A 100,728-nucleotide genomic window follows, 5' to 3' on the forward strand; every position below is an offset into this window, starting at 1 on the left:
GCGGCTGATCCGCATGCTGATCCACGCCACGCCGCTGTCGATCCCCGACCGCCTGCTCGGCGCCGGTTTCGGTGTGCTGCGCGGCGGCGTGCTGCTGCTGGCGCTGGCCAGCGTCGTGACGCTGACGCCGGCCGCACAATCGGCACCGTGGCGCGGCTCGCACGGGGCACGTTGGCTGGCGCAGGCGCTGCAGGTGCTCAAGCCCCTGCTGCCGGCGCCGGCCGCCAGGCTCTTGCCGGCCTGAGCCCGAACCCCAACCCAGGACATCCCAACACCATGTGCGGCATCGTCGGCGTCATCTCCAGGGCGCCCGTCAACCAGCTCATCTACGACGCGCTGCTGCTGCTGCAGCACCGCGGGCAGGACGCCGCGGGCATCGTCACCATGCTCGGCACCAAGTGTTTCATGCACAAGGCGCGCGGCATGGTGAAGGACGTCTTCCGCACCCGCAACATGCGCGGCCTGCCCGGGCAGGTGGGCCTGGGCCAGGTGCGCTACCCCACGGCCGGTAACGCCTACAGCGAGGAAGAGGCGCAGCCCTTCTACGTCAACGCGCCCTACGGCATCGTGCTCGTGCACAACGGCAACCTGACCAACGCGCCGGCGCTGAAGGCCGAGCTCTTCGACGTCGACCGCCGCCACATCAACACCGAGAGCGACACCGAAGTCCTCATCAACGTGCTGGCGCACGAACTGGAGCAGGTGGCACGCGACCTGCCGCTGACACCCGAGCATGTCTTCAAGGCCGTGGGCGCGGTGCACAAGCGCATCAAGGGCAGCTACGCGGTGATCGCGCTGATCGCGGGCCACGGCCTGCTGGCCTTCCGCGACCCGTTCGGCATCCGCCCGCTGTGTTTCGGTGAAGGCAACACCCCCGAGAGCAGCCACGACGTGATGGTGGCCAGCGAATCGGTGGCGCTGGAGGGCACCGGCCACAAGCTGACACGCGACGTGGCGCCGGGCGAGGCCATCTTCATCGACCTGGCCGGCCGCATCCATGCACGTCAGTGCGCCGAACACCCGACGCTGAATCCCTGCATCTTCGAGTTCGTCTACCTGGCGCGGCCCGATTCGGTGATGGACGGCATCTCGGTCTACCACGCACGCCTGAACCTGGGCGAGACGTTGGCCCAGCGCGTGATCTCCACGCTGCCGCCGAACGAGATCGACGTCGTCATCCCCATCCCGGAAAGCAGCCGCCCCAGCGCGATGCAGCTGGCGCACCGCATCGGCAAGCCCTATCGCGAAGGCTTCGTGAAGAACCGCTACGTCGGCCGCACCTTCATCATGCCGGGGCAGGGTGTGCGCAAGAAGAGCGTGCGCCAGAAGCTCAACGCCATCGGCATGGAGTTCAAGGGTCGCAACGTGCTGCTGGTGGACGACAGCATCGTGCGCGGCACCACCAGCAAGGAGATCGTGCAGATGGCGCGCGAGGCCGGCGCGCGCAAGGTCTACCTGGCCAGCGCGGCGCCGCCGGTGCGCTTTCCGAACGTCTACGGCATCGACATGCCGACCAAGGAAGAGCTCATCGCGCACGATCGCAGCAACGAAGAGATCCGCGCCTACATCGGTGCCGACGCGCTGATCTACCAGGACGTCGACGCGATGAAGCGTGTCGTCGGCGCGCTGAACAAGAAGATCGTCAGCTTCGAGGCCAGCTGCTTCGACGGCCGCTACATCACCGGTGACATCACCGCAGAGGACTTCGCCACCATGCAGGCCCAACGCAAGCTGCAGTTCGACGAAGAAGAGAACGACAACCGCTCGCGGCTGGCGCTGCAGGACGCGGAGCAGGGCTGATGGGCATCCCGCGCGTGAAACTGCCGGCAGACGCCCGGCCCGACACCCTGGCCGTGCGCGAGGGCCTGCCGCCTTCGCAGTACGGCGAGAACTCGGAGTCGATCTACCTCACGAGCAGCTTCGTGCACCCCGACGCGGCCACCGCGGCGCGGCGTTTCGCGAACGAGGAAGACGCCTTCGTCTACAGCCGTTTCAGCAACCCCACCGTCACGATGATGGAGCGGCGGCTGGCGGCGATGGAAGGCACCAGCGGTTGCATCGGCACGGCCAGCGGCATGGCGTCGATCCTGATGCTCGTCCTGGGGCTGCTGAAGGCCGGCGATCACGTGGTGTGTTCGCAGAGTGTCTTCGGCAGCACGGTCAAGCTGTTCCAGGACTTCGCGAAGTTCGGCATCGAGACCAGCTTCGTCTCGCAGACCGACGTGGCGCAGTGGCAGGCCGCGATGCGGCCGAACACGAAGCTGCTGTTCGCCGAGACGCCCAGCAACCCGCTCACCGAGGTCTGCGACGTGCGCGCGCTGGCACACATTGCCCACGCCGGCGGCGGCGAAGCGCGTGCGCTGCTGGCGGTCGACAACTGCTTCTGTTCACCGGCGCTGCAGCAACCGGTGAAGCTGGGCGCCGACCTGATCATCCACAGCGGCACCAAGTACCTCGACGGGCAGGGCCGAGTCATCGCCGGTGCGGTGTGCGGGCCCGAGGAGCTGATCGAGACGAAGTTCGTTCCCGTCATGCGCAGCGCCGGCATGAGCTTGTCGCCCTTCAACGCCTGGGTGGTGCTGAAGGGGCTGGAGACGCTGTCCATCCGCATGCAGGCGCAGAGTGCACGTGCGCTGGCGTTGGCGCAGTGGCTGGAAACGCAGCCGGCGGTGGAGCGGGTGTTCTACCCCGGTCTGCCCTCGCACCCGCAGCACACGCTGGCCATGGTGCAGCAGAACGGCAGCGGCGGCGCGGTGGTGAGCTTCATCGTCAAGGGCGGCCGGGAAGGCGCCTTCGCGACGATCGATGCCACGCGCATCTGCAGCATCACCGCCAACCTGGGTGACACCAAGACCACCATCACCCACCCCGCCAGCACCTCGCACGGCCGCCTGAGCGAGCCGCAGCGCCAGGCCGCCGGCATCGTGCAGGGCCTGATCCGCGTCGCGGTGGGGCTGGACGACGTCGAAGACATCAAGGCCGACCTCCTGAACGGTCTGTCGCAGCTCGCATGACCAAGACCGTACGCACCCGCATCGCCCCATCGCCCACCGGCTTCCTGCACCTGGGCACGGCACGCACCGCGCTCTACTCCTGGGCCTACGCGCGGCATCACGGCGGCCAGTTCATGCTGCGCATCGAAGACACCGACGTCGCGCGTTCCACGCAGGACAGCGTGCAGCAGATCCTCGACAGCATGCTCTGGCTGGGTCTGGACTACGACGAGGGCCCGGTCTACCAGATGCAGCGCCTGGCGCGTTACCACGCCGTGGCCGAGCAGATGATCGCCGCCGGCACCGCCTACCGTTGTTATGCCACGCCCGAGGAGCTGGACGCGATGCGTGAAGCCCAGCGCGCGCGCGGCGAGAAGACGCATTACGACGGCCGCTGGCGCCCCGCGCCGGGCAAGCAGCTGCCGCCCGTGCCCGCGGGGGTGCAGCCGGTGGTGCGCTTGGCCAACCCCGCACACGGCCATGTGCACTGGGACGACCTCGTCAAGGGCCCGATCACGATCAGCAACGACGAGATCGACGACCTCATCATCCTGCGCCCGGCGCCCGAAAGTGCACCCGAGGTTGCGCCCGCACTGGGCATCCCGACCTACAACTTCGCCGTCGTCGTCGACGACTGGGACATGCGCATCACGCACGTCTTCCGCGGCGACGAGCACATCAACAACACGCCCTGGCAGATCAACATCTTTCGCGCGTTAGGTGCACCGCTGCCGCAGTTCGGCCACTGCCCCATCATCCTGGGCGACGACGGGCTGAAGCTCAGCAAGCGCCGTGGTGCGGTCAGCGTCACCGCCTACCAGGACGCCGGCTACCTGCCCGAGGCCATGTTGAACTACCTGGCGCGCCTGGGCTGGAGCCACGGCGACGACGAGCTCTTCAGCGTCGAGCAGATGGTGCAGTGGTTCGACGGCAGCCACCTGGCCAAGAGCCCCGCGCAATGGGACCCGGCCAAGCTGGCCTGGGTCAACGCGCACTACATCAAGGCCGCGGCCGACAGCCGCCTGGCAGGGTTGGTGCAAGGCCAGCTGGCCACGCGCGGCGTCGTCGTCGATGACCTCGGACTGCTGGCGCGTGCCAGCGCACTCTTCAAGGAGCGCTGCAGCACGGTGGTCGAGTTGACCGACTGGACCGAGATGCTCTTCGTGCCGGTGGGGCCCAGCGCCGACGACCTGGCCACGCATGTCACCGATGCAGTGAGGCCCGCGCTGCAGGCCCTGCGCGACAAGCTGGCCGCTGTCGACTGGGACAAGGCGTGCATAGCCGCCGCGATGAAGGAGACCCTCGCCGCGCACCGGCTGAAGATGCCGCAGCTGGCGCCGGCCGTGCGCGTGCTGGTCTGTGGCCGCGCGCAGACCCCTTCCATCGACGCCGTGCTGACGCTGTTTCCCCGCCATACGGTGCTGGAGCGTTTGCAGGGCGTCTGAAAAGTGTCTTAGAATCTAAGGCTCGCTTGAACAGCGCCGAACGCGTGGGTCCGCAGGCAACTGGGGATAGACGCAATCAGGGGGTATAGCTCAGCTGGGAGAGCGCTTGCATGGCATGCAAGAGGTCAGCGGTTCGATCCCGCTTACCTCCACCAAACAAGCGTTGTTCAAGGGATGTCAGTGCAGTGCCAAGTTCAAAGTCCCCTTCGTCTAGAGGCCTAGGACACCACCCTTTCACGGTGGCTACAGGGGTTCGAATCCCCTAGGAGACGCCAAGTTTGACGGCGCTTGGGTTGCGAAAGCAGCCAGAGTCGTTGGTAAGAGTTAGACCACTGCGGAGTGGTAGTTCAGTTGGTTAGAATACCGGCCTGTCACGCCGGGGGTCGCGGGTTCGAGTCCCGTCCACTCCGCCAAAATTGCAAAGCCCTGATGCGCAAGTTTCAGGGCTTTTTGCTTTGTACGAGTCATGGCCTCGATCCTGCATCGTCGAGCGATTTTGACCACATTCCACGTGACGATGGCTCACTTGGGCGCTAGCTATCTCAGGTCGCTTGCAAGCCCTGGCGGCACACCATCGCTTTTTCACGCCTCAACTCCTTGTTTCACGCTGGTCCCGGAGGCTCGGTGTTGCTTGCGATAGGCGCCGGGGGTGATCCCAAAATGGTGGTTGAAAGCCAGATGAAGGCCCACGACGCTGTCATAGCCGATGCGCTCGGCGATATCGGTCAAGGGCAGGGGGGTGGTGCTCAGCAAGCGCTGCGCTTCGGCCAACCGGCGACGTACCAGATGCTGCCGTGGGGTTTCACCCACCAGTTCCTTGAAAGTTCGTGCAAAGGACGAGCGCGAGACGCCGGCCTCCTCGGCCAAGGAGTCGAGTGTCCACTGTCGGGCGAAATCTTCGTGCATGGCCATGAGCGCTTGGCCAACGCCTTGATGCTGCAGCGCGACGGAAAAGCGGCCGAAGCGGTCGGTATCGCGCATGGCCACACGCAGCCCCAGCACATACACCAACTCGAACCCGCGTACAAGCACAATATTTCGCCCTTCACCATATACCTTTAATTCGCTTTTTAAACCATCCAAGGTGTGAGCAAGCAATGGTTCTGTTTCAATTTGTGCTGCCGTGACAATCATGAGCGGAGGTAATAGCTGATATATGAGTCGGACGCCGTCCGACTCGAAATGCAGACCCGCGCACAGCATTTGGCCTTTGCGATCTCCTCCGCCGAACTGCAAAGCGCTGAATTTTTCAGCACTTCTTTCGGGGAGCAGATTCTTCAATTCTTGAGGCTGGCTGGTCAAGGCGTCGCCAATTGCGTGGCCTTGCCCACGAGGAAACATCGCCAGATCGCCTTCATGAAGCGCCACGGGATCACGCCCCTCCATCTGGATCACGGCGTCGCCCTGAATCATGTAATGAAGCAATGCGCAGGACTCTTGTTCGCCCTGGATGGCCCAGGGCGTTGTCGTCTGCCATTCACTGACAAATATGCCCTGGAGCCGCAGGCGGTCAAAAACATAGGACAGGACGTCCGCCGGGCGTTTCATGGACGAATTTTAATTAATTCGAGCTTTCTGATTATTGTGTGCATGAAACCCCCTGAATAGACTTTGAAAACTACTTACCAATGAGGTCGATTCTATGTCCAGTCAACATATACAACAACATCTGGTCCTTGGCGGCTCCGGCGCCCAAGGTTCGGCCATTGCTCAAGAACTGGTCACGCGGGGGCAGGCGGTCAAGGTGCTGGTCAGGTCCGAGGCGGGTCCCATTCCGGCAGGCACGCAGCGCGTTGTCGCGGATTTGGCTGACGGAGATGCCCTTCTGGAAGCATTCAAAGGTGTGAGCCACCTGACCGTTACTTTGCCCCTGGTCTACGACCCCGAGGTGACAGACGCCTATGCCATGAATATCGCCAGGGCGGCGGCACGAAACAATGTTCGACGCATCGTCTTCAATGCCAACACACGGACGCCCCATGCGCGGTCCGACGTGCCGGCTTTCGATACACGCAATGGGGCAGACGCCATTTTGCGTGGCAGCGGCGTCGACATCGTCACGCTGAAGCCTTCCATTTACCTCGAAAACCTGTTGGCGCCGTCCTGCCTGGCGGGCATGAAAGAACATGGCCAACTGCACTATCCGCTGCCGGCGCAGACCCGGGTATCGTGGCTCTCGCTGGCCGACTTGGGGCGTGCCGTGGCCGCGGCTCATGCGTTGGACAAGACGCCTGCCGGGCCGGTGCTCATCGGAGCGAGCCCGGTGCAGGGCAGTGAGCTTGCCGCACAACTGTCCGAAGCGGTGGGTCGTCCGATCAGCTATGTGCCGCTTCCACCCGATGTGTTCGAGCAGTCGTTGGTCGGCTTCATCGGCGCCAAGGGTGCGGCCGGCGTGGCGGGGCTCTACCACTGGGCCTTCCGGCATCCCGACACCACTTTGTTCGCCACCGGTGATGTTGGCGAGCAGCTTGATCAATTCTTGTTGCCGCAGGTGCTGACGCCTCGGGCTTGGTCTCTTCGCCAGCCTTGGTCGTATGCCAAGCAGGCTGTTTGATTTCCACGGGCGCACCAGCCTCATTCCAACCCTTCATCAAATTCAGCGAGGAAGCACATGAAACGATCACCCATGGTCTCTAGAGGCCGGTTCTCCCTGGCCGTCCTGATGCTGGCCTTGCAAGCCGCGCTGCCGACTGCGGCATGGGCCCATGCCGGCCCGCACGGCGGGGTGGACACGTCACCCGAGCCGAGCGGCCCCAGTCCTTTCACGGTATTGGCCGAGGGGCTCTCGAATCCTCGGGGTATCGCCATCGATGAATCTTCCGGTTCACCTGTCGTTTATGTGGCGGAGGCTGGCAACGGTGGCAAGGGCGGCGTCTGCCTGACCAGTGCCAATGGCGACTATGACGATTGCTACGGTCCTTCCGGCGCGATCGCCCGCGTGGCGAACGGCGAGGTCGAGCGTGTGGTCAAGAACCTGCCGTCCATCGCGGGCCCCAATGGCGGCTTCGCCATTGGGCCTTCCCGCATCAGGCTGTTGGGCCCTTCGGTTCTTTTCACGGTTGCGAACTACGGAAACCCGGAACAGCGCGGGGTGCTCGCCTCGGCTGACAAGCGCTTCGGTCACGTGCTGTGGCATTCGCTGACGACACCGTCCCTCTCCTATGACGTGGCGAACCTGTCAGCTTTCGAGGACGCTCAGAATCCCGATGGCGGCGAGCTTGAGAGCAATCCCTCGGGGCTTGCGTTCTCCCGCCACGGCCTGATCGCCACCGATGCTGGTGCCAACGACGTCCTGAAGGTCCGGCCGAACGGCGCGGTCAGTGCGCGGTATGCCATTCCCGTCCGTCAGTTTCCGGCCCCCGACAATCTCGGCCTGCCTCCTGGCGCTACCGTGCCATTGCAGTCCGTGCCGACAGCGGTGACAGTTGGCCCTGATGGTGCGCACTACGTGGCTGAGTTCACCGGTTTTCCGTATCCGAAAGGCTCGGCACGGGTTTTCCGCTTTGGCGCTTTTGGCGCACCAACGGTGTTTGCCGACAATTTCTCGAACATCATCGATTTGGCTTTTGGCCCTGACGGCAGTCTTTATGTCCTGGAGCTGGCCCACAACGGTCTGATGTCGGGCGATGTGACAGGGGCTGTGACGCGGATACGTCCGAACGGGACGCGGACGACGGTGGCGTCGACCGGCTTGGCTTATCCCACCGCGATTGCGGTCGACCGCAGTGGGCGCATCTATGTGACCAACTACGGCACGCACGGCAGCAAGGCGCAACTCGTTCGTTTTTGAGCGACTGGCTCGCATCAGGGAATAAGGGGGCGCATGGAGAAGCACACGGTGCCGGTGTCCGTGTACGTGGCGGTGGATGTGGCAAGGGCTTTGTCTTTCCTCTCCGACCTGAATCATCTGTCGATGTGGACGCTGGGCACCCGGGTGCACGAGCAGGTCGCGGTTGATACCTGGGTTGGCGAGGTCTCGGCCTCTGGCCAACGCATCTACCTTCGGGCGGTGACGCTTGCGCATCCCGAAGTGCCAATGCTGGAATGGCAGTGCGGCAAGAGCATGGACCACCTCTCGGTGGTCCATCGACTGTGCCTTCTGCCGGCTTTGGGAGGTGGAGTGCACGTGCACTGGATCAGCTTCAGGCGTCCTGATGTGGAGACGGTGCTCGGCGGGCAAGGCTTCGATGCCATGGCGCATCAAGCCGAGTGCCTGCGCCTGAAGGCGGTGCTGGAACGGAACGCGGGACGGACCGCGCCTGCCATGGCGCCCGAGCAGGTGTTGGCCTGCTCGGTGTTCGTGGACGCGCCTGCCGCCACGCTCTCGGCCTATCTGGCCGACCTCGGGAGCGCGGCACAGTGGGCGGCTCAATGGGAACTGGGGCCGGAGACCGGATCCGCGAGCCGGTTGACTGGTGAATCGGGTACTTTGAAAGAAGGCCGTTTTCGCGATGCGTATGGCCGTGCTTTCACGGCCTCGTCCTCGTTGATCGACCATGCCGACCTGGGGCAGAGCGTGCTGATACGGACCGTGCACGACGTGCCAAACGCGGCAGATCCCTGGGCGCCCCCGTTCCTGCAGGTCTTTGCTGTCCTGCCTTGCGCCCATGTGTTGGGCATGCCGGCCGCGGATGGTTGTGTGCTGCACCGCATGGTGCCAACGCCGTGGCGCTATGTCGAGCAGGCCGACAGTCTCGCGGCGATGCGCGGCGAAAGCCTTGGCATCAAGCGAAGGGTAGAGGGCTTGGCGGGACATCCTGAACGTTTCGCGGATGGGCTCAGCTACACCCCAGCGATCGCAGCAGCGAGCGTCTGAGACGGGTCACCGACCAGCGTTCGCTCTTTTTCTTTTTTCTTCTTTGGATCGAGGCTGTGATGAATACAGAAGATGTTGTCGAAATCGAGGTCTTCTATGACCTGGTCTGCCCCTTCTGCCTGATCGGCAAGATGGAGTTCGATGCGGCGCTTGTGTCGTTGGGACCGGAGGTGCATGTGCGCTGGTCGCCCTTTGTGCTGGACCCTCAATTGCCTGAGGGGGGCTTGGCTTTTCAGGCTTATCACGCCATGAAATACGGTCCACGGGCGCGGCCCATGCAGCAGCATGTCGAACGCATCGGGCAGCGCATGGGCATTCCCTTCGATTTCCTGAAGTTGTCTCGCTATCCGCAGACACTGAACGGCCATCGTGCAGTGCGCTTTGCCGCCGAGCATGGTCAGGCAGGCGACATGGTCGAGGTGCTGCTGCGTGCGTATTTCCTGGAAGACCAGGACATCGGCCGACCCGAAGTGCTGGCGGAGCTGGCGCAGAGCCGACTGGGCCTGCCTGGACAGGTGCTCGCACAGCGCCTGGCTTCCGATTGGCAGCGCAACGAGGTGCTGGCAGATCAACGCCGCGCGGTGCGGTTGGAGGTGCGCTCGGTGCCGTCCTATCGCCTCAACGGCCGTTACATCGAGCATACCGACGATCTGGTGACCGTCCTGTCGGGCGCCTTGACATGAGCTTCGTCATGCCCCAACGCGCCTCCCCGTTAAGCGTGATCGTCAAGAGCGACCTGGAGGAGACGCCGCGCGATATGTCCTCTCCGGCGCCCGACATGATCGAGCAGCGCTTCAGCGTACCTTTCCATTTCCCCGTCTATTTCACTGATGGCATGTTGCGCGATCCGGGCAACTCAGTGCTCAGGCAAGCCATCAGCCGCAAGGAGCCCGGACGGCGCCACCGGTTCGCCGTCGTGATCGATAGCCAAGTGGCGCGTGCGGATCCCGTCTTGGTGCGCGGCTTCCAGGCCTACGCTTGCCGACATGACGATGCCCTGGACCTGGTGGCCGCGCCACATCTGGTCAAGGGTGGTGAACTGATCAAGAACGACCACCTCACGGTACTGGGTCTGCAAAGCTGGCTGCACAAGCTTCGAATGGACCGCCACGCCTGTCTGGTCATTGTGGGCGGAGGCTCGGTGCTGGACATGGCGGGCTATGCGGCGGCCACCACGCACCGTGGCATCCGGGTGATCCGCGTGCCCACCACCGTGTTGGCGCAAAACGACTCGGGTGTCGGCGTCAAGACGGCGATCAACGCTTTTGGCGCCAAGAACTTCCTGGGAACCTTCACGCCGCCTTTCGCGGTCATCAACGATCATGACTTCATTGCCACGCTGCCCGATCGGGACCGCATCGCCGGCATGGCGGAAGCGGTCAAGGTGGCTGCGATCCGCGATACCGTCTTCTTCGAATGGCTGGAGACCCATGTCGAGCGCTTGCGCAGTTTCGAGCCGCAGGCCATGCGTTGGATGATTCGCCGCTGTGCGGAACTGCACATGCACCACATCGGGCAGGGCGGCGATCCGTTTGAGTTCGGCAGCGCCAGGCCGTTGGATTTCGGCCATTGGGCCGCGCACAAGCTGGAGAATCTCAGCGGCTACACGCTCACGCATGGCGAGGCGGTGGCCATCGGTCTGGCGCTGGACACCCGTTATGCCGTCACGACGGGCATGTTGCCGGAGATTCAAGGCGAGCGGCTCTACCGTTTGCTGGAGCGGCTCGGGTTCAGGTTGTGGCACGAAGCGTTCGAGCAGCGGGATGCGCAAGGGCGGCGGCAGGTCATGGCCGGCCTTGCGGAATTCCAGGAGCACCTGGGCGGTGACCTGACGGTGACGATGCTGGATGCTATCGGTCGCGGACGGGAAATCCACGAGGTGCGCCAGCCACTCATGGACGGCTGCATCGATTGGTTGCGTGAGCGGGACCATGCGCGATGCGCCTGAACAGCCCAGCAGGGGATGCCTCAGGCCCGGTCCACCTGAGCTACTGCACCAATGTGCACCCCGGAGAAAGCTGGAACGACACCTTCGACGCTTTGCGCACGCATCTGCCGGCGGTGAAGGCGCGTGTTGCCCCGACGCATCCCTTCGGCGTGGGGCTGCGCCTGTCGGCGCGGGCGGCCGATGAGTTGGCCCTGCCTGGTGCGTTGACGGCCTTTCAGGCCTTCCTGTCCGACCACGGACTCTATGTGTTCACCGTGAACGGCTTTCCCTATGGCGCCTTTCACCGGGACCGCGTGAAGGATCAGGTTTATCTGCCGGATTGGCGGACGCCTGAAAGGCTCAGGTATTCAGACCGGCTGGCCGATTTGCTGGCTGCCTTGCTGCCAGACGACGGCCTGGGCACGATCAGCACCGTGCCTGGAGGCTACCGTCCTCACCTGGTGCGTGAAGGCGAGGAAGGCTCGCGTGCCATGGCTGCCAACCTGCGGCAGCATGCATTGCACTTGCACCGCATCGCGCAGGACACCGGGCGCCACATCGTGCTTGCGCTGGAGCCAGAGCCATGGTGTTTGCTGGAGACCAGCGTTGATGCGGTGCGGTTCTTCGAATCGCATTTGCTGCATCCCGACTCGGTAGCCGACATGGCTGCCCGGCTGGGCGCCGACAACTCGCTGGCGGAGCAGGTGCTTCGAGCTCATCTCGGGGTTTGCCTTGATGCCTGTCACGCGGCGGTGGCTTTCGAAGATCCGCTGGCCTGTCTGGATTTGCTGGAAGGGGCCGGCATCCGCATCGCCAAGGTGCAACTCAGTGTGGGCCTGCATGCCGACAACGTTGGCGGGCTGCCCCTCGGTGCTTTCGATGAGTTGAACGATGCGGTCTACCTGCATCAGGTGGTCGAACGGCCTTCTTCGGGCGAGGCGCTGCGGCGTTTCGACGATTTGCCGCAGGCGCTGGCTGCGCTGGACGGTGGCAGCCTCAGTTTGGCGCGAGATTGGCGCATCCACTTCCACGTGCCCATCTGGTGCCGGGACTTGGGAGCCTTCACGACGACTCAGCCTTTCTTGCAGGCGCTGCTGGCACGCCATCGCGAACGGTCTATTGCGCCGCATCTGGAAGTGGAAACGTATACGTGGGACGTGCTGCCGCCCCGCTGGCGCAGGGGCCCGCTGGACCAGGCCATCGCACGAGAACTCAACTGGGTGTTGGAGCAATTGTCATGAAACGCAATGGGTGGCGCGTGGCGCTGGAACTGGGTCGTGTGTCCAATCTGCCCACGGTATGGAGCAATGTGCTGGCGGGGATGGTGCTGTCTGGCCATGTGCACGAGTGGGGCATGGCGCTGCGGCTGATGGCTGCCTTGTCGCTGATCTACGTGGCCGGCATGTACCTCAACGATGCGTTCGACCGCGACATTGACAGGCGTGAGCGGCCTGAACGGCCGATTCCTTCTGGCAGGGTGTCGGCGCGCGTGGTCTTCGCGGCCGGCTATGGCCTGCTCGTGTCAGGCCTGCTGATGCTGGCGCCGATGGGCTGGCGCGCCTTCGCCTCCGGGGCGCTGCTGGCGGCGGTGGTCGTCTATTACAACTACGATCACAAAGCTAATCGCTTCAGCCCGCTGGTGATGGGCCTGTGCCGCATGCTCACCTACATCACGAGTGCGCTTGCGGCCACGGGCGGTGCCGTGCCGGAGGCTGTCTGGCTCGGGGCGATGGTGCTGCTGGCCTATTTGATGGGCTTGACCTACGTGGCCAAGCACGAGCAGCCTGGCAAAGTGATGCATGTCTGGCCGCTCCTGGGACTGGCCTGTCCCATGCTGGCCGTGCTCGTGTTCTCGCCCATGGGCGTGCAGACGGCTCCGTGCCTGCTGGCGTTCGGGCTGTGGACCGGCCACTGCCTGCGCATGGTCTTCTCGCGCCAGCGCCGCAATATGAGGCATGCCGTGGGCGGTTTCATCGCCGGCATTTCGTTGGCCGATGCATTGGCCATATCTGTTCTGGGCCTGTCGCCCGCCGTGGCAACCGCCACGGCCGCTTTTCTATTGACGCTGGTGTTGCAACGGAAGATTGCCGGAACTTGACGGGTTACGTTATTCATTTGCCAGGCGATATTGCAGCATCGATGTCAATTCGCGATTACTGTTTGTTTCTAAATTGTTGCCATTTCCATCAATCGTTGTTTTGGTCATGATTTTGTCATTTTAAAAAACAAAGGGCCTGTGCACGAATTTTAAAGAAATTGAGTCGGTTCTTTATTCACAATAATCGACGGCTCTTTAAAATGGCCTGAAAATATTCAATCAGGGAGGACCTTTCAGGTGCATGGGCCTGTGGAGGGTGCCTGATATATCAATATTTAATGGGGGTAATCATGATTTTACTGGATGCCGGCTGCTTTCAAGAAAAAAGCTATTTCAACGTGGAGGCCATTCGTGCGCAGGACCCTTTGAATGCAGATTGGCAGCTGGGCGCGCTGCCGGTCATCAATCGCAACAAGGACACCGACGAACTCATCCGTCTGCTGCAATATCTGGCGCGGCAGACCAAAGATGTCGATATCGACACGCCCGAAAAGGCATTTGCCGCCATGCGAGACATTGGCATCGTCCTGGGCTCGCTCAAGCGGCAGGGTGTGGAGCCCGTGCAGGCGGTGCCGGAGGTGGAGCAGCCCCTTGTAGAGCTGGGGGCGGCGACGAACATGATCCCGCGCGACACGGTCCATCACTACACCTCGTGGAACCCCGTCGGCGCGCGGCGGCGCACTTACACGGGTGAGCCGCAGGAGATCTGGCTGCAAGATGCGGTCGTGCGCGTGTTCCCCAGCCTGAGCGCTTCGCTGGCCATCAGCGATGTGCTGAGTACCATGTCCCCGCATGATGTGCGATTCGGTCCCACGGTGGGCATGCTGCATGAGTCAGGCAGGACGATGGTCGAGGCCATCGACTCGGTGACGGAGCGGGTATCCCCCGTCTTTTTTGCACAGGTGCTGCGGCCTTATTTCGAGGACGTCATCGTGCGCGGCGAGCGCTATCTGGGTCCGGCGGCAGCGCAGGCACCCCTGTGGCTGGTGGACCTTTGCGTGTGGGCCTCGGACCGCAATCAGGCTGACTACAAGACCTTCCTGGTGGAGTCGGTCCACTACAGCCTGCCTTCCTGGCGGGCGTTCTACCAGCGCCACTGCAACGATGTCTCGCTGGTCAGCAAGGTGACTGAGGCGCTGGATGCCTGCGCCGGTGAGCCGGACGGCAATCTGGTGCGCAGCGCGACGAGCCTGACGGAGCTCATGACTTTGCTGAAGGTGTTCCGTGGGCGGCACATCGGCATCGCGCGCAAGGCCTATGCCGAGGAGGTGGCACTCTATGCGCACGGCAGCGGCGGGGCGCCGGTGGAGTTGTTGCGCCATATCCTGGACCTGACCCGTGAGAATGAGCACCTCATGCGCGAGCGGGCCAGCGGCATGCGCCGTGACCAAGCAGCGGTGCAGGCGTCAACGCCACCGACCGCGCCTGCGCAGGATGGCGAGCGCCGAGAGGAGGGCGTCGCCTACGGGGAGGCAGCATGAAGCAGCCGCGCATTCTCATCGCGGGCGCGGGCATCGCTGGCCTGACGGCTGCCATCGCGCTGCGGGCCCATGGCTTCACCGACATCCAGGTGCTCGAACGCTCACCCGTGATTGCGCCGCTGGGATCGGGCATCAATGTGCTGCCCCACGCCGTGCGTGAGCTCCACGCCTTGGGCTTGCTCGAGTGCCTGCTGCCGCAATGCATCCAGACTGGTGAATTGTTTTACATGAACCACCGGGGTGACCGCATCTGGCGTGAGGACCGTGGCGTGGCGGCCGGCTACCGATGGCCCCAGCTTTCCATTCACCGCGGATGGTTGCAAGCCGAACTGCTCCAGCGTGTGTTGGAGGAGGGGGGGACGGGGCATGTCCACGCCGGCCAGGAGGTGGTGGGCGTGTTCGATGAAGGCGCGGGCCACGTCGTCGAATGCTTGGATCGCCAGACGGGCCAGACCCGTCGCCACCATGCTGATCTGGTGATTGGCGCGGACGGCATCAGGTCGTCCATTCGCCGTGCCCTGTACCCGCAAGAAGGGCCGCCGCCGGCCAATGGGATGGTGGTTTTCCGGGGCATGTTGTGGGGGCCGTCGTTCATGACGGGCCGCAGCATGATCATCGCTGGCGATGGGCGGCGCAAGATTGTGCTTTATCCCATGGCCCGCAGGGTGTCTGGCGAAGTCCTGCTGAACTGGGCAGCCGCGTTGCCGGAGAATCCAGGCGCAGGCTATGCACGCGGCGACTGGAACCAGCCTGTGTCACCGGATGTCTTCGCTGGCGAGTTCGCAGGCTGGGATCTGGGCGGCGTGAGCCCCGAGGCGCTGATGCGCAGCAGCCCCGATACCTTTGTTTATCCCATGGTCGATCGCGAACCGCTGCCGGCTTGGTCACGTGGGCATGTCGTGCTCATGGGTGATGCGGCCCACGCGATGTACCCCATCGGTTCGAACGGGGCCACGCAGTCGATCATCGACGCATGCGCGCTGGCGCACCATCTGCGCCAAAAGGAGGGCGACCTCACGGCGGGCATCGGTGCTTATGAGGCGGACAGGCGCCCCAGGCTCACGGCCTTGCAGGCCGCCAATCGCCGCCAGGGCCCTGAGGTGGTGATCGACCTTGCCGCCCAAAGGGCGCCCGGCGGCTTTGCGCGGTCCGGTGACGTGTTCGAGCCCGGCGAACTGGAGGAGATTGCTTCGCGCTACACGCGCATCTCAGCGATGGAACTGGACGCGGTGAACCTGCCTTCGCCTTATCAGCCATCACCGTACCAACCCGTGCGCATGGCTCCTGAGCTGGAGCCGACATGAGCCGAGAAAACGCTCTCCATGTGCTGCCAGAGCGCGCGCGGCTGCGCCCTTACACGACGCAGATCGCCCAGGAACTGACCGACCACCTCTTTCAGGCCTTGGCTGGGCAGTCGCAGGGCGATGCGGCCCGGGTCTGGCTTGAGGTGGCGCTGGCCGATGCCGTGCGTCCCGAGGCGTCGCAGAGTGGGGTGCTGCTGGCCCACCATGCCCGCGCTGCACGGCACTTGCGGCGCGTGCACACCGAGTTGCAGCCGGCGTTGCACCGAAGTTTGTTCAGGAGAGGCGTGCATGTGCCGCACGCGTGGTCCACGGTCGATTGCGCCAGGGTGCTGTTGGCTTTGATGGCTCTGAGCCGTCTGCCCATGCACACCCACGTGGCTCATGTGCGGCAGCTCTTTCTCAAAGGTGACGGCGATGAGCGGCGTGCGCTGCTGCAGGGCCTCGTGCTGCTGCCGGAGCCGATACGCTTCACCGAACTCGCCATCGAGGCTTGCCGCAGCAGCGTGAGATGGGTGTTCGATGCCATCGCGGCCGACAACACCTTTCCTGCACGCTGGTTCCCGGATGCGGCCTTCCATCAACTGGTCCTCAAGGCCTTGTCCGTGGGCCTGCCGATCGAGCGGATCGTCGGCCTGGACGAGCGCTTCACGTTCGATTTGGGACGAATGGTCACCGAGTACGCCTCCGAGCGGCGTGCGGCCGACCGTGCTGTGTCGTCAGACACGCACGCCCTGCTGGGTCGCTTGCCCGAGTGAGCCAGGACGAATCACCGATCGCACCGCTTCACACTCTCACGCCCCTGATGGGCGCATTCCAACCCTTCGGAGACACCGCCTCATGAATATGTTCGATCCTCATGTCCACATGACGTCCCGCACGACCGACGACTACCGCGCCATGAATGCCGCTGGCGTGACGGTGGTCGTGGAACCCGCGTTCTGGATGGGTCAGCCGCGAACCCATGTGGGTACCTTTGAGGACTACTTCCTGTCCCTGCTTGGATGGGAGCGCTTCAGGGCGAGCCAGTTCGGTATTCGCCACTACTGCACGCTGGGCCTCAACCCCAAGGAGACGAACAATCCCGACGTGGCCGATGGCGTCATTGCCTTACTCGATCACTACCTGGAGAAGGACGGCGTGGTGGCCGTCGGCGAGATCGGCTTCGACGACGAGACGGCGGCGGAAGAAAAGTACTTTCTGCTGCAGCTGGAACTGGCGATCAAGCACGAGCTGCCGGTGCTGGTCCACACCCCTCACCGCGACAAGAAGGCGGGCACCTTGCGCAGCCTGGCCATGATTCGCGAGAGCGGCATCCGAGACGAACTGGTGCTCATCGACCACAACACCGAGGAGACGCTGCCCCTGGTCTTGGACACCGGCTGCTGGGCCGGCCACTCCATCTATCCAGAGACCAAGATGGACGAGGCCCGCATGGTGGCGCTGGTCAAGCAATACGGTGCGGATCGCATCATCATCAACAGCGCCGCCGACTGGGGTGTGAGCGATCCACTCAAGGTGCCCAAGACCGCGCAGGCCATGCTGGATGCTGGCATCGCCGAGGCCTTGATCCGGACCATCGTGTGGGACAACCCCCTGGCCTTCTTTGCGCAAAGCGGTCGCCTCGACCAGGAAGAAGCGGTGGCCGATGTGCGCATCGACCAGCGCCAGGCTTTCGAAGGCAATTCCGTGCTGCGCGGCCAGACCCCTGTGGTCCACGACTGAAAAGGACCGCAGCGTGCAAAAGACCGTCGTGCTCAACGTCGTCGGCATGACGCCGGCCCTGCTGAGCCATGCGCCGCATCTGCGTGCCCTGGCCGAGCGTGGGGGGGTGAGGCCAGTCAGCACCATCACCCCTGCGGTGACGTGCTCGGTGCAGGCCACCTTCCTCACCGGACGCATGCCCAGCAGCCATGGCTGCGTGGCCAACGGCTGGTACTTCAGAGACTTGGCGGAGCCCATGTTCTGGCGCCAGAACAATGGCCTGATCCAAGGCGACAAGATCTGGCATGAGGCCCGCCGCCGTGATCCTGACTTCACCTGTGCCAAGCTTTTCTGGTGGTACAACATGCATGCCGATGTGGACTGGAGCGTGACCCCGAGGCCCATCTACAAGGCCGACGGCAGCAAGGTGCCGGATTTCTATGCTTGGCCGTCCGAGTTGCATGGCGAGTTGCGCGCCAAGCTGGGTGATTTCCCGCTTTTCCGCTTCTGGGGGCCGACGGCGGACATCGTCTCCAGCCGCTGGATCGCGGAATGCGCCATGCATGTCTACGACACGCGCAAGCCCACGCTCACGCTGGTCTACCTGCCGCATCTGGACTACAACCTGCAAAGGCTGGGGCCCGACCATCCCGGCATTGCTGCCGACGTGGCCGCCATCGACGATGTCTGCGGCAAGATCATCCGCAAGGTGGAGGCTGATGGCGCCTGCGTGATTGTTCTGTCCGAGTACGGCATCACACCGGTCAAAGGCGATGTGGCCATCAACCGTGCGTTGCGGCGCGCGGGCTGGCTGGTCACGCGCGATGAGCTTGGCGAGGACAAGCTCGACCCGGGCGCATCGGATGCCTTCGCGCTGGTGGACCACCAGGTGGCGCATGTCTACGTTCGGCGTCCCGAGTTGGTGCCCAAGGTCAAGGCCCTGCTGGAACAACTCGATGGCGTCGAGCAGGTGCTTGACGAGGATGGCAAACGGGCGGTGGGGCTGGACCACGAGCGGTCCGGCGAGCTGGTGGCCATCAGCCAAAGCGACCGGTGGTTCAGCTATTACTTCTGGCTGGATGATGCGCGTGCGCCGGACTTCGCGCGCACGGTCGACATCCACCGCAAGCCAGGCTATGACCCGGTCGAACTGTTCATCGACCCGGCCATCCGCCTGCCGAAGCTGACGCTGGGCTGGAAGCTGCTGCGCAAGCTTTGCGGCATGCGGACCTTGATGGACGTCATCCCGCTGGATCCCTCGCTGGTGAAGGGATCGCACGGTCGTCCCACCGATGATCCGGCCCTGGGCCCGCTGATGATCAGTTCACACGCAGACCTGCTGCCCAAGGGAGCGGTGGACGCGCCCGACGTCCACGACCTGATCTTGGACCACCTGTTCACCTAGGCACGCCATGCCGCCCAGGTACGCCCCCCATACACAGAGAGGACAAGCCGAGATGCAACGTCAAGAGTTCGAACAGTTCGCTGCCATGGGCTACAACCGCATCCCCATGGAGCGGGAACTGGTGGCCGACTTCGAAACCGCGCTGAGCGCCTATGCCAAGCTGGCGCAGGGTCGTCATTCCTATCTGCTGGAGTCCGTGCCGGGCCGGGCGGAGAACTGGGGGCGATACTCGATCATGGGGTTGCCCAGCGACGTGGTCATCAAGGTGCGCGGCAGTCGCATCCAGGTCGAGGACCACGGTCTGACCGTGGAAGACGTGGAGGCAGACGACCCGCTGGCCTGGCTTCAGGACTACGCCACACGTTTTTGTGTTGCCCCTTCCAGCAGCGCCATGCCCTTCATTGGCGGATTGGTGGGCTATTTCGGCTACGACACGGTCGCCTACATCGAGCCAGGGATGGTGCGCGCGCCCCGGGCAGATCCGCTTGATGTGCCCGATATCCTGCTGATGGTGTCCGAGGAGGTGGTCGTGTTTGACAACCTGCGCGGCAAGCTGTCGCTGGTGGTGCTGGCCAATCCCGCGCGGCCGGGCGCCTACGAGCACGCGCAGGGCAGGCTGGCCAGCTTGGAGGCAGCCTTTCGCGAGCCGATCAGGACGCCCATGCGTGGCGGCTTCGTGCCCTCGTCCGCTGGGTACGCCCGCGCGCTGGAGCAGGAGGCAACCGCCTGGTTCGACAAGGCCGACTTCGAGGCGGCCGTGCGGCGCATTCAGCGCTACATCGTCGAAGGCGATGTGATGCAGGTCGTGCTTTCGCAGCGCATGTCCATGCCGATCGAGGCGCCGCCACTGGACATCTACCGCGCCCTGCGCAGCCTCAATCCCTCGCCTTACATGTTCTACATGGACCTGGGCGAGTGCCACGTCGTTGGCTCGTCGCCAGAAATCCTGGTGCGCCTGCGCGACGGCGACGTCACCGTCAGGCCCATCGCCGGCACGCGGCGCCGGGGAGGATCAGCGGCGGAGGACCAGGTGCTGGAGCAGGATCTGCTTGCCGACCCCAAGGAGCGCGCCGAGCACATCATGCTGATCGACCTCGGGCGCAATGATGTGGGGCGCATCAGCCAGGCCGGCAGCGTGAAGGTGACGGAGCGCATGGTGGTCGAGCACTATTCACACGTGATGCACATGGTGTCGAACGTGACGGGGCGCCTCAAGCCCGACACCGGCGCCATGGACGTGCTGCGCGCCACCTTCCCGGCTGGCACGGTCAGTGGCGCGCCCAAGGTGAGGGCGATGGAGATCATCCACGAAGTGGAGCCCGTCAAGCGGGGCATTTATGCGGGCGCCATCGGCTACCTCTCTTGGTCGGGGGCCTTGGACACCGCGATCGCTATCCGCACCGCGGTCGTCAAGGACGGCGTGCTGCACATCCAGGCTGGCGCGGGCATCGTCGCCGATTCGGTGCCGGAGCTCGAATGGGAAGAAACCATGAACAAGGCCCGGGCCATGTTCAAGGCCATCGCGCAGGCCGAAGGTGGCCTGCAGCGTGCCGCGGCCTGATGAAGGCCCGGCACGTCCTTCCTCAAGCAATCAACCAATGGAGCACGTCATGCTGTTGATGATCGACAACTACGATTCATTCACCTACAACCTCGTGCAGTATTTCAGCGAGCTTGGGGCGCATGTGCAGGTTTACCGCAATGACCAGATCACCGTGGACGACATCCGGTGCCTGGCGCCCAGCCACATCGTGATCTCGCCCGGGCCCTGCAGCCCCAGCGAGGCAGGCGTGTCGTTGGAGGTGGCCCGCTACTTCGCGGGGCGCGTGCCCATCCTGGGCGTGTGCCTCGGGCACCAGGCCCTGGGGCAAGCCTTCGGTGGCCGCGTCGTGAAGGCGCGTCGGCTCATGCACGGCAAGACGTCCATGATCCAACACAAGGGGGGCGGTGTCTTTCGTGGCCTGCCGACGCCGTTCGAGGCCATTCGCTACCACTCGCTGGCCATCGATCGCGACAGCTTGCCCAGTTGCCTGGAAGTGACGGCCTGGACGGAAAACCCCGACGGTAGCTTCGACGACATCATGGGCCTGCGGCACCGCACCTTGCCCATCGAGGGGGTGCAGTTCCATCCTGAATCCATCCTGTCTGAACACGGCCATGCGCTGCTGGGCAACTTTCTGCGTTCTCATGTGCTGATCGAGCGCGAACTGGCGCAAGCGTGCTGACCATGGAAGCCGTCATGGATGTGAAGGCTGCCATCCAGTCCGTGGTGGCGCGCCAGGACCTGCCGCCTCAGGCGATGCAGCAGGTGATGAAGCAGGTGCTGGCGGGCGAGGCCTCACCCGCCCAGATTGGCGCGCTGCTGGTTGGGCTGCGCATGAAGGGCGAATCTGTCGGCGAGTTGACGGCCGCCGCCCAGGTCATGCGCGCCTTTGCGCGCAGCCTGCATGTCGAGCATCCACACCTGGTGGACACCTGCGGCACGGGCGGCGATGGCGCGCACATCTTCAACGTGTCGACGGCCTGTGCCTTCGTTGCCGCGGCCGGTGGTGCCGTCGTGGCCAAGCATGGAAATCGCTCGGTCTCCAGCCGCAGCGGCAGCGCCGATTTGCTGGAGGCCGCGGGCGCCCGTCTGGACCTGCCCGAAGCCTGTCTGCACGCCTGTCTGCGGGAACTGGGCATTGCCTTTCTGTTCGCGCCCGCTCACCATCCTGCCGTCGCCCATGTGGCCGGGCCGCGCCGCGAATTGGGCGGGCGCAGCCTGTTCAATCTGCTGGGCCCACTGAGCAACCCGGCAGGCGCGCGTCGCCAGGTGATCGGCGTGTTCGACGCCGAATGGCTGGTGCCCATGGCCGAGGTGCTGCGCGACCTGGGCAGCGAACATGTGATGGTGGTCCATGCTGAGGATGGCCTTGACGAGATCAGCGTGGCAGCGGCCACGGACGTGGTCGAACTTCACGATGGGCGCATCCGCCACTACCGCATCGTGCCGGAAGCCTTCGGCATGGCACGGGCTTCGCTGTCCACGCTGCTGGTCGACGGCGCACCTGACAGCCTGCGCATCGTTCGCGAGGTCTTCGCGAACCGGCCGGGGCCGGCGCGGGACATCGTGGTCCTCAATGCCGGAGCCGCGCTGTACGTTGCCGGCATCGAGCCCACCCTGCAAGCAGGCGTGCTCCGTGCCAACCGGCTCGTGGCCGATGGCAAAGCGGGCGAGCGTTTCGATGCCTTCATCCGATTCACTCAACGAGTCACCACATCATGATCCCCACGACCCATCCTTTGCTGTCCCTGCCCAATGATCTGCTTCAGACGATCTTGAAGACCAAGTTCGAGGAAGTCGCCGAGCACAGCAACCAGGTGAGCGGCGAGGCGCTGCGCAGACAGGCCCTGTCGATGCGGCCTGCCCGCGATTTCCTGGCGGCCATCCGCGCGCGGATCGATGCCGGCCAAGCCGCGGTCATTGCCGAGATCAAGCGAGCTTCGCCCAGCCGTGGTGTGCTGCGCGATCCATTCGATCCGGCTGCGATCGCCACTAGCTACGCTCAGCATGGCGCGGCCTGTCTGTCCGTGCTGACGGACGAGCGCTACTTCTCGGGCAGTGCGGACTACCTGCGGCAGGCTAGGGCCGCGTGCGCGTTGCCCGTCTTGCGCAAAGACTTCATCGTCGATGCCTACCAACTCTACGAGGCCAGGGTGATGGAGGCGGACTGCGTGCTCCTCATCGCGGCGGCCTTGTCCGATGCCCGGATGGCCGCGCTGGCCGACGAGGCGCAGGAACTGGGCATGGCCGTCTTGCTGGAGGTGCACAACATGCGCGAACTGGAGAGGGCGCTGCGCATTCCCACGCCCCTCATCGGCATCAACAACCGCAACCTGAACACCTTCGAGATCCGCCTGGACACGACCCTGCAATTGCGCAAGTCCGTGCCGCCGGACCGCATCCTCGTGACAGAAAGCGGTGTCAGCACGCCCAGTTATGTGGCCATGATGCGCTCACAGGGCGTGCACGGCTTCCTCGTCGGCGAGGCCTTCATGAAGGCCCCGGACCCTGGCGCGGCGTTGACGCAGCTGTTCGGGGATATGGCTGCCTTGGCTCATTGACGACCCGAGGCCTGAGGGTGGGACACTAGCGTGGCGCGTCCAGCGCCAGGCGGACCTGGCCGATTAGCCGCCGGGCCACTTCCACCGCTTCCTCCAAGGGCACCGCGGCCATCTCCTGGATCACCTTGCTGCCGATGATCACGGCGTCCGCCACGGACGCCACCGCGCGCGCCGTCTCGGCATCCCGGATCCCGAAGCCGACGCCCATGGGCAGCTTGACGTGCTGGCGGATCAGCGCCAGGCGCTGCGCCACCTCGTGCGTGTCGATGTGCGAGGCGCCCGTCACCCCCTTGAGCGAGACGTAGTAGCTGAAGCCACGGCCCATGCGGCCGACCTCCTCCATGCGCTTCTCGGTCGAGGTGGGGGCCAGCAGGAAGATGAGGTCCATGCCCGCGCGTTCCAGCGCCGTGCTCAAGGCCTGTGCTTCCTGGGGCGGGTAATCGACCACGATGAGCCCGTCGACACCTGCTTCGGCGGCCGCTGAGGTGAATCGATCGACGCCCATGTGTTCGACAGGATTGGCATAGCCCATCAGCACCACCGGTGTGACCGCGTCGGTCTGCCGGAAAAGGCGGACCATGTCCAGCACGTCCGTCAGCCCAACGTCGAAGGCCAGGGCGCGTTCGCAGGCCCGCTGAATCACAGGGCCTTCAGCCATGGGGTCGGAAAAGGGCACGCCCAATTCGAGCACGTCAGCGCCCGCTTCGACGAGCGCATGCATCAATGGCACGGTGATGGAAGGGTGCGGGTCCCCTGCGGTGATGAAGGGGATCAGTCCCGTGCGGTGATGCGCCCGCAGCGTGTCGAAGATCTTGGTAATTCTGGACATGGCTTCAATCCTTCGCGTTGTTGGAGTGGGACTGCGATGGCTGCGGCCGAGTCTGCGCCAGCCGTTCGGAGACGGTGTGCATGTCCTTGTCTCCTCGCCCTGACAGATTGGCCAGGACGATGTGTTGGGGTGACAGCGTGCTCGCGAGCTTGGCGGCATGGGCGAGCGCGTGGCTCGATTCCAGCGCGGGGATGATGCCTTCGAGTCGGCAGCAGTCGTGGAAAGCCTGTAGCGCCTCGTCGTCGGTGACCGTGACATAGCTCGCACGGCCAGTGTCCTTGAGCCAGGCGTGCTCGGGTCCCACGCCCGGGTAGTCCAGCCCGGCCGAGACCGAATGCGTGTCCATGATCTGCCCCTTCGGATCTTGCAGCAGGTAGGTGCGATTGCCATGCAGCACCCCGGACGAGCCCGCCGTCAGCGAGGCTGCGTGTCGGCCGCTGTCGATGCCTTCGCCGCCAGCTTCCACGCCCACCAAGGTCACCGACGCGTCGCCGATATACGGATAGAAAATGCCCATGGCGTTGGAGCCTCCGCCCACACAGGCCACCACGTGGTCGGGCTGGCGGCCAGCCATCTCGGGCATCTGTGTCAGGCATTCCTGCCCGATGACGGACTGGAAGTCCCTCACCATCATGGGATAGGGGTGAGGGCCCGCCACCGTGCCGATGATGTAGAAAGTGTCCTCCACATTCGTGACCCAGTCGCGCATGGCCTCGTTGAGCGCGTCCTTCAAGGTGCGTGAGCCCGATTCGACAGGCACGACTTGTGCACCCAGCAACTGCATGCGGATGACGTTCTGAGCTTGGCGGCGCACGTCATCCGCGCCCATGTAGACCACGCACTTCAGGCCAAAACGCGCGCAGATCGTCGCGGTGGCAACCCCATGCTGCCCCGCGCCCGTCTCGGCGATGATGCGCGTCTTGCCCATCTGCTTGGCCAGCAGCGCTTGGCCGATCACGTTGTTGATCTTGTGCGCCCCTGTGTGGTTGAGGTCCTCGCGCTTGAAGTAGATGCGGGCACCGCCCATCTGATCTGACCAGCGCCGGGCGTGGTAAACCGGCGAAGGGCGGCCGACGAAGTAGCGCAATTCGTCGCGCAATTCATTCAGAAAGCCGGGGTCGTCGCGCAGGTGGTCATAGGCCTGCTGGAGTTCGTCCAGCGCGTGGATCAGCGTCTCGGATACGAAGATTCCGCCGTAAGGCCCGAAGTGGCCCAGGGTGTCGGGCTGGTGGTAACTGTGGTTGCGGTGCAAGGCGTTCGCGGCATGCGCGGCGCCCAGTCCTGGAGTGGCCAGTTCTGTCATGGGTGTGTTCTCTGTTCAAAAGAAGCGGGTGGCGGCATGGCGCAACTCGCCACCGCGCCCAGAGTGGGTGCGGCACACGAGAATCGCCAGCTTGCCGGGAGGTGCGCGTCAGCAGGCGCGCAGGGTCGACGCCATGGGCGGCGTCACGCGCGGCATCGTTCGCGGCGCGCGTGTTCGAGCCACCATTCGAAACGGCTGGAGGCGCGGCTTCTTTGCGGAGAGCGAACAGGGATGGCCATGTGCCGATAGGCGGTGGGTGAATGTCAACGGCATTCTAGAAGGGACCCCACGATGCCCAAGTGACAAATCGTGAATGAACCTATGCGGCAGGGGCTTTCTTGTCTGCACGGCGAGCGAAGGGCGACCAGGCGCCGCTGGACAGCAAGGTGCCCAGCACGATCACCGTGGTGCTGGCCATCATGGTGGTGCTGATCTGTTCGTTCAGGAACAGGCTGCCCCACAGCATGCCGAACACGGGGATGAGGAACGTCACGGTCAAAGCTTTGGTGGGCCCCACCCGTGCGATCAAGCGGTAAAACAACAGGTAAGCCAGGGCGGTGCACATCATGGCCAAGCCCAGCGCGGCGCCCCAGGTGGTGGCGGGCACCTTGTCCCACTGCAGGGCCGGGCCTTGCGCTGGCTGAGGCCCCAGCCACCAGGCTGGCAAGGCCAGCATCAGGGCGGCGCAGCCCAGCGAGCCCGCGCTGACGCTCACGGGCGACAGCCCACTGAGGTAGCGCTTGGCGTGGTGAACCGCCAGCGCGTACATCAGGGTGGAGGCCAGGCACAGCGCCACCGCCTGCCATGCGGCGCCCGAGCCGATCTGAGAGCGGTCGGCCGCCAGCAGGGCCACGCCGCCAACGCCGATGGCCAGCCCCAGCAGCCGCCCCGCAGACAGGCGTTCACCGGCCCACCACCAGCCCACCAGCGCGCCCCACAGCGGTGTGGTCGCGTTGAGGATGGACAGCAATCCGGCGGGCAGTGAGCGCGCAGCCTGGCCGAGCCCGAGGAAGGGCAGCACATAGGACAGCAGGGCGGAGACGAGCAAGGCGGGCAGCCAGGGCTTGAGGCGGGCCAGGTCGCCGCGCCACATCAACACGGGCATCAGCAGCAGGGCGGCCCCTGTGACCCGGATCGCGGCCACGGCCAGGGGCCCCACGACCGGCGCCGCCATGCGCAAGAACAGGAAAGAGGCGCCCCAGACCGCGGCCAGGAGCAGCATCTCCAGGGCGTCGCGCGCCTTCATGCCAGCGTGGCCTGCCCGGGGACCGGGCGGTGAAGGCGGTTGTCGTGCACCAGGTGCCCTTCCTGGGTCAGCAGCGCTATTTTTCGGTGCATGCCGCCGGAGTAGCCGGTCAATCGCGTGTCGCGGCCCACCACACGGTGGCAAGGCACGATGATGGAGAGGGGGTTGCGTCCCACAGCCATGCCCACCGCCCGGTTGGCCTGAGGATTGCCAAGGCGCTTGGCAATGTCGCCGTAACTGCAAATCTCACCATGGCCGATCGTCAGCAGCGCGCGCCAGACGGCTTGCTGGAACGCGGTGCCCATCGGGTCCAGGGGAAGGTCGAAATCGGCCGCCGTGCCCTGGGGGGCAGCCCAATATCGCTGCAACTGCATTTCCACGGTATGGAAAAGCAGGTCGTGGCGGGCCATGGGGGCCTCCAGCTTGCCGGGGAAGTCTCGCTGGCCTTCGGCAAACCACAGCCCGGCCAGGCCTTGCGCTGTGCGGGCCAGCAAGACGCTGCCAAGTGGCGAGTCGATGTGCGTCTGCGCGGTGTACATGGTCTGAATGGGGGGCTTGGTCGGGCGAGCTGGCATCCTATCTGCAATCCGTCACGGGACCATCGTCCAGGGTCTCTAGAATCCATCCCAAGGCGCACCCGTCTGCGTCACCGCATCAGTTCAAATCAGCAAAGGATCACCATGCAAGTCACCGCTTCCATTTTCAAGGCCTATGACATCCGCGGCATCGTGGACAAGACCTTGGACGTCGCCATGGCTGAGCACCTGGGCCGTGCCTTCGGCACCGAAGCACTCAAGCTGGGCGAAAAAGCCGTGGCGATTGGCCGCGATGGCCGCTTGTCTGGCCCCAGCCTGGCCGCTGCCCTGATCAAGGGCCTGCGCTCGACCGGCATCAACGTGATCGACCTGGGCGCCGTGACCACGCCCATGCTGTATTACGTGGCCGCCACGCGCGGCGACCAAGGCTGCCACAGCGGCATCCAGGTCACCGGCAGCCACAACCCCAAGGATTACAACGGCTTCAAGATGGTGCTGGGTGGCCGTGCCATTTACGGCGACGACATCCAGGGCCTGCGCCAACGCATTGAGGCTGAAGACTACGCCACGGGCAGCGGCAGTCTGAGCGAGTTGAACGTGCTGGCCGAGTACACCCAGCGCATCGTTGGTGATGCCAAGCTGGCCCGCCCCATGAAGATCGTGGTGGATTCCGGCAATGGCATCCCTGGCGCTTCGGCCCCCGGCATCCTGCGCGCGCTGGGCTGCGAAGTGATCGAGCTGTTCTCCGAAGTGAACGGCGATTTCCCCAACCACCACCCGGATCCCTCCAAGCCTGAAAACCTGGTCGACCTGATCAAGGCGGTGAAAGAGCATGGCGCCGAGCTGGGCCTGGCCTTTGACGGCGATGGCGACCGCCTGGGCGTGGTCACCAAGGATGGCAACAACATTTTCCCGGACCGCCAGATCATGCTGTTTGCCCGCGACGTGCTGTCCCGTGTGCCTGGCGCCCAGATCATTTTCGACGTGAAGTGCAGCCAGCGCCTGTCGCAGGCCATCCGCGAAGCCGGTGGCGTGCCCGTGATGTACAAGACCGGGCACTCGCTGGTCAAGGCCAAACTCAAGGAAACCGGCTCGCCTTTCGCGGGCGAGATGAGTGGCCACATCTTCTTCTCGGAGCGCTGGTACGGCTTTGACGACGCTACCTACACGGCCGGCCGCCTGCTCGAGATCCTCAGCAAGTTTGCCAATCCCAGCGAGGTGCTGGACGCCTTGCCCACCAGCTTCAGCACGCCCGAGCTGAACGTGGCCTGCGCCGAAGGCGAGCACCATGATGTGGTGGCCAAGCTCAAGGAAACCGCCAAGTTCCCGGATGCGCTGGAGGTGCACACCATCGACGGCCTGCGCGCCGACTTCGCCGACGGCTTTGGCCTGGTGCGGGCATCCAACACCACGCCGGTGCTGGTGCTGCGCTTTGAGGGCCAGACGCAAGCCGCGCTGGACCGCATCCAGAAGCAGTTCATGGCCGCCATCCTGGCCGTGAAGCCGGACGCCCACGTTGGCGCCAGCGCACACTGATCGGCCGCGTGTTCAAGACCTGGTTGGCGCAGCAGGCCTACACCCTGCTGCTGCGCCTGTTGGTGCCTGCCTATTTGTGGCGGGTGTGGCGGCGTGGGCGCCAGGAGCCTGTTTACCGGGTCCATTGGCCGCAGCGCCTGGGCTTCTATGGCAGGGCGCATCGCCAGAAAGTGGCTCACGCCCGGTCAGGGAGGGGCCCGCTGATCTGGTTGCATGCGGTGTCTTTGGGTGAAACGCTGGCCGCCAAACCCCTGCTCATCGAGTTGCGCCGCGTGTGGCCTGGCCTGCGGCTGGTGTTGACGCACGGCACCGCCACGGGCCGCGAGGCGGGGGCTGCTTTGCTGCAGGAAGGCGATGTGCAAACCTGGCTGCCTTATGACACGCCCGGTGCCGTGCGACGGTTTTTGCGTTTGCATGGCGTGCGCATGGGCGTGCTGATGGAAACCGAGATCTGGCCCAATGTCCAGCGCGAGGCCGCGCGGGCGGGCTTGCCCATGGTGCTGGCCAATGCCCGGCTGAGCGAGAAAAGTTTACGCCAGGCCCTGCGCTTGCGTGCTTTGATGCACCCAGCCGCCCAAAGCCTGGCCTTGGTCCTGGCGCAGACGCAGGCCGATGCCGAACGTTTGCTGCAGGCTGGCGCGCCGCGCGTCAAGGTGTGTGGCAACGTCAAGTTCGACCTGACGCCGTCGCCCGAATTGATGGATCGTGGGCGCGCCTGGGCCCAGGCCAGTGTTCGGCCCATCGTGCTGGCAGCGGTGACCCGTGAGGGTGAAGAGGCTGATCTGCTGGCGGCCTGGACGCAGCTTCACCGTGGCGCCACCGACGATGACTTGGCGCCCCGGCTCGTGATCGTGCCCCGGCATCCCCAGCGCTTTGACGAGGTGGCGGCTTTGGTGGCGCAGCACGGGCTCAGCTTGTCGCGCCGCAGTTCATGGCCGATCGATGGCAACCCTGGTTCGGCGGCCTTGGCGTGTCAGGTCTGGCTCGGTGACAGCATGGGCGAAATGCCCGCTTACTACGCGGCGGCCCGGGTGGCGCTGCTGGGGGGCAGCTTTGCGCCCTTGGGGGGGCAGAACCTGATCGAGGCGGCCGCATGCGGCTGCCCCTTGGTGATGGGACCGCACACCTTCAACTTTGCCCAGGCGGCAGAACTCAGCGAAGCTGCTGGCGCGGCGGTGCGCGTGAGCACCTTCGAGCAAGCGCTGGACGCTGCGGTGGCCATGATGGCGCCGCAGCGCCACGCGCCCATGGTGGCCAACGCCCTGGGGTTTGCCCTGGCGCACAAGGGAGCGGCTTGCCGCATGGCGGAAGCCATGGGTGACATTTCCCCCGATCTTGGGGATCGTGTCTCATGTGTAAATCAGTAACAATGTGTTCATTGGTCAGCACATGTGGCCACTCTAAACACTGAGGTCTCGATGAATACTTTGAAGTCCGCTGTCTTGGCGACAATGTTGTCTTTTGTTGGCATGGCCGGTGCCGCAACGACCAACCTCGGTCTGTTGAGTGCCGGTGACACCAACTTTGGCAACACCTTCTATTCGTGGGGCACCTTCACCGACTACTACACGTTCTCGATCGGCTCCAACAGCAGCGGCGCGGCTGGCAACATCACCGACAGCGATCTGTCGTTCTTCACCCGTGATGTGGATGTGACCAAGATCGTGTTGTCGGGCGGCACCCTGGGTTCGGCCTTGTCGGACACGTATGCCGATGACGGTTTCTCCTTCACCGGGCTGGGGGCTGGTGCTTACACCATGGCCCTCACCGTGAAAGTGGGCACGGGTTTCCTGACTTCGGGTTACTACAAGGGCACCATCCACGCTGTCGTGAATGCGGCGCCCACGGCGCCTGTGGCCTCGCCCGCCCCTGAACCAGCCGACTTCGCCATGGCACTGATGGGTCTGGCCGGTGTGGGCTTCATGGTGCGTCGCCGCCGTTCGGCTCGCTGAGACCTTTCAGGTTGGCAGGGATGACGGGCCTTCGGGCCCGTTTTCTTTGGGGCTGCGCCATGGCGCTCTCGCTGATAATGACCCTTTCAGAGCTTGGAGTCGGGGCCTATGCACGTGTTCAAACTGGGTTCGCTGTCCTTGTTGGTGGTGCTTTTGGCCGCCTGCGGGCGCGACCATGCTCCCGCTGATGGCCAGGTTGTGGCCTTGGTCAACGAAGATGAAATCTCGGTTCACCAGGTGCAGGCCGTTCTGCAGCGCCAACCGGCCTTGTCCGGGCAACTGGGCCAGGCGGCCGGCGAGAAAGTCCTTCAGGGTTTGATCGAGCAGGAGCTGGCCGCCCAGGCCGCGCGAGCGCAAAAGCTCGACAGCAGCCCCAAGGTGTTGCAAGCCATGGCGCTGGCCAAGCGCGAAATTCTGGCGCGCGAGTACCAGGACCGTCTGGCCGACAAGGCCGTCCCTCCCAACACGGGCGACATCGACCGCTACTACGACGAGCACCCCGAGCTGTTCAAAGAGCGGCGCCGGTACACGATCCAGGAAACGGCCCTGAAGGTCAGCCCTGCAGAAGCACCCGCATGGCGCGACCGCGTCAAAGCCACCACCAGCCTGGCGGAGGCCAACGAAGTGGTGAGTGCCAGTGGTTTGCCGGCCACCAGCCGCGAGATGGTGGAATGGGCCGAGAACCTGCCACTGGCTTTGCTCAAGCAGTTCTCTACCCTGGAGCCCGGCCAATCGCTGGTGCTGGAGCGTCCGGATGGTTTGGTGATTGGCACCCTGGTGCACACCGAACTGGCCCCCATCAACCGGCGTGATGCCGCCCAGGCGATTCAGGCTGTGTTGACCAACCAGCGCCGACGCGAGGCGGTGTCCAAGGGCATGGAAGCCTTGCGCCAGGGGGCCAAGATCCAGCTGTTGGGGCCATTTGCCGCGGGTGCCAGCGCGCCTGAGGGGGCCTCCAAGGCCTCCACGGCGCAGTGAGCAGCCATCTGACATTGTTGGGGCCGCCCGCCGATCCGGACCGCCGGTTCTGGCTCATCGCGGGGTTGGGCTTGGCCGCCCTGGTCCTGCCCACGCTGTGGGATTTTCTGTTTGGCGAATGGTCGTCCTACAGCCAGGGCCACGAGGTGCTGTTGCTGGCGGCCGCGGCCTGGTTGTTCTACCGGCAGGCGGACACCATCGCCGCCTTGCCCGATCGACCCGCCGCCTGGGCCCCGATCCTGCTGCTGGCGCTGGGCCTGCTGCTCTATGCCTTTGGCCGCACCCAGCAGTTCCTGCGCCTTGAGATCCTGTCGCTGTACTTCATCCTGGTGGCGGTGCTGGCCTGTTTCAAGGGCTGGGCCGTGCTGCGGCACATCTGGTTCGTGCTGCTGTTTTTGCTCTTCGTGGTGCCGCTGCCCTTCTCGGCGATCGTGTTGGTGACCGGGCCTTTGAAAGAAGCTGTCTCGGTGGTGGCCAGCACGGTGCTGGGCTGGGTGGGCTACCCGGTCGGGCATGTGGGCGTGGTGATCACGGTGGGCCAATACCAGCTGCTGGTGGCCGAGGCCTGCGCCGGGCTGCACTCCATGTTCATCCTGGAGGCCATGGGCCTGCTTTACAGCAACCTCATGAACTACCAATCGTGGTTGCGCAATGTGCTGCTGGCCGTGCTGGTGGTGCCCTTGTCCTTCCTGGCCAATGTGCTGCGGGTGATGATCCTGGTGGTGGTGACCTACCATTTTGGTGATCGGGTGGGGCAGGGCTTTCTGCACAACTTCGCAGGGCTGGTGTTGTTTGGCCTGGCCCTGGCCCTGATTGGCGGGGCCGATCGGGTGCTGGGCGCGGTGTTGCCCAAGAGGTTCCGCCGATGAGCCGCAATCTCACCAAAGCCTGGGTGCTGGCCGCGTGCATGTTGGCAGTGGCAGGTTTGGCCGCCGTGGGCAAACCGAACACGCAAGCGGTCATGGATGCCCGGTCTCAAATGCCGCTGGAGGCGATCTTCCCCAGCCAGTTCGGCGATTGGCGCCTGGACCCGGCCGCTTCGGTGTTCGTGCGCCCGGCCGTGGACCAGGCCAAGCAATTCCAGATGTACGACCAGGTGCTGGAGCGCACCTACATCAATGAGCAGGGGCAGCGCTTGATGCTGTCGGTGGCCTATGGTCGGCAGCAATCGGTGGGTTTGCAGATGCACCGGCCCGAGGTCTGCTACCAGGCGGGTGGTTTCAAGGTGCAAGACGTCAACCCTGCGGTGATCGAGGCGGCGGGGCGTGCCTTGCCGGTGACGCATCTGCAGGCGCACATGGATGGGCGCCCTGAGCCCATCACCTATTGGCGTTTGCTGGGCGATGGTGTGGTGACCGATGATTCGGTGTTCAAGTTCCGGCAATTGTCATCGGGCTTGCGCGGACAGGTGCTGGATGGCTTGCTGGTGCGCGTGTCCAGCATTGACCAGGACACGGCGGGCGCGCACCGGTTGCAGGCGCGTTTTGCCGACCAGATGGCGCGGGCCATGAGCCCCGAGATGCGCCTGCGGGCATTTGGTGCGCCGCCCACCGCGCAGCAGCCTTGATGAAGTAAGGCTTGGATTCTTCAGGCTTGAAGCGATTGCCACTCGGGGTGGCGCTTCAAGTAGCCACGAACATAGCTGCAGACCGGGTCGATCTTGAGGCCCTCGGCTTTGGCCCACACGAACGCTGCGTTCACCAGAGCGGCGGCGATGCCACGGCCCTCCAGGGATGGGGGCACCACGGTGTGGGTCATGTGAACGATGGCGCCGCTGCGCTGGTAATCGGCCACACAGCGCTGGCCTTCAACGATGGCCTCAAAGCATGAGGCCTCGGGGCGGTGGGCGACGGTGACAGGCGTGGGGGTGTTGCTCATGGTTGAAAAGCTTACACCCAGCCCAAGGCGCCCAGCACCGCGCCCCCAGCGACCAAGGCGATCAGTGGGACTTTGGTTCGCCACACCAGCAAGGCTACGGCGGCGCTCAGCACCAGGGCCGCGGGGCGCTGTATGGAAGGTGCCAGCAGCCAGCCCGTGGCCAGCAGCAGCCCGATGGTGACGGGTGTCATGCCCGATTGAAACGCCTGCACGCCCAGCCATTCGCGACGCGAGGCGACCCAGCGCGACGCTGTCAGGGCCAGGGTGCTGGAGGGGATCATGATGCCGATGAGGCTGGTCAAGGCGCCCCCCAGGCCCGCGCTGTACCAGCCGATCAAACCCACGAACAGCACATTGGGGCCGGGCGCGGCCTGGGCCAGGGCGATGGCGGCGGTGAAGTTCTCGTCGGTCAGCAGCCCGGCCTCGGTGACCAGGCGGCGGTGCATGTCCGACACCATCGTGATGGCGCCGCCGATCGACATCAGGGACCAGGCCAGGAAGTGCTGGAACAGCTCCCACCACACGTCCGGTGTCCAGCCCAAGGGCTCGGGGGCGGCACTCATGCGGCTCGGCGCCGCAGCACGGCATAGGTCAGCAGGCAGGTGGCACCGCCCAGCCCCAGCAGCACCCAGACCAGCGGCCAGCGCAGCCAGGCCATCATGCCGAAAGCGACGGCCGCCAGGCCCAGGCTGACGCTCAAGCTCAAAGGGTGTTGCTTCAGGGGCGCGGCCAGCCGCAGCACGGTGCCCACGATCTGCCCGGCGGCCACGGCGGCGATGCCGGTCAGGGCGCCACGGACCATGCCGTGTGCGGTCGAATCGTGGGGCACCAGGGCGATGAGCCAGGCCAGGAAGAGCATCAGGATCAAGGGCGCGGTCATCATGCCGGCCAGGGCGACGGCGGCGCCGCGCCAGCCAAAGAATCGGTCGCCGATCATCAGCGACAGGTTGCAAACATTGGGGCCGGGCAGCACCTGGGCGGTGCCCAGCAGTTCCACGAACTCCTTGGCCGTCAGCCAGCGCCGACGTTCGCACAACTCGCGCTGAGCAATGGCGATCACGCCACCAAAACCCTGCAGCGCCAGCACGGTGAACGCGATGAACAACTCGCCCAGCGAGGCGGGCCGGGCGCCTTCCTCGCTGACCGCGAGGGCCGGATCAGGCATACACGGCCACCACCTGGTAACCAAAGGCGGCCAGTTGGCCATCGGGCGTCCACAGGTGGGCGCGGTCGTTGGCATAGCCTTCGTCGTAGGCGATGGTGTCCTGGTCCAGGCGCCACAGGCCTTCCGGATCCACGTTGGTGACCGGGCGCAACTCCAGGGCCCAGGACACCGAACTGGCGGGCGCGAAGCGCTTGGCCTGTGACAAGGCCGGGGTGGGGCCGGCGTCGGTCAGCATGATGGCGATGAGCTCCGGGTCCACGCCCGCGCTGTCTTTCAGGCGCAGGTGGTAGCGGGTCAGCCAGTCACCGCCACCCGTGAAAGGAAAGGCACCTTCGGCCAGGCGGAAATCCAGGTGCTGGGTGAAATTGGGCGTCAGGCCGGGCAGGTAGGGCAGGGGGGCGGAGGCTTCGGCACTCACGGCCACCGGGGGTTGCACGGGGCGGCGTTGCGGGATCTCGGAGGTGCGGCCGGTGCCGAACACGCCCAGCAAAATGCCGCACACTTGCTCAACGCCCTGGGCATCGGCCTGCACCACGGTGGCCTTGACCTGGCGCACGTTCTTGCCCTGGCGCAGCAAAGCCACATCCACGTGGAAGGTGCCCAGGCCGACGGGCCCGACGAAATTGGTCTGCAGCGCGCGCATGGGCCAATCAGCACCGCACACATCGCGCATGGCCTGGGCGGACAGCGCCGACAGCAGGCCGCCAAAGGCGGTGCGGCCTTGCTGCCAGTCGTCGGTCACCGTGAAGCTCACCCGGTGGGCGGCGATGCTGCGGGCCGCCAACAAGGCGGACAAAGGGGTGGTGGCGGTGAGTTCAGAAGACATGATCGGGGGCCTTGGCGCTGCTGCGATGCGCCATTATCGAACGATCGTGCTTTTTTTGCTGGCGTCCGCCTGGTGAAAAATCGCCTCGATCTGGTCCGGGGGCACCGGGCGGCTGAAGAGGTAGCCCTGGGCGATGTCGCAACCCAGGGAGGACAAGAAGGCTTCCTGATCCGGCATCTCCACGCCCTCGGCCACCACATTGAGGTTCATGCCCCGGGCCAGCGAGATCATGGTCTGCACCAATTGGGCATCGCTGCTGTTGCCGGGCAGGTCCTGGATGAAGCTGCGGTCGATCTTGAGCTGGTGCACTGGGAAGCGCTTGAGGTAGGCCAGCGACGAATAGCCCGTGCCGAAATCGTCGATCGACAAGGACACGCCCAGCGCGTGCAGCATGTGCAGGAACTGCTCGGCGCCCACGCTGGATTCCATCAGGCCGCTTTCGGTGATCTCCAGCTCAAGCCGGTGGGCGGGCAGGCCGGTGCGGTTCAGGATGCGCGACACGCGCTCGACCACGCCGCCGCGCCGCACTTCGCTGGGCGACAGGTTGACCGACAAGCGGCCGAAGTCGATGCCCGCGTCCAGCCAGGCCTTGCCTTGGCGGCAGGCTTCGTTGAGCACCCATTCGCCCAGGGCCACGATCATGCCGGTGTCTTCCATCACGGGGATGAATTCGTCGGGGCCGATGGCGGGCAGGGTTTCAAGCACACCATCGGGCGTTTTCAGGCGCACCAGGGCTTCCAGCGCAACCACCTTGCGGTCGGTCAGGCGCACCAGCGGCTGGTAGTGCAGCACGAACTCGCCATGTTCCACCGCACGGCGCAGGCGCGTTTCCATGTGCAGGCGGCTGGTGGCGTCGGTGGTGAAGGAGCTGGTGTAGAAGCTGAAGTTGTTGCGTCCGCGGCGCTTGGATTCGTACATGGCCGCGTCGGCATCGCGGATCAGCTCGGCGGCGTCCACGCCATCGTCGGGGTACATGCTGATGCCGATGCTGGCGCGCACGTAGACCTGCTGGCCGCTGTCCAAAGTGAAGGGCTCGTTCAGGGTGTCCAGGATGGCCTGGGCCACGTGCGCGGCCTGCTGCGGGTGCCGCAGGTGTTCCAGCACCAGGATGAATTCGTCGCCGCCCAGTCGGCCCAGCGTGTCTTCCTGGCGCACGCGCTGGCTCAGGCGCTGGGCCACTTGCTGCAGGAGGTTGTCGCCAGCGGCGTGGCCCAGCCCGTCGTTCACGGTCTTGAAGTTGTCCAGGTCGACGAAGACCACGCCCACCAACGTGCGGTGGCGCTCGGCCAGGCTCACGGCGTGGGCCAGGCGTTCGTGGATCATGGCGCGGTTGGGTAGCTCGGTCAGGGTGTCGAAGTGGGCCATGCGCGCCAGGCGCTCTTCGGTCTGCTTGAGCTGGGTGATGTCGGTCATCACGCACACGAAGTGGCTGGGCTTGCCAGTGGCGGTGCGCACCGAGCTGACCGACAGCTTGGTCATGAACAGCTCGCCGCCCTTGCGCTGGCTCCAGACCTCGCCTTGCCAGCTCGACTCGGTCATCAGGCCCTTGCGGACTTCACTGATCACATCCAGCGGGTTGTCAGGGAAGAGGAACTCGGGCGTGTGGCCCAGCACGTCTTCTTCGGCGTAGCCGGTGATGTCGGTGAAGGCCGGGTTGATCGACACCAGCACGCGGTCGCGGTTGAGCACCACCATGCCGTCTCGCGTGCTTTCCAAGGCGGCGGCGTGCAGGCGGATGCGTTCTTCGGCCAGTTCGCGCAGGGATTCGCGGTGCAGGTTGGTGAGCGCAAAGCCGAGGTCGCTGGCCACGTCTTCGAACAGGGCGCGCTCATCCTGGTCTTGCGCGTTCAACTGCTTGTCCAGCAGGAACAGGTGGCCCATCAACTGCATGTCGCGACGCAGCGGGATGATGGCGCAGCCTTTCAGGCCCAGGCTCAGGGCTTCGTCGGCCCAGGCTGGCCGGTTGGGCACTTGCGACAGATCGGCGGTGTGGAAGATGCGGCCTTCGTGCATGGCCCGGTCCATCGGGGTGTCGGTGTCCAGGCTGGGCAGGAAGCCGTCGAAGGCCTGCATGATCGCGTCCATCGGCGAGCTGCCTGGCAAGACCTCGCAGCTCATGACGTCGCCGTCCCACTCGCTCAGGGTCACCCAGGCCTTCTTGAAGCGGCCGTGTTCCAGCGCGGCGCGGCACACATGGGTCAGCAAATCGGATTCCGTGGTGGACCAGACGATGGCCTGGTTGACCTGGCTGAGGAAGTCGTACAGCCGGGTCATGTGCACCAGGCGCTGCTCGGCGCGGCGGCGCGCGGTCACGTCCCAGATCATCCAGACGACGCGGTCGGTGTCGCCCACGGGTGCGCAGCGGCTGTCGAAATGGCGCTGGCCACCCATGATGCGGATGGGGTAGCTCAAGGGTTGGGTCTGGCGCGTTTCCAGGGCCTTGGTCAAGGTGCCCATGAACAGCGCGGTGTTGGCGGGTGAGAAAAATTTGGAAGCGACCTGACCGATCAACTGCTCGCGTGGACGCCCCAGCAAGGCCGATGAATGGTTGCCGAAGATCTCGATGTAGCGGCCATCCTTGTCCAGCAAAAAGGCCAGGTCGGGCAGGGCGTCGGCAAAGGCCTGCAACTCGGCCTCGCGGCGCATCAGGGCCTGCGTGGCGGCTTCGCGCTGCTTGTGGGCGCGGCCGATCAAGGTCAGCAGCACCAGCGTGATCAGGCCGACGATGCCCATGTTGATCAGGTCGATCTGCTTTTGGGCGTGGGTCTCTTCCTTGAGCACCGTTTGCCATTCGGCGCGGGCCTGGGTGGCCGATTGGTCCACGGCTTCCATGGCGGCCAGCAATCGCGAGGCAGGGACAGCGTCAGGTTGTGCCAGGCGTTGCTTCAACAACTGCTGGGCGTTCTGCAGTCGGCTCAGCAAGGTCTGCAAAGTCTCCCGCATGGCGGGGGCTGGCGCTTCCAGCAATTGCGCGGCGGCTTGAACGGCCTCGTTCAAAGGGGCCTGTACCCGCTGGTGGCTGGCGGGAATTCGCCCCTCCAGCAACTGTTCGGCCAGCCATTGGCTGCGCAGGGACTCCAGCCGGGTTTGGGCCAGCAGGGTGTCGAAATCGTGGCCGCGGTTCTGCAGCTCGCGCCAGCTCATGTGCGACCAGGCCATGAGGGCCACGCAAATGGCCGCCAGCGCCGCCACCGCCAGTGCCAGCGGACCAAAACGGCCGAGGGCGGGCATGGGCAAGGAGTTGGTGCCGGGTTTGGATGGAGAGGAGGTGATGGCGGTCGCGCTCACATTGGCAGACAAAGGGGCAGGACTGGGCAGCTTAGGTGAAAAATCGCGACATGGGCCATCATCTGGGGATGACCCCTTGTGCGACCCCTCAGGCAGGGGTCCTGATCCATGAACTAGTTCACGAAACCATGACGATTCAAGCTGTTTATTCGCCACTGTTCGAAGCCCGCTCGCATTTCATCACCGCCCGGGGGCTGCGCCACCATGCGCTCATCTGGGGTGATTTGACGAAAGCCACGGCCGAGCAACCCCTGTTGGTGCTGGCCCACGGCTGGATGGACGTGGGGGCCTCCTTCCAGTTCATGGTCGATGCCCTGCGCCAGCTTCCTGGCTGGGAAACCCGCCCCATCGTGGCCATCGACTGGCGCGGCTTTGGCGAAACCAGCGCGCCCGCTGGTGACAGTTATTTTTTCGCCGACTACCTGGGCGACCTGGACGCCATCCTGGACCAATTCTCGCCCGGGCGGCCGGTCGATCTGCTGGGCCACAGCATGGGCGGTAATGTGGCCATGCTCTACGCCGCCGTGCGACCCGAGCGCATCCGCCGCCTGGTCAACCTGGAAGGCTTCGGCATGCCCGCCACCCAGCCTGACGAGGCCCCGGGTCGCTATGTGAAATGGCTGAACGAGATCAAGGCTCCCGCCCGCATGAACGATTACGACACGGTGGAGGGTGTGGCCCAAAGGCTGCAGTTCACCAACCCACGCCTGCGCCCCGACTTCGCCCTTTGGCTGGCGGGCCAATGGGCGCGCGAAGAAGGCGGCCGCTGGGTCATCAATGCCGACCCGGCCCACAAACGCTCCCAGCCAATTCTTTACCGTGTTGAAGAAGTACAGGCCTTTTTGAAGCGGATCACCATGCCCGTGTTGTTCGTCGAAGCCGCCCAGACCGCTTATTTCATGTTGTTCAGCGGCAAATTCACGCGGGACGAGTTCCTGGAACGGGTCAAATTTGTCCCCAATTTCAGGCTGGAAACCATTCAGGAAGCGGGCCACATGGTGCACCATGACCAACCCACCGAATTGGCCAAGCATCTCGCCCAATTCCTGGATGCGTGATCTGCGCATATCGCATGAGAAAATGCGCGTTGCTCGGCGCCCGGCGCGCCCCCTGAACCGATTGCGGACAAAACAACATGGACATCGAACACATCAACTCCCTGGGCCAGCAGATTGCTGATTTGGGTCAGCGCACCGCTGACCTGCGGAGGTATCTTTGACTGGGATGAAAAATCCCGCCGCCTGAGCGAAGTCAACGCTGAACTCGAAGACCCCGCCGTCTGGAACGACCCCAAGCGCGCTCAAGAACTGGGCCGCGAGAAAAAGTCGCTGGAAACCGTGGTCAACACCATCGCCAGCCTGGAACAAGGCCTGGCCGACAACCTTGAGTTGTTCGACATGTCCAAGGCCGACGAGGACATGGCTGGCCTGCAGGCCATCGCCGACGACGTGGCCGCCCAGGCCAAGCTGGTCGAAGACCTCGAATTCCGCCGCATGTTCAACAACCCGGCCGACCCGCTGAACTGCTTCCTGGACATCCAGGCGGGCGCTGGCGGCACCGAGGCCTGCGACTGGGCCAGCATGCTGCTGCGCCAGTACGTGCGTTACTGCGAGCGCAAGGGCTTCAAGCCCGAGGTGATGGAAGAATCCGAAGGCGACGTGGCCGGCATCAAGAGTGCCACCATCAAGATCGAGGGCGACTACGCTTTTGGCTTCCTGCGCTCCGAGACTGGCGTGCACCGTCTGGTGCGCAAATCGCCCTTCGATTCGTCGGGTGGCCGCCACACCTCGTTCGCGTCCGTCTTCGTCTACCCTGAGGTGGACGACACGGTCGAGATCAACATCAACCCGGCCGATGTGCGCACCGACACCTACCGGGCCTCTGGCGCGGGCGGCCAGCACATCAACAAGACCGACTCGGCCGTGCGCCTGACCCACATCCCGACCAACATCGTGGTGCAGTGCCAGAACGACCGCTCGCAGCACCGCAACCGCGACGAGGCATGGCAAATGCTTCGGTCACGTCTTTACGAGCACGAGATGCGCATCCGCATGGCGGAACAGCAAAAGCTGGAAGACAGCAAGACCGACGTGGGCTGGGGCCACCAGATCCGCTCGTACGTGCTGGACCAAAGCCGCATCAAAGATTTGCGCACCAACGTCGAGATCTCCAACACCCAGAAGGTTCTGGATGGTGATCTGGACGCCTTCATCGAGGCCAGCCTGAAACAAGGCGTTTGAGAAAGCACACCCATGCGTGAAGGCACTGCCCATTTGATTCGCCGCGAAGACTACGCGGCCCCGGCGTTCTGGATCAAAACGGTCGACTTGACCTTTGACCTGGACCCGGCCAAGACCCTGGTCATCAACAAGATGACCCTGGAGCGCAACCTGGCACAACCGGGCGCGTCCCTGCGCCTGGACGGCGAAGACCTGAACCTGACCCGGGTGCTGGTCGATGGTGAATCGGTGTCTTTCCGGGTGGAAGACCAGCAACTGGTGCTGGACAACCTGCCGGACCAGCCCTTCACGCTGGAGATCCGCAACACCTGCGCGCCTGAAAAGAACACGCAGCTGTCGGGCCTGTACACCAGCAGCGGCGGTTTCTTCACGCAGTGCGAAGCATTAGGCTTTCGCCGCATCACCTATTTCCTGGACCGCCCCGATGTGATGGCCACCTACAAGGTGACCCTCAAGGCCGACAAGGTCAAATACCCCGCGCTGCTGTCCAACGGCAACCTGGTGGAAGAAGGCGCCATCGATGCCAACCGCCACTACGCCGTCTGGGTCGACCCGCACCCCAAGCCCTGCTACCTGTTCGCCTTGGTGGCCGCCGACCTGGTGCGCCGCGAACAACGCATCCGCACCCGTGCGGGCAAGGACCACCTGCTGCAGATCTACGTGCGAGCCGGTGACCTGGACAAAACCGAGCACGCCATGAACTCGCTGATGGCCTCCATCGCCTGGGACGAAGCCCGCTTCGGCCTGAGCCTGGACCTGGAGCGCTTCATGATCGTGGCCGTGAGCGACTTCAACATGGGCGCCATGGAGAACAAGGGGTTGAACATTTTCAACACCAAGTTCGTGCTGGCCAACCCCGCCACGGCCTCGGATGTTGATTTTGGCAACGTTGAAAGCGTGGTCGCCCACGAGTATTTCCACAACTGGACTGGCAACCGCGTCACCTGCCGCGACTGGTTCCAGCTGTCGCTGAAGGAAGGCCTCACTGTTTTCCGCGACCAGCAGTTCAGCCAGGACATGGCTGGCAGCCCCAGCGCCCGCGCCGTCAAGCGCATCGAAGACGTGCGCACCCTGCGCCAGGTGCAGTTCCCGGAAGACGCCGGCCCCATGGCCCACCCGGTGCGCCCCGACAGCTACATGGCCATCGACAATTTCTACACGGCCACCGTGTATGAAAAAGGTGCCGAAGTGGTGCGCATGATGCACACCCTGGTCGGCGAGGCGGGCTTTGCTGCGGGCATGAAGCTCTACTTTGACCGCCACGATGGCCAGGCCGTGACCTGCGACGATTTCGCGCAAGCCATTGCCGATGCCAACCCCGACAGCGAGTTGGCCCAGCGCCTGAGCGGTTTCAAGAATTGGTACGCCCAGGCTGGCACGCCGCGTGTGCAAGCCCGTGGTGAGTACGACGCCGAGTCGCGCACTTACACGCTGCACCTGAGCCAATCTTCGAACCCCACGCCTGGCCAGCCCAACAAGGCGCCGTATGTGATCCCCGTGGCCATGGGCCTGGTGGCGCACGATGGACGCAGCCTCTTCCTGCACCTGGAAGGCGATGCCTTGCCGATCGGCCCGCAGACCGTGCTGGTGCTGTCAGAAGCGCAGCAAAGCTTCACCTTCGTCCACGTGCCCTCCGAGCCGGTGCCCTCGCTGCTGCGCGGCTTCTCCGCCCCCGTGGTGCTGGAGGCCGAGCTGAACGACGACGCCTTGTTCACCCTGCTGGCGCACGATCTTGACCCATTCAACCGCTGGGAAGCCGCGCAAAAGCTGGCCCTGCGCCGCCTGCTGGCCGCCGTGAATGGCCAAGGCCAGGCCGAGCTGGACGAGCGCTTCGTGCACGCCCTGCGCGGCATCCTGCGCAACCCCGAGCTCGATGCCGCTTTCAAGGACCTGGTCCTGACCCTGCCCAGCGAAAGCTACGTGGCCGAGCAGCTCGACGTGGTCGATCCGCAGCGCATCCACACCGCGCGCGAAGGCATGAAGCTGCAACTGGCCAAGGCCCTGCACGAAGACTGGGCCTGGGCGTATGAGGCCCACCACGACAACGGCGGCTACACGCCCGACGCGGTCAGCATGGGCCGCCGCGCCCTGGCCAACCTGGCGCTCAGCATGCTGTGCCTGGACGCCAGCGTGCGCAACAACCCGCTGTGGACTGGCAAGGCCTTCCAGCGCTACAAAGATGCCACCAACATGACCGACCGCCTGGGTGCCTTGAGCGCCCTGGTGTCTGGCCATTCCGAGTTGGCGCAAGCCGCGCTGGACCGCTTCCACGCGCAGTACAAGGACGAAGCCCTGGTCATCGACAAGTGGTTTGCCCTGCAGGCCGCCGCGCCTGAAAAGGACGGCAAGGTCTTCGCGCGTTGCAAGGCCTTGATGAACCACCCGGACTTCACTCTGCGCACGCCCAACCGCGCGCGCAGCCTGTTGATGAGCCTGTGCTCGGCCAACCCCGCAGCCTTCCACCGCCCCGATGCGGCGGGCTATGTGTTCTGGGCCGACCGCGTGATCGAGATAGACGCCATCAACCCCCAACTGGCCGCCCGCCTGGCGCGCGCGCTGGACCACTGGCGCCGCCTGGCCGAGCCTTATCAAACGGCTGCCCGCGAAGCCTTGAGCCGCGTGGCCGCCAAGGCCGAGTTGTCGGACGATGTGCGCGAAATCGTCACGCGCGCGCTGCAAGATTAATCAGTCATTCATTCAAACTTCAAACCTCTTCCACACCATGTCTCACCGTGTCAGCCTGACCCAATACCTGATCGAGCAACAGCGTGGCGCCGCGCAGTTGCCCTCGCAATTGCGCCTGCTCATTGAAGTGGTCGCGCGCGCCTGCAAAAGCATCGCCATCAGCGTCAACAAGGGCGCCCTGGGTGATGTGCTCGGCACCGCCGGCAGCGAGAACGTGCAGGGCGAAGTCCAGAAAAAACTGGACATCATCGCCAACGAAGTGCTGATCGAAGCCAATGAATGGGGCGGCCACCTGGCTGGCATGGCGTCTGAAGAAATGGACGACATGCACGCGGTGCCCAACCGTTACCCGCAAGGAGAATACCTGCTGCTGTTCGACCCCCTTGATGGATCGAGCAACATCGACGTGAACGTGAGCATCGGCACCATTTTCTCGGTGCTCAAGCACAAGGGCGGCGATGTCACCAACGAGAGCTTCCTGCAGCCCGGCACCGACCAGGTCTGCGCTGGCTACTGCGTCTATGGCCCGCAAACGACCCTGGTGCTGACGGTGGGCAAGGGCGTGGTCATGTTCACGCTGGACCGCGAGCAGGGTGCCTGGGTGATGACCGACAGCGACGTCAGGATCCCCGAGGACACCAAGGAATTTGCCATCAACATGTCGAACCTGCGCCATTGGGCCCCGCCCATGAAGCGCTACATCGACGAATGCCTGGAAGGCAAGGACGGCGTGCGCGGCAAGGATTTCAACATGCGCTGGGTGGCCTCCATGGTGGCCGACGTGCACCGCATCCTGACCCGTGGCGGCATCTTCATGTACCCCTGGGACAAGCGCGAACCCAACAAGCCCGGCAAGCTGCGCCTGATGTACGAAGCCAACCCGATGAGCTTCTTGGTGGAGCAGGCGGGGGGCATGTCGACCAACGGCACGCAGCGCATCATGGAACTGCAGCCGTCGCAATTGCACGAGCGGGTCAGCGTGATGCTGGGCTCGAAGAACGAAGTGGCGCGGGTGACGCAGTACCACCAGGACCAAGGCGCCTGAGAAGAAAGCGTGGCTGAAAAGCCATGCTAGAATTTTGGTCTGGATTGCCGGTGTAGCTCAGTCGGTAGAGCAGCTCATTCGTAATGAGAAGGTCGGGTGTTCGATTCATCTCTCCGGCACCAATGAAAACAACAACTTAGCCAACCTCACAAGGGTTGGCTTCTTTGTTTCTGGGGCTCATACCTGCGCTGTACCGCCAGCGGTACCGATATTCAAGCCAATAAAAAGAACAAGCGATTCCACAGCCCGGGCGAGTGAATCCATCAAGCGAGCGACATCTGTCACCTGTGCGCCGCCGAGAGTTAGCAGTACATGAAGCCTTCCCCCAAGAAGCACAAAGGCAACAACAACCAGGTCATCCTGGGCGAGGATTGGCACCGTTTTGCCTTTCCGCGTGATGATCTTGAATTTCTGGGCACCATCCGGCGCGGCATCGAGATCGGTGCCCTGGCCAAGGACCAGGAGGGCAATTACCTCCAGGTCAATGGCGACATGCGCCAGACCTTGAACAAAAGCCGCATCGAAAACCTGCTGCGTTCCGCCAAGCCTGCTGTGGTGCGGGCTCCTGTGGTTCGCCAACCCACCACGGAGCAGCGCGCGGCCGTCGTGGTGACGGTCAAGAAGCGCCGTGTTGTGGTGCCAGGGGCCTCAGAGATTTAGGCTCGGCGGCGCTCGGGTAGCATCGCGCTATCAAGGGAGGGTTAGAAATGGATGAGCCAAAGACAACGCAGAGAGTAGTCGTGACCGACGTGCACATGCCGTTCTGGTCCATGGTGGTGTTCATGGTGAAGTGGGCCTTTGCCGCGATCCCCGCACTGATCATCTTGATGGTTGTCGGCTTCTTGGCCGCTGCCGTAATGGGCGGGGTTGCTGGAGGTCTTGGCACCATTTGGCACAAGGCCAGCACACCCAGCGATGAGCCTGCGCCGTACACATTTCAGCCGCAAAGCACAGCACCGGCCACCAAGACACCCGCGACGGCCGCCATCCCGAAATATGCGGAGCGATGCAAAGGAAACCCAGAGGTTGAGAAGTGCATCGCCCTCGAACGGAAGCTGAACGAAGAGACTGCCGACCAGAGCAAAGCCCGTCAGAAGGAGCTTGACGCCGAGCGGGCTGCCAACATGGCGACAGTGCACTGACCAAAGTCATGCGCGATGCCCGCCGGCGGAAGGGTATGCCTCTGTGCTCATGCGACTCGCCCTTGCACGTTGGTTGCCGAGCGCAGCGCGCTGAAGACTGGCCCGCTGTTGGTGGCGATCTGGTTCGTGATGTCGGCCACCACCATGCGCAGCGTGTTGGTCTGCTGGTCATAGGACTGAGACTGCACGGTCTGGGGCGTCCCCATGTTCTGAATGATGATCGTTGGGGCCTGGCCACCCCCGACTTGGTTGGCCGGCGTCACGCTACCCGACTTGGTGGGCATCATGTATTGCTGACCATTGCCAGCCGTAAACATCTCAGGCCGGCCTGTTTCGTTCACGCGGTACATGGTTCCAGCTGAGACCGGGCCGCCGTACTGACGGCCGCCGCCAAACGACTTGGCAAGCGCCATCGTACCCAAGAGTGCAACACCTCCAAGCAAGGCAGCCTCGCCGAGAGTTGCGATAGACATCAGGCCGGCTGCTGGTGCGGCCGCCGTGGCAACGGCAGCAGATGCACCCACCGATGCGGCGGCCATTGTGCCGGTGGCTGTAACTTGGGCGGTAGTTGTTGTCGCAATAGCCGCCGTCTGCGCCGTTGCCATTGCTGCCGATGTGGTCTGCGAGATCAGTGCATTTTTAATGTGCTGCAAACCGACCTGAACGAGGGCGCCAACAGCCTCATTCAGAACAACGCCAGCCAGATTCCGCATGGCGTCTTGCGCGGTCATGGTCCCATCGATCAACCCCATGATCGAGGATGTGGCGCTGCTGGACAGGCTGTTGAGCGAGTCGATCAGGAAGGCGTTGGCATCGCTCTGCGACCTGAACGACTGCTCAGCCAGGGCTCGCCGTTGAAGCTCGTATTCGTTGGTGATCTGCGTGCGCGCGATCTCGCCCTGCGTGGTGGCGTCAACGCCGGCCAGCGCCATCATTTGCTCGTACTGGGTCACCAGCTGCAGCTTGGCCTCGTACTCTTGGCGCAGGGCGTCGACTGGGTTGATGGCCTTGGTGAGCTGGGCTCCGTACTCCATGGCCTTCTGCATGTCGGCGGCGTGCTTCTTTTGATCTTCCAGAGCCTGGGCGTCGGCCTGCTTGCGCTCTTTGTCGATCTCTTCCTGCGTCTTGCGCATCAGTGCCAGGCGGTCGTCCTCGGCTGTTTGGACAATCAGGGTCACCGCTTCGGCGTAGGTCTTCTCGTTGATCTTGCGCTCATCGAGGTTTTTCTTGGCAACGCGCAGCTTTTCGGTTTCCGCCTCGTTGATGACATTGATCTCGGAAGCCTGGGCGCGGCGCAGGTCGGAAAGGTATCCGGCGTCATCGAACTTGTCGGCCTTGGGCTTCGCGGCCTTGCCCTTCTTCTCGGGCATGACCTTTTGGCGAATACGCTGCTCAAGCTCCGGCGTGAAGGCGTCACCCAGCTCGGCCTTGGCCTTCTTGATCTCAGCGGCAACTCGCTCGGCGTCGGTGGCGTATTTCTCCAACCACTTCGACGCCTTGCTGGCTTGCCCTGCAGCCTCCAGCTTCTCCCTTTCGTCATTGACGGCTTGCACGCGGCCGTTGAGGATGCCGTACTCTTTCACCAATGCCTGCACCAGGGCGATGCGCGACACCTCGGGCAGTGGACCGCCCCCATTGATACCTTTGCCAGCCTGAAGATCATTGATCTGCGATTGCAGGGTGGCCATGCGCTTGGATGCATCGCTGTCTTGCTTGGCCAATCCAGGCAGGCCCGCAGCAGCCAGCGCGTTTCGCTCTTTCAGCTTGGCGATCTGCTGGTCTAACTCTTCGATGATCGAGTCGGTGCTTCGCTCGACAGCTTGCGTGGCCGTGGCCTCGCTGTCTTTTGCGGCACTGCCCCACATCATCCAGGCGGTCACACCCAGGCCAAGCAATGTGGTCACCGCCCCGATGGGTCCGCCAAGGAAGCCGATGGCGCGTGAAAGCAAAGCAGAAGCCGACCCTGCCGCAGAAACTGCGGCGGTGTTGGCTGTCTGGGCCGCAGTCTGGGCAATCTGCGCCGCCGCAAGTGATGACGTCACCCGCGCTTGCTGCTGGCCCAGTACCGCCAGTTGCGTGGTGGCCGAACCGATCTGCGTCATGACCAGGCCGCGCGCTTGCATGGCCTGCATCAGTTGAAGCTCTGCAACAACCTGCTCCCGACTGACTGCAATGGCTTGCTTGGTTGCCACCAGCCCGGCAATCTCCGCCGCAGTGCGCTCAACCTCTGCCGCGGTGGCCGCAACAGCAGCGGCCGCCGCTGCCCGCTGGGCTGCCACCGCCTGGATGACAGCCTTTGCGCTCTCTGCTGCCCGCAGACCCAGCTCGATTAGGACTTGGCCCAGCTTGGCGGCCGCAACGCCGTAGGCGGCGGCGGCCAGCAGGTCAAGGTTCGAAGCCAGCGTCGTGATGGCCTGCGAAGTGACCGCGGCCGCACCACTGGCGCTGGCTTGCTCGCCGACGAACAGCATGACCTCGTTGCGTAAATTCTGAAATGCTCCGCCGATCGTCTGGACCGACTTGGCCTCTTGCTCCAGATCCCCCAGCGCTTTCGGTAAGGCGCTGGCAAGCACCTCGCTGGTGAGCTGACCAGCTTCGGCCATTGCGCGGAGCTGGCCAATGGGCACGCCAATGCCGTCGGCCAAAGCCTTCATCAGGCGCGGGGCGGCCTCGCTGACTGAGTTGAACTCCTCCCCGCGCAAGGTGCCGCTGGCAAAGGACTGCGAAAGCTGCAGCATTGCGCTGGAGGACTCTGCCGCCGATGCGCCGCTGACCTTCATGGACAGGCTTACCGCGCGAGTGATGTCACCTACAGTCGCCTGCGAAACGCCAAGCTCCTTCGTGGCGCTCGAAACTCTCGCATAGAGCGTGCCGATTGCAGACAGATCAGTCTGCGCCTCTTGGGCAATGCGCCGCACTGACGCCTGGGCCGCCGCAAGCTGCTCATGGCCGTTTGTGGCGAGCTTGAGCTGAGCATTCAGCTTCGTGTAGGCGTCCGACTGGCCCACCAGGAAAGTGGCGGCGGCATAAGCCTTGACAGCAGAGGTGATCTGGGTGAGCTTCGCTTCGAACGTGTCCAGGCTGCCGGTCGTTTTGTCCAGTTGCGCCTGCACCTGGCGCTGCCCACGGATCATGGTCCCGGTTTCAAGAGAAACCTCGTAGTACAACGACCCTACTTTTTCAGCCATGGATGTTCTCCCCCGTGTCTCTGTGGGTCAGCCGACTAGGTGACTGACCTCGGACCGCGAGGCATGGCCTCGTCGATATTGATGGCGAGGGTGGTGCTTTGAATGTCGCTGCCAATCGTGACCTCAATATCGCTAAAGGCCAGGATCGGAATCTTGAAGACCGTGCCACCTGGCGTGGTGATTGCAACCCAGGCACTGCCGGCGACTCCAAGGTTGATTCGACAGGTATCGCCAATCTGTTGTGCTGGCACCGGGACTTCAAGTCGTTGCATGGAGAGGTTCCTAATTGGTTTCGAATTTGGTGCATGGTCCTGCCTCAATGTGCGCTGGTAGTGACACCTAGGACGCGACGTAGCTCGTCTACGGGCCAGGCCAGGCGGCCATTCACGCGGATGGGTTGCACAGGGCCGTTCCCAGAGCGGCTTGCCCATTCGCGCAAAGTCTTTTGCGCACGGTTGAGGTAATAAGCGGCCTGCGGTGTGCCGACGTTCGGGCTGGTCACAAGTTCCAAAGGCGGGAAGGACTTGGGCTTCCCAGCCGAATGGTCTGAGCTCGATGCTGCGATGGTTGCGTTCATGTTCCGTCCAGGCGGCGCCGGAGGGCTCCGCACATTTCAGGATGCTACGGAGGCGCTTTGTCGCTTGAACGGGATGAGCGCTCACCGCCTCAGTAGGGCGGGCATTTGGTGAGTTCCCGCCGAACAGCGCGGGCCATGCCCGGCCCTTGATGCGAGGGCGATGGATGCTGCCCAGTTCGGCTAAATCTTCGGCTTTATTTTGGGTAGTGATCGGCGCCACCCCAGTGGTCAGTGGATCTGAGCCGGTCTTGGGTTCGGCTTTATTCGGCTCTATTTTTCACCGAACGGACCCGAGTGCCGAAGTGCTCCGATAGGGCCCGCCTTGATCCGTGTGTGCCGCGCTTCGGGCTTTGAGACAAGGCGCCTACTTTTCTTGACGGCCGCTTTCACTCGGAGACGCGAAGTAGCTGGGTAACCCACTGATTTGAATGGAGTTCTGGCCCGAGGGATCGCGCATCGAAACCCCAAACTGTCGGGGTCCTGTCTGGGTAAATGCACCAGGTGCTCGGCTGGGCGGCCATTGGTCAGCACCCTTCGGCAGTCGCACCCTTCCCTGAACCTTACTGCTCGCCGCCGACTAATGGTCTGATGGCAGATCCACGGCGAACGATTTGTGCTTGGCGGTCAAGAGCAATTTGCGCCCCTTTTGGCTCCAACCATCTCAGCCAGCTTCCTGCTGATGGTCTTGGCCTTCTTGGGAGGTCTGGGTACGATCTGGCGGGCCCGGCGTGCCGTCTCCTGCTCCTTCCATGCCTGGGTGTCCGTGTGGTGCAGTCGCTGGCACCTGACCACACCCTGCTCCCGGGTCACCCTGGTGTGAGTCTGCTCCTGAAGGGCCGATGCTGAGTCTTGGGGCGCGCTCGGCCGGCGTGCAGCGCCGACACAAGGAGGTATGGGCAGGAAGGCCAGATCAAACACCGAGCACAGACCCCTTGTGTCCGGAAGGGGCTGGCCAGCGGCGGGCACCACCAGACGGGTCGGCCGCTCCCTGGGCATGTACTCGGACTTCACCTCGATGTCTGGCTCATCCTCCAGGTCGCAATGGGCCAGGCATGAGGCGTCGGGCACAGATGGCGCGGCGAGCGCGGGCGATATGTTCAGCATGTGGCTCCTTTGCTTCACTTGCGGCAGAGGTATCGAAACGCGGTACCGAAACCGTTCGGAAATCGTTGCGAAATTCGGCCGAGATGTGCGCGGAAATGTGCGAAGTTATCGGCGCCGATGCTAGGAAGGAACCCAGCAACGGCGCGGGTTTGCGGGCGATTTGGCCGCGAAGTTTCTGCGCGGAAACTTCGTCGCAAACCGTTCCGAAACTTGACGGCAAAGCGCCGCCCGTACCGGAACGAACAGGCCCAACACGCGGCCAAGTTCAAAGCCCGTTGTCATTGCCATGGCCCCGGCTTCTTGATGGAGGTGGGGTGCTGACGTCCATGTCGCACTCGCCCCACCGCTGGTAGGCGCCTTCGAATCGAAGGGCTATGCGGTCTTTCTTGCCCTGGCGGTTTTTGGCCAAGATGCAGGCAAGCAGTTGGGCGCCGCCCTCCAGTTCGCCTTTGGGATGGAGCAACAGCACCACGTCGGCGTCTTCCTCGATCGCCCCGGACTCCTTCAAGTCGGCCAACGTCGGCTCCCGGTCGGCCTTGGCCACGTCTCGGTTGATCTGGCTGAGCACCATCACGCAGATGTCCAGCTCCTTGGCCAAGGTCTTGAGCCCGCGGCTGATCTCTTCGATCTGATGGTGTCGGCTGGCCTTGCGGTCGGTGGCCGCGCACAGTTGCAGGTAGTCCAGCACCACCAGGTCCAGGCCGCGCTGAGCCTTGGCTATTTGGCACTTCGACCGGATGGCCATCAGCGTCAAGGCTGGTTGATCGTCAATGTCGATCAATAGGGCTGCGGCTGCCTCCGTGACTTCCAGCGAGCGTTGCCAGAAATCGCTGTCGTCGGGGCGGCCCCCAATGGCCGTCAGCGTTTCCAAGGGGATCCTGCCCAGGTTCGCTGCTATGCGGTCAAAAAGGTCGCATCGCGGCATTTCCTGGCTCAGGACCAGCACCCGGTGCTGATCGCCGGCCACATTCAGGCCGATCTGGACGCCCAGCGAAGTCTTGCCAATGCTGGGTCGGGCGGCGACTACAACCACCCGCCCGCGCCGCAGACCTCCGCCAAGGCATCTATCCAGTCGCGGGAGACGCGTTCTCATGCCGGGTGGTGCAGAGCCATTACCCAAGGCCTCCCAGTGCTCTGTGCGGGCCGTGAGCCCCTCGAGCAGGCTGACCGGTGCGCTGCGAGCGTCTTGGCGTTGCAGTGCCATCAGGAGCGACTGAGCCCGGCCCAGAAGCTCGGCAGGTTCGCCAGCCTCCCTGGCGATGGCCTGCACCTGGTCGCCAGCCGACAGCAGGGCGCGCCGCTGGGCCATGTCCACCACGATAGCGGCGTACTGGCGCACATGGGCCGTGCTGTAGACGCTTGCGGCCATCGCATGGAGGTAGGCCATGCCGCCGCAGGCTTCTGCCTGATGGCCCAGTGCGTCGACCACCGTGACGACATCGGCAGGCTTGCCGGCCGTGATCAGCGCCATGGTGGCCGTCCACACATGGCCATGCACGGCGTTGTAGAACTGGTCCGCCTTGAGGTTCACATCGGCAAGGCGGTAGGCGGCGGCGTTGTCCAGCAGCAGGCAGCCCAGCACGGCCTGCTCGGCCTCGGCGGACCATGGCACCGTGGTTGCGTGGTGGCCGCTCATGCTGCCACCTCAGTTTTCTCGATGACTTGCCGCCTGCCTTTGTTCGTCAGCAGATAGTCGAGATCGGCGCGCCAATTCGAATGCTCTGCGCTTTGCCGTGTCCTGCCCATGATGAAGTCGTTATGGGCGGCGCGTTCGAAATACGACTTGATCCATGCCAGGGCCTCCTCAGCCGAGGTGGCGCGGCGAGTGCCATCGGTTTTCTTGCTGCTGAGAACCCAGCCCCAGAAGCCGCGCATGGCCCGCTGGCGATCATTTGCCATCAGCCGTACTGCCGGGAGATCTGGCAATGCTGCGTGATAGATGTCGATGATGGCGTCGTATGGGCAGGGCAGGTCCGCCCTAGCGGACGTATATGTTTTCTCCTGTTCCTGTTCCTGTTCCTGTTCCTGTATAGGCATAGTCTTCGCGAAGACTTCCGGCAAGGCTTCGGTAAAGCCATGCGTTAAGCCTTTGGCAAAGTCTCCCGCCCCAGCAATGACGCGGGTTTTCAGGCCGCACTCGGGCAGCAGGTCGAGTGCACTGAGCCAGGCTTTGACGACGTTGGGAGACTCGGGCGGGTTGTACTTCAGGAAGTTGGGCAGGGCCACCAAACAGGCCTTTGAATCATGCTCTGCCATACCCTTGGACAAGACATCCAGAAAGGCTTTCCGGAAGGCTTCCGGCTGCCATCCAAGCTCTTCGGCCAGCCCGGCCAAGGTTGCACGCATGGCGCCCAGGGCTGTCATGTTGGGGTGGGTCAACAGCATGAAAAACACGAGCTTGCCGTTGTCACCCAGCTCACGGAACTTGGCGTCGTTCCAGATGCGTGGGTCGATCTTTCGATACCTGGCCATCAGGCACCTCCAACGACATAGACGAACTGCGCCACCTGGTCGATGTCACCAATGTCACGGACGACATTCCAACGACTAGCGAAGTAACGCACATTGCCATCGGCCGGATCTGTGCGCCAGAGCTGATAGCCGACCATGGCCGCGGCGGCGCGAAGGGTGGCAAAGCGCTTGACATCGTCTTGCTCGGTAAGCGGAGGGCTCATGCGCCCTCCGCAAGATCAGTGACCAAGTCGGCCGAGGTGGGCTGGCTGGGCTGGCACCGGCCAGAGGATGGGCAAGTAGCACCACGCTGAAGGGTATAGATGCCGATGCAATGCGGTCGACCACACTCAGTGCGCTGCAGCACCCGGTTTGTGACGATGTTGTGCCCTTTATTCCGAAGGCTCATGACGCGGGCGCGGGGGTCGTAGATGTCTAAGTAGCGCGACGCCTCGTAGGTCGTGAGGCTCCAGCGGCTCAAAGCCTCCAGCGTGCGCCTCTCCTGCGTCGCACCGCTGTCACCGGGCATCTCGTCGCGCAAAGCTTTCAGCGCTTGCACCTTCTCGGGCGTCGAGGTGTAGGTGCTCAAGCCGATCTTGGCGCCGCCCTTTGCCTGGGCTATGACATGGGCGCGCGAGTCCAGCGCTTTGCCTTTTGCCGGTCGGCTGCTACCATCCGAGGACTTGCTTTTTCGTTTGATCTTGGGGCCCGACACCGTTGGCGCGGTGGTTCGGGTCTCGCCTTTTTTGGGGATGGCTTTGCCCGCCTTGCTGGGCTTGCGTGAGGATGTCATTGCAGCACCTCACTGAACGCCGAGGAGGCGCTTGATGTCGGCGACTTGCCAGGCCAGGCGGCCATTCACGCGGATGGGACGCAATGGACCCTTTTCCGAGCAGGCCCAGCCGCGCAATGTCTGCTGCTGCCTGTTCAGGTAATAGGCTGTCGCTGCAGTGTCAACTGTGGGGCGGGTGATGAGTTCCAACGGAGGGAACTGTTCAGGATGTGCGCCTTGGCGAACTTCGCTGCTGTGATGCGTTTGCATGTCGAACCATCCTTAAGGCTGCCTGCCTTGTTGTGATGGTTCTGGAGTGTTGGATTAAGGGAGTGAAGGGGAAAAGCGCGGGAATCTGGTGCGTTGACATTTCCTCTGTGCGCGAGAGGCTAGGCGTGTAGAGCGGGAGTCTGAGCGGGAGTCATTGAGGGTGCCAAACTGGTGAAACTTGACCTTCGCGCCTTACTTCTGCATCCGCCTCGGCCGCTTCAATCAAGTCTGCTCGGATAGTTTTTTGTGATGATCTCGGCCGGTTGGCCCCCTTCTCTTGCGCTTCCAGCGCAACGATGCCCTTCACCACCCACTTGTTTCTAATCCGTGTCACAGAACCTCCCAGCCCACGTAAGGCGTCGAGCCTTCGCTGAGGGTCTGGTGGTTCTGCTGCCGGGCTAGATTTTCCGTCTTCAAAATCCGGCTTGCCTTCATCTAAACGGTACGGCACACCAGCGGCTTCAAACCACCGGTTCACATCGTCTACGGTGCAAACCAAACAGGAGGCAGACGGATGCGGCCATTCCGCAAAAACCTCGGGCAATAACGTGTCGGGATGTCGAACTATCAGCCCTTGTTTTTCTGCCGCTACGGTTACTCGCGCAAACAGCGCTTCACGCCCAATTTTCCATGTGGTCTCTGGATCTTTGCCGAGCAAAGCCAGCAATTTGTCCACCAATTGGGCAAGAGTGAACGCCAGTACGGGCGCTCCACCAACAGTCACAATGCACCCTCTCTCATACCTCAAGATTGCATTCGCTGCAGTCATTACTGAATCACCCCAAGATTCCCGCAAGATGACGTCAGAATCTGGCGGCAGGCTCCTCAATTCAGAAGGGACCTTTTGCGGCCAGTCATGAATTTCAAAGCAACGATGACCGCTCACCATGCTGGCCACATTGTTGGCGAACTCGTTGTCCGCGCCATGGTCAATCAAATCAAAGATGCTTGACCGAAAGGCACCTGATTTAACCAAGTCGCTGAACTCCTTTGAGACAACCGGAAGCCCAACCCGGGCATGGTTGCCGTCCTCATCAACCTTGGTCGAACCGACGCCAGGCTGCTCTGACGGTTGGATTCTTGACATGCGCACCCCTCCAGGCGCCCCTCATAAGATCGCCCCAGCAGGCGGGTGAAGGTTTCCCGCTCTTCGGTTCGCGGGCCTAGCTGGGGCAAAACTATTATGCCGACTAAGCGCTGCGATCACCTTTGGCAATGAACTCCAAGGCCGTCAGGTCAGATTTGGACAAGTTGCAGGGCACGCAGGCCGCGACCAAGTTGGGTAACTCATCAGGCCCCATCAATGCCCGCGGCATCTGGTGCTCGATGTGCCACTTGCCATCAAGACTCAGAACCTTGCCGCAATAGAAGCACTTGCCTTCGCTGCGGTCGAAGACCTCACGGCGCCGCTTGGGCACTGCTTTTGGCTTGGCCCCGGCCGTCGACACTGGCGCCAACTGCTCGTCAGCCCAAAGTGGCGTTTGCTCCATCAAGTTGTCGTTGGCTGCCTCGCGCTTGGTCAAGGTCTCAGCAACGCGCAAAAGGCGCCGGGCGCTGGCCAGGGCCGCTTGCTTGTCGTTGGCCACCGCCAACACGGCGCCGGTATGCGGCTGGGTCACCATGAACCGCACACTGTGCAAGCCGCGCTCAATGCAAGGCATGGTTGCCATGACGTACTGACCAGAGCGCCCGAAGACGCCGCCGAAGATGGGGCGGTAGCGGATTGAATGACTGTTGCCGCTCATGATGCGGGCCCCCGCTTCGTCGCCTCAAGACCCGGATTCCACGGCGTTGCCAAGATTGACTCCAACTCGCTCACCAGGGCGTTGGGGGCGCCGCCCCCATGTTGCCGTGTATCGAGTGCAAAGTGGTAGTCGGCCAGCTTGCGCCGAATTTCAGCGAGCAAGCGGCCAGCGTCATCGACCACTGCCGGTGGAGCAGGCGCAGCACTGCTGTCGATGTAGTCAAGCAGGAGTTGGACCGCCTCTTCAACCTGCTGCAGTCGCAATCCGGATATGAGGTGAACCAGACGCGGTTGAAGCCAAGTCCGATTGACGGCCATTTGTGAAGGGCTGCCGCTCATGATGAAACCTCGTGGTCAGGGGCTTGATCCAAGTTTTCAATCAGATCCGCCGCCATGATTAATTGGGTGGCCACCATCTTTGCCAGGTTGGTGGTTAGCGTGGTCGACGTGTGGCTGGTGACCAAGATCACCTTGTCGACCCCACCATCCACCCTCGCGATACCTACCGCAATGCTTGTGTCGAACGGACTCATGGATGAGCCTCCTGCAGCGGCTTGCTGCCCGGGCTATGCTTGCTTGGAGCCGATCCATGCACCTTCGTCTTCTGAGCAAGTACCGGTGCCGCTCCCTCGCGCTCGGTGAGCCAATCACTATGCGCAAACCAGAAGATTTGGGAGGCGTCCGATGCCGTGACGGCGCAGTCTTCGAGCAGGTCCACCAAAAGATCAAGGGATCCGCCAGCCACGTCGCAAGCCCACTTGGCCAGATCGGCCGCAGTCTTGCTGTTCCTGCCTGCATTGACCAACACGGTCGAGGCCATGGCGGCCATGCTGCGAGCTCGGCAAAGACCCACGTGAAAGTCGGTGGTGGCTTCGTCCGTGTCCATCTCGACGATCAGGACGCACTCCGTGATGGCCATCAGGATGGAGTCGCAGATGTTCGAAAGACCGCACTGTACGTCGCCGTCATGCTTGACGAAATGTGAAACCAAATCATCGCCTGGCTGGAGCAGCAACTGCAGCATCCTCGTCAGGTTCGAGGCCTGCGTGCACCGTTCGTAAACGTGGTCAAACATCTTGGAGCGCCAGAAGTGCGGTCCCATCCGCTGCTCACTAGGGCCTCGGGCTGCCATCAACTCAACCCCCTTGGATGTGAGCCCAAGCATTCCTTGGAAAAGCTCGGCGGCTTGCTGCTCAGCCGTTCCAACGGTAGGCCGCTCGACATAGGCCAGGTTAGCCAGCTCTCTGATGTTCATGCTGGCACCCCATGGCACAAGTGAAGTGTCCGGCCATAAGCAGCTCGGCTGTGCGCCTTGGCCTCCTCCATTTGACCGTCTGCAAGCGCGTAAACCAAATTGTTCAAGGTATCAATGCGCTGAGCCATGCCGCGGTCAAGCCAGTTCTGCGCTTCATCGGCCCGCTCTGCCAGCATGGTGGCAATCTCTCCGATTTCGGCGGACGCCTCGGCCATAAAGGTAATCACTGGTTGAGGCAACTCACCAAGAGGAGGGTCTGATTGCTCTCTGTTGACAGGTGCCAGCGCACGCTCCATCAGCACCTCGACGGCGCCATGCAGATCGGTGCCATCGTCGGCCACTTGTTCTTGAAGGCAGCGGATGTTTTCAAGCAAGGCTGGGTAGTCAACAGCGCCCACGCCTTCGAGCGCAAGCTTGATGGCAGACATGATCAGGTCATGCAGCCGCGCCCGGTCGCGGGCCTGTTTCAGGATGAGCGGCGAGACCTTGAGGACCAGCGCCGGGGTGGCCAGGGATGCAGCCTCACGGCGGGCATTGACGAACAGTCCAGAGTTGAGGTGGTCAGATGTAGCCAGGGAAAGGGAAGGGGCGGCAGTTTGGCCGATTGGGTGGATGTTCATCGCACGGCTCCATCAAGTTGCTCGACCAAGCATTGGACTTCTGCTGCCACGTCAGATGCAAGCCACAAAATGTTGTCGCGATGGCCTTTGCCGATCGTTTCCATCCATTCCGCGCCAACACCATAGCTGCAGGTAAGCAGCGAAGTCAGTTGGGCCAGCTTGGTATGAAGTTGCTCGTGGATGTCTCTGTGCCCGACCGCGTCACCCGGAGGACTCTGCGGCAGTGAAAGAGGTTGGTCAGGAGCGCCCTGGTCCGGAGTGTGAGAAAAAGGCGCGCCGTGCCCCATGGTTGTCTGGGCAAGGGCGAGAGGTGCGGCGGAGCCGCTACTATCTACGGTAGCTGTCATATCGATCTCCATTTGATCGGTTGATGGTCAGGGCCCGTTTGGTGTTCCACCACCTTGCGGGCCCGCTATTGCCTCAGGAACTGCTGAGGCGCCAGGCCTGGGCCTCAGGCGGCGGTTTGCATCTTCGGCGCCTTCTGCACGTTCAATGGGGTGTCTTTGAGGCGTTGCTCGGCTTGCCACATGTCGTACTCGCCTTGCATCCGCAGCCAGTGGCGAGCATCGCCGCCACGATCCTTGCCCAGCCATGCCTCGATGCGCAGGGCCATTTCCGGCGAGATGGCGGCGCGGCCATTCAGCACGCGGGAAAGCGCCACGCGAGACACGCCAAGCTGCTCGGCTGCCTGGGTCACGTTCAGGCCAAGGGCTGGCAGCACGTCGTCGCGCAGCGTCAGGCCAGGGTGAGGGGGGTTGAACATGTGGCGCATGGCGTTCATCTGCTCAGGTGTGCGCAGGACCTTGCCGAGACACAGCCAGGTGCAGGCCCGCCGCACCAAGGACGGCCAGCAGGGTCTTGATGGTGGGATTGCCGCGAGGCGACAGGGCGCGGTAAAGGCTTTCGCGTGGGATGCCTGCGCGCTCGGCCACGGCGGCCATGCCTTGGGCCTCTGCGATGTGGCGCAGCGCTGCCTGCAGCGCGGCCTGGCCACCTGGCTTGCCTGCCTCGTCCAGCGCAGCAGAAAGGTAGTCATCAGCAAATGTGGGGTCTGCCTTGAGCATCTCCACCACCGCGTCATCGTGTGGGCGGCTTGCGGGTGTCTTGGTGGTTTTCATCTGGATGGCCTTGGCTGTTCGGGCTATTTCAGGCGTGACTCTTTACCCAGCTTCTGAGCACTTCATTGATGCGCGTTTGCCAGCCTGGGCCTGTGGCCTTGAAGGTGTCCAGTACCTCGGCATCAACACGCATGGTGATCTGTACCTTGGTCCCGCTGCCCAGTGGTCGGCCACGACGGGCCAACGGCTTGACCTGTTCCCATTCGGCGTCGGTGAAGGGGGAGGCGTCAGGGTCCGCATTGGCTGCAGAGGTGATGGCCGCATCTTCTGCGGGTGTCGGCAGTTGCAGCACTCGGCCGCTTTTGGTTTTAACTGTTTTCTGCATAGCGTTTCACCTCTCGGGTGTTTGCCTTGCGCAGGCTGATGATTCGGCGCTCGGTTGGATGCTCGGGTGGTCGGTCAACGAAAATCACGCAATAAAGTCGATCTTCCAGCGGAGCCAGCCCCACCATACGGGCCTCGCCGTAGTCCTTGCGGGCATCTGGCCACATCAACATGTCGCCCCATTCCAGCTCTTTGGCAAGGGACAGCGGCACACCATGCTTGGCGAGGTTGCTGGCGTCTTTTGACGGGTCTAGCGTTACCTTCATTGAGATTAAATGTAGTTGCGTTTATTGGTGTTGGTCAAGCAATTTTTGTAGTTGCGTTATTTGGGGCTATCCCGCCACCAACTGCAGCTTGCCGGGCTCGGCCTTGGCATCGAACTGCACCCCGGCCAGCGCCAGCACGTGCGCTTCGATTTGAGCCAGGAAGGGGCGCAGGGCGTCCACGCTGCGGGGGCGGTAGCCCTCGGCGGTGGCACTTGGCTTGTGGCCCATGACCTGGGCGATGGCGCCAGCCGGTGCCCCGGCCGCCTCGCCCAGTAGGGAGAACGAGCGGCGCAGGCCGTGGATGGTCAGGCCCTCGATGCCCGCGCTTTGCAGGGCCTTGCCGTGGCTGTTGCGTGTGTCGGCAATGCGGCCGGTCTTGCTGACGCTGGCGAAAACGAAGTGGCTGCGGGTGCCGTCCGCCAGCTTGACATGGGGCAGGGTGGCCAGCAGTTGGGCCAGGTAGGGCGTCAGCGGGATGGTGCGGGTTGCGTCCACCTTGTCGGCAATGGTCAGCTTGCGCCAGCGAAAGTCCACGTCTGCCCATTTCAGGGCGGCCATCTCTTCGCGGCGGGCGCCGGTCAGCAGTAGGGCGCGCAGGTAGACGCTGGCAGTGCGGTTGCCGAGCTGTTCCACGCCTGACCACCACCCGGCCACCTGGGCGGCTTCCAGTGCGTCGGTGCGTCGCTTCATGCTGGGCAGCGATTCGAGAAGGGCGGGCGCCTTGCCTGCGTCGGCATCCACCAGGCCCCGGTGCTCGGGCTTGCTGGCGCACCAGCGCAGGAAGCCCCGGAACATCATTAAGGCGCGGGCGGCCTGGTGTTTACTGGTCCTGGCCTCCTTGTCGTGCCAGGCCTTGAGGGTGTCCTCGTTGATGGACACCAGCGGGAGCGCCAGCAGGGGGGACAGGGGGCCGGGCCGGGTGAGGCCAGCCCCTCGCTTCTTCTTCTCGCCGCCCGCGCTGGCCATGTTTTGCAGGTCGACCAAGTAGCGAGGCTTCCACTCGTCGCGGCGCTTGGGCTTGCCCTCGGCCAGGTAGGTGGGCCACAGGTCGCCCACGGTCATGGCCTGGGCTGCGGTCTTGGCCAGCTTCGTGGCCTTGTCGGCTTCCTTGGCCTTTTCCACGTCGCGGGGGTCTTCGCCCTTGTTCACCAGGGCGGCCAGCCTCAAAGCTTCGCCTTGCGCGTCTCGGATGCTGACCACCCCGACCGGGCCGATGGTCCATGAGATGGCCTGGCCCCGCAGCTTGGCTTCGTAGACAAAAGACTTCGCCCCGTTGGCCGTCACTCGCACGCGAAGCCCAGCCACCTCTTTGTCTCGCAAGAACGCTTTGCGAAGCCCGGCAGGGCAAGTCAATCGCTCGATGAGGCCCGCGCTCAGTTCGTGCGTGACGCTCAGGTCAATCGAGGCATCTTTCTTCGGCCGCGCCATTTCGTCTCCTGGTCGATGAGTTCGCCATACCTGCGCCATACCTGCGCTGTACCGCCCAGAGTGGGCTATTTTGGCGAATTGCAATCAACGCCCAACAAGCCGTGAGAGGGTCATTTAGCTTGCAAGCTGTTGATTTTCATATGCTACATCAACACAGGTGAATAATCCAGAATATCGGTATCCTCTCATTCGTAATGAGAAGGTCGGGTGTTCGATTCATCTCTCCGGCACCAATCTAAACAGTCAGAAAAGCCCAGTTCGCAAGACTGGGCTTTTTTGTTTCCGACGCTCAAATGGCGGGTATCACGGGAACTGCGGTGGTCCAAGAAACCTGATCTGTGGGTGTGGCAGCTAAAATCCCCACTCTGCACAGTGACTGTCATCACCATGACACGCGAGACCACCCCATGATTTTTGGAAAACTTCTGCCCCGAGAGGGCAATTTTTTCGAGCTGTTCAACCAGCACGCCAACCACACGGTCGCAGCGGCCCACGCCTTCGCGAACCTGGTCAAGCACTACAACGACCCACTTTTGCGCGAAAAGTACACCCAGGAGGTGGACGCCGCTGAAAACTCGGCCGATGACGTCACCCGCGAAGTCAACAAACTGCTGCACAAGACCTTCATCACCCCGATCGATCGTGAGCAGATCCACTCCCTGATCAACACCATGGACGACGTGGCCGACCTGATCCACGGGGCGGCCGAAACCATGTCGCTGTACGACGTGCGCGTGATGACCGACGAGATCATTCGCCTGACCGAGTTGGGCGTCAAATGCTGCGAACGCCTGCGCTCGGCGGTGGCGCTGCTGCCCGACATCGGCAATGCCAAAACGGCCGAGGCCGCGCTCAAGACCTGCGAAGAGATCGACCAGCTCGAGTCCGACGCCGACCGCGTGCTGCGCGCCGCCATGAGCAAGCTGTTTCGCGAAGAGTCCGATGTGCGCGAGCTGATCAAGCTCAAGGCCATCTACGAGATGTTGGAAACCGTGACCGACAAGTGCGAAGACGTCGCCAACCTGATCGAGGGCGTGATCCTCGAGAACTCCTGATCAGGGCGGCTGACCATGGTTTCCATGCAGGCGGCCCTGTGGGTCGTTGTTCTTCTGGTGGTGCTCGCGCTGCTGTTCGATTTCATGAACGGCTTTCACGACGCGGCCAACTCGATCGCGACGGTGGTGTCCACCGGCGTGCTGCGCCCTGCCCAGGCGGTGCTGTTCGCGGCCTTCTTCAACGTCGTCGCCATTTTCGTGTTCCACCTCAGCGTGGCCACCACAGTGGGCAAGGGCATTGCCGACCCGGGGGTGGTGGATGTGCACGTGGTGTTTGGCGCCTTGATCGGGGCCATCACCTGGAACGTGATCACCTGGTTGTATGGCATCCCCAGCAGCTCATCGCATGCGCTGATCGGTGGGATCGTGGGGGCCGTGATGGCCAAGGCCGGGGCTGGCGCATTGGTGTCCAGCGGCATCATCCGCACCGTGACTTTCATCTTCGTGTCGCCGTTCTTGGGCTATGTCTTCGGCTCGCTGATGATGGTGCTGGTGGCCTGGGTGTGTCGGCGCATGGCGCCCAACCGCATTGATGGCTGGTTCCGCCGTTTGCAGCTGGTGTCGGCCGGGGCCTACAGCCTGGGGCATGGCGGCAATGACGCGCAGAAAACCATCGGCATCATCTGGATGCTGTTGATCTCGACCGGATATGCGTCGGTGAACGACAAGGTGCCGCCCAGCTGGGTGATCATTTCCTGCTACCTGGCCATTGGCGCGGGCACCATGTTCGGTGGCTGGCGGATCGTGAAGACCATGGGCCAGAAGATCACCAAGCTGAAACCGGTGGGCGGCTTCTGCGCTGAAACCGGCGGCGCGATGACGCTGTTCATTGCCACCGCCTTGGGCGTGCCGGTGTCCACCACGCACACCATCACGGGTGCGATCGTGGGGGTGGGGTCGGTCCAGCGTGCCAGTGCAGTGCGGTGGGGCGTGGCGGGCAACATCATCTGGGCCTGGATCCTCACCATCCCGGCCGCCGCCTTCGTGGCGGCCGTGGCTTATTGGCTGAGCCTGCAGCTGTTCTGACGTCGGCGCTGGTCAGTGGGCCAGGGTCGCTTTCAAGGTGATCTCGGGCACGCTGGCCAAGGCCTTGGACAAGGGGCAGTTGTCCTTGGCCGCCTGAGCGATCTTCTGAAAGGCTTCTTCATCCAACCCTGGCACCACGGCGGTCAACTGCAAGGCAATGCGGTCGATCAGGAAGCCGTCAGGCAGGGCTTTCAGGTGAACATTGGCTTGGGTGTCGATCTTGGCCGTGGCAAAGCCAGCCTTGTCGCACGCGAATGAAAACGCCATGGTGAAGCAGGCGGCGTGCGCGGCGCCCAGCAGTTCTTCGGGGTTGGTGCCGCTGCGGTCGTCTCCGAATCGGCTGGCAAATCCGTAGGGATACTCGGTCAAAGCCTGGGTCTGCGGTGTGCTGATCTTGCCCAGGCCTTCCTTGCCCCGGCCTTCCCAATGAACGTTGGCGGTCTTGTCGGTCATGGCGTCTCTCCTGTGAATGGTGGGTGAATGAAGCCGGGTCAGTCTATCCATTTCGCTCGGGGCGCGCTTGGCAGCCCAGGCGCTGGGCGCCGTTCACAGGAGTCCGGGGCTGCGCGCCTCGACCAATTTGGCCACGGCCGCCACCAGCTCCTTGTTCGGCAGGTCAAGGAGGCTGCGCACCTGCATGGCGCAGGCCCGGTCGTCGACCTGGATGGTGGTGTGGCGTGGCCGTGCGTCCAGCCCCGCCTCGAAGGTGTGGGGCTCGATGGTCAGGCCACTGCCAAGGGCTTTCAGGCAGGCTTCCTTGCGCGTCCAGCAGCCGAAAAAGGCCGCCAGTTGCTGCTCGGCCGGGGTGCGCGAGAAGGCGGCTTGTTCCGCAAGGCTGAAGTGGCTTTGTGCCAGGGCGGCCACATCGCTCATGGGCTGGATGACTTCAATGTCCACGCCGATCGGGTGGCTGGCACAGGTGCCGATCAGGGCCCAACCAGCGCTGTGGCTCAGGTTGAAGTGGGGGCCGTCAAGCTGGGCCAGCCGTGGTTTGCCCTCGCTGCCTGTGGTGAATTGCAGGGATGCTGGACTTTGGCCCGTGACCTTGCCGAGGATCTGGCGCAAGGCCACATGGCTGGCCCGGTAGCGGCGCGCGTGAATGTCAAAGCGAAATCGGGCGGCACGCTCTGCTTCCTCCTCGCTGAGCACCGCATCGCTCCAGGCTTCAGGCGTGTGGTCCAGATCGACGAGCCACAGCTCGATGCCCAGGCCGTCGGGTGAGGGCAGGGAAGCGATGCGGGAATCGATCATCAGTCCTTCAGCCGGAAGTACAGGCCGCTGTAGTTGTCGAAGCAATCCGCAGCGAAGCCCAGCGACATGAAGGTTCGTTCAGGCACATCCCAGGCGTCGATTTTTTCATAGCCGTGGCCCTCGATGGCCGAGATGAAGGCCTGCCGGTTGAAGACATGGTGCGGCACGTAAGAGCCAAAGCCGATGTTCTGGGTGGAGACAAAGGCGGAGGCCTCCGTCAGGGGCAGTTTGTTGAGCAAAATATGCCTGGGCTTGCGATCGGCCCGGGCCAGCAGGGCGGGCAAGTTTTCTGTTTCCATGAACTCCATCGCGCCTGCGGCGATCCAGATGTCGCTGCTCAGCCAGTTGGCGGGCCATTCATCCGAAAAATGCAGACCATGCGCCTCGCGTGCTGCGGCGAGATCGCGGCCTTCCTGGATGAAGGCGGGCAGTTCGTGGACGCGCCATTCAAGCCCTGGCGGGTAAGTGAGGTAGTGCTGGTAGGCATAGAACTGGTTGCCGATGGAGCCACCGATGTCCAGGATCGTGGTGCTGCCGTCTTCGAATGCCTGGCGCAGCCAGAACAGAACCGGGTAGTCGAAAGGCCAGATTCGGTGCGAGCGCTGATGAACGTACTCATCGGTGAACTGATCGTGGCTGAATTCCGGTGACGGTGGCAACCACGAGCGTGCTTGCGCGAAGGTGCTGAAATGGCCGCTGTGGTACCCAGTGCCGCGTTGGGTGAAATATTTGCGGATGGCGCGCTTGCGCAGCAAGCTTCGGATCAGTGGCAGTCGTTTGAGGGTGGCGAGTGGCATGGTTGATCAGGCGTGGTACCGCAGGTTCATGGTTGACGAGTAAGGTACATTCCCAGCGCACAAAGGGATGGTATGAATAGATTGATCCTGTTGGCACTGTTGTTGGTTGGACTGGGTGCCAGCGCTTTGCTGCTGTCGCCTGGTGAGCGTTGGCAGCGTGGTCTGAATGAAGGCGGAAAGCCCAACGCCGTGGGCTTTGGCGTCTTGGGCGACTCCGACAGCCATGCCTACCACGACGACCTGAATTTCGGGGCTAACAAGGCGGCCAGAGGCGGGGCCTTGAGGCAGCGCACCTGGCAGTGGACCGAGATCCTGGCGCACCTGAGATCCGACCAACTGGATCCTGGGCCCTGGGGCACTTGGGGCACGCGGTTTCGGCGTTTGTCCATCTTGCGCGACTCGCTCGGACTGGATGGGCGATTCCCGGTGAAGCAGGACTATCTGTACAACCAGGCCTATTCGGGCGCGGTCTGTGACAACCTCAACGCGACGCAAACTGACCAGGCCGGTCGTTTGCTGACCGCCATGCACAGGCAGCCGGGGCGCTGGAAGGACGGCGTCGTTGTGATCCGCATCGGTACCAACGATTTTGGAACACAGGAAAGCCTGGAAGCCTTGTCGCGCAACTCGGCCGCCCCGCAGCCGGTGGCGTTGATGGAGGCTTGCGTTCGGGAGATCCGCACCTCGGTAGAGCGTTTGCGCGGGGCGTATCCAACACTGCGCATCGTCCTGGTCGGGATTTTCAACAATGCCGATTGGGCGCGGTTCCATGCGCACTGGCAATCGCCTCAAGCGATGGCCAACATCCATGAAGGCCTGGCGCGTTTCAACCATGGCTTGCAAATGATCGCGCAGGGTGATGACCGCATCGCTTTCTTTGATGACCAGGCGTGGTTTTCGGCCTTGTGGGGCACCCGCCTGGCTTCGGGAAAACCGGTCTATAAAACGGTGCGTTTCGGGGCGCATTTTGATGTCACGAACACCGGTGGCGACGAGCCCGGGCACGCCACCCTGGCCGATGGCCATGCTGGAACGGTCTGGAACGCCTTGTGGGCGCAATCCTTGGTGTCGCTGCTCAACGGCCATTTCGGGCTTGCTGTGCCCCCCCTTCAAACCGATGAAATGCTCAACTTCATCGATCCGGATGGGCAATTGGGCATTCGCTGACATGATCAGGGCAAGTCAAGCTTCGAAGCCACGCCATTGTCGGTAGCTTTGCCACATCCTTGATTTCAGGGCATCTCGCCAGTCTGACTGGCCAATGCTCTTGGGCGTGAGGTTCACCTTGTTCAACTGTTTGCGCAGGATGTGGTTGAACGAGATCGCATTCCGCCAGCGAACACTCTCCTCGGTGTTGAAGATGATGGACATGGAAATGGACACATCTTCCGGGCCATTGCACACATGGTGGCCGGCGATGAAGGGGATGTGCAGGGCTTCACCCGGGCTGAACTCGAAGGCGGTGGAGAACTCGTCGAGCTTGCTTGACCAAGGCAGTTTGGTTTTTTCGCGAACCACGTAGGCCTCGCGGTCCGGTTGTGACACGATGCGATCGTCCCACGGGGTGCCCACGGTCACTGTCTTGCTGCCCCGAAACTGCATCAGGAACGTGGAGTACCGGTCGATGTGGAACGGGGTGATGCTGTTGGGTGAAGCAATGAACAGATAGAGCTGCGCCTGCAAGGGCATGCTCCCCACGCCGCGAGTTTTCATCAACGAGGCGACCTCGCCGCACAGTGCCTTGTACAGGTCGGCAAACGAGGGGTCGACCTCGGGCGATCGGACCATGATGTAAGAGTCCGAGGTGCGGATGGAGTCGATGGTTTCTTCGAGGGTGCGGTCTCTGGGCTTTTTCCTGAACGTGGATTCGAAGTCATCGGACACATCCAGCAAGCCTTTTGAATACATCACCTGTTGCTGGGGCAAGGTGGGCAGCACGCGCGCCAGGTTTTCCAACGAAAGCGCGGGATGCTCCAGCAATCGGTGGTGGAACTTGAACGGCGCCCTGTCCAGCAGATCGCTGCGGATGTCTTCGGCAAAGCAGTTGGGCATGATGGTCTGTGGATGAGGTCAATCGAATTGAGTGGCGAAGCGGCTCACGGACGCCATGAGGTGACGCTGCGCATTCAGCGTTGATGCGGTGTGGTCAACGTCGGGAAGCAGCTCGGTCGGGACGCGTGCCACGGCGCCATGGGCCTTGAATGCATCGCGCCACTGATTCAGGTAGTTGTGAGTCCAGAACGCGCCGTTCGAGTAGACGATCTGAAGTCGGACCCGCTTGTCGAGCAGCGATTGGATGTCTGCCGCGAACTCGTCCTTCGATGGTTTCCCGTAAGGGTTGTCGTTCATGGGTTTTGGGGCGGGTTTGGCTCCCGAACTGGCGCCTGGCATCCTCAGTATCCGTTTGCTCCAGCGGTGCAGCGTGGCAATGGGTTGCTGCTGGAGTTGCCGCATCGAGCGGACCCAGTAGGTGCGCGGCGTCGGGTAGGCGTGCGTGTCCATCAACCACAGGGCGGACAGGCGCTCGTCCTTGAGCGCCGTGGCCACGCCATGGTGCGCCCCGGAACAGATGCCGGCCAGGGCAAAGCTTTTGACGGGCGTGATCCTTTGCAGGTGATCCATGGCCGCCTGAAGGTCGGTGATGGCTTGCTGCTCGAACGATTGGGGGCGTTCGGGGGTGAGGCTGTCGCCTTGCCCAGACAGGTCGATGCGCAGCACGGTGAAGCCTTGCTGGGCCAGGTGCCGAGCCAGCTTGACGTTGATCCGGTGCGGGCCCATGCGGTGGATCACGCCCGCATTGAGCAACAGGATCGCCGTGGATTTGGCCGGGCATGACTCTGGGGGAAGGGTCAAGGTGCCGGTCAGGCGGTCGCCCTGGCCAAAATTGAGGATGTTTTCGGTCATGCCAGGTCCCCGGTCGACGCCGCCACAAGTTGGCGCAAAAGATCGGGTGGTACCAGCGCCGATCCACCGGCTTCTTCGGTATGCCATGCGACGCTGGTGCTGGTGGGGATGTGCTGCCAGCGCGTGCCCATGGCCTCGCATTTCACAGACAGTGGGCCAGTGCTGCTGGTGTCTTCAGCGCGAGCCAGGTGGATGCATGCTTCCTTGCACTGGGGGTTCAGCTTGGTGATCGAGAGATCATTCATTTGCTTCAACCAGGCCTCACTCACGCCGAAGCCGATGACTTCGTCCCGCACCAGCGCGGAGGGCCGCTGGGCATGGACGACGGCCACGAAGGTCTCCCTGGCATGGGCCTCGCCGAGTTCCTTCAGGTAGGCCTGGCCGTCCAGGATGGGTTCCCAGAGGATCAGCCGATCGACTGGCTGATCGCAGAGCTCGGAGGCCATGATGGCCAGTGTGGCGCCCAGTCGGGTTCCCAGCCAGGTGGTGCGTTGAGCGCGGGTGCGCAGCGTCAATTCGGCGTGGGCCATCAGGATGTCGTCGCGCCACTGGGTCAGCGTGCCATCCTGGTCCGCACCCGCCGATTCACCCGTGCCAAAGTAGTCAAAGCGCATGACATGCACACCTTGGCGGCTCAGGTGCTCGGCCAGCAGGCGGTGCAGGCGATGCGTGCGCACGGCTTCTTGCCCGAAAGGTGGGCACAGAAGCACCTGCGATGAAGGCCGCTGCGAATGGGCAGGTGGGTGGTAGACGCCATAGAGGCGGTGATCCGGTGGACCGAAGAAAAATGGGTTCATGTGGCGGTGCGAAAAAACTTTTTCTTCATCGCCCAAGCAGGCGGTTGATCCAGCTGCTTTTGCCGGATGCAACCTCATCTGCGATGACTGGCGATGCGAGGTCGCCAGTCGCCTGTGCAGTGGCGGGGGGGGATGCCGTTTGCGGCGCAGCGAGCTGGCCCAGGTTCTCGAAAATCAGGCGCCGCACGCTCACGTTGACGCCGGTCCGGCGCCTGATTTCCGTGACGGCACGCATGGCCAGCAGCGAATGGCCGCCCAGGTCGAAGAAGTTGTCATCCAGGCCGATGTCGTTCTCGCCGATCAGCTCCTGCCAGACTTCGGCGATGGCCTTTTCCATGGGGGTGCTGGGGGCGGGTTTGCTGGACACTGGAGCGACCGAGCCGGATGCCGAAGCTGAAACCGCAGCCGGTTGGCCCAGGTGTTCCAGCAGGTCACCCGTGTGGTGGATCACCACGCGGCGTGCGTGGAGTTGCGACGCCAGGCTGGCAGGCAGTGGCTCGCCAGCACACAGGGCCAAGAAACCATCGCGCCCCGTCCAGGCTGCATCCACCAGGGCCTGCCAGGTGGCCGGGGTGGCCTGCATGGCATCGATCTCGTCACTGAGCTGCTGTTTCAACAGGCCCGTGTTGCGGCTCGCCTCTTCGGTGGACAGCACCACCTCGGCGCCCACCAGCAAAGGCAGCCAGAGATCCACGACCGACATGCCACTGCCCAAGGCATTGGCGGCCAGCAGCCTTTGTCCGGGCCGCAGGCCCAGCTTTTGTTCCAGGCCCAGCAGCAGGTCGATCACCTGGCGGTGGGACCAGGCCATGTGCCGGGCTTGACCAGCCGAGCCGGATGAACTGATCAGGCAGGCTGGATCTGTGGCGGTCGCGTCCAGGGATGGGTTCGGTGCAGGAGGGGTGGGGGGTTGGCTGCGCAGACGCCGTTCATCCAGGTCGATCAACAAGGTCTTGTCTCGGGGCCAGGACAGCGCCTGCACGGAGTCGGAGCGTCCGATGACCCAGCTCAGGCCGGTGTCCTGGATGGTGCTGGCGAGTTTTTCGCTGGCATCAAGCGGGTCCAATGCCACGCAGGCCGCGCCTGCCTGGAGAACGCCAAGCATGGCCCCCAGGAGATCTGGGCGGCGGGGCAGGCAGACGCCGACGAACTGGCCGCGGCCAATGCCTTGAGCCCGCAAGTAGTGGCTGATCTGGTTGGCCTGGGACCAGAGCTCGGCATGGCTGAGTGGCCGCTCGCCGGTCTGGCTGAGCGCAACGTTGTTGGACGCGGCATGCGTGCGTTGGCGCAGCAGATCGGGCAGCGTGGCGGGCGGGGCGGCTGGTGCTTTCTGTTCGCCGGGTGACAGGTCGTAGTCGCCCAGGGGCCGGTCGGGGTCTGTCACGACCTGACGCAGCAGCTTTTCAAGGCTGGCAGCGAAGACGCCGACGGTCGCCGTGTCCAGCACGTCGGCGTTGAAGGTGAAGACGAACTCGATGTGGTTACGGGTTTCAACACACCACAAGGCCAGGTCTTGCGCGGCGCCCAGCATGGGCGTGGGCATGCGCTGGTGATCGACATTGCCCCAGCGGGTCGTGCGCTCGCGCACGTCCTGGTAAGAGAAGGACACTTGGTGGATGGGCGGGCGGCTCAGGTCCCGCGGCACCTGCAGCGCTTGAACCAGGTGGTCGAAGGGCACGTCCGGGAAGGAGAAGGCGTCCACCACCTTGCGGTGGACCGAGGCCAGCCAACTGGAGAGGGACATGCCCGCTTGCGGTTGCATGCGCAAGGGCAGCATGTTGACGAAGAAGCCCATCAGTGGCTCCAGCGCGGGCTGCTCGCGGCCGCGCACCGGCGTGCCAATGACGAAGTCGTCTTGCTGGCTGACCCGGTGCAAGGCCAGGGCATAGGCCGCCAGCAGGGTGATGTACAGCGTGCGGCCTTGCTGCTGCGCCTGCGCGCGCAGGGCATCGGTGACATCCTTGGCCAGGTTGAACTGGAAGGAGCCGCCTCGGCCCGACATGAAGGGGGGGCGAGGGCGGTCCAGCGGCAATTCGATGGACGGGGGCAGGGGCGTGAGTTGTTCGCGCCAGTAGTCCAGTTGCCTTTTCAGCTCGGGGCCACTCATCCAATCCTTGTGCCAGGCGGCGAAGTCGCCATAGCTCACGGTCAACTTGGGCAGATTGGGCTCACGGGCTTCCAGGCAGGCGCTGTAAAGCTCGGGCAGATCGACGTACAGCAGGTCGAAGGACCAGGCGTCCCAGACCAGGTGGTGGGCCTGGAACAGCAGGCCGTGCTCCTCGGGCGCCAGGCGGAACAGGCGGGCGGTGAAGAGTGGCCCCTTCTCCACGTCGTAAGGGGTTTCGACCAGTTCGGCGATGACCTTGTTCATGGCCGGTTTGCGCTCGGCTTCCGGCAGGTGGCTGAAATCGTCGAAGGGAATCAGGCTGAAATCCAGGCTGGGCAGGATGCGCTGGACATCGCCCTCAGGCGTGCGTTCCACGACGGTGCGCAGCACGCTCTGGCGCTGAACCAGAAGCTGCCAGGCGCGGTTGAAGGCCTCCACGTTCAGCGGGCCCAGCAGGCGGTGGCCGGTCGGGATGCTGTGCACCACCGTGCCGGGGTTCACGTTCTCCAGGAACCACACACGCTCCTGCATTTGCGACAGGGGCGCCGTGGACTGGTCGGCCCGGATGGGGATGGTGTCCGCACCGGCACCGCTGGTCGGGGTGCTGGCGGGCTGGGCCTGTTTCAAGGCCACCAGGGCCTGGGCCAGCTTGGCGGGTGTCGGGTGGTCAAAGATCATCCGCAGGCCAGGGCGGTGCCCCAGCGCGCTGGCCAGGGCGGCGGACAGCTTGGCCGCCATCAGGGAATGGCCACCTTGCTCGAAGAAATGATCGTGGTCCTGCAAACGGTCGCGTCCCAGCAGCTTGCCCATCGCCTGGGCCACGGTGCTGGTGGCCTCGGCCAGGGGGCCGGAGGCTGCCACTGGGGTGGGTGCCGCCGTGGCAGCTTGCACCATGGGGGCGCTGCCCTTGGAGGCGGGCAGCGGCAAGGCCTTGCGATCGATCTTGTTGTTGGGCAGGAGTGGCAGCTTGGGCAGGACAAGGATGGTGCGGGGCACCATGTAGTCCGGCAAGGTCTGGCGCAGGCTGGCTCTCAGCGCGGCGCTGTCCAGGGCTGCGTTGCCTTGCGGCACCACGTAGCCGATGAGGGCCATGTCGCCTGGGCTGATTTCCGTCGCGGTCACCACGGCACGGGCCACGCCGGCCTGGGCTTCGAGTTGAGCCTCGATCTCTCCGAGTTCGATGCGGTAGCCCCGGATCTTCACCTGGAAGTCCATGCGCCCCAGGTGTTCCAGCTGCCCGTCTTCGCGCCAGCGGCCCAGGTCCCCGGTTCGGTAGATGCGTTGCGCCGGGCGCGGGCCCCAAGGCAGATTCACGAAACGGTCCGAGGTGAGGTCGGGTCGTCCGTGGTATCCCAAGGCGACGCCATCACCCCCGATGCAGATTTCGCCTTCCTGGCCAACCGGAACAGGCTGCATCGCTTCGTTCAGGATCCAGACCTGGGTGTTGTCGATCGGGCGGCCGATGGTGATCTTGGCGTTGGCGTCTCGCACGGGCGACAGCGTGGACCACACGGTGGTTTCCGTGGGGCCGTACATGTTCCAGACTTCGATGCCCTTGGCCAGCAAAGCGGTGGCCAGGGCCGGTGGCAAGGGTTCGCCACCGACCAGGGCGCGGAAACCGCGTGGTGGCTGCCAGCCCGCGTCCAGCAACAAGTGCCAGGTGGTGGGCGTGGCCTGCATCACGGTGACCTGATGTTGCGTGATCAGTGCCATCAGCGTTTCGCCGTCCATGGCTTCATCGCGCGTGGCGAGCACCACGGTGCCGCCAGTGATCAGCGGGAGCAGCAGTTCCAGCACGGCGATGTCGAAGCTCAGGGTGGTCACCGCCAGCAGTCGATCGCCCGCCTTGAAGCCAGGTTCCCGTTGCATGCTGCTCAGGAAATTGCAGACTGCGCTGTGCTGCACGGCCACGCCCTTGGGCCGTCCCGTGGAGCCCGAGGTGTAGATCACGTAGGCGGCCGCTTGCGTGTCGGTCATCGTGGGCAAGGAGGTGTCGCTGGCCGCGGCCACGATGGCGGCATCGTCGTCAAGCCGCAGCTGCGTGGCGCGCGGCAGGCTGCTGGCGTCGGCGCAGCTTGAATGCGTCACCACCAGGCCCAGGCTGGCGTCTTCGGCCATCATCTTCAGGCGCTCGGTGGGGAAGCCGGGGTCCATCGGCACGTAGGCGGCCCCTGTCTTGAGCACCCCGATCAGGGCTGGCAGCAGGTGGGTGCTGCGTGGCAGGCTGATGCCCACGCGCTGTCCCGGGCCTGCGCCACGGGCTTGCAGAACGCGGGCGATTTGATTCGATTGGGATTCGAGGGCGGCGTAGGTCAGGTGGCCTTCAGCGGTGATGACGGCCGTGGCGTTGGGCGTCAGCTTGGCCTGGCGCGACACCCAGGCTTCGATGCGGGCCTGAGGGGCCAGGGCGCGATCCGTTTGGTTCCAATCCAGCAGGCGCGGATCAAGCTGGACAGGGGCGGTGGTCGATCCGGGCGACAACAGGGCGATGAGCTGGTCAACCAGTTGTTGCGCCCGGCCCAGGCTCAGGTACTCGCTGCTGTGGTGGAGGTCGAGTGTGAGTGCATCGGCTTGTTCGTAGAAGTTGAAGAACAACTCGCTGAGCAGACCGGCTTTGCGGCCTTCGTGCATCTGCGCTTTCAGCGGTGCCCAGCCTGACAGGTCCACCTTCGGGTTGAGGTTGAAGTAGATGCTGCTCAAAGGTGGGCGGCTGCCTTCGGCCTGCAGGCCGAGCGCGCGTGCCGCGATGCCCTGCGTCATGAGGGGGTGTTCCATCGCGTCCATGAGCGCGCTCTTGACGCGAGCCATGCGAGACTTGGACGGCTCGTCGGCGGGCAATGTCAGACGCACGGGCAGGTCCAGCACGCCGTCTGCCAGCAGTGGCGCGTGGCGCTCAAGGCTTTGGGCCGCATACGGGATGCTGACGACGATGTCCCTCTGGCCGCTTTCCTGCGCGATCAGCTCTGCCACGGCGTTCAGCAGCCATTGGAAGAGGGTGGCGCCCTGCGCCTTGGCTTGCTCGCGCAATGTGGCCAGCTTGACGCCGTCCAGACGGGCCCGGACGGTGTCGGCCGCGAAGGTGCGCGCGCCTGTGGGCGTCTTGTCACCCAGCGACACGGGCTGCGGCAGGGCTTGCAGAACCTGCTTCCAGTGCGCGATGCTGGCTTGGCCATTGGCACCGTTGAAGCGCTTTTGTTCGCCCACCGCGAACGCCAAGGGCGAGCCGGGCTCGGCGGCCCAGGCGGGTGTCAATCCTGAAGCCCGCGCGCGGTAAGCCTGCGCCAGCTCCACGTTGAAAACGCTGGAAGCCCACCCGTCGAAGATGAGGTGGCTGGCCACGACATGGACCACCACGCGGCCATCGGCCAGATGGAGGATGCTGGCGCGGGCCAGGGGCGCCTGGTCGAGAGGGAAGTCAATCCCGTTGGCTTGGCGGCAGTGCTGGTCCAGCGCCTGATCGCTGTCGGCTTGGGCACGCAAATCGACCTCGGCCACGGGCACCACGGACTGAGGCTCGATGATCTGCCGTGGTTCATCCAGGTCGAAGCGCAGTTTGAAGGCGGTGTGCCGTTGCAGGACATCTTGCAGCGCGGCCTTCAAGGCCGGGGCATCCACCTGACCGGTCAAGGTGACGCAAAGAGACTCATTGAGCGCGCGCCGTGCTGCCGGGTCGTAAATCGCGGCCAGCCAGCGTTCGGTCTGCCCGGGTGTCAAGGGCGCCTCAAGGGGGGGCGTTGCAATCTCGGCCGCCAAGCCGCCGCTCGATGGAATGAAACCCAGGGCGATCAGCTCATCCAGTGCCTTGGTGAAGACCTCGATGATGCGGTCGGTGTGCGCATCGGTCATGCCTTCGGTGACAAAGTGGCCAAACTGTTCGTACAGGTGCAGGCCGTGGAAGCGGGCCAGGTAGTAGAACAGGCTGATGTTGGGCACGCCATCGTCCCATTGCAGGCGCCACAGCGAGGCGCAGTGCACGGCCTTGACCGGGGCGCCGCGCTGCGCAAAGGCCGCGTTCAGGCGATCGATCAGGCGCTGTGTGCGGCCATTGAGTTCGCGGTAGAACTCACGACCGCCGCGCTTGAGGTGCAGCAAGGTGGCGTGGGCTGCCGCCAGCGCCAAGGGGTGGCGCACGAAGGTGCCGGCGAAGTAGGTCACGCCAGCTTCGGGGTAGGAGTCGTCGCCGTATTGCCAGTGGCCACCATCCAGGGCATCCAGCCAGTTGGCGTTGCCTGCGATGGCGGCGAAGGGCAGGCCGCCGCCAATGACTTTGCCGTAGGTGGCGATGTCGGCGCGCACACCGTAGAACTCTTGCGCACCACCCGGGGCCACACGGAAGCCGGTCACCACCTCGTCGAAGATCAGGGCGCAACCAACCTGGTCGGCGATCTCGCGCAGGGATTTCACGAACTCGCGCGGTTGCACCGTGGGGTACTTGTTCTGGATCGGCTCGGTCATGATGGCCGCCAGTTCGGTGCCCCGTTCACGCAGCACGCGCAGCGAGTCTTCGCTGTTCCAGTCCAGCACCAGGATGTTCTCGACCGCGTTGGCGAGGATGCCGGGGGCGGCCGACAGCGAGCGCAATTGCTTGGTGCCGCGCACGATCACTTCATCAAAAATGCCGTGGTACGAGTTGGTGAAAATGGCGATGGTTTTGCGACCGGTCACGGTGCGCGCGATGCGCATGGCGCCCATGACGGCTTCGGAGCCCGTGTTGCAAAAGGCCACGCGCTCCATGCCGGTGAACTCGGAGATCAGGTTGGCGACATCGGCCGCGAGGGGGTGTTGTGGGCCCACTTCCAGGCCCAGCTGCAACTGTGCTTTCATGGCGTTGATCACGCCTTCGGGCTGGTAACCCAGCAGGTTGCCACCAAAGCAGGAGAGCAGGTCGATGTATTCGTTGCCGTCGATGTCCCACAGGCTGGCGCCTTGCGAGCGGTTGACAACGATGGGGTAGACCAGGTCTTTCCACAAGGGGTTGAAGCCGGTGACCACACGCGGGTCGGCCATGACCTTGCGGTTTTTCTGGCTGAAGGCTTTGGACTGCCCGGTGCGCTGGTTGTAGCGCTGGATGAAGTCGTCCACCCACTGGCTTTGGGCCGGTGTGAAATGGGTCTGGGCCTGCAGGGTGATGCGGGCCGAGGCGCCGAAGGGCTTTTCAACCAGTGAGGTCTTGGAGGGCTGGCCGAGTTCAGCAGGGGCGGCCGCTTGGGGTGCGGCAGGCGTGAATGGTGCAGAAGCCGGTGCGGCCACCATATTGGCCGGGGCCACGCTTTGACCCGACAACAAGGCCAACTGCTGGGCCATCAATTGCATCTGTTGCTGGATGAGCTGGTGCACGGCATCGCCCGCCACCGAGGGCTGGTGCGCCGTGAAGACCGCTTGGGCCATCGGTGCTGGCTGTGCAGCCACCGCGCTGACGGCTGGTGGGGCGAACTTGTCGGCAGGCAACTCTGCATCCAGGAACTGGACCAGTTTGGCCAGGGTGTCCAGGTCTTCCATCAAGCGGCGGAAGCGCAGCTTGATGCCGAACACCCGTTCCAGCTCCAGGGTCGCCTGAGTGAGCGACAGGGAGTCGAGGTCCAGGTTGACGAAGGTGGTGTCGCGGTCGATGGCATCGGCGGGAAGGCCGGAGACGTCACTGAGGATGCGCGCGAGTTCTTGTTCAAGGCGGGGCAGACGGCTCATGGGACGGGCATCCTCTTGGATGAGAGAAAGGGGGGCGGCCACGGCGCTGGTGGCGACGGGCTTGCGAGCGAACCAGTAGGTTTCGCCTTTGAAAGGGTAGCCGGGCAGGGCGATGCGGCGGGCATTGGCAGGCACGGGCCAGGCCAGTTCAACCCCGCAAGACCACAATGCACCCAGGCCTTGCAGGGCCCGTTCTGCAGGCGCGCCAGGCTCTTGGGCCGGGCCCAGCAAGGGCACCACGCGGGGCACTTCATGGCGCGCGTTGCGGTGTTGTCGCACCAGCGCGGTCAGGGCCTGGCTGGGGCCGACCTCCACGAACACCGTTTGATCGCTTTGGCCCAGCTCGGCCTGCACGGCGCGGCTGAATTGAACCGTGGCTCGCACCTGACGGGCCCAGTACTGTGGGTCGGTGGCCTCGCGCTCTTGCAACAGGGCACCGCTCACGCAGGAATACATCGGGATCGATGGCGCGCGGAGCTGGCTGCTGGCCAGAGCCTGTGCCACCCGCGGCAAGGCGCCATCCATGCTGGCACTGTGAAACGCGTGAGACACCTTCAACCGTGTGGTGCCAACGTCTTGCGCTTCCAGCCGCGTGGCGAGGTCGGTGATGGCTTCAAACGTGCCAGCCACGACGGTGAGTGCCGGGGCATTGGCCGCAGCGATTTCCACGCCGGTGGGCATCAGGCTTCTCACCAGGTCTGCGCTGGCGCGCACGGCGAGCATGGCACCAGCGGGCTGGTCGAACATGGCCTGGCCGCGGGCGATGACAGCGGTCATCGCATCGGCCACCGACAGCACGCCAGCGTGGCAAGCTGCGGCGTATTCGCCAATGCTGTGGCCAATCATGGCGTCAGGCCGGATGCCCAGGCTGTCCAGCCAGGCGGTCAGCGCATGTGACACGCAGAACAGCGCGGGCTGAGCGTGGCGCGTTTCGGCCAGCTGGGCGGCGGCTTCCGAGTCGGTGGGCAAGGCCTGGACCAGCCAATGGCGAAGGTTGGTGGCCAGTGCTTCAGGGGCGGCGGCCAGGCACTGGTCAAATGCCTCGCGGAAGGCGGGCACTTCGTCGTACAACTGGCGCGCCATGCCGGGGTGTTGGGAACCTTGTCCGGGGAAGAGGAAGACCACCCTGGGCTTGGCCAGCACCGCTTGCGCTGTCTTGAGCTGACGCAGCGAAGCCACGGCCCCAGCAGTATCTCGTGCCACCACGGCCACGCGGTGTCCCATGGGCTGCCGACCGCGTGACAGCGTGGCCATGGCTTCGTGCAGGGAGGTGTCGGGGTGGCGCTCCAGGTGGTCGGCCAAATCGCGCGCGCGCCGCAAGACCGCTTCGGCCGTTTTGGCCGACAAGGGCAAAAGGCTGAGCTGATCGGCCTGGCCCAACGAGGTGGGCTGGGGTGATTCTTCCAGCACCACGTGGGCATTGGTGCCGCCCACACCAAACGAGCTGACCGCCGCGCGGCGCACCTGCGGCCCGCGCGGCCAGGCGCGGGCCTGGGCCTGAACCTGGAAAGGCGTGTTGGCAAAGTCGATTTGCGGATTGGGCTGGCGGTAGTGCAGGGTGCCGGGGATGACTTCGCGGTGCAGCGCCAACGTGGCCTTGATCAGGCCCAGCACACCGGCCGCCGCCACCGTGTGGCCCAGGTGGCCCTTGATGGAGCCGATCTGGCAGAACTGTTTGTCGCTGGTGTCGCGGGACCAGGCCCGGCTCAGGGCCGCGATCTCGATGGGGTCGCCCAGCGAGGTGCCGGTGCCGTGGGCCTCGACATAACCGATGCTGCGGGCATTGACGCCAGCATGGTCCAGCGCCATCGCGATGGCCTCGGCCTGGCCACTGACGCTGGGCGCGGTGAAGCTGGCCTTGTCGCCGCCATCGTTGTTCAGGCCCACGCCCTTGATCACGCCGTAGACCGTGTCGCCATCGGCCAGGGCCTGTTTCAGGCGCTTGAGCACGACCACGCCGCCGCCACTGGCGAACACGGTGCCCGAGGCCTCGGCATCGAAAGGGCGGCAACGGCCATCGGCCGATTCCATGCTGCCTTCAACGTGCAGGTAGCCGCTGATTTGCGGCACAACCAGGGTGACGCCACCGGCCAGTGCCACATCGCATTGGCCTTGCGCCAAGGCATGCCAGGCTTGCGTGATGGCCACCAATGACGTTGAGCATGCGGTGTGGATGGACACCGCCGGGCCGCGCAGGTTGAGCCGGTTGGCCGCGCGCGTGGCCACGTAGTCCTTCTCGCTGGCCAGCATGGTGGCGAACTCGCCGTAGCGCTGGATCAGCTCGGGGTCTTCCAGCCGCATGGCAGGCAGGTAGCTGTTGTTGGCACTGCCTGCGTACACGCCGATGAGGTCCTGGCCACGGCTCGGGTCGATGGCGGCGTTTTCAAGTGCGGACCAGCACAGCTCCAGGAACAAGCGCTGCTGAGGGTCCAGCACGGTGGCCTCGCGGGCCGAGATGCCGAAGAAGGCCGCGTCGAAACGGTCGGCGTCTTCCAGCACCCCGCGTGCCGCCACGAAGTTGGGGCGGTTGCGCAGGTCTTGCGGCACGGATGGGTCCAGCTCGTGCGGTGCAAAGCGGCGGATGCTTTCGCGGTCGGCCAGCAGGTTGTCCCAGAAAGTGTCCAGGTCGTGGGCGTTGTCGGCCCGCACCGACATGCCGATGATGGCGATGCCGTCGTGGTCTTGCGGGCCGGTGGGTGCATGGCGGCGAGCTGGCGCGGCGGCGCCTTGCAGGCTGTCGCGCATGCCGGCGATGGTGGGCCGGTCGTACACCTCGGCCACCGATAGGTTCAAACCCAGTTGCTTGATGCGGCCCACGAAGCGCATCACCAGCAGCGATCGGGCGCCAGCGTCGAACACATTGGTGTCGTCGGCCAGGTCGCTCAGGCCCAGCAGTTCCTGCCAGGCACTGCGCAGGCGCTCGGCCACCGACAGCGTGGTGGGGTCGACGGCAGAAGCCTCCACCGCTGGCAGAGGCAGGCTGCGCCGGTCGATCTTGCCGCTGGGCGTGGTGGGCAGTTTGTCCAGCGCGATGAAGCGCACGGGGATCATGTAGTCGGGCAGCCGGTCGCGCAGCCATTGCCGCCAAGGCGCCAGCAGTTGCGACAGTGGCGGGCTGCCAGGGCGCAACACCACGTGGGCCACCAACTGGCGGCCGGAGCCGGGCACATCGGGCGCGGTCACGGCGGCATCTTGAACGGATTCGTGCGCCATCAAGGCCAGCTCGATGTCGCCGGGTTCGATGCGGAAGCCGTCCACCTTGAGTTGCTGGTCGATGCGGCCCTGGTAAGTCAAAACGCCCTCGGGGTCGCGGCTGACCAGGTCGCCCGTGGCGTACCAGCGGCCGGGCAGGCTGGCGGGGCTGTCCAGAAAGCGCTCGGCGCTCAATTCGGCCTGGCCCAGGTAGCCGTGGGCCAGGGTTTCGCCACCCAGCAGCAGTTCGCCGGTGTCGCTGTTGCTGACCGTGCCCGTGTCGGGATCGCGCAGGGCCAGCAGCACATGGGGCAAGGCCGTGCCAATGGGGGGAATGCCGGGCCAGGAGGCGGGCGGGCCGGCCAACTCGAAGGCGGTGACCACGTGGCTTTCGGTGGGGCCATAGTGGTTGTGCAAGGCTGCCTGAGGCAGGCGCTCGAACAGGGCGCGGATGGTGGGGGTGACCTGCAATTGCTCGCCGGCACTGACCACTTCGCGCAGGGCCAGCGGCGGCTTGCCTTCGCCATGAGCGTCTTCATCGGCCTGGGCCAGCATCTGCAGGGCGACGTAGGGCACGAAGATGCGTTCAACGCCTTGCGCTTGGAGCGCCTGGCGCAGCAAGGCCGGGTCGCGCCGGTGGCTGTCGGGGATCAAGACCAGCGTACCGCCGCAGGCCAGGGTCGAGAAGATTTCCTGGAAATGCACGTCGAAGGACAAGGGCGCGAACTGCAGGGTTCTGGCCGGCTTCCCCAGGCGTGGATGCTGCGCGTGCCATTGGATCAAATGGCGCAAGGGCAGGTCGCCCATGGCCACGCCTTTGGGCCGCCCGGTGGAGCCCGAGGTGAACAGCACATAAGCCAGGTCACTGGCGGCGGCATAGGGCAGGCTTTGTGGGGCGGCGACCGCGCCCAGGCTTGGCATGGTGCCGACCAGCTCTTCCAGGGCCGACAAGGCGCCGGGTTCACCCACCACCGCCCGTGGCTGTGCATCCGTCAACATGGCTTGCAGGCGATCGGCCGGGTAGCTCAAATCCAGCGGCACGTAGGCCACACCCGCTTCGACGGCTCCCAGGATCGCGATCAGGGTGTCGATCGAGCGGGTGGCAGCGATGGCGATTCGGTCGCCAGGCGCCAGTCCAGCCGCGCGCAGATCGTTGGCCTGCTGATGAACCTTGATCGACAAGTCGCTGTAGCTCAAGCGAAGCCCAGAAAACTCCAAGGCAATGCCTTTAGGGTTCTTGTCAGTGGCCACTCGCAACCAGTGGCTCAGGGCCGGGGGGGTTGTGACATTGCTACTGCTGGGTATTTCTTGTGTGGCCATGGGCACCATCGTCATCAACCGAAAGAACATCGGCAAAACAAAATCGACCCGAGGGCCGAGAGTGTTTCAAGGGGTATTTTGAAAATCATACGATAGTCAGGGTTATTCAGGCCATCCCCTAAAACTGTGCCATCAAGTACCTTTTCACCATTTGGGCGGTTTGAATGGGTGTTTCTTGCATGAAGCAGTGCCCTCCCGGAGTTTGAATGTCGCAGACCTTCGGGTTGATGTTTTTCCACTGTTGCACAGATGCAGCGATGAACGGGAATGTTTTGTCGGCATGAATCACCTGGATCGGGGTGTCGATTCGGTTCAGGGCCGACCAAAGGCCATCGGCCACCGAGCTGAAAACCTCGGACTCCCTTTCTGGCGAGCATTTCAACTCCACACCGCCGTCTGCCGAGGGGCGCAAGGCATGGTCAATGAAGGCTTGAAGGGCGGGGGCGGTCCAGTTTCTGTAAACACCCCGACCTTCCAGCGATTCGCGCGCGGTGTCGCGGTCTGGCCAATGGTGCCGACGCGCCCTGGCTTTGCGGGCCAGTTCGTTGTGGCTGGCCAGTCCGGTCCACTGGCTCATTTGCGCGGCCCACAGCACATGGGGCGGCAGGATCACCGGGTCCAGCAGCACGGCGCGTGCAAACAAGCCGGGGTGGTGGGCCAGTGCCAGGCTGGTCAGGACACCGCCAAAACTGTGACCCACCGCGTGCCGGGCCACGCCCTCAAACATCGGTAAATGGGCATTCATGGCTTCCACGGCCAGCTCTGCGCTGCGGTTCCACCCTACAAAATTTTCGCCGTGGTCGCTGTCGCCATGGCCCTGGGCATCGCTCAGCCACAGGTCGAAATCGGGGGTCAATTCGATCAGCAAGGGCTCGTAGGCCCTGCCGCAGAAGCCGTTGCCGTGCATGAAGTGCAACAGGGGCTTGCCGGTGGGGGGCGTGTGCCAACCCCGCAGTGCAAAACCTTCTCGACCTTCGTAAACCCAAGGAATCAATTGCATGTGAATTCGGCAAAAATGAAAACGGCTTGATGAGTTAGCATGCTCGCATGAAAATCAATCAAGCGCTTGATTCGGATCAGTCTGGATCCCTGGAGCGCGGCGTTCGGGCACGCGAGCGCCTGCTGCAGGAGGCCATGCGCATCTTTGCGGACAAAGGCTTTGCGCAAGCCTCGACCCGCGAGATCTGCCAGGCCGCGGGCACCAATGTGGCATCGATCCACTACTATTTTGGCGACAAGGCTGGTTTGTACCGGGCCGTGCTGCTGCGTCCCATCGAGGCCCTGACGTCGGAATTCGCGAACTTCGACGACCCTGCCTTGCCCCTGGAGGAAGCACTGCGGTGTTTGATGACTGCATTTTTGTGCCCCATCAGCATGGGTGTACACACCGATGCTGGCGCCGAATGCGGCATGAAGCTGCACCTGCGTGAGATGGTGGAGCCCAGCGCGGCCTACAAGGAAGTCATCGCACAGTACATCCAGCCGCACCACCAGCGCGTGGTGATGCTGCTGGCGCGGCACGTGGGGGCCACCGAGGCCGACGATGCCTTGCATCACCTGGCCTTTGCACTGTTGGCCATGGTGCACGACTACAGCCTGTCGCGTGAATTCATGAATGTGTTGGCGCCGGCCCTCCTGGATGGGGATGAGGCTGTGCGCCAAGTTTTGAACCGTTTGGTGGGCTATGGTGTCGCCCTGGTTGCTCACGAGCGTGGTGTGCGCGCCGCGGCCAATTGATTAAAAAATCAGAGGAAAAACATGTCGAACTGGTTGATGAAAAACGGCAAATGGGTGGCCGTGGTTGCCGTGGTCGTGGCAGGTGGTTTGTGGTGGCAGTCCAGAAGCACCGCGCCTGCTGGCGATGCGAGCAAGGCCGCCGCAGCGGCCCCTGCCGCCTCGCGCAGTGTCAAGCCCGCCCTGAGCGTGCAGGTGGTCTCGCCTCAATCGGCGCGATGGCCATCCACGCTCACGGCCAATGGTTCGATCGCCGCCTGGCAGGAGGCCATCATCGGGGCCGAGCTGTCGGGCCTGCGCGTGGCCACCGTGTTGGTCAATGTGGGCGACCGCGTCCAACGTGGGCAGGCCCTGGCCACCTTGCAAAATGAAGCCGTGGTGGCCGATGCCAACACGGCGCGCGCCAACCTGGCCGAAGCACAAGCCTTGTTGGCCGAGGCCAAGAGCAATGCCGACCGTGCCCGCTCCCTGCGTGGCAGCGGCGCCATCAGCGCGCAGGAAGCGCAGCGCGACCTCACCGCCGAAGCCACCGCGCAAGCCCGCATGGAGGCCCTCAAAGCCCGCCTGGCCGCCGATGAACTGCGCCTGCGCCAGACCAGGGTGGTGGCGCCTGATGATGGCGTGATCTCGGCCCGGGTGGCCTCGGTGGGCTCGATGGCCCAGCCCGGCGCAGAGATGTTCCGCCTGATCCGCCAAAGCCGCCTGGAGTGGCGCGCTGAACTGCCCTCGGCCGACCTGTCGCAGATCAAACCCGGCATGCCCGCCTGGGCCACGCCACCTGGGGGTTCAACCGTTCAAGGCGTGGTGCGCATGGTGGCTCCCACCGTGGATGCCACCACCCGCAATGGCCTGGTGTACGTGGACCTGCCTGCCAGCGCCGTCAACGCTGGCGCGCGCGCAGGCATGTTCGCCAACGGCCGCTTTGAAACCGGCCAGGCCACCGGCCTGTCGCTGCCGCAAAGCGCGGTCTTGTTGCGCGATGGCTTCAGCTATGTCTTCACCGTCAATGACAAGGGCGTGGTCAGCCAGGTCAAGGTCAGCGTGGGCCGCCGCCAGGCCGACCGCATCGAGATCACGCAAGGCTTGAAGGCCGACACGCAAGTCGTGGCCTCCGGCGTGGGCTTCCTGACCGACGGTGACACCGTGCGGGTCGTGAAAGGCCAGTCATGAACGTCTCAACCTGGTCGATCCGCAACCCCATCCCCGCGATCCTGTTGTTCATCATGCTCACCGTGGTGGGCCTGATGGGCTTTTCGGGGATGAAGATCCAGAACTTTCCCGACATCGACCTGCCCACCGTCACGGTGACGGCGTCCTTGCCGGGCGCGGCACCTGCGCAGTTGGAAACCGAGGTCGCTCGCAAGCTGGAGAATTCGATTGCCACGCTGCAAGGCATCAAGCACATCTACACCAAGGTGCAGGATGGCAACGTGATCATCACGGTCGAGTTCCGCCTTGAAAAGCCCACGCAGGAAGCCGTGGACGACGTGCGCGACGCGGTCTCGCGCGTGCGCTCGGATCTGCCGGGCGATCTGCGCGACCCGGTCATCTCCAAGATGAACCTGTCGGGCGCACCGATCCTGACCTACACCGTCGCCTCCAAGCGCATGGACGACGAGGCCCTGTCCTGGTTCGTGGACAACGACGTGACCAAGCGCATGCTGGCCGTCAAAGGTGTGGGCGCCGTGGCGCGTGTGGGGGGGGTGACCCGCGAAGTGCGCGTTGAGCTGGACCCGGCCCGCTTGCTGGCTCTCAATGTGTCTGCCGCCGACGTGTCGCGCCAGTTGCGCAGCATCCAGCAAGAAGCCTCTGGCGGCCGCGTGGACGTGGGTGGTGCCGAGCAATCGGTGCGCACCGTGGCCACCGTGCAATCGGCGGCCGAGTTGGCCGCCATGGACATCACCTTGTCCGATGGCCGCCGTGTTCGCCTGGACCAGATTGCCAAAGTGAGCGACACCGTGGCCGAGCAACGCTCGGCGGCACTGCTCAATGGCGAGCGCGTGGTGGGCTTCGAGCTCACGCGTGCGCTCAAGGCGGGCGAAGTGGAGGTGGCACAGGGCATCCGTGCGGCGCTGGAAGAAGTCAAGGCCAAGAACCCCGACATTGTCATCACCGAGGCTTTCAACTTCGTGGACCCGGTGGAAGAGAACTACCACGGCTCGATGACCTTGCTGTACGAAGGCGCCATCCTGGCCGTGATCGTGGTGTGGCTGTTCTTGCGCGACTGGCGCGCCACCCTGGTGGCCGCCACTGCCTTGCCCCTGTCGGTGATCCCGGCCTTTGGCGTGATGAACCTGCTGGGCTTCAGCGTCAACACCGTGTCGCTGTTGTCGCTGTCGCTGGTGGTGGGCATCCTGGTGGACGATGCCATCGTCGAGATCGAAAACATCATGCGCCACCTGCGCATGGGCAAGACGCCTTTGCAGGCGGCCACCGAAGCCGCTGACGAGATCGGCATGGCCGTGATCGCCACCACCTTCACGCTGATCGCGGTGTTCCTGCCCACAGCCTTCATGGGCGGTGTGCCCGGCAAGTTCTTCGTGCAGTTTGGCTGGACGGCGGCGATTGCCGTGTTCTTCTCGCTGGTGGTGGCACGCATGCTGACACCCATGATGGCCGCCTACTTTTTGAAGGCCCCCAAGGGCGAGCACGTTGATCCCAAATGGATGGGCATGTACCTGGGCTGGGCGCGCTGGTGCCTGAAGCACCGCATCCTGACCTTGCTGGTGGTGGTCGTCTTCACGGGGGGATCGATCATGCTGGCAGGGCGTTTGCCCACCGGCTTCATACCGCCCGATGACCTGTCGCAAACGCAGGTGTCGCTGTCGCTGCCGCCGGGCAGCAACTTCGAGCAGACCTACAAGCTGGCCGAAGAGGCGCGCAAGATCGTGGTCAAGAACGAGCACGTCAAACTCGTTTACACGGCCGTGGGCGGCGGTGCGTCGGGCAGCGACCCCTTCATGCCACAAGCGGCGGCCGAAGTGCGCAAAGCCACGCTCACCATCAACATGACGCGGCGGCAAGACCGGCCCGGCATCAGCAAGCAGGACATCGAGCAGCAACTGCGCGCGTCTCTGGAAGCCTTGCCGGGTGCGCGTGTGAACGTGGGCTTTGGCGGCTCGGCCGAGAAGTACGTGCTGGTGCTGGCCGGTGAAGATGGCCGGGCCTTGTCCGAGCATGCCTCGGTGGTGGAACGCCAGTTGCGGACCATTCCCGGTATCGGCAACGTCACGTCCACCTCCAGCCTGGTGCGCCCTGAACTCATCGTGCGGCCCGATGCCGCCAAGGCCGCCGACCTGGGCGTGAGCACCAGCGCCATCGCCGACACCTTGCGCATTGCCACCCTGGGCGACTACGACCAGGGCCTGCCCAAGCTGAACCTGTCGCAACGGCAAGTGCCCGTGGTGGTGCGCCTGCCCGACGAGGCCAAGGCCGACCTGGACCTGATCTCGCGCCTGCCCGTGCCCGGTGCGCGTGGCCCTGTGCCCCTAGGCAATGTGGCCACGCTGACCATGGCCAGCGGCCCCGCCCAGATCGACCGTTACGACCGCCAGCGCAACATCAACTTCGAGATCGAGCTGAACCAGCAACCGCTGGGCGACGTCGAGAAGAAAGCCCTGGCCTTGCCCAGCCTGCAGAACCTGCCGCCCGGCATCACGCAGACCACGGTGGGCGATGCCGAAGCCATGGCCGAGCTGTTCGCCAGCTTTGGCCTGGCCATGCTGACGGGCGTGTTGTGCATCTACGTGGTGCTGGTGCTGCTGTTCAAGGACTTTGTGCAGCCGATGACCATCCTGATGGCGCTGGTGCTGTCCATCCCTGGGGCCTTTGTGGCGTTGTTCATCACGCAGACGGCGTTGTCCATGCCATCCATGATCGGCTTGATCATGCTGATGGGCATTGCCACCAAGAACTCGATCCTGCTGGTGGACTACGTGCTGATCGCGCGCAACGAGCATGGCTTGTCGCGCTGGGAGGCGGTGGTGGACGCGTGCCGCAAACGGGCGCAACCCATCATCATGACCACCATCGCGATGGGCGCGGGCATGTTGCCGATCGCCTTGGGCATTGGCGTGGACCCGAGCTTTCGGGCCCCGATGGCCATCGTGGTGATCGGTGGGCTGATCACGTCCACCTTCTTGAGCCTGCTGGTGATTCCGGTGGTGTTCACGCTGGTGGATGGCTTGATCCGGCGGAGCAAGGCGTTGATGCATCGGGGGCGTGTGAGCACACCAGTGCCAGAGCCTTTGAAGGCTCCCTAACTTGCACCCCATTCCTCCCTAGCTTGAAGCCGCGGGCACCTTGTCACGGCGGCTCCCCAGGAAGACATTGAATTCCCCAATGTCACATTCCAAGGAGCCGACCATGATTGCCTTGACCCTCAAGCGTGTTGTTCTACTCGCAGCCATTGCGCTGTGTTCCCCCATGATGGCGCAGGCCCAGTCCACCACGGTCTGCGGCCCCGACATCAAAAACGAAGTGGCCAAAGCCCTGGAAGGTGCCAGCAAGCTGAGCCTGACAGAGCAGAGCCAGCTGCAGGCCTCGCTGTACCAGAAGTACAAGTACTGCGGCACCTACGATGCCGCCGCGCTGCCCGCGGCCGACCCGTTCCACACTGCGGCTCGCCAGTGCGGGGCCAAGGTGGCTTACCTCGGCAGCGTGTATTACGAAGAGATGTCCTGCTGCGGCTACGACCCCCAACGCCGCACCTTCGCTTGCCCCGTGAAGATCAAGCAGAACTTCGGCTTTGGTGCCGCGCCCAATCCGGGCAGCCGTGAGTATGTGTACCACTGCGTGGCCGATGCGGCCGGTGTCTTCCAGCCGGTGGGCGACGACAGCGTGCACCTGGCCAACTCGGTGTTGGCACCCACCTGGCAGTTCGCGGTGGTGGCCAACGCCATCAACAACCTGCAGCTCGTTCAGCCCATGAACGGCGTGGCCCGCCGCGCGCGCTCCATCCTGTCATGGAACCTGCGTCCCACCAGCTGCAACTACCAACCCATCTGGGGCAATGTGCTGGAGTACAGCGTGCGGCTGGATCAATGAGCACACCAACACGCTGACACTTTGAGCCCCGGCATGGTCCGGGGGTTTTTTGTTGCGGCGATGTGACTGGTGAGCTTCCTTGCTCAAGCACTCCGCGAGCGCATCATGGCGTCCATGCCCGGCTATTGGGGCCTCTACCATGAGCAACTTGCCGTGTTCAGCAAGGCATGCGTTCGAGGGTGTGATAACAGTCAACATTGAAAGTCTCCCATGGACATCCCCGCCGGCTTCAGCCCACTCACCCGCACCAGCCCCGTGCTTGACCTGGTCGGCCCCATTCACGCCAAAGGCCAAGGGCATGATTTGGTTTTGGGCCTGCGTGTCGAACCCAAGCATTGCAACGCCCGCGGAACCATCCACGGAGGCATCCTGGCCACCTTGGCCGACGTGGCCCTGGGTTACGCCACCGCCTTCTCCGCCGACCCACCCATCCCTTTGGTCACCGCCAACCTCACACTCGACTTCACCGGCACCGCCAAGATCGGCGACTGGATTGAAACCACCGTGGACATCCAGAAGAAGGGCTCACGCCTGGCCTTCGCCAATGGCTTCATCCACGTGGGCGCCGAGCGAATCGTTCGCGCCAGTGCGGTGTTCGCCGTGAGCACTTGATGGGCGCATTCATGCGCCTGTGTACAAGATCAAGGAAGGCGAGAGTTCGCTGTACACGGCCTTCAAGAATTACTACAACCACCTGTGGTTTGTTTATTCGTCGGAAAAGCCGAACGAGTAAGTTGAACCCTTCACGAAGGGTGTAAAACCGAATGTCCGCCATCGTTCGTGACCACTGAAGGGATACCCGCCATGCGTTCCACCTCAGCTGAAGTGCAAACCACCGTCCACGCACCGCTCGAAAAAGCTTTCGCGCACATCGTGCCCATCAACCTGGCGTCCATCTTCACCGGGTACGGCCCCTTGCCGGCGGTGTCGGGCACCAAAGACCAGACGGGCCCCTGGGACGGTGCAGGCCAGACCCGCACCGTCCTGCTGTCCGATGGCAGCTCGGCCCAGGAGGCGTTGATGGCCTACCAGTTCCCATCGCATTTCGCCTACACCGTCAGTGGCTTCACGGGCATCCTGCGCTTCCTGGCCAAAGAGGCGCGGGGCGAGTGGTGGTTCGAGCGCGAACCCGTCACCCAGGCGACGGCCATTCGCTGGCGGTACGAGTTCATCAGCCGCACACCCGTGCTCGAGCCCATTGTTTGCTTCATCACGCAAAGGCTGTGGAAAGGCTACATGCGCAAGGCTTTGAGCATGTCCAAAGCGCAGGTTGAATCAATCGCCAGCGTTTGACGATCGCGAAATATGGCGATGGCGCATCTTCTTCCGATGATTCCAAAGGCAGTTCGCACACTGGCATTTTCTCTGGCGCTGCTGGGCTGCCATGCTGGGGCCCTCTCTGCGGTGGGCATGGTGGAGTGGCCGTCGTCAGAAACGGCTGGTCCCGTCACGGTGTTCTTTCCCACCAAAGCGCCAGAACAGGATGCCCGGCGGGGTGAGTTCCTGATGCGACTGGCCGTCGATGCAGCCCCCGTCAAGGGCAATGGGGCGTTGGTGGTCATCTCTCATGGCTCCACAGCAGCACCATGGGATTACCTCGACATTGCCAGAGCATTGGTGGATGCCGGTTTTGTGGTGGCCATGCCCGAGCACTACAAGGACAACGACGACGATGTCGGCGAGCCTGGCCCTGCCAGTTGGATTCGCCGACCGCTAGAGGTGTCCAAGGCCATTGACGCCATGGCCCGCAGCCCATTGTTTGCCCCGCTGCTTCAGTTCGACAGCGTGGGCATGTATGGCATGTCTGCCGGTGGGCACACTGCGCTCTCACTGGCGGGTGGGCGTTGGTCGCCAGCCAGGTTCAAGCAGCATTGCCAGGCCCACATGGCCGAAGATTTTCAGACCTGCGTGGGCCTCATCACCCGGCTGACCGGGGGGGCGTTGGATGGGCTTAAAACCACCGTGGCCCGTTGGGTCATTGGCCTGAAGTTCACCGACGAGACCTGGTACGAGCACACCGATCCCAGGATCAAGGCCGTGGTGGCGGGCGTACCGTTGGCGGCTGATTTCGACCTGACTTCCTTGCGCCAACCCAAAGTGAAACTGGGCATCATCTCGGCCCAGAAAGACCGGTGGTTGATCCCGAAGTTTCACAGCGAAGCCGTGTTGGGCGCCTGCAAGTCTTGCGAGTCTTTGGCTGATCTGGAAAACGGCGGACATGGTGCGCTGCTGTCGCCGCTGCGGCCCAATCTCAGTGGCCTGGTGTCTGATTTGATCTCTGATCCGCCGGGGTTCAACCGGGCGCAGACCACCCGTGAGGTGAACGAGCTGATCGTGAAGTTTTTTGTCAGGAATCTGGACATTGCACGGTGATGATCATGCGCATTGACAACCTGTTCACCAATGCAACACCGCCAGCCCATGGCGAGCGCTTCGACACCATCCTCAACCACCGCAATCTGCTCATCGAGCGGATCGTCAGCACTTCGCGCATCACGCCTCACGAGTATGTGCAGCCGCAAGACGAGTGGGTCTTGCTGGTCCAAGGTGAAGCGTGGATGACCGTTGCCGGGGAGTCCGTGTCGCTCAAGGCTGGCGATCACCTGTTCTTGCCGGCAGGTGTGCCGCACACCGTGGAGCGCACCTCGGACGGCGCCATGTGGTTGGCCGTGCACCTGCACCCGGCGCAAAGCCCTGACCAAGGAGCACCTGGATGAAGCCACCAATGAGCAGCGCATCGCTCATGCCGGTGATACTAGGGCGCCTCGCCCACTGATGAATGAACCAAGGAGCCAACATGAAGATCACATTCACCGCGACCTGCCTGGCGCTGCTTTCAAGCCTGGCCGTGGCTGCAGGGGCTGACATCAAGGCGCTTTCCGTGGATGACGTCCAGGGTTATTTGTCAGGTAAAGGCATGGGCCAGGCCAAAGCGGCTGAACTGAATGGTTACCCGGGGCCGTCTCATGTTCTGAGCCTGTCCAAGGAGCTTGAGCTCACGCCCGGGCAGAAGGCGCAGACGCAAGCCTTGTTCAACGACATGGCATCTCGCTCAAAGCGCGTTGGCCAGCAGTTGGTCGAAGAAGAACGCTCGCTGAACGAGCTGTTCGTGGCCAAGACAGCGACACCCGAACGCTTGTCGATCGCCATGGCCAAAATTGGCCAACTTCAGGGGCAGGTTCGCCAAGTGCACCTGGAGGCTCACATCCACCAGCACGCCATCCTCACCCCATCGCAAATTGCAAAGTACCAGGTGCTGCGTGGCCATGGCGAGGCGAGTGCCAACGGGCCGCAGCACCATCGCCATCCTTGATGGGCGTGCGCCGCAAGCCTTGCCGAACGCCCAATGTCGATTTGGCCGCCCGTCCTTCGTCGTACAGTCAGAGGGCTGTCCTCTGCAAGCCAAGGAATGATTGACATGAGCACCACCAACACTGTCCGTCTTCACCGCGTCATCCGCTGCACCCCGGATCGCCTTTACCGCGCCTTCCTGACCGAAGAGGCCTTTGTCAAATGGCTGCCCCCGCACGGCTTCACCGCCAAGGTTCACCAGATGGACGCCAAGGTGGGTGGCCAATACAAGATGTCGTTCACCAATTTCAGTTCGGGCCACAGCCATTCGTTTGGCGGTCAGTACCTGGAGCTGGTGCCCAACGAGCGCCTGCGCTACACCGCCGCGTTCGATGACCCGAACCTGCCTGGCGAAATGCAGACCACGGTCACCTTGAAGCAAGTGTCCTGCGGCACCGAGCTGAGTGTGGTGCAGGAAGGCATCCCAGCCATCATCCCCCCGGAAGGCTGCTACCTGGGCTGGCAAGAGTCGCTGACCTTGCTCATCCAATTGGTCGAGCCCGAGATTCCGGGTTGAGGGCGCAGGTCGGAGGATCGAGCCATGAACGCCGTGCAACTTGGTGAGCTTCCCCAAGAAGCCTTGCTCAACCAATACAAAGAGCAGGGCGTGTACACGGACTGCTATTGCGTGGATGTGCCCCGTGCCGTTTCCCAGGCCGAGTTTGTCGAAACCTTCTACACCACGAGGCTGTTCAAGGTAGAGCGATTCATCCTCTCATCGCTGCTTTCCAAGCCCTCCACGGACGAGCAAGCCAGGCGGCTGGCGGCAGGGGAGGTGCAAAGGTTCGCAGCCTGGACCGTGGAGGGCCGAACGGCCCATCAATTGCTCCTCTGCGATTTCATGGGGCGCACCAGGTCGTGGTTGATGAGCGTTGCCGACGAAGCCACCCGCCCTGGCAGCACGCGTTTGTACTTTGGCTCGGCCTTCCTGCCCAAGGTGGATCGAGCGACGGGCCAGGCAACCTATGGCCCGGAGTTCCACGCCCTCAAAGGCTTCCACCGTCTCTACTCCCGAGCACTCCTGCGGTCGGCGCAATCGCGCTTGCTGCTCACCAAGCCGAGCTGAGGTAAACGCCATGGCCACCGACCAGAGCTTCGTCGACTACATCTGCGAGCAATCCAAGCTGGGTGGCCGCATCTCGCACAAGAAGATGTTCGGCGAGTACGCGCTCTACCTGGACGGCAAGGTCATCGCCTTCGTGTGCGACAACCACCTGTTCCTCAAGCCCACGGCCGAAGGCAAGGCGGTGCTGGGCACCGTGTCAGAGCACCCGCCTTATCCCGGCGCCAAGCTGTACTTCCGCATCGGCGACGAGATCGATGATCAACACCTGTTGCAACGCGTGTTCCAGGCCACGGCCGATGCCTTGCCATTGCCCAAGCCCAAAGCCGTCAAGCGCAAAACTCCCAAAGCCAAGGCCCCATGAAAAAAGCCCGAGGCGGTAAACCGCACTCGGGCTTTTCAAGGATGACTTCAGCGAGTCAAAGCGCCGTCATCAATCAAATGCGCTCGATGATCATCGCAATGCCTTGGCCACCGCCAATGCACATGGTGATCAGGGCGTAGCGGCCCTTGATGCGTTGCAACTCGTACAGCGCCTTGGTCACCAGGATGGCGCCAGTGGCACCCACCGGGTGGCCCAGCGAGATGCCTGAGCCATTGGGGTTGGTCTTCTCGTTGGGGAAGCCCATTTCCTTGGACACGGCACAGGCTTGCGCAGCGAAGGCTTCGTTGGATTCGATCACGTCCAGGTCGGCCACAGTCAGGCCAGCCTTGGCCAGCGCGGCCTTGGAGGCGGGCACAGGGCCGATGCCCATGTACTCGGGCTCGACGCCAGCGTGGCCGTAGGAAACCAGGCGGGCCAGGGGCTTGAGGCCCAGTTCCTTGGCCTTCTCGGCAGAGGCCATGACCACGGCAGCGGCGCCGTCATTCAGACCGGAGGCGTTGCCGGCGGTCACGGTGCCTTCTTCTTTCTTGAAAGCAGGCTTCATCTTGCCGAGGGTTTCGACGGTGGTGTCGCCCTTCACGTGCTCGTCAATCGCGAACAGCGTGGTGCCCTTGCGGGTTTGCAACTCAACGGGAACGATCTGTTCCTTGAAGTAGCCGGCCTCGATGGCGGCGGCGGCACGCTGCTGGCTTTGCACCGAGTAGGCGTCCTGCTGCTCGCGGGTGATGTCGTAGCGGGCGGCCACGTTTTCGGCCGTGATGCCCATGTGGATGTGCTTGCGCGGGTCATGCAGGGCGCCGAGCATGAAGTCCAGCATCTTGACGTCGCCCATGCGCGCGCCCCAGCGGTTGCTGGTGACCAGGTAAGCGCCACGGCTCATGGATTCAGCGCCAGCGCCGATGGCCACTTCGCAATCACCCAGCAAGATGGACTGGGCGGCCGACACGATCGCTTGCAGGCCCGAGCCGCACAGGCGGTTCACGTTGAAGGCGGGGGTCTCTTGCGGCACGCCAGCGTTCAGCGCGGCCACGCGGCTGATGTAAGCATCCTGAGGCACGGTGGGGATCACATGGCCCAGCACCACGTGGCCCACATCTTTGGGCTGCACGCCAGCGCGTTCCATCGCAGTCTTGATGACCAGGGCGCCCAGGTCGGCCGGGGGCACTTCCTTGAGCGAGCCACCGAAGGTGCCGATGGCGGTGCGGGCGGCGCCCACAAAAACGACTTCACGAGTCATGGTGTTTTCCTTCAAGAGAGGGGATGTGATCGAAACGATTGTCAGATTATGCCGCGTTGGGCGCCTGCACAGTCGAATCCTGCGTGCCCATGATGTTCTCCGCATGCTCCAGCACAAAGTAGCGAAATGCCTCGGCCGCCGGTGACAGCACCTTGGACACCTCGTGCACGATGTTCCAGGTGCGCCTCAGGGGCGTGCCTTCAAAGTCCACCAGGTGCAGCAGGCCGTTGCGCAATTCGGGTGCCACCGCGTGCAGCGACAGAAAACCGATGCCCAATCCTGCCGTGACCGCCGCCTTGATGGTCTCGTTGCTGGCGATCTCCATGCCGATGCGCGGCGCCATCTGGTGGTGCTTCAAATAGGCGTCCAGCACCTCGCGAACCTCGGACCCGACCTCGCGCGCAATCAGCGGGTGGTTCATCAAGGCATTGAGCGGCGGGTGCCCCACGCCCAGCAAAGGGTGCCCCGGCGGGCAAACGAACACCATGGCATGACCCGCAAAGGGCTCGGCGCGCATGGCGTATTCCTTGGGCGGGCGGCCCATCACCGCCAGGTCGATTTCGTTGCTGTGCATGCGGGCCATCAGCTTGGTGATGTCGCGGGTCACGTCCAGTTTGACGTCCACCCCCGGATGTTCAGCGCGAAATCGCGCCAGCAATTGCGGCAGGAAATAACCCGCCGTGCTGATCAGACCAATGGTTAGTACCCCCGTCTGAACCCCCTTGAACCGGGCCATGACGTTGTCCGCATCCTTCAAAGTTGAAAGCAAACGTTTGGCGTAGACCAGGAAGTACTCGCCTCCCATGGTCAGCTGGATGTTGCGGCCCTGGCGCTCGAACAGGGGCATGCCGACATGGCCTTCCAGCTCCTTGACCTGCATGGTCACCGCAGGGGGCGAGAGGTGCAAAACCTCGGCCGCGCGGCTGAAGCTGAGCTGCCGAGCGACCTCCGTGAACACCCTTAACTGCCTAAAAGTCACGCTTCTCATTAAGCAATACCTGAAGTGAATCCAAAGAATAACTGAATTTACCTTATTCGGCCCCGGTCCTACATTGAATTCAACCCCGTTCGTTTTTCCGCTTTTTCTCCATTCCCACAGAGGATTCAACATGAACAAACCAGTGGAAGCCGGCGTCGTGAACGCCGATCAGATCACCGACCAGAAAAAGCGCTACAGCGCTGGCGTGCTCAAGTACCGCCAGATGGGGTATTGGGACTCCGACTACGTGCCCAAGGACACCGACGTCCTCTGTCTGTTCCGCATCACTCCGCAAGACGGTGTGGACCCGATCGAAGCGGCCGCTGCCGTGGCGGGCGAATCCTCCACCGCGACCTGGACCGTGGTGTGGACCGACCGCCTGACGGCCTGCGACAGCTACCGCGCCAAGGCCTACAAGGTCGAGCCCGTGCCCAACAACCCGGGCCAGTACTTCGCCTACGTGGCCTACGACATCATCCTGTTCGAAGAGGGCTCCATCGCCAACATGACGGCCAGCCTGATCGGCAACGTCTTCAGCTTCAAGCCATTGAAAGCTGCGCGCCTGGAAGACATCCGCGTGCCCGTGGCCTACGTCAAGACCTTCAAGGGCCCACCAACCGGCCTGATCGTCGAGCGCGAGCGCCTGGACAAGTTCGGCCGCCCCCTGCTGGGTGCCACCACCAAGCCCAAGCTGGGCCTGTCGGGCCGCAACTATGGCCGCGTGGTCTACGAAGGCCTGAAGGGCGGCCTCGATTTCATGAAGGACGACGAGAACATCAACTCTCAGCCCTTCATGCACTGGCGTGACCGCTTCCTGTTCGTGATGGACGCCGTCAACAAGGCCAGCGCCGCCACCGGCGAGGTCAAGGGCAGCTACCTGAACGTGACCGCCGCCACCATGGAAGACATGTACGAGCGCGCCGAGTTCGCCAAGAGCCTGGGCTCGGTCATCGTCATGGTCGATCTGGTCATCGGCTACACCGCCATCCAGTCGATGGCCAACTGGTGCCGCAAGAACGACATGATCATGCACATGCACCGTGCGGGCCATGGCACCTACACGCGCCAGAAGAACCACGGCGTGAGCTTCCGCGTGATCGCCAAGTGGCTGCGCCTGGCCGGTTGCGACCACCTGCACACCGGCACCGCCGTGGGCAAGCTCGAAGGCGATCCGATGACCGTGCAGGGCTATTACAACGTCTGCCGCGACAGCTACACCAAGACCGACCTGCCACGCGGCCTGTTCTTCGACCAGGACTGGGCCGACCTGAAGAAGGTCATGCCCGTGGCTTCGGGCGGCATCCACGCCGGGCAAATGCACCAGCTGATCGACCTGTTCGGCGACGACGTGGTGCTGCAGTTCGGCGGCGGCACCATCGGCCACCCCGCGGGCATCCAGGCTGGCGCTGTGGCCAACCGCGTGGCGCTGGAATGCATGGTCAAGGCCCGCAACGAAGGCCGCGACATCCTCAACGAAGGCCCGGACATCCTGCGCAAGGCCGCGCAGTTCTGCACCCCCCTCAAGCAGGCGCTCGACACCTGGGGTGACATCACCTTCAACTACACCTCGACCGACACGTCCGACTACGCCGTGACGCCGGGCGTTTCCAACTAAGCAGGGCAAGGAGAACACCACCATGATGACCAACCCCACCGGCCGCCTCACGCAAGGCCAGTTCAGCTTCCTGCCTGACTTGACCGATGCCGAGATCGCATTGCAGATCGAATACGGCCTGCGCAAGGGCTACGCCTGGAGCGTGGAATACACCGACGATCCACACCCTCGCAACACCTACTGGGAGATGTACGGCAACCCCATGTTCGACCTGAAGGATGCCGCCGGCGTCATGACCGAACTGAAGGCCTGCCGCGACACCTTTGGCCGTGGCCACTACATCCGCCTGATGGCCTTTGACTCCACCCGTGGCGTGGAGACCATCGCCATGAGCTTCATCGCCAACCGTCCCAAGAAGGAGCCCGGTTTTCGCCTGGAGCGCCATGAAGTCGATGGCCGCTCGGTGCGCTACACCATGACCTCTTACGCGATCGGCGAGCCCGAAGGCGAGCGCTACAGCGACTGACCATGAACGCGCCGCTCTACACCATCCCTGGCAGCACGGCCCGTGCTGTGGCCGAAGAGGCCGTGGCCGCCGTACCTGTGGCGTCCACTGGCTCTGCAGTCTCTGATGCCCCCGTGCCACGCACCGTGGCCGAGGTGCTGGCCCAAAGCCGCATCGACGATGTGATGGACGAGCTGGACCGCGACCTGGTCGGCCTGGCCCCGGTCAAGACCCGCATCCGTGACATCGCGGCCTTGCTGGTGATCGACAAGCTGCGCTCCGGCTTCGGCCTGTCAGCGCAAAGCCCGTCGCTGCACATGTGCTTCACCGGCAACCCGGGCACGGGCAAGACCACGGTGGCCTTGCGCATGGCCGAGATCCTGCACCGACTGGGTTATGTGCGCAAAGGCCACCTGGTGGCCGTGACGCGCGATGACCTGGTCGGTCAGTACATCGGCCACACGGCGCCCAAGACCAAGGAAGTGCTCAAGAAGGCCATGGGCGGCGTGCTCTTCATCGACGAGGCCTACTACCTCTACAAGCCCGAGAACGAGCGCGACTATGGTCAGGAAGCCATCGAGATCCTGCTGCAGGTGATGGAGAACCAGCGCGATGACCTGGTTGTGATCCTGGCGGGCTACAAAGACCGCATGGACCACTTCTTCCAGAGCAACCCCGGCATGTCATCCCGCATCGCTCACCACCTGGATTTTCCCGATTACGCCACGCCCGAGCTGCTCAGCATCGCCGACAAGATGCTGGACCAGCAGCACTACACCTTTGGCGAAGGTGCCCGTGAAGCCTTCGACGACTACCTGGGCCGCCGCCTGGAGCAGCCTCACTTCGCCAACGCCCGCAGCGTGCGCAATGCCCTGGACCGCGCCCGCCTGCGCCAGGCCAGCCGCCTGTTCCAAGACCGCGACCGCGTGCTGACCCGTGATGACCTGACCACCATCGAAGTGGCCGACATCCGATCCAGCCGCCTGTTCGCCGTGTCGACAGCTTGATCGAACGATTCGTCGTTTGAGCCCCCACATAACAACTCACAGAGGATCCCCACCATGAACACCACGCCAGTTGTGGAACTGACCGAGGCCTTGGCCCTGAACTTGTCGGGCCTGCCCGCCGATGCGGCCCAGGCTTTGAGCGAAACCTTGCTGACCATCGCGCAGGCTTGCGCGGCCATCAGCGAGGTCGCGGCGCAAGGTGCTTTGGCGGGGGCGCATGGCCTGGCGTCGTCCAGCAACTCGCAAGGTGAAGACCAGAAGAAGCTGGACGTGATGGCCGACGACGTGCTGTCGGCGGCCATGGCCGCTTGCCCGCACGTGGCCGGTTGGGCCAGCGAAGAGCACGAGATGCCTTTCGTGTCTGACGAGCATGGCAACCAGGGCCGTTACCTGGTGGTGTTTGATCCTCTGGACGGCTCGTCCAACATCGAAGCCAACATCTCGGTGGGCACGATCTTCTCGGTGCTGCCGCATCCTTACCGTGGCACCACCCCGGGCGAAATGGGCTTTCTGCAGCCTGGGCAACAGCAGGTGGCCGCTGGCTATGTGCTGTATGGCCCCTGCACGGTGATGGTGTTGACCTGTCGCCAGGGCGTGCAGATGTTCACCCTGGACCGCAGCAGCCTGCGCGGCGAAGGCCCGGCTCGTTGGGTTCTGACGCAGTCCGAGGTCCGCATTCCCGTGGCGACGCGCGAGTTCGCCATCAACGCGTCCAACCAGCGCTTCTGGGAGAAGCCCGTGCAGCGCTACGTGGCCGAATGCATCGCCGGTGAATCCGGTCCGCGCCACAAGGATTTCAACATGCGCTGGGTGGCCAGCATGGTGGCCGAAGTGCACCGCATCATGACGCGCGGTGGTGTGTTCATGTACCCGCGCGATGAACGCGAACCGCGCAAGGCAGGCCGCCTGCGCCACATGTACGAAGCCTCGCCCATGGCCTTGCTGGTGGAACAGGCCGGTGGCCGCGCGGTCAACGGCACGCACGATTTGCTGGAAGTGGTGCCCGACACCTTGCACCAACGCGTGCCAGTGCTCCTGGGGTCGAAGGAAGAGATCGACCGCATCGTCAGCTACCACGCCGATCCGCACGAGAACGTGTCATGGCAGTTGTTCAAGACGCGTTCGTTGTTTGTTCAACCTCAAGCCTGATCGGGTGATTCGACATGTCTCGCAAACACCCCATCATCGTGGTGACCGGCTCCAGCGGCGCCGGTACCAGCACGGTCAAAAGCACCTTTGACGCCATCTTTCGCCGCGAGGGCATCACCCCGGCCGTGATTGAAGGCGATGCCTTTCACCGCTACTCTCGCAACGAGATGAAGGTGAAGGTGGCCGAGTACGAACGCGAGGGCATCGCCCTGAGCCACTTCGGCCCCAAGGCCAATGAGTGGGAGATGTTGGGCAAGCAGTACCAGGCCTATGGTGAAACCGGCCGCTGCAAAACCCGCTACTACCTGCACAACGAAGCCGAAGCCTTGCCTTACCAGCAAGAGCCCGGCACCTTCACGCCGTGGTCGGACACCCCTGTCGACACCGACGTGCTGTTCTACGAAGGCCTGCACGGCTGCGTCAAGACCGACGAGGTTGACCTGGTGCGCCACGTTGACCTGAAGATCGGCGTGGTGCCCATCATCAACCTGGAGTGGATCCAGAAGATCCACCGCGACACCAAGTTCCGGGGCTACAGCAAAGAGGCCGTCTCCGACACCATCCTTCGCCGCATGCACGATTACGTGCACTACGTGTGCCCGCAGTTCGGCGAGACCGACATCAACTTCCAGCGCGTGCCGGTGGTGGACACCTCCAACCCCTTCATCGCCCGGGACGTGCCCACAGCTGGCGAAAGCATGACCGTGATCCGCTTCCGCAACCCGCGTGGCATCGACTTCCCCTACCTGTTGTCCATGATCGGCGACTCCTTCATGTCGCGCGCCAACACCATCGTGGTGCCTGGCGGCAAGATGGACCTGGCCATGCAACTCATCCTCACCCCCATGATCCTGCGCCTGATGGAAATCCGCCGCGCACAGATGCGTTAACCGGCGCCCCAAACATGACCATTCAACTCATCACCTTCGACCTGGACGGCACCATGGTGGACACCGCCGCCGAGATTGCCGAGGCCGCCAACCGCACCCTGGCCGAGATCGGTCTGCCCCGGCGCCCTTTGGGCGATGTCACCAAGCTGATCGGCCACGGCACGCGCGAGTTGATGAAAGGCTTGCTCAGGCAGGCCAAGGAAGCCGGCGAGACCAAGGTCGACACCCTCGACGTCGAAGCCGTCATGCATTGTTTTGAGGGCCACTACAACGACACCACGGGCACCGACAGCCAGTTGTACCCCGGCTGCCTGGAAGGCCTGGAGCGGCTTCGCACCGCTGGGGTGCGCCTGGCCTGCGTCACCAACAAGGAGTTGCGCTTTGCCCAGCGTGTGCTGGAGGTGACGGGCCTGGCGCCTTTCTTCCCCATCGTCCTGGGCGGGGACAGCCTGGCAGAAAAAAAACCCCATCCTTTGGTGATTGAGTATTGCCTTGAAGCGCTGAATGTGGATAAATCACACACAGCGCATGTGGGCGACTCCTCGATCGATGTGGAGACCGCCCAGCGTGCTGGCGTTGCTGCCTGGGCCGTTCCCTACGGCTACAACGGCGGACAACCCATTGAAGATTCCCAACCCGACGGCGTGTTTACC

The 100,728-nt window shown here is 63.6% G+C and carries 92 protein-coding genes and 4 tRNA genes; 57 read left to right on the forward strand and 39 right to left on the reverse strand.

Annotated elements, in window-relative coordinates:
• The 7 genes from Q7V20_RS04950 to Q7V20_RS04980 form a co-directional block, all read left to right on the forward strand.
• Positions 1-244 (forward strand): CvpA family protein (locus Q7V20_RS04950; protein WP_304787800.1); only part of this gene is annotated, 244 nt, incomplete at its 5' end.
• Between the two features lie 32 nt (positions 245-276).
• On the forward strand, positions 277-1,800 hold the full coding sequence (gene purF / locus Q7V20_RS04955; RefSeq protein WP_304787803.1) for an amidophosphoribosyltransferase: 1,524 nt from the start codon (positions 277-279) through the stop codon (positions 1,798-1,800).
• Positions 1,800-3,014, forward strand: coding sequence for an O-succinylhomoserine sulfhydrylase (locus Q7V20_RS04960; RefSeq protein WP_304787805.1), 1,215 nt, complete (start codon positions 1,800-1,802; stop codon positions 3,012-3,014). The genes purF and Q7V20_RS04960 overlap by 1 nt, the downstream gene beginning before the upstream one ends.
• A complete protein-coding gene (gltX, locus tag Q7V20_RS04965; RefSeq protein WP_304787807.1) occupies positions 3,011-4,438 on the forward strand; it encodes a glutamate--tRNA ligase in 1,428 nt (475 codons plus the stop codon). Before Q7V20_RS04960 ends, gltX begins: the two co-directional genes overlap by 4 nt.
• A 79-nt stretch (positions 4,439-4,517) precedes the next feature.
• Positions 4,518-4,593 (forward strand) — tRNA-Ala (locus tag Q7V20_RS04970).
• A gap of 44 nt (positions 4,594-4,637) precedes the next feature.
• Positions 4,638-4,713 (forward strand) — tRNA-Glu (locus tag Q7V20_RS04975).
• Positions 4,714-4,774: 61 nt separating this feature from the next.
• Positions 4,775-4,851, forward strand: a tRNA-Asp gene (locus Q7V20_RS04980).
• 169 nt (positions 4,852-5,020) lie between these two features.
• Here the strand turns inward: Q7V20_RS04980 and Q7V20_RS04985 are convergent.
• A complete protein-coding gene (locus tag Q7V20_RS04985; protein WP_304787809.1) occupies positions 5,021-5,986 on the reverse strand; it encodes an AraC family transcriptional regulator in 966 nt (321 codons plus the stop codon).
• Between the two features lie 94 nt (positions 5,987-6,080).
• Here Q7V20_RS04985 and Q7V20_RS04990 point away from each other — a divergent pair, with 94 nt between their 5' ends.
• From Q7V20_RS04990 to trpC, 16 genes are all read left to right on the forward strand, one after another.
• Positions 6,081-6,992 (forward strand): NmrA family NAD(P)-binding protein, encoded by a 912-nt coding sequence (locus Q7V20_RS04990; RefSeq protein WP_304787812.1) that lies wholly within the window; start codon positions 6,081-6,083, stop codon positions 6,990-6,992.
• A gap of 57 nt (positions 6,993-7,049) precedes the next feature.
• Positions 7,050-8,228 carry a ScyD/ScyE family protein gene (locus Q7V20_RS04995; protein WP_304787815.1) on the forward strand — a complete coding sequence of 393 codons (1,179 nt, stop codon included), beginning with the start codon at positions 7,050-7,052 and terminating at the stop codon, positions 8,226-8,228.
• 33 nt (positions 8,229-8,261) lie between these two features.
• Positions 8,262-9,254: a hypothetical protein gene (locus Q7V20_RS05000; protein ID WP_304787817.1), complete on the forward strand. Its 993-nt coding sequence runs from the start codon at positions 8,262-8,264 to the stop codon at positions 9,252-9,254.
• Positions 9,255-9,313: 59 nt separating this feature from the next.
• The gene (locus tag Q7V20_RS05005) at positions 9,314-9,937 is read left to right on the forward strand and encodes a DsbA family protein (RefSeq protein ID WP_304787820.1); all 624 of its coding nucleotides are present in this window, start codon (positions 9,314-9,316) and stop codon (positions 9,935-9,937) included.
• Positions 9,938-9,945: 8 nt separating this feature from the next.
• The gene (locus Q7V20_RS05010) at positions 9,946-11,202 is read left to right on the forward strand and encodes a 3-dehydroquinate synthase (protein ID WP_304787821.1); all 1,257 of its coding nucleotides are present in this window, start codon (positions 9,946-9,948) and stop codon (positions 11,200-11,202) included.
• Positions 11,193-12,422, forward strand: coding sequence for a metabolite traffic protein EboE (eboE, locus tag Q7V20_RS05015; protein ID WP_304787823.1), 1,230 nt, complete (start codon positions 11,193-11,195; stop codon positions 12,420-12,422). Before Q7V20_RS05010 ends, eboE begins: the two co-directional genes overlap by 10 nt.
• Entirely contained in the window at positions 12,419-13,279 is an 861-nt protein-coding gene (locus Q7V20_RS05020; RefSeq protein ID WP_304787825.1) for a UbiA family prenyltransferase, read from the forward strand. The genes eboE and Q7V20_RS05020 overlap by 4 nt, the downstream gene beginning before the upstream one ends.
• 290 nt (positions 13,280-13,569) lie before the next feature.
• Positions 13,570-14,760: a monodechloroaminopyrrolnitrin synthase PrnB family protein gene (locus tag Q7V20_RS05025; RefSeq protein ID WP_304787827.1), complete on the forward strand. Its 1,191-nt coding sequence runs from the start codon at positions 13,570-13,572 to the stop codon at positions 14,758-14,760.
• A complete protein-coding gene (locus Q7V20_RS05030) occupies positions 14,757-16,064 on the forward strand; it encodes an FAD-dependent monooxygenase (RefSeq protein ID WP_304787829.1) in 1,308 nt (435 codons plus the stop codon). The genes Q7V20_RS05025 and Q7V20_RS05030 overlap by 4 nt, the downstream gene beginning before the upstream one ends.
• Entirely contained in the window at positions 16,061-16,819 is a 759-nt protein-coding gene (locus Q7V20_RS05035) for an EboA domain-containing protein (RefSeq protein WP_304787832.1), read from the forward strand. The genes Q7V20_RS05030 and Q7V20_RS05035 overlap by 4 nt, the downstream gene beginning before the upstream one ends.
• Before the next feature lie 88 nt (positions 16,820-16,907).
• Positions 16,908-17,786, forward strand: a complete 879-nt coding sequence (locus Q7V20_RS05040) for a TatD family hydrolase (protein ID WP_304787998.1) — start codon at positions 16,908-16,910, stop codon at positions 17,784-17,786.
• Positions 17,787-17,799: 13 nt separating this feature from the next.
• On the forward strand, positions 17,800-19,170 hold the full coding sequence (locus tag Q7V20_RS05045; protein WP_304787834.1) for an alkaline phosphatase family protein: 1,371 nt from the start codon (positions 17,800-17,802) through the stop codon (positions 19,168-19,170).
• A 52-nt stretch (positions 19,171-19,222) separates the two neighbouring features.
• Entirely contained in the window at positions 19,223-20,731 is a 1,509-nt protein-coding gene (gene trpE, locus Q7V20_RS05050; protein ID WP_304787837.1) for an anthranilate synthase component I, read from the forward strand.
• A gap of 49 nt (positions 20,732-20,780) precedes the next feature.
• On the forward strand, positions 20,781-21,395 hold the full coding sequence (locus Q7V20_RS05055; RefSeq protein ID WP_304787839.1) for an aminodeoxychorismate/anthranilate synthase component II: 615 nt from the start codon (positions 20,781-20,783) through the stop codon (positions 21,393-21,395).
• 14 nt (positions 21,396-21,409) lie between these two features.
• A complete protein-coding gene (gene trpD / locus Q7V20_RS05060) occupies positions 21,410-22,435 on the forward strand; it encodes an anthranilate phosphoribosyltransferase (protein ID WP_304787841.1) in 1,026 nt (341 codons plus the stop codon).
• The gene (gene trpC, locus Q7V20_RS05065) at positions 22,432-23,274 is read left to right on the forward strand and encodes an indole-3-glycerol phosphate synthase TrpC (RefSeq protein ID WP_304787844.1); all 843 of its coding nucleotides are present in this window, start codon (positions 22,432-22,434) and stop codon (positions 23,272-23,274) included. Before trpD ends, trpC begins: the two co-directional genes overlap by 4 nt.
• 25 nt (positions 23,275-23,299) lie before the next feature.
• Here trpC and trpA read toward each other — a convergent pair whose 3' ends face one another.
• The 4 genes from trpA to Q7V20_RS05085 form a co-directional block, all read right to left on the reverse strand.
• Positions 23,300-24,103: a tryptophan synthase subunit alpha gene (gene trpA / locus Q7V20_RS05070; RefSeq protein ID WP_304787846.1), complete on the reverse strand. Its 804-nt coding sequence runs from the start codon at positions 24,101-24,103 to the stop codon at positions 23,300-23,302.
• Between the two features lie 4 nt (positions 24,104-24,107).
• Positions 24,108-25,406 carry a tryptophan synthase subunit beta gene (gene trpB, locus Q7V20_RS05075; RefSeq protein WP_304787850.1) on the reverse strand — a complete coding sequence of 433 codons (1,299 nt, stop codon included), beginning with the start codon at positions 25,404-25,406 and terminating at the stop codon, positions 24,108-24,110.
• Positions 25,407-25,725: 319 nt separating this feature from the next.
• Positions 25,726-26,652, reverse strand: coding sequence for a DMT family transporter (locus Q7V20_RS05080; RefSeq protein WP_304787854.1), 927 nt, complete (start codon positions 26,650-26,652; stop codon positions 25,726-25,728).
• Positions 26,649-27,227: a methylated-DNA--[protein]-cysteine S-methyltransferase gene (locus Q7V20_RS05085; protein ID WP_304787856.1), complete on the reverse strand. Its 579-nt coding sequence runs from the start codon at positions 27,225-27,227 to the stop codon at positions 26,649-26,651. Before Q7V20_RS05085 ends, Q7V20_RS05080 begins: the two co-directional genes overlap by 4 nt.
• A gap of 105 nt (positions 27,228-27,332) precedes the next feature.
• Here Q7V20_RS05085 and Q7V20_RS05090 point away from each other — a divergent pair, with 105 nt between their 5' ends.
• From Q7V20_RS05090 to epsI, 6 genes are all read left to right on the forward strand, one after another.
• Entirely contained in the window at positions 27,333-28,724 is a 1,392-nt protein-coding gene (locus Q7V20_RS05090; RefSeq protein WP_304787858.1) for a phosphomannomutase/phosphoglucomutase, read from the forward strand.
• Positions 28,725-28,732: 8 nt separating this feature from the next.
• Entirely contained in the window at positions 28,733-30,091 is a 1,359-nt protein-coding gene (locus Q7V20_RS05095; protein WP_304787860.1) for a 3-deoxy-D-manno-octulosonic acid transferase, read from the forward strand.
• Positions 30,092-30,175: 84 nt separating this feature from the next.
• Positions 30,176-30,676 (forward strand): FxDxF family PEP-CTERM protein, encoded by a 501-nt coding sequence (locus Q7V20_RS05100; RefSeq protein ID WP_304787863.1) that lies wholly within the window; start codon positions 30,176-30,178, stop codon positions 30,674-30,676.
• A 108-nt stretch (positions 30,677-30,784) separates the two neighbouring features.
• Positions 30,785-31,654, forward strand: coding sequence for an EpsD family peptidyl-prolyl cis-trans isomerase (locus Q7V20_RS05105; protein ID WP_304787866.1), 870 nt, complete (start codon positions 30,785-30,787; stop codon positions 31,652-31,654).
• A complete protein-coding gene (gene xrtB, locus Q7V20_RS05110; RefSeq protein ID WP_304787868.1) occupies positions 31,651-32,523 on the forward strand; it encodes an exosortase B in 873 nt (290 codons plus the stop codon). The genes Q7V20_RS05105 and xrtB overlap by 4 nt, the downstream gene beginning before the upstream one ends.
• Positions 32,520-33,221, forward strand: a complete 702-nt coding sequence (epsI, locus tag Q7V20_RS05115; protein WP_304787870.1) for an exosortase-associated protein EpsI, B-type — start codon at positions 32,520-32,522, stop codon at positions 33,219-33,221. Before xrtB ends, epsI begins: the two co-directional genes overlap by 4 nt.
• Positions 33,222-33,241: 20 nt before the next feature.
• Here epsI and Q7V20_RS05120 read toward each other — a convergent pair whose 3' ends face one another.
• From Q7V20_RS05120 to Q7V20_RS05140, 5 genes are read right to left on the reverse strand one after another with little or no spacing between them, the layout of a single operon-like run.
• Positions 33,242-33,532: a GNAT family N-acetyltransferase gene (locus Q7V20_RS05120; protein WP_304787873.1), complete on the reverse strand. Its 291-nt coding sequence runs from the start codon at positions 33,530-33,532 to the stop codon at positions 33,242-33,244.
• Positions 33,533-33,543: 11 nt separating this feature from the next.
• Complete coding sequence (locus Q7V20_RS05125) at positions 33,544-34,095, reverse strand: chromate transporter (protein ID WP_304787875.1); 552 nt, start codon at positions 34,093-34,095, stop codon at positions 33,544-33,546.
• Positions 34,092-34,697, reverse strand: coding sequence for a chromate transporter (locus Q7V20_RS05130; RefSeq protein ID WP_304787877.1), 606 nt, complete (start codon positions 34,695-34,697; stop codon positions 34,092-34,094). Before Q7V20_RS05130 ends, Q7V20_RS05125 begins: the two co-directional genes overlap by 4 nt.
• Entirely contained in the window at positions 34,690-35,523 is an 834-nt protein-coding gene (locus Q7V20_RS05135; RefSeq protein WP_304787878.1) for an acyl-CoA thioesterase II, read from the reverse strand. The genes Q7V20_RS05130 and Q7V20_RS05135 overlap by 8 nt, the downstream gene beginning before the upstream one ends.
• Positions 35,524-35,556: 33 nt before the next feature.
• The gene (locus Q7V20_RS05140; protein ID WP_304787881.1) at positions 35,557-38,811 is read right to left on the reverse strand and encodes an EAL domain-containing protein; all 3,255 of its coding nucleotides are present in this window, start codon (positions 38,809-38,811) and stop codon (positions 35,557-35,559) included.
• 128 nt (positions 38,812-38,939) lie between these two features.
• Here Q7V20_RS05140 and Q7V20_RS05145 point away from each other — a divergent pair, with 128 nt between their 5' ends.
• The 7 genes from Q7V20_RS05145 to Q7V20_RS05175 all read left to right on the forward strand — a co-directional run bounded on the left by Q7V20_RS05145 (position 38,940) and on the right by Q7V20_RS05175 (position 45,923).
• Entirely contained in the window at positions 38,940-39,869 is a 930-nt protein-coding gene (locus Q7V20_RS05145) for an alpha/beta fold hydrolase (RefSeq protein WP_304787883.1), read from the forward strand.
• A 77-nt stretch (positions 39,870-39,946) separates the two neighbouring features.
• A protein-coding gene (gene prfB, locus Q7V20_RS05150; RefSeq protein ID WP_304787885.1) for a peptide chain release factor 2 occupies positions 39,947-41,051 on the forward strand; the annotation gives its coding sequence in 2 pieces (ribosomal slippage) (positions 39,947-40,027 and positions 40,029-41,051; 1,104 coding nt in all).
• A 12-nt stretch (positions 41,052-41,063) separates the two neighbouring features.
• Complete coding sequence (gene pepN / locus Q7V20_RS05155) at positions 41,064-43,736, forward strand: aminopeptidase N (RefSeq protein ID WP_304787886.1); 2,673 nt, start codon at positions 41,064-41,066, stop codon at positions 43,734-43,736.
• Positions 43,737-43,773: 37 nt separating this feature from the next.
• A complete protein-coding gene (locus Q7V20_RS05160) occupies positions 43,774-44,781 on the forward strand; it encodes a class 1 fructose-bisphosphatase (protein ID WP_304787889.1) in 1,008 nt (335 codons plus the stop codon).
• A 46-nt stretch (positions 44,782-44,827) separates the two neighbouring features.
• Positions 44,828-44,903 (forward strand) — tRNA-Thr (locus Q7V20_RS05165).
• Positions 44,904-45,093: 190 nt separating this feature from the next.
• Positions 45,094-45,441: a hypothetical protein gene (locus Q7V20_RS05170; RefSeq protein WP_304787891.1), complete on the forward strand. Its 348-nt coding sequence runs from the start codon at positions 45,094-45,096 to the stop codon at positions 45,439-45,441.
• A gap of 80 nt (positions 45,442-45,521) precedes the next feature.
• Positions 45,522-45,923 carry a hypothetical protein gene (locus Q7V20_RS05175; RefSeq protein ID WP_304787893.1) on the forward strand — a complete coding sequence of 134 codons (402 nt, stop codon included), beginning with the start codon at positions 45,522-45,524 and terminating at the stop codon, positions 45,921-45,923.
• A 47-nt stretch (positions 45,924-45,970) separates the two neighbouring features.
• Here Q7V20_RS05175 and Q7V20_RS05180 read toward each other — a convergent pair whose 3' ends face one another.
• From Q7V20_RS05180 to Q7V20_RS05275, 19 genes are all read right to left on the reverse strand, one after another.
• Positions 45,971-49,111 (reverse strand): tape measure protein, encoded by a 3,141-nt coding sequence (locus Q7V20_RS05180; protein WP_304787896.1) that lies wholly within the window; start codon positions 49,109-49,111, stop codon positions 45,971-45,973.
• A gap of 35 nt (positions 49,112-49,146) precedes the next feature.
• Positions 49,147-49,383 (reverse strand): hypothetical protein, encoded by a 237-nt coding sequence (locus tag Q7V20_RS05185; RefSeq protein ID WP_304787899.1) that lies wholly within the window; start codon positions 49,381-49,383, stop codon positions 49,147-49,149.
• Positions 49,384-51,057: 1,674 nt separating this feature from the next.
• Complete coding sequence (locus Q7V20_RS05195; protein WP_304787904.1) at positions 51,058-52,428, reverse strand: DnaB-like helicase C-terminal domain-containing protein; 1,371 nt, start codon at positions 52,426-52,428, stop codon at positions 51,058-51,060.
• The gene (locus Q7V20_RS05200; protein WP_304787907.1) at positions 52,425-53,264 is read right to left on the reverse strand and encodes a hypothetical protein; all 840 of its coding nucleotides are present in this window, start codon (positions 53,262-53,264) and stop codon (positions 52,425-52,427) included. The genes Q7V20_RS05195 and Q7V20_RS05200 overlap by 4 nt, the downstream gene beginning before the upstream one ends.
• Positions 53,264-53,467: a hypothetical protein gene (locus tag Q7V20_RS05205; RefSeq protein ID WP_304787909.1), complete on the reverse strand. Its 204-nt coding sequence runs from the start codon at positions 53,465-53,467 to the stop codon at positions 53,264-53,266. The genes Q7V20_RS05200 and Q7V20_RS05205 overlap by 1 nt, the downstream gene beginning before the upstream one ends.
• The gene (locus tag Q7V20_RS05210; protein ID WP_304787912.1) at positions 53,464-54,036 is read right to left on the reverse strand and encodes a helix-turn-helix domain-containing protein; all 573 of its coding nucleotides are present in this window, start codon (positions 54,034-54,036) and stop codon (positions 53,464-53,466) included. The genes Q7V20_RS05205 and Q7V20_RS05210 overlap by 4 nt, the downstream gene beginning before the upstream one ends.
• Before the next feature lie 9 nt (positions 54,037-54,045).
• Complete coding sequence (locus Q7V20_RS05215) at positions 54,046-54,285, reverse strand: hypothetical protein (protein ID WP_304787915.1); 240 nt, start codon at positions 54,283-54,285, stop codon at positions 54,046-54,048.
• A 151-nt stretch (positions 54,286-54,436) separates the two neighbouring features.
• Positions 54,437-55,372 (reverse strand): hypothetical protein, encoded by a 936-nt coding sequence (locus Q7V20_RS05220; protein ID WP_304787917.1) that lies wholly within the window; start codon positions 55,370-55,372, stop codon positions 54,437-54,439.
• A 103-nt stretch (positions 55,373-55,475) separates the two neighbouring features.
• Positions 55,476-56,030 carry an HNH endonuclease gene (locus Q7V20_RS05225; RefSeq protein ID WP_304787920.1) on the reverse strand — a complete coding sequence of 185 codons (555 nt, stop codon included), beginning with the start codon at positions 56,028-56,030 and terminating at the stop codon, positions 55,476-55,478.
• On the reverse strand, positions 56,027-56,368 hold the full coding sequence (locus Q7V20_RS05230) for a hypothetical protein (RefSeq protein ID WP_304787922.1): 342 nt from the start codon (positions 56,366-56,368) through the stop codon (positions 56,027-56,029). Before Q7V20_RS05230 ends, Q7V20_RS05225 begins: the two co-directional genes overlap by 4 nt.
• Positions 56,365-56,562, reverse strand: coding sequence for a hypothetical protein (locus Q7V20_RS05235; RefSeq protein ID WP_304787924.1), 198 nt, complete (start codon positions 56,560-56,562; stop codon positions 56,365-56,367). The genes Q7V20_RS05230 and Q7V20_RS05235 overlap by 4 nt, the downstream gene beginning before the upstream one ends.
• The gene (locus Q7V20_RS05240) at positions 56,559-57,284 is read right to left on the reverse strand and encodes a hypothetical protein (RefSeq protein ID WP_304787925.1); all 726 of its coding nucleotides are present in this window, start codon (positions 57,282-57,284) and stop codon (positions 56,559-56,561) included. Before Q7V20_RS05240 ends, Q7V20_RS05235 begins: the two co-directional genes overlap by 4 nt.
• On the reverse strand, positions 57,281-57,904 hold the full coding sequence (locus Q7V20_RS05245; RefSeq protein WP_304787927.1) for a hypothetical protein: 624 nt from the start codon (positions 57,902-57,904) through the stop codon (positions 57,281-57,283). The genes Q7V20_RS05240 and Q7V20_RS05245 overlap by 4 nt, the downstream gene beginning before the upstream one ends.
• A complete protein-coding gene (locus Q7V20_RS05250; protein ID WP_304787929.1) occupies positions 57,901-58,251 on the reverse strand; it encodes a hypothetical protein in 351 nt (116 codons plus the stop codon). Before Q7V20_RS05250 ends, Q7V20_RS05245 begins: the two co-directional genes overlap by 4 nt.
• Before the next feature lie 104 nt (positions 58,252-58,355).
• Entirely contained in the window at positions 58,356-58,676 is a 321-nt protein-coding gene (locus Q7V20_RS05255) for a HigA family addiction module antitoxin (protein ID WP_304788000.1), read from the reverse strand.
• Positions 58,677-58,689: 13 nt separating this feature from the next.
• On the reverse strand, positions 58,690-59,022 hold the full coding sequence (locus Q7V20_RS05260) for an addiction module antidote protein (RefSeq protein WP_304787931.1): 333 nt from the start codon (positions 59,020-59,022) through the stop codon (positions 58,690-58,692).
• A 28-nt stretch (positions 59,023-59,050) separates the two neighbouring features.
• Entirely contained in the window at positions 59,051-59,347 is a 297-nt protein-coding gene (locus Q7V20_RS05265; protein WP_304787933.1) for a BrnA antitoxin family protein, read from the reverse strand.
• Positions 59,331-59,612 (reverse strand): BrnT family toxin, encoded by a 282-nt coding sequence (locus Q7V20_RS05270; RefSeq protein WP_304787935.1) that lies wholly within the window; start codon positions 59,610-59,612, stop codon positions 59,331-59,333. The genes Q7V20_RS05265 and Q7V20_RS05270 overlap by 17 nt, the downstream gene beginning before the upstream one ends.
• Before the next feature lie 66 nt (positions 59,613-59,678).
• Positions 59,679-61,040 carry an integrase family protein gene (locus tag Q7V20_RS05275; RefSeq protein ID WP_304787937.1) on the reverse strand — a complete coding sequence of 454 codons (1,362 nt, stop codon included), beginning with the start codon at positions 61,038-61,040 and terminating at the stop codon, positions 59,679-59,681.
• A 407-nt stretch (positions 61,041-61,447) separates the two neighbouring features.
• Here Q7V20_RS05275 and Q7V20_RS05280 point away from each other — a divergent pair, with 407 nt between their 5' ends.
• Complete coding sequence (locus tag Q7V20_RS05280) at positions 61,448-62,095, forward strand: DUF47 domain-containing protein (RefSeq protein WP_304787939.1); 648 nt, start codon at positions 61,448-61,450, stop codon at positions 62,093-62,095.
• A 15-nt stretch (positions 62,096-62,110) separates the two neighbouring features.
• Positions 62,111-63,121, forward strand: a complete 1,011-nt coding sequence (locus Q7V20_RS05285; protein ID WP_304787941.1) for an inorganic phosphate transporter — start codon at positions 62,111-62,113, stop codon at positions 63,119-63,121.
• A gap of 12 nt (positions 63,122-63,133) precedes the next feature.
• Here the strand turns inward: Q7V20_RS05285 and Q7V20_RS05290 are convergent, their stop codons facing one another.
• The 3 genes from Q7V20_RS05290 to Q7V20_RS05300 all read right to left on the reverse strand — a co-directional run bounded on the left by Q7V20_RS05290 (position 63,134) and on the right by Q7V20_RS05300 (position 65,169).
• Positions 63,134-63,574 carry an OsmC family protein gene (locus Q7V20_RS05290; RefSeq protein WP_304787943.1) on the reverse strand — a complete coding sequence of 147 codons (441 nt, stop codon included), beginning with the start codon at positions 63,572-63,574 and terminating at the stop codon, positions 63,134-63,136.
• A gap of 93 nt (positions 63,575-63,667) precedes the next feature.
• Positions 63,668-64,372, reverse strand: coding sequence for a 4'-phosphopantetheinyl transferase superfamily protein (locus Q7V20_RS05295; protein WP_304787945.1), 705 nt, complete (start codon positions 64,370-64,372; stop codon positions 63,668-63,670).
• On the reverse strand, positions 64,372-65,169 hold the full coding sequence (locus tag Q7V20_RS05300) for a methyltransferase, TIGR04325 family (protein WP_304787947.1): 798 nt from the start codon (positions 65,167-65,169) through the stop codon (positions 64,372-64,374). The genes Q7V20_RS05295 and Q7V20_RS05300 overlap by 1 nt, the downstream gene beginning before the upstream one ends.
• Before the next feature lie 72 nt (positions 65,170-65,241).
• Here Q7V20_RS05300 and Q7V20_RS05305 point away from each other — a divergent pair, with 72 nt between their 5' ends.
• Positions 65,242-66,336 (forward strand): SGNH/GDSL hydrolase family protein, encoded by a 1,095-nt coding sequence (locus Q7V20_RS05305; protein WP_304787949.1) that lies wholly within the window; start codon positions 65,242-65,244, stop codon positions 66,334-66,336.
• 15 nt (positions 66,337-66,351) lie between these two features.
• Here the strand turns inward: Q7V20_RS05305 and Q7V20_RS05310 are convergent, their stop codons facing one another.
• From Q7V20_RS05310 to Q7V20_RS05330, 5 genes are all read right to left on the reverse strand, one after another.
• On the reverse strand, positions 66,352-67,221 hold the full coding sequence (locus Q7V20_RS05310) for a cupin-like domain-containing protein (protein ID WP_304787951.1): 870 nt from the start codon (positions 67,219-67,221) through the stop codon (positions 66,352-66,354).
• An 18-nt stretch (positions 67,222-67,239) separates the two neighbouring features.
• Positions 67,240-68,073: an alpha/beta fold hydrolase gene (locus Q7V20_RS05315; protein ID WP_304787952.1), complete on the reverse strand. Its 834-nt coding sequence runs from the start codon at positions 68,071-68,073 to the stop codon at positions 67,240-67,242.
• On the reverse strand, positions 68,070-68,870 hold the full coding sequence (locus tag Q7V20_RS05320) for a serine aminopeptidase domain-containing protein (RefSeq protein WP_304787954.1): 801 nt from the start codon (positions 68,868-68,870) through the stop codon (positions 68,070-68,072). The genes Q7V20_RS05315 and Q7V20_RS05320 overlap by 4 nt, the downstream gene beginning before the upstream one ends.
• 25 nt (positions 68,871-68,895) lie before the next feature.
• A complete protein-coding gene (locus Q7V20_RS05325; RefSeq protein ID WP_370652407.1) occupies positions 68,896-81,204 on the reverse strand; it encodes an amino acid adenylation domain-containing protein in 12,309 nt (4,102 codons plus the stop codon).
• Between the two features lie 88 nt (positions 81,205-81,292).
• Entirely contained in the window at positions 81,293-82,174 is an 882-nt protein-coding gene (locus Q7V20_RS05330) for an alpha/beta fold hydrolase (protein ID WP_304787958.1), read from the reverse strand.
• A 47-nt stretch (positions 82,175-82,221) separates the two neighbouring features.
• Here Q7V20_RS05330 and Q7V20_RS05335 point away from each other — a divergent pair, with 47 nt between their 5' ends.
• The 12 genes from Q7V20_RS05335 (at position 82,222) to Q7V20_RS05390 (ending at position 92,732) form a co-directional block, all read left to right on the forward strand.
• A complete protein-coding gene (locus Q7V20_RS05335; protein WP_304787960.1) occupies positions 82,222-82,911 on the forward strand; it encodes a CerR family C-terminal domain-containing protein in 690 nt (229 codons plus the stop codon).
• A 21-nt stretch (positions 82,912-82,932) separates the two neighbouring features.
• The gene (locus tag Q7V20_RS05340) at positions 82,933-84,078 is read left to right on the forward strand and encodes an efflux RND transporter periplasmic adaptor subunit (RefSeq protein ID WP_304787962.1); all 1,146 of its coding nucleotides are present in this window, start codon (positions 82,933-82,935) and stop codon (positions 84,076-84,078) included.
• Positions 84,075-87,170, forward strand: a complete 3,096-nt coding sequence (locus tag Q7V20_RS05345; protein ID WP_304787964.1) for an efflux RND transporter permease subunit — start codon at positions 84,075-84,077, stop codon at positions 87,168-87,170. The genes Q7V20_RS05340 and Q7V20_RS05345 overlap by 4 nt, the downstream gene beginning before the upstream one ends.
• Positions 87,171-87,273: 103 nt before the next feature.
• Complete coding sequence (locus Q7V20_RS05350) at positions 87,274-87,954, forward strand: hypothetical protein (protein ID WP_304787966.1); 681 nt, start codon at positions 87,274-87,276, stop codon at positions 87,952-87,954.
• Positions 87,955-88,164: 210 nt separating this feature from the next.
• Positions 88,165-88,566 carry a PaaI family thioesterase gene (locus tag Q7V20_RS05355; protein WP_304787968.1) on the forward strand — a complete coding sequence of 134 codons (402 nt, stop codon included), beginning with the start codon at positions 88,165-88,167 and terminating at the stop codon, positions 88,564-88,566.
• 192 nt (positions 88,567-88,758) lie between these two features.
• Entirely contained in the window at positions 88,759-89,247 is a 489-nt protein-coding gene (locus Q7V20_RS05360; RefSeq protein WP_304787970.1) for an SRPBCC family protein, read from the forward strand.
• A 36-nt stretch (positions 89,248-89,283) separates the two neighbouring features.
• A complete protein-coding gene (locus Q7V20_RS05365) occupies positions 89,284-90,327 on the forward strand; it encodes a dienelactone hydrolase (RefSeq protein WP_304787972.1) in 1,044 nt (347 codons plus the stop codon).
• Positions 90,328-90,332: 5 nt separating this feature from the next.
• Entirely contained in the window at positions 90,333-90,671 is a 339-nt protein-coding gene (locus tag Q7V20_RS05370; protein ID WP_304787974.1) for a cupin domain-containing protein, read from the forward strand.
• Positions 90,672-90,751: 80 nt separating this feature from the next.
• A complete protein-coding gene (locus Q7V20_RS05375; RefSeq protein WP_304787976.1) occupies positions 90,752-91,267 on the forward strand; it encodes a Spy/CpxP family protein refolding chaperone in 516 nt (171 codons plus the stop codon).
• A gap of 105 nt (positions 91,268-91,372) precedes the next feature.
• Positions 91,373-91,822 carry an SRPBCC family protein gene (locus Q7V20_RS05380; RefSeq protein ID WP_304787978.1) on the forward strand — a complete coding sequence of 150 codons (450 nt, stop codon included), beginning with the start codon at positions 91,373-91,375 and terminating at the stop codon, positions 91,820-91,822.
• A 24-nt stretch (positions 91,823-91,846) separates the two neighbouring features.
• Complete coding sequence (locus tag Q7V20_RS05385) at positions 91,847-92,371, forward strand: hypothetical protein (protein ID WP_304787980.1); 525 nt, start codon at positions 91,847-91,849, stop codon at positions 92,369-92,371.
• A gap of 10 nt (positions 92,372-92,381) precedes the next feature.
• On the forward strand, positions 92,382-92,732 hold the full coding sequence (locus Q7V20_RS05390; protein WP_304787982.1) for a TfoX/Sxy family protein: 351 nt from the start codon (positions 92,382-92,384) through the stop codon (positions 92,730-92,732).
• Between the two features lie 73 nt (positions 92,733-92,805).
• Here the strand turns inward: Q7V20_RS05390 and Q7V20_RS05395 are convergent, their stop codons facing one another.
• Positions 92,806-93,990, reverse strand: coding sequence for an acetyl-CoA C-acyltransferase family protein (locus Q7V20_RS05395; protein ID WP_304787983.1), 1,185 nt, complete (start codon positions 93,988-93,990; stop codon positions 92,806-92,808).
• Positions 93,991-94,036: 46 nt separating this feature from the next.
• The gene (locus Q7V20_RS05400) at positions 94,037-94,978 is read right to left on the reverse strand and encodes a LysR family transcriptional regulator (RefSeq protein WP_304787985.1); all 942 of its coding nucleotides are present in this window, start codon (positions 94,976-94,978) and stop codon (positions 94,037-94,039) included.
• 121 nt (positions 94,979-95,099) lie between these two features.
• Here Q7V20_RS05400 and Q7V20_RS05405 point away from each other — a divergent pair, with 121 nt between their 5' ends.
• The 6 genes from Q7V20_RS05405 to gph form a co-directional block, all read left to right on the forward strand.
• Complete coding sequence (locus Q7V20_RS05405) at positions 95,100-96,584, forward strand: form I ribulose bisphosphate carboxylase large subunit (RefSeq protein WP_304787987.1); 1,485 nt, start codon at positions 95,100-95,102, stop codon at positions 96,582-96,584.
• Between the two features lie 22 nt (positions 96,585-96,606).
• Positions 96,607-97,050, forward strand: a complete 444-nt coding sequence (locus Q7V20_RS05410) for a ribulose bisphosphate carboxylase small subunit (protein ID WP_304787989.1) — start codon at positions 96,607-96,609, stop codon at positions 97,048-97,050.
• A 2-nt stretch (positions 97,051-97,052) separates the two neighbouring features.
• Positions 97,053-98,036, forward strand: coding sequence for a CbbX protein (gene cbbX / locus Q7V20_RS05415; protein ID WP_304787991.1), 984 nt, complete (start codon positions 97,053-97,055; stop codon positions 98,034-98,036).
• Positions 98,037-98,090: 54 nt separating this feature from the next.
• The gene (locus Q7V20_RS05420; protein WP_304787992.1) at positions 98,091-99,185 is read left to right on the forward strand and encodes a class 1 fructose-bisphosphatase; all 1,095 of its coding nucleotides are present in this window, start codon (positions 98,091-98,093) and stop codon (positions 99,183-99,185) included.
• Between the two features lie 14 nt (positions 99,186-99,199).
• Positions 99,200-100,075 carry a phosphoribulokinase gene (locus tag Q7V20_RS05425; protein ID WP_304787994.1) on the forward strand — a complete coding sequence of 292 codons (876 nt, stop codon included), beginning with the start codon at positions 99,200-99,202 and terminating at the stop codon, positions 100,073-100,075.
• Positions 100,076-100,089: 14 nt separating this feature from the next.
• The coding region (gph, locus tag Q7V20_RS05430) for a phosphoglycolate phosphatase (RefSeq protein WP_304787996.1) at positions 100,090-100,728 on the forward strand (639 nt) is incomplete at its 3' end.

Source organism: Aquabacterium sp. (genome assembly GCF_030652515.1).
Taxonomy (GTDB): domain Bacteria; phylum Pseudomonadota; class Gammaproteobacteria; order Burkholderiales; family Burkholderiaceae_C; genus Aquabacterium.

What these genes read in the sequence shown, in the direction of transcription:
- Q7V20_RS05100 (WP_304787863.1), top strand. Translation starts at nt 30,176, where the DNA reads ATGTTGTCTTTTGTTGGCATGGCCGGTGCCGCAACGACCAACCTCGGT.
- Q7V20_RS05365 (WP_304787972.1), top strand. Translation starts at nt 89,284, where the DNA reads ATGATTCCAAAGGCAGTTCGCACACTGGCATTTTCTCTGGCGCTGCTG.
- Q7V20_RS05055 (WP_304787839.1), top strand. Translation starts at nt 20,781, where the DNA reads ATGCTGTTGATGATCGACAACTACGATTCATTCACCTACAACCTCGTG.
- trpE (WP_304787837.1), top strand. Translation starts at nt 19,223, where the DNA reads ATGCAACGTCAAGAGTTCGAACAGTTCGCTGCCATGGGCTACAACCGC.
- Q7V20_RS05355 (WP_304787968.1), top strand. Translation starts at nt 88,165, where the DNA reads ATGGACATCCCCGCCGGCTTCAGCCCACTCACCCGCACCAGCCCCGTG.
- Q7V20_RS05335 (WP_304787960.1), top strand. Translation starts at nt 82,222, where the DNA reads ATGAAAATCAATCAAGCGCTTGATTCGGATCAGTCTGGATCCCTGGAG.
- Q7V20_RS05375 (WP_304787976.1), top strand. Translation starts at nt 90,752, where the DNA reads ATGAAGATCACATTCACCGCGACCTGCCTGGCGCTGCTTTCAAGCCTG.
- Q7V20_RS04985 (WP_304787809.1), bottom strand. Translation starts at nt 5,986, where the DNA reads ATGAAACGCCCGGCGGACGTCCTGTCCTATGTTTTTGACCGCCTGCGG.
- purF (WP_304787803.1), top strand. Translation starts at nt 277, where the DNA reads ATGTGCGGCATCGTCGGCGTCATCTCCAGGGCGCCCGTCAACCAGCTC.
- Q7V20_RS04990 (WP_304787812.1), top strand. Translation starts at nt 6,081, where the DNA reads ATGTCCAGTCAACATATACAACAACATCTGGTCCTTGGCGGCTCCGGC.
- gltX (WP_304787807.1), top strand. Translation starts at nt 3,011, where the DNA reads ATGACCAAGACCGTACGCACCCGCATCGCCCCATCGCCCACCGGCTTC.
- pepN (WP_304787886.1), top strand. Translation starts at nt 41,064, where the DNA reads ATGCGTGAAGGCACTGCCCATTTGATTCGCCGCGAAGACTACGCGGCC.
- Q7V20_RS05125 (WP_304787875.1), bottom strand. Translation starts at nt 34,095, where the DNA reads ATGAGTGCCGCCCCCGAGCCCTTGGGCTGGACACCGGACGTGTGGTGG.
- Q7V20_RS05420 (WP_304787992.1), top strand. Translation starts at nt 98,091, where the DNA reads ATGAACACCACGCCAGTTGTGGAACTGACCGAGGCCTTGGCCCTGAAC.
- Q7V20_RS05040 (WP_304787998.1), top strand. Translation starts at nt 16,908, where the DNA reads ATGTTCGATCCTCATGTCCACATGACGTCCCGCACGACCGACGACTAC.
- Q7V20_RS05305 (WP_304787949.1), top strand. Translation starts at nt 65,242, where the DNA reads ATGAATAGATTGATCCTGTTGGCACTGTTGTTGGTTGGACTGGGTGCC.
- Q7V20_RS05250 (WP_304787929.1), bottom strand. Translation starts at nt 58,251, where the DNA reads ATGACAGCTACCGTAGATAGTAGCGGCTCCGCCGCACCTCTCGCCCTT.
- eboE (WP_304787823.1), top strand. Translation starts at nt 11,193, where the DNA reads ATGCGCCTGAACAGCCCAGCAGGGGATGCCTCAGGCCCGGTCCACCTG.
- Q7V20_RS05000 (WP_304787817.1), top strand. Translation starts at nt 8,262, where the DNA reads ATGGAGAAGCACACGGTGCCGGTGTCCGTGTACGTGGCGGTGGATGTG.
- Q7V20_RS05315 (WP_304787952.1), bottom strand. Translation starts at nt 68,073, where the DNA reads ATGACCGAAAACATCCTCAATTTTGGCCAGGGCGACCGCCTGACCGGC.
- Q7V20_RS05170 (WP_304787891.1), top strand. Translation starts at nt 45,094, where the DNA reads ATGAAGCCTTCCCCCAAGAAGCACAAAGGCAACAACAACCAGGTCATC.
- trpA (WP_304787846.1), bottom strand. Translation starts at nt 24,103, where the DNA reads ATGTCCAGAATTACCAAGATCTTCGACACGCTGCGGGCGCATCACCGC.
- Q7V20_RS05020 (WP_304787825.1), top strand. Translation starts at nt 12,419, where the DNA reads ATGAAACGCAATGGGTGGCGCGTGGCGCTGGAACTGGGTCGTGTGTCC.
- cbbX (WP_304787991.1), top strand. Translation starts at nt 97,053, where the DNA reads ATGAACGCGCCGCTCTACACCATCCCTGGCAGCACGGCCCGTGCTGTG.
- Q7V20_RS05215 (WP_304787915.1), bottom strand. Translation starts at nt 54,285, where the DNA reads ATGCAAACGCATCACAGCAGCGAAGTTCGCCAAGGCGCACATCCTGAA.
- Q7V20_RS05200 (WP_304787907.1), bottom strand. Translation starts at nt 53,264, where the DNA reads ATGGCCAGGTATCGAAAGATCGACCCACGCATCTGGAACGACGCCAAG.
- epsI (WP_304787870.1), top strand. Translation starts at nt 32,520, where the DNA reads ATGAGCCGCAATCTCACCAAAGCCTGGGTGCTGGCCGCGTGCATGTTG.
- Q7V20_RS05135 (WP_304787878.1), bottom strand. Translation starts at nt 35,523, where the DNA reads ATGTCTTCTGAACTCACCGCCACCACCCCTTTGTCCGCCTTGTTGGCG.
- Q7V20_RS05220 (WP_304787917.1), bottom strand. Translation starts at nt 55,372, where the DNA reads ATGTCAAGAATCCAACCGTCAGAGCAGCCTGGCGTCGGTTCGACCAAG.
- Q7V20_RS05290 (WP_304787943.1), bottom strand. Translation starts at nt 63,574, where the DNA reads ATGACCGACAAGACCGCCAACGTTCATTGGGAAGGCCGGGGCAAGGAA.
- Q7V20_RS05340 (WP_304787962.1), top strand. Translation starts at nt 82,933, where the DNA reads ATGTCGAACTGGTTGATGAAAAACGGCAAATGGGTGGCCGTGGTTGCC.
- Q7V20_RS05130 (WP_304787877.1), bottom strand. Translation starts at nt 34,697, where the DNA reads ATGCCTGATCCGGCCCTCGCGGTCAGCGAGGAAGGCGCCCGGCCCGCC.
- trpB (WP_304787850.1), bottom strand. Translation starts at nt 25,406, where the DNA reads ATGACAGAACTGGCCACTCCAGGACTGGGCGCCGCGCATGCCGCGAAC.
- Q7V20_RS05380 (WP_304787978.1), top strand. Translation starts at nt 91,373, where the DNA reads ATGAGCACCACCAACACTGTCCGTCTTCACCGCGTCATCCGCTGCACC.
- Q7V20_RS05320 (WP_304787954.1), bottom strand. Translation starts at nt 68,870, where the DNA reads ATGAACCCATTTTTCTTCGGTCCACCGGATCACCGCCTCTATGGCGTC.
- Q7V20_RS05210 (WP_304787912.1), bottom strand. Translation starts at nt 54,036, where the DNA reads ATGACATCCTCACGCAAGCCCAGCAAGGCGGGCAAAGCCATCCCCAAA.
- Q7V20_RS04995 (WP_304787815.1), top strand. Translation starts at nt 7,050, where the DNA reads ATGAAACGATCACCCATGGTCTCTAGAGGCCGGTTCTCCCTGGCCGTC.
- Q7V20_RS04960 (WP_304787805.1), top strand. Translation starts at nt 1,800, where the DNA reads ATGGGCATCCCGCGCGTGAAACTGCCGGCAGACGCCCGGCCCGACACC.
- Q7V20_RS05120 (WP_304787873.1), bottom strand. Translation starts at nt 33,532, where the DNA reads ATGAGCAACACCCCCACGCCTGTCACCGTCGCCCACCGCCCCGAGGCC.
- Q7V20_RS05260 (WP_304787931.1), bottom strand. Translation starts at nt 59,022, where the DNA reads ATGAAAACCACCAAGACACCCGCAAGCCGCCCACACGATGACGCGGTG.
- Q7V20_RS05010 (WP_304787821.1), top strand. Translation starts at nt 9,946, where the DNA reads ATGCCCCAACGCGCCTCCCCGTTAAGCGTGATCGTCAAGAGCGACCTG.
- Q7V20_RS05345 (WP_304787964.1), top strand. Translation starts at nt 84,075, where the DNA reads ATGAACGTCTCAACCTGGTCGATCCGCAACCCCATCCCCGCGATCCTG.
- Q7V20_RS05245 (WP_304787927.1), bottom strand. Translation starts at nt 57,904, where the DNA reads ATGAACATCCACCCAATCGGCCAAACTGCCGCCCCTTCCCTTTCCCTG.
- Q7V20_RS05360 (WP_304787970.1), top strand. Translation starts at nt 88,759, where the DNA reads ATGCGTTCCACCTCAGCTGAAGTGCAAACCACCGTCCACGCACCGCTC.
- Q7V20_RS05030 (WP_304787829.1), top strand. Translation starts at nt 14,757, where the DNA reads ATGAAGCAGCCGCGCATTCTCATCGCGGGCGCGGGCATCGCTGGCCTG.
- Q7V20_RS05425 (WP_304787994.1), top strand. Translation starts at nt 99,200, where the DNA reads ATGTCTCGCAAACACCCCATCATCGTGGTGACCGGCTCCAGCGGCGCC.
- Q7V20_RS05275 (WP_304787937.1), bottom strand. Translation starts at nt 61,040, where the DNA reads ATGGCGCGGCCGAAGAAAGATGCCTCGATTGACCTGAGCGTCACGCAC.
- Q7V20_RS05225 (WP_304787920.1), bottom strand. Translation starts at nt 56,030, where the DNA reads ATGAGCGGCAACAGTCATTCAATCCGCTACCGCCCCATCTTCGGCGGC.
- Q7V20_RS05370 (WP_304787974.1), top strand. Translation starts at nt 90,333, where the DNA reads ATGCGCATTGACAACCTGTTCACCAATGCAACACCGCCAGCCCATGGC.
- Q7V20_RS05255 (WP_304788000.1), bottom strand. Translation starts at nt 58,676, where the DNA reads ATGCGCCACATGTTCAACCCCCCTCACCCTGGCCTGACGCTGCGCGAC.
- Q7V20_RS05235 (WP_304787924.1), bottom strand. Translation starts at nt 56,562, where the DNA reads ATGAGTCCGTTCGACACAAGCATTGCGGTAGGTATCGCGAGGGTGGAT.
- Q7V20_RS05080 (WP_304787854.1), bottom strand. Translation starts at nt 26,652, where the DNA reads ATGAAGGCGCGCGACGCCCTGGAGATGCTGCTCCTGGCCGCGGTCTGG.
- Q7V20_RS05300 (WP_304787947.1), bottom strand. Translation starts at nt 65,169, where the DNA reads ATGCCACTCGCCACCCTCAAACGACTGCCACTGATCCGAAGCTTGCTG.
- Q7V20_RS05025 (WP_304787827.1), top strand. Translation starts at nt 13,570, where the DNA reads ATGATTTTACTGGATGCCGGCTGCTTTCAAGAAAAAAGCTATTTCAAC.
- Q7V20_RS05410 (WP_304787989.1), top strand. Translation starts at nt 96,607, where the DNA reads ATGATGACCAACCCCACCGGCCGCCTCACGCAAGGCCAGTTCAGCTTC.
- Q7V20_RS05325 (WP_370652407.1), bottom strand. Translation starts at nt 81,204, where the DNA reads ATGTTCTTTCGGTTGATGACGATGGTGCCCATGGCCACACAAGAAATA.
- Q7V20_RS05085 (WP_304787856.1), bottom strand. Translation starts at nt 27,227, where the DNA reads ATGCCAGCTCGCCCGACCAAGCCCCCCATTCAGACCATGTACACCGCG.
- Q7V20_RS05405 (WP_304787987.1), top strand. Translation starts at nt 95,100, where the DNA reads ATGAACAAACCAGTGGAAGCCGGCGTCGTGAACGCCGATCAGATCACC.
- Q7V20_RS05390 (WP_304787982.1), top strand. Translation starts at nt 92,382, where the DNA reads ATGGCCACCGACCAGAGCTTCGTCGACTACATCTGCGAGCAATCCAAG.
- Q7V20_RS05230 (WP_304787922.1), bottom strand. Translation starts at nt 56,368, where the DNA reads ATGAGCGGCAGCCCTTCACAAATGGCCGTCAATCGGACTTGGCTTCAA.
- Q7V20_RS05005 (WP_304787820.1), top strand. Translation starts at nt 9,314, where the DNA reads ATGAATACAGAAGATGTTGTCGAAATCGAGGTCTTCTATGACCTGGTC.
- Q7V20_RS05350 (WP_304787966.1), top strand. Translation starts at nt 87,274, where the DNA reads ATGATTGCCTTGACCCTCAAGCGTGTTGTTCTACTCGCAGCCATTGCG.
- Q7V20_RS05400 (WP_304787985.1), bottom strand. Translation starts at nt 94,978, where the DNA reads ATGAGAAGCGTGACTTTTAGGCAGTTAAGGGTGTTCACGGAGGTCGCT.
- trpC (WP_304787844.1), top strand. Translation starts at nt 22,432, where the DNA reads ATGATCCCCACGACCCATCCTTTGCTGTCCCTGCCCAATGATCTGCTT.
- Q7V20_RS05385 (WP_304787980.1), top strand. Translation starts at nt 91,847, where the DNA reads ATGAACGCCGTGCAACTTGGTGAGCTTCCCCAAGAAGCCTTGCTCAAC.
- Q7V20_RS05285 (WP_304787941.1), top strand. Translation starts at nt 62,111, where the DNA reads ATGGTTTCCATGCAGGCGGCCCTGTGGGTCGTTGTTCTTCTGGTGGTG.
- Q7V20_RS05035 (WP_304787832.1), top strand. Translation starts at nt 16,061, where the DNA reads ATGAGCCGAGAAAACGCTCTCCATGTGCTGCCAGAGCGCGCGCGGCTG.
- Q7V20_RS05280 (WP_304787939.1), top strand. Translation starts at nt 61,448, where the DNA reads ATGATTTTTGGAAAACTTCTGCCCCGAGAGGGCAATTTTTTCGAGCTG.
- Q7V20_RS05310 (WP_304787951.1), bottom strand. Translation starts at nt 67,221, where the DNA reads ATGCCCAACTGCTTTGCCGAAGACATCCGCAGCGATCTGCTGGACAGG.
- Q7V20_RS05090 (WP_304787858.1), top strand. Translation starts at nt 27,333, where the DNA reads ATGCAAGTCACCGCTTCCATTTTCAAGGCCTATGACATCCGCGGCATC.
- Q7V20_RS05195 (WP_304787904.1), bottom strand. Translation starts at nt 52,428, where the DNA reads ATGAGCGGCCACCACGCAACCACGGTGCCATGGTCCGCCGAGGCCGAG.
- Q7V20_RS05330 (WP_304787958.1), bottom strand. Translation starts at nt 82,174, where the DNA reads ATGCAATTGATTCCTTGGGTTTACGAAGGTCGAGAAGGTTTTGCACTG.
- Q7V20_RS05185 (WP_304787899.1), bottom strand. Translation starts at nt 49,383, where the DNA reads ATGCAACGACTTGAAGTCCCGGTGCCAGCACAACAGATTGGCGATACC.
- Q7V20_RS05160 (WP_304787889.1), top strand. Translation starts at nt 43,774, where the DNA reads ATGTCTCACCGTGTCAGCCTGACCCAATACCTGATCGAGCAACAGCGT.
- Q7V20_RS05265 (WP_304787933.1), bottom strand. Translation starts at nt 59,347, where the DNA reads ATGCAGAAAACAGTTAAAACCAAAAGCGGCCGAGTGCTGCAACTGCCG.
- Q7V20_RS05180 (WP_304787896.1), bottom strand. Translation starts at nt 49,111, where the DNA reads ATGGCTGAAAAAGTAGGGTCGTTGTACTACGAGGTTTCTCTTGAAACC.
- Q7V20_RS05145 (WP_304787883.1), top strand. Translation starts at nt 38,940, where the DNA reads ATGACGATTCAAGCTGTTTATTCGCCACTGTTCGAAGCCCGCTCGCAT.
- Q7V20_RS05205 (WP_304787909.1), bottom strand. Translation starts at nt 53,467, where the DNA reads ATGAGCCCTCCGCTTACCGAGCAAGACGATGTCAAGCGCTTTGCCACC.
- Q7V20_RS05105 (WP_304787866.1), top strand. Translation starts at nt 30,785, where the DNA reads ATGCACGTGTTCAAACTGGGTTCGCTGTCCTTGTTGGTGGTGCTTTTG.
- Q7V20_RS05395 (WP_304787983.1), bottom strand. Translation starts at nt 93,990, where the DNA reads ATGACTCGTGAAGTCGTTTTTGTGGGCGCCGCCCGCACCGCCATCGGC.
- Q7V20_RS05240 (WP_304787925.1), bottom strand. Translation starts at nt 57,284, where the DNA reads ATGAACATCAGAGAGCTGGCTAACCTGGCCTATGTCGAGCGGCCTACC.
- Q7V20_RS05270 (WP_304787935.1), bottom strand. Translation starts at nt 59,612, where the DNA reads ATGAAGGTAACGCTAGACCCGTCAAAAGACGCCAGCAACCTCGCCAAG.
- Q7V20_RS05295 (WP_304787945.1), bottom strand. Translation starts at nt 64,372, where the DNA reads ATGATCGATTCCCGCATCGCTTCCCTGCCCTCACCCGACGGCCTGGGC.
- trpD (WP_304787841.1), top strand. Translation starts at nt 21,410, where the DNA reads ATGGATGTGAAGGCTGCCATCCAGTCCGTGGTGGCGCGCCAGGACCTG.